The organism is Bifidobacterium pseudolongum subsp. globosum, from assembly GCF_000741295.1.
Classification (GTDB): Bacteria; Actinomycetota; Actinomycetes; order Actinomycetales; family Bifidobacteriaceae; genus Bifidobacterium; species Bifidobacterium globosum.
The window spans coordinates 1-115,343 of sequence record NZ_JGZG01000001.1 but is presented as its reverse complement, the minus strand read 5'-3'; the positions used below and the strand labels follow the sequence as shown (position 1 = coordinate 115,343).

General features: G+C 63.9%; 97 protein-coding genes and 1 other RNA gene (1 of these 98 running past the window's edge). 69 read left to right on the top strand and 29 right to left on the bottom strand.

What is annotated here, in order from left to right; genetic code table 11:
- The 6 genes in view from hisD to priA are tightly spaced (at most 51 nt apart) and all read left to right on the top strand, a layout consistent with a single transcriptional unit that may run on beyond the window.
- Window positions 1–640 carry the end of a histidinol dehydrogenase gene (hisD, locus tag BPSG_RS00480; protein ID WP_022858041.1) on the top strand. The gene continues 743 nt to the left of window position 1, outside the view, so the window shows 640 of its 1,383 coding nt (coding positions 744–1,383); the start codon falls outside the window, past its left edge; it ends in the stop codon at window positions 638–640.
- The gene (locus tag BPSG_RS00475; RefSeq protein ID WP_026644055.1) at window positions 637–1,824 is read left to right on the top strand and encodes a histidinol-phosphate transaminase; all 1,188 of its coding nucleotides are present in this window, start codon (window positions 637–639) and stop codon (window positions 1,822–1,824) included. Before hisD ends, BPSG_RS00475 begins: the two co-directional genes overlap by 4 nt.
- A 9-nt stretch (window positions 1,825–1,833) precedes the next feature.
- Window positions 1,834–2,433, top strand: a complete 600-nt coding sequence (hisB, locus tag BPSG_RS00470) for an imidazoleglycerol-phosphate dehydratase HisB (RefSeq protein ID WP_022858039.1) — start codon at window positions 1,834–1,836, stop codon at window positions 2,431–2,433.
- Window positions 2,433–3,080, top strand: coding sequence for a hypothetical protein (locus BPSG_RS00465; RefSeq protein ID WP_026644054.1), 648 nt, complete (start codon window positions 2,433–2,435; stop codon window positions 3,078–3,080). The genes hisB and BPSG_RS00465 overlap by 1 nt, the downstream gene beginning before the upstream one ends.
- A 36-nt stretch (window positions 3,081–3,116) precedes the next feature.
- Entirely contained in the window at window positions 3,117–3,764 is a 648-nt protein-coding gene (hisH, locus tag BPSG_RS00460; protein ID WP_026644053.1) for an imidazole glycerol phosphate synthase subunit HisH, read from the top strand.
- 51 nt (window positions 3,765–3,815) lie between these two features.
- A complete protein-coding gene (priA, locus tag BPSG_RS00455; RefSeq protein ID WP_026644052.1) occupies window positions 3,816–4,544 on the top strand; it encodes a bifunctional 1-(5-phosphoribosyl)-5-((5-phosphoribosylamino)methylideneamino)imidazole-4-carboxamide isomerase/phosphoribosylanthranilate isomerase PriA in 729 nt (242 codons plus the stop codon).
- An 8-nt stretch (window positions 4,545–4,552) separates the two neighbouring features.
- Here priA and BPSG_RS00450 read toward each other — a convergent pair whose 3' ends face one another.
- Window positions 4,553–6,007, bottom strand: coding sequence for a DUF2252 domain-containing protein (locus BPSG_RS00450; protein ID WP_033502253.1), 1,455 nt, complete (start codon window positions 6,005–6,007; stop codon window positions 4,553–4,555).
- A 112-nt stretch (window positions 6,008–6,119) separates the two neighbouring features.
- Between BPSG_RS00450 and glnA the strand changes: the two genes are divergently transcribed.
- Window positions 6,120–7,457 carry a type I glutamate--ammonia ligase gene (gene glnA, locus BPSG_RS00445; protein ID WP_026644050.1) on the top strand — a complete coding sequence of 446 codons (1,338 nt, stop codon included), beginning with the start codon at window positions 6,120–6,122 and terminating at the stop codon, window positions 7,455–7,457.
- A gap of 3 nt (window positions 7,458–7,460) precedes the next feature.
- Here the strand turns inward: glnA and BPSG_RS00440 are convergent, their stop codons facing one another.
- The 3 genes from BPSG_RS00440 to BPSG_RS00430 form a co-directional block, all read right to left on the bottom strand.
- Complete coding sequence (locus tag BPSG_RS00440) at window positions 7,461–8,399, bottom strand: hemagglutinin (RefSeq protein WP_236822967.1); 939 nt, start codon at window positions 8,397–8,399, stop codon at window positions 7,461–7,463.
- 36 nt (window positions 8,400–8,435) lie between these two features.
- Complete coding sequence (gene hrpA / locus BPSG_RS00435) at window positions 8,436–12,485, bottom strand: ATP-dependent RNA helicase HrpA (protein ID WP_026644048.1); 4,050 nt, start codon at window positions 12,483–12,485, stop codon at window positions 8,436–8,438.
- Between the two features lie 74 nt (window positions 12,486–12,559).
- Complete coding sequence (locus BPSG_RS00430) at window positions 12,560–13,192, bottom strand: class I SAM-dependent methyltransferase (RefSeq protein WP_026644047.1); 633 nt, start codon at window positions 13,190–13,192, stop codon at window positions 12,560–12,562.
- 210 nt (window positions 13,193–13,402) lie between these two features.
- On the opposite strand from BPSG_RS00430, the gene hflX reads away from it, so the two are divergent.
- The 3 genes from hflX to BPSG_RS00415 all read left to right on the top strand — a co-directional run bounded on the left by hflX (window position 13,403) and on the right by BPSG_RS00415 (window position 16,940).
- Complete coding sequence (gene hflX / locus BPSG_RS00425) at window positions 13,403–14,806, top strand: GTPase HflX (RefSeq protein ID WP_371836409.1); 1,404 nt, start codon at window positions 13,403–13,405, stop codon at window positions 14,804–14,806.
- A 148-nt stretch (window positions 14,807–14,954) separates the two neighbouring features.
- A complete protein-coding gene (locus tag BPSG_RS00420; RefSeq protein WP_026644045.1) occupies window positions 14,955–15,917 on the top strand; it encodes an L-lactate dehydrogenase in 963 nt (320 codons plus the stop codon).
- Between the two features lie 90 nt (window positions 15,918–16,007).
- Window positions 16,008–16,940: a cation diffusion facilitator family transporter gene (locus tag BPSG_RS00415; protein WP_026644044.1), complete on the top strand. Its 933-nt coding sequence runs from the start codon at window positions 16,008–16,010 to the stop codon at window positions 16,938–16,940.
- 10 nt (window positions 16,941–16,950) lie between these two features.
- Here BPSG_RS00415 and lexA read toward each other — a convergent pair whose 3' ends face one another.
- Window positions 16,951–17,640, bottom strand: a complete 690-nt coding sequence (gene lexA / locus BPSG_RS00410; RefSeq protein ID WP_022858027.1) for a transcriptional repressor LexA — start codon at window positions 17,638–17,640, stop codon at window positions 16,951–16,953.
- A 142-nt stretch (window positions 17,641–17,782) separates the two neighbouring features.
- Here lexA and BPSG_RS00405 point away from each other — a divergent pair, with 142 nt between their 5' ends.
- Both BPSG_RS00405 and nrdR read left to right on the top strand, forming a co-directional pair.
- Entirely contained in the window at window positions 17,783–18,124 is a 342-nt protein-coding gene (locus tag BPSG_RS00405) for a LysM peptidoglycan-binding domain-containing protein (protein ID WP_051592100.1), read from the top strand.
- 94 nt (window positions 18,125–18,218) lie between these two features.
- Window positions 18,219–18,671 carry a transcriptional regulator NrdR gene (nrdR, locus tag BPSG_RS00400; protein WP_026644042.1) on the top strand — a complete coding sequence of 151 codons (453 nt, stop codon included), beginning with the start codon at window positions 18,219–18,221 and terminating at the stop codon, window positions 18,669–18,671.
- A gap of 55 nt (window positions 18,672–18,726) precedes the next feature.
- On the opposite strand, the gene serA is transcribed toward nrdR, so the two are convergent.
- Together serA and BPSG_RS00390 are read right to left on the bottom strand one after the other, a co-directional pair.
- Entirely contained in the window at window positions 18,727–19,926 is a 1,200-nt protein-coding gene (serA, locus tag BPSG_RS00395) for a phosphoglycerate dehydrogenase (protein ID WP_026644041.1), read from the bottom strand.
- Between the two features lie 10 nt (window positions 19,927–19,936).
- Window positions 19,937–22,198: a HelD family protein gene (locus tag BPSG_RS00390; protein WP_026644040.1), complete on the bottom strand. Its 2,262-nt coding sequence runs from the start codon at window positions 22,196–22,198 to the stop codon at window positions 19,937–19,939.
- Between the two features lie 262 nt (window positions 22,199–22,460).
- Between BPSG_RS00390 and mraZ the strand changes: the two genes are divergently transcribed.
- The 12 genes from mraZ (at window position 22,461) to BPSG_RS00330 (ending at window position 36,748) form a co-directional block, all read left to right on the top strand.
- Window positions 22,461–22,916, top strand: a complete 456-nt coding sequence (mraZ, locus tag BPSG_RS00385; RefSeq protein WP_225532120.1) for a division/cell wall cluster transcriptional repressor MraZ — start codon at window positions 22,461–22,463, stop codon at window positions 22,914–22,916.
- Window positions 22,917–23,978, top strand: a complete 1,062-nt coding sequence (rsmH, locus tag BPSG_RS00380) for a 16S rRNA (cytosine(1402)-N(4))-methyltransferase RsmH (protein ID WP_026644039.1) — start codon at window positions 22,917–22,919, stop codon at window positions 23,976–23,978.
- Window positions 23,979–23,981: 3 nt separating this feature from the next.
- On the top strand, window positions 23,982–24,434 hold the full coding sequence (locus BPSG_RS00375) for a hypothetical protein (RefSeq protein WP_026644038.1): 453 nt from the start codon (window positions 23,982–23,984) through the stop codon (window positions 24,432–24,434).
- 53 nt (window positions 24,435–24,487) lie between these two features.
- Window positions 24,488–26,230 carry a peptidoglycan D,D-transpeptidase FtsI family protein gene (locus BPSG_RS00370; RefSeq protein WP_405748397.1) on the top strand — a complete coding sequence of 581 codons (1,743 nt, stop codon included), beginning with the start codon at window positions 24,488–24,490 and terminating at the stop codon, window positions 26,228–26,230.
- 40 nt (window positions 26,231–26,270) lie between these two features.
- On the top strand, window positions 26,271–27,152 hold the full coding sequence (locus BPSG_RS00365; protein WP_026644036.1) for a hypothetical protein: 882 nt from the start codon (window positions 26,271–26,273) through the stop codon (window positions 27,150–27,152).
- Window positions 27,153–27,191: 39 nt separating this feature from the next.
- Window positions 27,192–28,670 (top strand): UDP-N-acetylmuramoyl-tripeptide--D-alanyl-D-alanine ligase, encoded by a 1,479-nt coding sequence (locus BPSG_RS00360; RefSeq protein ID WP_026644035.1) that lies wholly within the window; start codon window positions 27,192–27,194, stop codon window positions 28,668–28,670.
- A gap of 57 nt (window positions 28,671–28,727) precedes the next feature.
- Window positions 28,728–29,825, top strand: a complete 1,098-nt coding sequence (gene mraY, locus BPSG_RS00355; protein ID WP_022858016.1) for a phospho-N-acetylmuramoyl-pentapeptide-transferase — start codon at window positions 28,728–28,730, stop codon at window positions 29,823–29,825.
- A 51-nt stretch (window positions 29,826–29,876) separates the two neighbouring features.
- The gene (gene murD / locus BPSG_RS00350; RefSeq protein WP_026644034.1) at window positions 29,877–31,307 is read left to right on the top strand and encodes a UDP-N-acetylmuramoyl-L-alanine--D-glutamate ligase; all 1,431 of its coding nucleotides are present in this window, start codon (window positions 29,877–29,879) and stop codon (window positions 31,305–31,307) included.
- Window positions 31,288–32,613: an FtsW/RodA/SpoVE family cell cycle protein gene (locus BPSG_RS00345; RefSeq protein WP_026644033.1), complete on the top strand. Its 1,326-nt coding sequence runs from the start codon at window positions 31,288–31,290 to the stop codon at window positions 32,611–32,613. The genes murD and BPSG_RS00345 overlap by 20 nt, the downstream gene beginning before the upstream one ends.
- A 30-nt stretch (window positions 32,614–32,643) precedes the next feature.
- Complete coding sequence (gene murG, locus BPSG_RS00340) at window positions 32,644–33,837, top strand: undecaprenyldiphospho-muramoylpentapeptide beta-N-acetylglucosaminyltransferase (protein WP_026644032.1); 1,194 nt, start codon at window positions 32,644–32,646, stop codon at window positions 33,835–33,837.
- 68 nt (window positions 33,838–33,905) lie between these two features.
- Window positions 33,906–35,447, top strand: a complete 1,542-nt coding sequence (gene murC / locus BPSG_RS00335; protein WP_026644031.1) for a UDP-N-acetylmuramate--L-alanine ligase — start codon at window positions 33,906–33,908, stop codon at window positions 35,445–35,447.
- Window positions 35,447–36,748 (top strand): cell division protein FtsQ/DivIB, encoded by a 1,302-nt coding sequence (locus BPSG_RS00330; protein WP_080699275.1) that lies wholly within the window; start codon window positions 35,447–35,449, stop codon window positions 36,746–36,748. Before murC ends, BPSG_RS00330 begins: the two co-directional genes overlap by 1 nt.
- Before the next feature lie 16 nt (window positions 36,749–36,764).
- On the opposite strand, the gene BPSG_RS00325 is transcribed toward BPSG_RS00330, so the two are convergent.
- Window positions 36,765–38,168, bottom strand: coding sequence for a glycoside-pentoside-hexuronide (GPH):cation symporter (locus tag BPSG_RS00325; RefSeq protein WP_193345759.1), 1,404 nt, complete (start codon window positions 38,166–38,168; stop codon window positions 36,765–36,767).
- Between the two features lie 428 nt (window positions 38,169–38,596).
- Here BPSG_RS00325 and lacZ point away from each other — a divergent pair, with 428 nt between their 5' ends.
- Window positions 38,597–41,836, top strand: a complete 3,240-nt coding sequence (lacZ, locus tag BPSG_RS00320; protein WP_051592101.1) for a beta-galactosidase, LacZ type — start codon at window positions 38,597–38,599, stop codon at window positions 41,834–41,836.
- 19 nt (window positions 41,837–41,855) lie between these two features.
- Here lacZ and BPSG_RS00315 read toward each other — a convergent pair whose 3' ends face one another.
- The gene (locus BPSG_RS00315; protein ID WP_026644027.1) at window positions 41,856–42,860 is read right to left on the bottom strand and encodes a LacI family DNA-binding transcriptional regulator; all 1,005 of its coding nucleotides are present in this window, start codon (window positions 42,858–42,860) and stop codon (window positions 41,856–41,858) included.
- A gap of 165 nt (window positions 42,861–43,025) precedes the next feature.
- Between BPSG_RS00315 and ssrA the strand changes: the two genes are divergently transcribed.
- The 5 genes from ssrA (at window position 43,026) to BPSG_RS00295 (ending at window position 49,081) form a co-directional block, all read left to right on the top strand.
- Window positions 43,026–43,425, top strand: a transfer-messenger RNA (tmRNA) gene (ssrA, locus tag BPSG_RS08380).
- Between the two features lie 314 nt (window positions 43,426–43,739).
- Window positions 43,740–45,155, top strand: coding sequence for a tyrosine-type recombinase/integrase (locus tag BPSG_RS08205; protein WP_051894160.1), 1,416 nt, complete (start codon window positions 43,740–43,742; stop codon window positions 45,153–45,155).
- The gene (locus BPSG_RS00305) at window positions 45,142–45,882 is read left to right on the top strand and encodes a hypothetical protein (protein WP_034884610.1); all 741 of its coding nucleotides are present in this window, start codon (window positions 45,142–45,144) and stop codon (window positions 45,880–45,882) included. Before BPSG_RS08205 ends, BPSG_RS00305 begins: the two co-directional genes overlap by 14 nt.
- A gap of 272 nt (window positions 45,883–46,154) precedes the next feature.
- Window positions 46,155–46,358 (top strand): MerR family transcriptional regulator, encoded by a 204-nt coding sequence (locus tag BPSG_RS00300; protein WP_026644258.1) that lies wholly within the window; start codon window positions 46,155–46,157, stop codon window positions 46,356–46,358.
- Window positions 46,359–47,122: 764 nt separating this feature from the next.
- Window positions 47,123–49,081 carry a toprim domain-containing protein gene (locus BPSG_RS00295; protein WP_152595143.1) on the top strand — a complete coding sequence of 653 codons (1,959 nt, stop codon included), beginning with the start codon at window positions 47,123–47,125 and terminating at the stop codon, window positions 49,079–49,081.
- Window positions 49,082–50,428: 1,347 nt separating this feature from the next.
- On the opposite strand, the gene BPSG_RS00290 is transcribed toward BPSG_RS00295, so the two are convergent.
- From BPSG_RS00290 to BPSG_RS00275, 4 genes are all read right to left on the bottom strand, one after another.
- Window positions 50,429–50,842 (bottom strand): hypothetical protein, encoded by a 414-nt coding sequence (locus tag BPSG_RS00290; RefSeq protein WP_026644256.1) that lies wholly within the window; start codon window positions 50,840–50,842, stop codon window positions 50,429–50,431.
- A 1,093-nt stretch (window positions 50,843–51,935) separates the two neighbouring features.
- Window positions 51,936–52,415: a D-aminoacyl-tRNA deacylase gene (gene dtd, locus BPSG_RS00285; protein ID WP_026643979.1), complete on the bottom strand. Its 480-nt coding sequence runs from the start codon at window positions 52,413–52,415 to the stop codon at window positions 51,936–51,938.
- 26 nt (window positions 52,416–52,441) lie between these two features.
- Complete coding sequence (locus BPSG_RS00280; protein ID WP_022858004.1) at window positions 52,442–53,338, bottom strand: carbohydrate kinase family protein; 897 nt, start codon at window positions 53,336–53,338, stop codon at window positions 52,442–52,444.
- A gap of 5 nt (window positions 53,339–53,343) precedes the next feature.
- Window positions 53,344–54,591, bottom strand: a complete 1,248-nt coding sequence (locus BPSG_RS00275) for an ROK family protein (protein WP_051592089.1) — start codon at window positions 54,589–54,591, stop codon at window positions 53,344–53,346.
- Window positions 54,592–54,908: 317 nt separating this feature from the next.
- Here BPSG_RS00275 and BPSG_RS00270 point away from each other — a divergent pair, with 317 nt between their 5' ends.
- The 4 genes from BPSG_RS00270 to BPSG_RS00255 all read left to right on the top strand — a co-directional run bounded on the left by BPSG_RS00270 (window position 54,909) and on the right by BPSG_RS00255 (window position 60,634).
- Window positions 54,909–56,540: an ABC transporter substrate-binding protein gene (locus tag BPSG_RS00270; RefSeq protein WP_026643980.1), complete on the top strand. Its 1,632-nt coding sequence runs from the start codon at window positions 54,909–54,911 to the stop codon at window positions 56,538–56,540.
- Between the two features lie 105 nt (window positions 56,541–56,645).
- Window positions 56,646–57,740 carry an ABC transporter permease gene (locus BPSG_RS00265; protein WP_026643981.1) on the top strand — a complete coding sequence of 365 codons (1,095 nt, stop codon included), beginning with the start codon at window positions 56,646–56,648 and terminating at the stop codon, window positions 57,738–57,740.
- Between the two features lies 1 nt (window position 57,741).
- Entirely contained in the window at window positions 57,742–58,893 is a 1,152-nt protein-coding gene (locus BPSG_RS00260) for an ABC transporter permease (protein WP_026643982.1), read from the top strand.
- Window positions 58,886–60,634, top strand: coding sequence for a dipeptide ABC transporter ATP-binding protein (locus BPSG_RS00255; protein WP_026643983.1), 1,749 nt, complete (start codon window positions 58,886–58,888; stop codon window positions 60,632–60,634). Before BPSG_RS00260 ends, BPSG_RS00255 begins: the two co-directional genes overlap by 8 nt.
- 110 nt (window positions 60,635–60,744) lie before the next feature.
- On the opposite strand, the gene BPSG_RS00250 is transcribed toward BPSG_RS00255, so the two are convergent.
- The 3 genes from BPSG_RS00250 to BPSG_RS00240 form a co-directional block, all read right to left on the bottom strand.
- A complete protein-coding gene (locus BPSG_RS00250) occupies window positions 60,745–61,458 on the bottom strand; it encodes an NAD(P)H-binding protein (protein WP_238548914.1) in 714 nt (237 codons plus the stop codon).
- 144 nt (window positions 61,459–61,602) lie between these two features.
- Window positions 61,603–62,130, bottom strand: a complete 528-nt coding sequence (locus BPSG_RS00245; RefSeq protein WP_026643985.1) for an NUDIX hydrolase — start codon at window positions 62,128–62,130, stop codon at window positions 61,603–61,605.
- A complete protein-coding gene (locus BPSG_RS00240) occupies window positions 62,127–63,710 on the bottom strand; it encodes an aminopeptidase P family protein (RefSeq protein ID WP_026643986.1) in 1,584 nt (527 codons plus the stop codon). Before BPSG_RS00240 ends, BPSG_RS00245 begins: the two co-directional genes overlap by 4 nt.
- A 181-nt stretch (window positions 63,711–63,891) precedes the next feature.
- On the opposite strand from BPSG_RS00240, the gene BPSG_RS00235 reads away from it, so the two are divergent.
- The 5 genes from BPSG_RS00235 to BPSG_RS00215 all read left to right on the top strand — a co-directional run bounded on the left by BPSG_RS00235 (window position 63,892) and on the right by BPSG_RS00215 (window position 67,491).
- The gene (locus BPSG_RS00235) at window positions 63,892–64,224 is read left to right on the top strand and encodes a nucleotidyltransferase family protein (RefSeq protein ID WP_051592090.1); all 333 of its coding nucleotides are present in this window, start codon (window positions 63,892–63,894) and stop codon (window positions 64,222–64,224) included.
- 17 nt (window positions 64,225–64,241) lie between these two features.
- Complete coding sequence (locus tag BPSG_RS00230; RefSeq protein ID WP_051592091.1) at window positions 64,242–64,658, top strand: HepT-like ribonuclease domain-containing protein; 417 nt, start codon at window positions 64,242–64,244, stop codon at window positions 64,656–64,658.
- Between the two features lie 72 nt (window positions 64,659–64,730).
- Complete coding sequence (locus BPSG_RS00225; protein ID WP_026643987.1) at window positions 64,731–65,297, top strand: GNAT family N-acetyltransferase; 567 nt, start codon at window positions 64,731–64,733, stop codon at window positions 65,295–65,297.
- A gap of 91 nt (window positions 65,298–65,388) precedes the next feature.
- On the top strand, window positions 65,389–65,814 hold the full coding sequence (locus tag BPSG_RS00220; RefSeq protein WP_129867766.1) for a hypothetical protein: 426 nt from the start codon (window positions 65,389–65,391) through the stop codon (window positions 65,812–65,814).
- A gap of 132 nt (window positions 65,815–65,946) precedes the next feature.
- Window positions 65,947–67,491, top strand: coding sequence for a bifunctional folylpolyglutamate synthase/dihydrofolate synthase (locus BPSG_RS00215; protein WP_026643989.1), 1,545 nt, complete (start codon window positions 65,947–65,949; stop codon window positions 67,489–67,491).
- A gap of 172 nt (window positions 67,492–67,663) precedes the next feature.
- Here the strand turns inward: BPSG_RS00215 and BPSG_RS00210 are convergent, their stop codons facing one another.
- The 3 genes from BPSG_RS00210 to BPSG_RS00200 all read right to left on the bottom strand — a co-directional run bounded on the left by BPSG_RS00210 (window position 67,664) and on the right by BPSG_RS00200 (window position 71,521).
- Entirely contained in the window at window positions 67,664–68,620 is a 957-nt protein-coding gene (locus tag BPSG_RS00210) for a hypothetical protein (protein ID WP_026643990.1), read from the bottom strand.
- 304 nt (window positions 68,621–68,924) lie between these two features.
- Complete coding sequence (locus tag BPSG_RS00205) at window positions 68,925–69,971, bottom strand: lipid II:glycine glycyltransferase FemX (protein WP_051592093.1); 1,047 nt, start codon at window positions 69,969–69,971, stop codon at window positions 68,925–68,927.
- Between the two features lie 17 nt (window positions 69,972–69,988).
- Window positions 69,989–71,521 carry a UDP-N-acetylmuramoyl-L-alanyl-D-glutamate--2,6-diaminopimelate ligase gene (locus BPSG_RS00200; RefSeq protein WP_026643991.1) on the bottom strand — a complete coding sequence of 511 codons (1,533 nt, stop codon included), beginning with the start codon at window positions 71,519–71,521 and terminating at the stop codon, window positions 69,989–69,991.
- A gap of 117 nt (window positions 71,522–71,638) precedes the next feature.
- On the opposite strand from BPSG_RS00200, the gene BPSG_RS00195 reads away from it, so the two are divergent.
- Window positions 71,639–72,328 (top strand): sigma-70 family RNA polymerase sigma factor, encoded by a 690-nt coding sequence (locus BPSG_RS00195; protein ID WP_026643992.1) that lies wholly within the window; start codon window positions 71,639–71,641, stop codon window positions 72,326–72,328.
- Between the two features lie 53 nt (window positions 72,329–72,381).
- Window positions 72,382–72,609 (top strand): hypothetical protein, encoded by a 228-nt coding sequence (locus BPSG_RS00190; protein WP_236822980.1) that lies wholly within the window; start codon window positions 72,382–72,384, stop codon window positions 72,607–72,609.
- Between the two features lie 101 nt (window positions 72,610–72,710).
- Here BPSG_RS00190 and BPSG_RS08920 read toward each other — a convergent pair whose 3' ends face one another.
- Together BPSG_RS08920 and BPSG_RS00185 are read right to left on the bottom strand one after the other, a co-directional pair.
- The gene (locus BPSG_RS08920) at window positions 72,711–72,785 is read right to left on the bottom strand and encodes a 50S ribosomal protein bL37 (RefSeq protein ID WP_369803150.1); all 75 of its coding nucleotides are present in this window, start codon (window positions 72,783–72,785) and stop codon (window positions 72,711–72,713) included.
- Between the two features lie 82 nt (window positions 72,786–72,867).
- Entirely contained in the window at window positions 72,868–73,818 is a 951-nt protein-coding gene (locus BPSG_RS00185) for an aldose 1-epimerase family protein (RefSeq protein WP_026643994.1), read from the bottom strand.
- Between the two features lie 211 nt (window positions 73,819–74,029).
- Between BPSG_RS00185 and BPSG_RS00180 the strand changes: the two genes are divergently transcribed.
- Window positions 74,030–75,004 (top strand): 4-hydroxy-3-methylbut-2-enyl diphosphate reductase, encoded by a 975-nt coding sequence (locus tag BPSG_RS00180; RefSeq protein WP_026643995.1) that lies wholly within the window; start codon window positions 74,030–74,032, stop codon window positions 75,002–75,004.
- On the opposite strand, the gene ybaK is transcribed toward BPSG_RS00180, so the two are convergent.
- The 3 genes from ybaK to BPSG_RS00165 form a co-directional block, all read right to left on the bottom strand.
- Complete coding sequence (ybaK, locus tag BPSG_RS00175) at window positions 74,996–75,505, bottom strand: Cys-tRNA(Pro) deacylase (protein WP_026643996.1); 510 nt, start codon at window positions 75,503–75,505, stop codon at window positions 74,996–74,998. The two genes, BPSG_RS00180 and ybaK, sit on opposite strands and share 9 nt — an antisense overlap.
- Window positions 75,506–75,603: 98 nt before the next feature.
- Window positions 75,604–76,662, bottom strand: a complete 1,059-nt coding sequence (gene gap, locus BPSG_RS00170; RefSeq protein ID WP_026643997.1) for a type I glyceraldehyde-3-phosphate dehydrogenase — start codon at window positions 76,660–76,662, stop codon at window positions 75,604–75,606.
- A gap of 196 nt (window positions 76,663–76,858) precedes the next feature.
- The gene (locus tag BPSG_RS00165; protein WP_051592094.1) at window positions 76,859–77,614 is read right to left on the bottom strand and encodes a thiamine diphosphokinase; all 756 of its coding nucleotides are present in this window, start codon (window positions 77,612–77,614) and stop codon (window positions 76,859–76,861) included.
- A gap of 366 nt (window positions 77,615–77,980) precedes the next feature.
- Between BPSG_RS00165 and infC the strand changes: the two genes are divergently transcribed.
- From infC to BPSG_RS00110, 11 genes are all read left to right on the top strand, one after another.
- Entirely contained in the window at window positions 77,981–78,679 is a 699-nt protein-coding gene (gene infC, locus BPSG_RS00160) for a translation initiation factor IF-3 (protein WP_026643999.1), read from the top strand.
- 14 nt (window positions 78,680–78,693) lie between these two features.
- Window positions 78,694–78,888: a 50S ribosomal protein L35 gene (gene rpmI / locus BPSG_RS00155; protein ID WP_026644000.1), complete on the top strand. Its 195-nt coding sequence runs from the start codon at window positions 78,694–78,696 to the stop codon at window positions 78,886–78,888.
- A gap of 47 nt (window positions 78,889–78,935) precedes the next feature.
- Window positions 78,936–79,319: a 50S ribosomal protein L20 gene (gene rplT / locus BPSG_RS00150; RefSeq protein WP_026644001.1), complete on the top strand. Its 384-nt coding sequence runs from the start codon at window positions 78,936–78,938 to the stop codon at window positions 79,317–79,319.
- 101 nt (window positions 79,320–79,420) lie between these two features.
- Window positions 79,421–80,344: a site-specific tyrosine recombinase XerD gene (gene xerD, locus BPSG_RS00145; protein ID WP_026644002.1), complete on the top strand. Its 924-nt coding sequence runs from the start codon at window positions 79,421–79,423 to the stop codon at window positions 80,342–80,344.
- 145 nt (window positions 80,345–80,489) lie between these two features.
- A complete protein-coding gene (locus BPSG_RS00140) occupies window positions 80,490–81,329 on the top strand; it encodes a ParA family protein (protein ID WP_026644003.1) in 840 nt (279 codons plus the stop codon).
- Between the two features lie 128 nt (window positions 81,330–81,457).
- Window positions 81,458–82,270, top strand: coding sequence for an NUDIX hydrolase (locus tag BPSG_RS00135; RefSeq protein ID WP_051592095.1), 813 nt, complete (start codon window positions 81,458–81,460; stop codon window positions 82,268–82,270).
- Window positions 82,271–82,302: 32 nt separating this feature from the next.
- Window positions 82,303–83,709 (top strand): MFS transporter, encoded by a 1,407-nt coding sequence (locus BPSG_RS00130; protein WP_026644004.1) that lies wholly within the window; start codon window positions 82,303–82,305, stop codon window positions 83,707–83,709.
- Between the two features lie 179 nt (window positions 83,710–83,888).
- Complete coding sequence (typA, locus tag BPSG_RS00125; RefSeq protein WP_026644005.1) at window positions 83,889–85,817, top strand: translational GTPase TypA; 1,929 nt, start codon at window positions 83,889–83,891, stop codon at window positions 85,815–85,817.
- Between the two features lie 137 nt (window positions 85,818–85,954).
- The gene (locus BPSG_RS00120) at window positions 85,955–86,398 is read left to right on the top strand and encodes a hypothetical protein (protein ID WP_026644006.1); all 444 of its coding nucleotides are present in this window, start codon (window positions 85,955–85,957) and stop codon (window positions 86,396–86,398) included.
- Window positions 86,395–87,396: a prephenate dehydratase gene (locus BPSG_RS00115; RefSeq protein WP_026644007.1), complete on the top strand. Its 1,002-nt coding sequence runs from the start codon at window positions 86,395–86,397 to the stop codon at window positions 87,394–87,396. Before BPSG_RS00120 ends, BPSG_RS00115 begins: the two co-directional genes overlap by 4 nt.
- Before the next feature lie 53 nt (window positions 87,397–87,449).
- Complete coding sequence (locus tag BPSG_RS00110; protein WP_236822981.1) at window positions 87,450–88,490, top strand: prephenate dehydrogenase; 1,041 nt, start codon at window positions 87,450–87,452, stop codon at window positions 88,488–88,490.
- 12 nt (window positions 88,491–88,502) lie between these two features.
- Here the strand turns inward: BPSG_RS00110 and BPSG_RS00105 are convergent, their stop codons facing one another.
- On the bottom strand, window positions 88,503–88,751 hold the full coding sequence (locus tag BPSG_RS00105) for a DUF6725 family protein (protein ID WP_026644009.1): 249 nt from the start codon (window positions 88,749–88,751) through the stop codon (window positions 88,503–88,505).
- Window positions 88,752–88,841: 90 nt separating this feature from the next.
- Between BPSG_RS00105 and BPSG_RS00100 the strand changes: the two genes are divergently transcribed.
- A complete protein-coding gene (locus tag BPSG_RS00100) occupies window positions 88,842–89,999 on the top strand; it encodes a glycerate kinase (protein ID WP_026644010.1) in 1,158 nt (385 codons plus the stop codon).
- 85 nt (window positions 90,000–90,084) lie between these two features.
- On the opposite strand, the gene BPSG_RS00095 is transcribed toward BPSG_RS00100, so the two are convergent.
- On the bottom strand, window positions 90,085–92,919 hold the full coding sequence (locus tag BPSG_RS00095; RefSeq protein ID WP_026644011.1) for an ABC transporter permease: 2,835 nt from the start codon (window positions 92,917–92,919) through the stop codon (window positions 90,085–90,087).
- Window positions 92,920–92,926: 7 nt separating this feature from the next.
- On the bottom strand, window positions 92,927–93,730 hold the full coding sequence (locus BPSG_RS00090; RefSeq protein WP_026644012.1) for an ABC transporter ATP-binding protein: 804 nt from the start codon (window positions 93,728–93,730) through the stop codon (window positions 92,927–92,929).
- Between the two features lie 228 nt (window positions 93,731–93,958).
- On the opposite strand from BPSG_RS00090, the gene BPSG_RS00085 reads away from it, so the two are divergent.
- The 5 genes from BPSG_RS00085 to BPSG_RS00065 all read left to right on the top strand — a co-directional run bounded on the left by BPSG_RS00085 (window position 93,959) and on the right by BPSG_RS00065 (window position 100,924).
- Window positions 93,959–94,909, top strand: coding sequence for a tyrosine recombinase XerC (locus BPSG_RS00085; RefSeq protein WP_026644013.1), 951 nt, complete (start codon window positions 93,959–93,961; stop codon window positions 94,907–94,909).
- 199 nt (window positions 94,910–95,108) lie between these two features.
- Complete coding sequence (locus BPSG_RS00080) at window positions 95,109–96,740, top strand: peptide ABC transporter substrate-binding protein (RefSeq protein ID WP_026644014.1); 1,632 nt, start codon at window positions 95,109–95,111, stop codon at window positions 96,738–96,740.
- A 247-nt stretch (window positions 96,741–96,987) separates the two neighbouring features.
- Window positions 96,988–97,914, top strand: a complete 927-nt coding sequence (locus tag BPSG_RS00075) for an ABC transporter permease (RefSeq protein WP_026644015.1) — start codon at window positions 96,988–96,990, stop codon at window positions 97,912–97,914.
- Window positions 97,915–97,932: 18 nt separating this feature from the next.
- Window positions 97,933–98,886, top strand: a complete 954-nt coding sequence (locus tag BPSG_RS00070; RefSeq protein ID WP_026644016.1) for an ABC transporter permease — start codon at window positions 97,933–97,935, stop codon at window positions 98,884–98,886.
- Window positions 98,887–98,905: 19 nt separating this feature from the next.
- On the top strand, window positions 98,906–100,924 hold the full coding sequence (locus BPSG_RS00065; protein WP_026644017.1) for a dipeptide ABC transporter ATP-binding protein: 2,019 nt from the start codon (window positions 98,906–98,908) through the stop codon (window positions 100,922–100,924).
- A gap of 25 nt (window positions 100,925–100,949) precedes the next feature.
- On the opposite strand, the gene BPSG_RS00060 is transcribed toward BPSG_RS00065, so the two are convergent.
- On the bottom strand, window positions 100,950–101,618 hold the full coding sequence (locus BPSG_RS00060) for a hypothetical protein (protein ID WP_051592096.1): 669 nt from the start codon (window positions 101,616–101,618) through the stop codon (window positions 100,950–100,952).
- Between the two features lie 135 nt (window positions 101,619–101,753).
- On the opposite strand from BPSG_RS00060, the gene BPSG_RS00055 reads away from it, so the two are divergent.
- The 7 genes from BPSG_RS00055 (at window position 101,754) to acnA (ending at window position 111,676) form a co-directional block, all read left to right on the top strand.
- Complete coding sequence (locus BPSG_RS00055; RefSeq protein ID WP_026644018.1) at window positions 101,754–102,614, top strand: exodeoxyribonuclease III; 861 nt, start codon at window positions 101,754–101,756, stop codon at window positions 102,612–102,614.
- A gap of 170 nt (window positions 102,615–102,784) precedes the next feature.
- Window positions 102,785–103,642, top strand: coding sequence for a DUF3710 domain-containing protein (locus BPSG_RS00050; RefSeq protein WP_026644019.1), 858 nt, complete (start codon window positions 102,785–102,787; stop codon window positions 103,640–103,642).
- Entirely contained in the window at window positions 103,642–104,376 is a 735-nt protein-coding gene (locus tag BPSG_RS00045; RefSeq protein ID WP_026644020.1) for a DUF3159 domain-containing protein, read from the top strand. The genes BPSG_RS00050 and BPSG_RS00045 overlap by 1 nt, the downstream gene beginning before the upstream one ends.
- Window positions 104,377–104,404: 28 nt before the next feature.
- Window positions 104,405–104,989, top strand: a complete 585-nt coding sequence (locus BPSG_RS00040) for a hypothetical protein (protein ID WP_051592097.1) — start codon at window positions 104,405–104,407, stop codon at window positions 104,987–104,989.
- 26 nt (window positions 104,990–105,015) lie between these two features.
- Window positions 105,016–106,326, top strand: a complete 1,311-nt coding sequence (locus BPSG_RS00035) for a class I SAM-dependent RNA methyltransferase (protein ID WP_026644022.1) — start codon at window positions 105,016–105,018, stop codon at window positions 106,324–106,326.
- 63 nt (window positions 106,327–106,389) lie between these two features.
- Window positions 106,390–108,912, top strand: coding sequence for a cation-translocating P-type ATPase (locus BPSG_RS00030; RefSeq protein ID WP_033502254.1), 2,523 nt, complete (start codon window positions 106,390–106,392; stop codon window positions 108,910–108,912).
- A 61-nt stretch (window positions 108,913–108,973) separates the two neighbouring features.
- A complete protein-coding gene (gene acnA, locus BPSG_RS00025; RefSeq protein ID WP_026644023.1) occupies window positions 108,974–111,676 on the top strand; it encodes an aconitate hydratase AcnA in 2,703 nt (900 codons plus the stop codon).
- Window positions 111,677–111,765: 89 nt separating this feature from the next.
- On the opposite strand, the gene BPSG_RS00020 is transcribed toward acnA, so the two are convergent.
- Window positions 111,766–111,969, bottom strand: a complete 204-nt coding sequence (locus BPSG_RS00020) for a hypothetical protein (RefSeq protein ID WP_236822970.1) — start codon at window positions 111,967–111,969, stop codon at window positions 111,766–111,768.
- 311 nt (window positions 111,970–112,280) lie between these two features.
- Between BPSG_RS00020 and BPSG_RS00015 the strand changes: the two genes are divergently transcribed.
- The 3 genes from BPSG_RS00015 to BPSG_RS08680 all read left to right on the top strand — a co-directional run.
- Window positions 112,281–112,916 (top strand): isochorismatase family protein, encoded by a 636-nt coding sequence (locus tag BPSG_RS00015; RefSeq protein WP_033502255.1) that lies wholly within the window; start codon window positions 112,281–112,283, stop codon window positions 112,914–112,916.
- Window positions 112,906–114,981: a GmrSD restriction endonuclease domain-containing protein gene (locus BPSG_RS00010; protein ID WP_026644025.1), complete on the top strand. Its 2,076-nt coding sequence runs from the start codon at window positions 112,906–112,908 to the stop codon at window positions 114,979–114,981. The genes BPSG_RS00015 and BPSG_RS00010 overlap by 11 nt, the downstream gene beginning before the upstream one ends.
- A gap of 91 nt (window positions 114,982–115,072) precedes the next feature.
- Window positions 115,073–115,343 (top strand): helix-turn-helix domain-containing protein (locus BPSG_RS08680; protein ID WP_162174656.1); only part of this gene is annotated, 271 nt, incomplete at its 3' end.

Genomic DNA, 115,343 nt, shown 5'->3' with positions numbered 1-115,343 from the left:
CGAGATCGCGATCATCGCCGACAAGGACGCGAACCCCGAATTCGTGGCGGCCGACCTGATCGGCCAGGCCGAGCACGACGAGCTCGCCGGCTCGGTGCTGATCACCGACAGCCCCGAACTCGCCGATGCCGTGCAGGCGAGCCTGCTCAAGCGCGTGCCGCGCACCGAGCACGCCGAGCGCGTCGAGACGTCGCTGCGTGGCCAGCAGTCGGGCATCATCCTCACCGATTCGGTCGACCAGTCGATCGACGCCGCCAATGCATACGCGGCCGAGCACCTCGAAGTGCAGACCGCTGACCCCGATGCGGTGATCGCCAGGATCCGCAACGCCGGCGCCATCTTCCGCGGCCCGTATTCGCCGGTGCCGCTCGGCGACTACATGTCCGGGTCGAACCACGTGCTGCCCACCTCGGGCACCGCGCGCTTCGCCGCCGGCCTTGGCGTGCACACGTTCATGAAGCCGGTCGAAGTGATCGAATACGACGAGCAGGGACTCAAGGAGCTCGCGTCGCGCGTCAACGCGTTCGCCGTCTCCGAAGACCTGCCCGCGCACGGCGAAAGCGTGCTGACGCGCTTCGTGGCCGACCCATACGACAAAGAGACGCTCACGAGCCAGGAAGAGGAGGCAGGCCTTCGATGAACGAAGGGATGATTCCCGCGGATCTGCCGCTGCGCAACGACCTGATCGGCGAAGAGCCCTACGGCGCCCCGCAGATCGACGTGCCGGTGTGCCTCAATGTGAACGAGAACCCGTACCCGCCGAGCCACGCGGTCGTGCGCAGCATCGAAAAGCGCATCCGCGAGATCGCGCCGACGCTCAACCGTTACCCGGACCGTGAACACATGGAGCTGCGTCAGGCCTTCGTGGACTACTTGGCCAAGGAATCCCAAGCCTCGCTCACAACCGACCAGGTGTGGGGCGCGAACGGGTCCAACGAAATCATGCTCCAGATATTCCAGGCCTTCGGCGGACCGGGGCGCGCGGCGCTCGGCTGCGACCCCACGTATTCGATGTACCCGGAGTATGCGCGCGACACGTTCACCCAGTGGCGCACGGCCCCGCGCAACGCCGACTTCACCCTCGACGTGGACCGCACAATCGAGGCGATCCGCGCGATCGAGCCGTCCATCGTCATGCTCACGAGCCCGAACAACCCGACGGGCACGGCGCTGCCGATGACCGACCTGAAGCGGATCCTCGACTTCTGCCAGAACGCGCGCGTCGCGGGCGCCGCGCCCGGCGTGCACCCGATTGTCGTCGTCGACGAGGCGTACATCGAGTTCCGCGACCCGGGCACGCCGTCGGCCACAACGCTCGTCAATACGTACGCGAACCTCGCGGTGAGCCGCACGATGAGCAAGGCGTTCGCATTTGCGGGCGCGCGCGTGGGGTACGTCGCGGCCAGCGCGGGCATCATCGACTGCCTGCGCATCGTGCGCATGCCGTACCATCTTTCGGCGGTCACGCAGGCGACCGCGCTCGCCGGGTTCGACCACACCGACGACCAGCTCGCGCAGGTCGGCCATCTGCGTGAGCTGCGCGAGCAGACCGCGCAATGGCTCAGGGAGCAGACGTACAAGGGCGAGCCGCTCGAAGTGGCGCCGTCACAGTCGAATTTCCTCATGTTCGGCGGGCATTTCGACGACCGCGGCATGATCTTCGACGAGATGCTGCGCCGTGGCGTGCTCATCCGCGTGGTGGGGCCGGACGGCTGGCTGCGTGTGTGCATGGGCACCGACGACGAGATGGCACGGTTCCGCGAGGCGCTCACCGCATCGATGCGCGCCGTCGAGGAACAGACGAACCAAGCGAACCAGCAGTAAGGAGCGAGCATGGCACGCACGGCCACGATCACGCGGCAGACAAGCGAATCCACGATTGAACTCAGTCTCGACCTCGATGGCACGGGCAAGACCGATATCCAGACGTCGGTGCCGTTCTACAACCATATGATGACGGCGTTGGGCAAGCATTCGCTCATCGACCTGACGATCCGCGCCACCGGCGACACCGACATCGACGCGCACCATACGGTGGAGGACACGGCGATCGTGTTCGGCGAGGCGCTCAAGCAGGCGCTCGGCGACAAACGCGGCATCCGCCGCTTCGCCGACGCCACGGTGCCGCTCGACGAGGCGCTCGCCAAGGCGGTCGTGGATGTGTCGGGCCGGCCGTACTGCGTGTGCACGGGGGAGCCGGAAGGCTTCCAGTACGCGATGATCGGCGGGCATTTCACCGGCTCGCTCGTGCGCCATGTCATGGAGTCAATCGCGTTCCATGCCGACATCTGCCTGCATCTGCACCTCATCGCGGGCCGCGACCCGCACCATATCGCCGAAGCCGAGTTCAAGGCGCTCGCGCGCGCGTTGCGGTTCGCGATCGAGCCCGACCCGCGTGTCGAAGGCATTCCGAGCACGAAGGGCGCGTTGTGATGGCGGACGAACCTGACGAACCCGAACGGCCGGACGACGACGGCGAGCATTTCGACGACGCCGAATTGGAAGCGATGCTCGAGAACTTCGAAGAGGAGTTCCACGAGGGCGAAGGCGGCGCCGGCGAGCCGGCCGATCCCACTGGCGACGAGCCATCGTTCGAAGACGAGCTCGAAGGCCTGCTGGGCGACAAGGCGAAGGCGGCGTTCATCTGCACGCGGCTCAACTCCGCGGAGCTGCTGGCCGCGTTCTGCCAGATCTCCGACATCTCCGCCGAATGCATCGGATCGGAGCAGGGCGCCGTGGCCGTGGTGCACAACCTCGACGGCGACGGCCCGGAGGCCGCGGTGAAGGACCTGACGAAGGTCGTGGGCGGCCTGTCCGGCCTGCTCGTGGTCAACCGCGCCGACAAGGTGGAAGCGACGGTGTATTACGACGGACAGGCCGGCGAACAACTGCCGCCGCCCTTCGTGTTCCCGTCGCTCGCCCCGTTCGTCGAAGACGTGATGCTGGGCATCTCGACGGTGCAGGACGTGCTCGCGCAATCCGACGACGTCGTGTCGTCGGACGCCATGGGCCAGACCCGCGCCTACGGGATCATCGCGAAGCACACGCATATGGGCGGCGGCCAGTCGTCGATCGAATAGCCGCGGCTACGGCGGAACACTGGAAGGAGAAAAGCTATGAAGACGGTTGTCGTGTTCGACTACGGGTTCGGCAACGTGCGGTCCATGGTGCGCGCGCTCGCGGACCAGGGGCTCGACGTGACGCTCACGTCCGGCTACCGGCAGGCACTTGAGGCGGACGGCCTTGTGGTGCCCGGCGTGGGTGCGTATGGCGCCTGCATGGAGGGCCTGCGCAAGGTCAGTGGCGACCGGGTCATCTACGACCGGTTGCGCGCCGACCGTCCGGTGCTCGGTGTGTGCGTCGGCGAACAGATCATGTTCACCGAAGGCGAGGAGCATGGCGTCGACACCGAAGGCCTCGGCCTGATCGGTGGCGCGGTGACGCGTCTGGACGCCGATGTGGTGCCGCACATGGGCTGGGACACCGTGCAGGCGCCCGAAGGATCGATTCTGCTCGACGGTGTTGAGGACGAACGGTTCTACTTCGTGCACTCGTACGCCGCATGCGACGTCACGCCGGCCGACACGAGCGAATACCAGATCGATTTCGCCGACGCCGCCGAGCGCGTGGCATGGTGCACCTACGGGCGCAGCCGTTTTGTGGCGGCGTATGAGCATGGTCCGCTGTTCGCCACGCAATTCCACCCCGAGAAATCCGCGCAGGCCGGCGCACGGCTGCTGCGCAACTGGGCGAACGTGCTGTAAGCCCCACACCTGTTGACCAACCGACCAACCCAACCACCGGAGGAACACATTATGGCATTGACACTGCTCCCGGCCGTCGACGTTCGCGATGGCAAGGCCGTCCGACTGCGCCAAGGCGAGTCCGGCTCCGAAACGGATTACGGTTCGCCGCTCGACGCCGCCCGCACATGGGTGGACGCCGGCGCGCAGTGGATCCACTTGGTGGATCTGGACGCGGCCTTCGGCACCGGTGACAACCGCGCGCAGCTGCGGCGGATCGTGGCCGAACTGGGCGACGCGGTGAACATCGAGATGTCGGGCGGCGTGCGCGACGACGCCTCGCTCGACGCGGCGCTCGAAGCCGGCGCCGCGCGCGTGAACATCGGCACCGCCGCGCTCGAGAACCCCGAGTGGACGGCGCGCGTGATCGCCAAGTACGGCGACCGTGTGGCCGTGGGCCTCGACGTGCGCGGGCACACGCTCGCCGCACGCGGCTGGGTCAAGGAAGGCGGCGACCTGTTCGAGACGATGCGCTTCCTCGACGACGCCGGCTGCAGCCGGTACGTGGTGACCGACGTGACACGCGACGGCATGATGAGCGGCCCGAACATCGACCTGCTGCGCGAAGTCGCCGAACGCACCGACGCGAAGGTCACGGCTTCAGGAGGCATCTCCAAGCTCGCCGACCTCGAGGCGATCAAGGCGCTCGACGATCTGGGCGTGGACTCCGCCATCCTGGGCAAATCGCTGTATGCGGGGGCGTTCACCCTGCCCGAGGCCCTTGCCGTCGCAGCGGACTGACCTCCGGCTCATTTCTTTGAGCAGGGCAGTTCGCCGTCCTTGATCATCTGCTTGAAGACGTGGTAATCCTCTTCGTTCTGGTCCGCATAGGAATCGGCGAACGAGGTCATCGCGTCGTCGAACGTGTCCGTGCCGCCGAGGTAGTTCGCGATCGCGATGCCGTCGCCGGTGCGGGCATGGGCATGCGCCAGGCACCATGCGCACATGCGCCCCAGATCGTTCAACGCCACGTCGTTGAGGTGGTTGATGTCGATCGACCCCTTGCCGTTCCACAGCTGGCGCACGTAATAGTCACGTGGCAGGCCGTCGTTCGCCAGGAATTTGGTCCAGCCGAGCATGATGTCGGCGGTGGTCTGGATCAGCTTCTGGCCCTGCACCACGCGTTCGCCGTGCGATGCGTACGGGCTGCGGCCCACAAACCGTTCGAGCACCGAATCGGTGGCCTCCTTCATCTGCAGCATGAGCGGGTCGTGGATGTCACGGCCCGTCAGGATCGACACCCATGCGCGTGTGCCGACGGAGCCGACGCCCACGACCTTGCGCGCCGTGTCGTGGTACGTGTATTGGCTCAACACATGCCGGCGGTCCTCGTACAGCGAATCGCGGTATGAGTCGAACAGCTGCCGCAGCCGCTCACGCAGCGCGTCCAGGTCGTTGTATCCCTCAAGGTCGCGTATGGGGACGAGCTCGGGCGGCATCGACTTGAACCGCAGCGTGTCCCCGTCGAGCACGGTGAGCTTCGCGGCGGCGCCGTCGGAGTCCTTGGTGCGCGCCTTCATGACCGCCGCGCGCAGCGTGCGGTTGCGATGGCCGCCCTGCGCGCTTTCGAACTGGTCGAGCGTGTGCTCCACGTCCAAGTGGTCGTACCACATGTCGAGGTAATCCATCTGCGCGAACTGGTCGATCATCTGCCGGTAGGTGCGCACGCACGCGCGCACCGCCTTCTGTCGGTCCTTCGAATAGATGTTGTTGGCGCGCCCGCAGATCTCCACCGACGCGGCGAGGCGCTTGATGTCCCATTCCCAAGGGCCAGTCGTCGTCTCGTCGAAGTCGTTGATGTCGAACACCAAGTGGCGGGTGGGGGAGTAGAACAGGCCGAAATTGCCGATGTGCGCGTCGCCCACCGCCTGCACGGGAATGCCCGTCACGGGCGTGCGCGCCAGATCGTTGGCCATGATCAGCGCGGTGCCGCGGTAGAACGTGAACGCGGAGTCGCTCATGCGGTAGTACCGCAGCGGGATGAGGCTCTGCAGGCGCGTCTTCGACTGCTCCTCGAGCAATCCGATGACCTCGCGCCGGTCCGGGTGCACATGCCAGATGGCGTGTGATTCGAGCGGCGCCCGTTCGCGTGCGTCCAGGCCGGCGCGCGCCCGCTCCTTGGGTGTGTCGGCCTGGTGCCACGTCATGTCGATGATGGGGTTGTCGGCGGTCGAATCGACAATCGTGCTGGTATGTGCGCTCATAGTGCACCACGATAGCGCAGCGGAGGCACGGGTCATGGCTGCACGGCTGGCGAGTCCGCGGAATGGGCATGTTAACGTGTTCCGTAACATCGGCATGGAACGATGGGCTGTTATGGATAAGCAGCAAGAGTTCGCGCTCCGTACCGTTGAGGAGCGCGACGTACGTTTTATTCGCTTGTGGTTCACCGATGTGCTGGGCACCTTGAAATCAGTGGCGATCGCGCCTGCGGAGCTGGAGGCGGCGTTCGAGGAGGGCATCGGGTTCGACGGTTCCGCGATCGAAGGCATGACGCGCGTCTCCGAAGACGACATGATCGTCAAGCCCGACCCGAGCACCTTTCAGATCCTGCCATGGCGCGGCGGCCCGCAGGGCACCGCGCGCATGTTCTGCGACGTGCTCACGCCCGAAGGCGAACCCTCGCTCGCCGACCCGCGCCATGTGCTCAAGCGCGCGCTGTCGAAGGCGAAGGACAAGGGCTTCACGTTCTACGTGCACCCCGAGATCGAGTTCTACCTGTTCGAACGGCAGGACGACTATGCACAGCCGCCCGTGCCGATCGACCATGGCGGCTATTTCGACCATGTGCCGCGCAGTCCGGGCATGGACTTCCGCCGCGCGACCGTCAACATGCTCGAGCAGATGGGCATCTCGGTCGAATACTCGCACCACGAGGCAGGCCCGGGGCAGAACGAGATCGATCTGCGGTACGCCGACGCGCTGACGATCGCCGACAACATCATGACGTTCCGCACGGTTGTCAAGGAGATCTCGCTCGAACGCGGCATCCACGCGAGCTTCATGCCCAAGCCGCTCGCCAACGAGCCCGGCTCCGGCATGCACACGCACCTGAGCCTGTTCGAAGGCGACGCGAACGCGTTCTACGAGGCCGGCCAGGAATTCAACATGTCGATCACCGCGCGCCAGTTCGCCGCCGGCATCCTGTACCATGCGGCGGAAATCTGCGCAATCACCGACCAGTTCGTCAACTCCTACAAGCGCCTGTGGGGCGGCAACGAGGCACCGAGCTACATCTGCTGGGGCCACAACAACCGTTCCGCGCTGCTGCGCATTCCGCAGTACAAGCCGGGCAAGGGCAATTCCGCGCGTATCGAGTTCCGTGCGCTCGACCCGGGCGCCAACCCGTACCTCGCCTACTCGGTATTGCTCGCGGCCGGCCTCGACGGCATCGAGCAGAAGATGCAGCTGGGTGAGCCGACGAGCGACGATGTGTGGGAGCTCACCGACGCCGAACGCCAGGCCATGGGCATCCAGCCGCTTCCCGAATCGCTCGACGAAGCGCTGCGCATCATGGAGAAGTCAGATTTCGTGGCCGACGTGCTCGGCGAGCATGTGTTCGAGTACTTCATCCGCAACAAGCGCAAGGAGTGGGAGGAGTACCGCGGCCAGGTCACGCCGTTCGAGCTCAAGGAGTACCTCGCCAAGCTCTGAGAGCTAGGCGCGCGGGTCGCCGAACCAGCCCGAATAGATGATCGAGAAATTGCGGTTGCCGTAGGTCGAACACGCATCACCCTCGCCCGCGCCCGCTTCGAGTGCGGCGAGGTTGGGCTGGTATGGCGTGTAGATGTACAGCAATGCGGTGGCCGTGTTCTCGATGTAGACCTCCGAGCCGCCGCATGCTGCGTCCGGATTGAACTGCACGTAGTTGAGCGTGCCCGCGTGGAACCCGTATTGGTCCTCGTGCCGCACATAGTACTGGTAGCGTTCCGCCGAACCGAATACCTGACGGAAGAAGCCGGCGTACCGGGGGTCGCAGCTGTCGTCATCCGGGCAGCTCAGCCCCATGGCGGCCTTGAACCGGAACTCACTCGGCGTCTTGGTGGCGGTCACGAGCTGTTGTTCTTTCTGCAGCATCGTCAGCAGCACCTTCGGCGAGACATTGCATGCGGTAGCGGCGTCGGCGATAATCGCCGACGCCTTCTGTTTGGACGACCCCTTGTACTCCGTGCAGTAGTCGCTCGCCGCACGTGGCTCGGTGCTGAACGTCGCGTTGCGCAGGCAGCCACGCTCGGTGCACTCGGCGCCCTTCTCGTCGAGGAACGCCTGGATCTCCTTCTGGTTCATCGCGGAGCCGTTGAAGAACTGCGTGTTCGAGATGATGTTGCCGGGGTTGAAATCGAACCGCTCCACCAACTGCTGCTGTTCGGCGCGCGCCTGATGCACCTCGGCGCGCCACGAGACGAAGCGCACGAGGCTGATGACGAGTGCGAGCGCCACGATCGAGGCGAGCAGCCCGATGGTGGCCAACGCCGTGCGCTGCCGCGCGTTGCCGTGCCTCCACGCCCGGGCCACGGTCCTGGCCTCGGCCCGTATGCGCTCGAAGGGGGCGTGGCGCGACTGCGTACGTTTGGATGGGGTGTTGTTCGAAGCCATTGGGTCGTCCTTGGAAACCTGGTGGATTGCGCGTGCTCAGCGCAGCGCCTTGGTGATGCGTTGCACGCTGACCGGTTGGCTGGTGCCGAGTTCCTGCGCCCACAGCGAGACGTAGAACTCCTCGAGCATCCAGCGCGCACGGTTGGCCTTCGTCATCGCCTCGTCGCGTGCGGCGCCGGCCGGCAGCGCCTTGGCGCGCGTGAGCGCGGCATCCACGAGCTGTTTCGCTTCATCGGCCTGCCAGGCCCAGCGCACGTCGCGGTTCTTGTCGGTCTTCGCCTTGGAAAGGCGCATCAGGTCGGCGCGCAGGTACACGGGGATGCGCGGCAGGGTGAGCGGTGGCGTGCGCCCGATGAACCCGGAGTTCACGAGCGTGGCGGCGTGTTCGCGCACCGACTGCAGCACCGAAAGCATCGGCAGGTCGGCCACGCCGCCCACCGCCTTCTCCACGTGCGCGTATTGCGCGAGGATCTCCACCACGTCTTTGGCCACGGCGTAGACGGTGTCCTCATACACCTGCTCCACGCCGGCCACGGCCTGGTCGAGCGCGTCGTCGGAACCGATCTTGTCGATGTCGCGCAGCAGCCGTTTGACGGCGGCGAGCTGTAGGTCGTCGACGAGCGCGGCGGTGGACTGGTACGGAGCGGCGGCCAGACGCAACGCCTCGGTGCCGAGCCATCGTGACGAGATGCGTTCGGTGGGCAGCTTGAGCCGGTCGAGCGCAGCATGCCACAGCATGTCGGCGCGCGACTGCGTGGTGGCGCCGGCCTTGTGCAGCAGGTTCGCTTGGGTGACCGCCTTGCCCTCGTCGGCGGCGCGCTCGGCCTGTTTGCGCACCACGGTGCGGGCCGAGGCCTGCGCCTGGCTGGCGAACCGGCGTTGCAGGTCCTCGAGCGATTTGCCGCTCGCCACACGTTTGGCCGCATTCGGCGCAGGCTTCCTGCCATGCGCGCGTTTGGGGCGCGGCGCGGGCTGTTCGATCACGAAGGTCATGCGCAGGTACGGCGGCAGCTTGGGCATCAGGCCGTCGAGCACTTCGGGGTGGATCTGCGCGCCGACGACGCTGATCGCGGCCTGCGTGAACACATGCGCGAAATCGGGCCATGGCTCGCCGTCCGGCGTTTGGGCCGGATGGTCGCGCGTGCCCGAGCCCGGGTCGGCGGGGTAGTGCGCGTCGATCCAATCCTCGATCTTGGCGGCGGTGTCGGGCGCCGGCACGAACTGCACGCGCAACTGCTTCGGCAGTGCCTTGATCATCGCCACGATGAGCTCGTTGCGCAATCCGGGCACATTCCAGCTGAACTGCGCGGCGCTGACGCGCGAGAGCGCGGTCATCGGGATGTGCACACTCACGCCGTCCTCCGGGTCGGCCGTGTCGTAGATGTAACTCAAGCGCAGCGACAGCGCGGCCCCGTCCGATCCGACGGCGGTCCAATGGTCGGGGAAGTCGTCCAGGCTCACCGACTCGACGCCGTTGAGGCGGTCCACCTCCTCGGGGTCGAAATCGAGCAGCGTGGGGTTGGTGGTGTGCTCGGCCTTCCACCAGCGCGCCAGTTCGGCCACATTCGTCACGTCTTGTGGCACGACCCGCTCGTAGAAGTCGTAGAGGTCCTCGTCGCTCACCGTCTGGGCGATCTGGCGGGTGCGGCTCGCGTCGTCCTGTGCGTCCTCGACGATCGCGCGGTTGCGCGCGATGAAGTCGTCGTATGGGAAGTGCTGTTGGATGTCGCCTTCCACAAGGCCCTGCCGCAGCAGGAAATCACGGGCTTCGAGCGGATTGATGCGTCCCCATGGCACATGCTTGCCGCGCACGATCGGCAGTCCATACAGCAGCACGGTGGCTTCGGCGACCGCGCTGCCGCGCGAGGCGGACCAGTGCGGGTTCGCGTACGTGGTGCGCGTGAGGTCCTTGGCGAGCGGTTCGGCCCACGCCGGGTCGATCTGCGCGCAGTACCGCGCCCACAGGCGGCTCGTCTCCACGAGTTCGGTCGTCATGATCCACGGCGGTGTCGCGGTCGAGGTCGCGGAAGCGGGGAAAATCGCGAAATGCGTGCCGCGTGCGCCCTGATAGTCGTTCTTCGCCATCTTCTGGGCGCGTTTGAGCGCGCGGGCGCGGGCGGCCCCCTTGAGATTCGCGTAATCCGAGGCCTTCGGTTCGCGCACCACCTGCATGCCGAGCATCGACAGCAGGCCGGCGAGCATTGACGTGTGGATGCCCTGCGCGTCCCACGAACAGCACAGCGAGTGCGCGGCCTGCTGGTTGACCGGCAGCGCGCGGACCTGTTCGCTCGGGCGGCTGACGGGAATCGGCTCGCCCACAGTGAACTTGAGCTCACGGCACAGCGACCGCAGCTGCGAGACGAGGTCCTTCCACTGGCGCATGCGCAGGAAGTGCAGGTATTCGGCTTTGCACAGCCGGCGCAGCGCGTTGTTGCTCAGCTCGCCGTCGGCGCCGTACGCGCGATCCCACAGGTTGAGCGCGGTCAGGAAGTCGCTTGTGGCGTCCGCATAGCGGTTGTGCAGGCGGTCCGCCTCGTCACGCTTGTCTTCGGGGCGTTCACGCGGGTCCTGCAGGCTCAGGAACGCCACGATCACAATCACCGCGGCGAGCGTGTTCGGGGTCGTGGCATGCGCCGCCTCGATGAGCATGCGGCCCAGACGCACGTCGATCGGGATGCGCGCGAGCTGCCGTCCGATGTGCGTGAGGCGGATCTGCCCGCGCTTGCGCGAGATCGCGCGCAGTTCGGTGAGCTCGTTGAAGCCGTCGGAGACCGCCTTCATGTCGGGCGGGTCGATGAACCCGAAGTCGGTGATGTCCTCGGCGGTCTTCGCCACACCGACCGATAGCATGTGGAGCACCACGGCGCCAAGCGACGTGCGCAGGATCTCCGGTTCGGTGAACCTCGGGCGGCTTTCGTAGTCTTCGGCGGAGTACAGGCGGATCGCGATGCCGTCTGCGATGCGGCCGCATCGTCCCGCGCGCTGGTCCGCGCTCGCCTGCGAGATCGGCTCGATCGGCAGGCGCTGCACCTTGGCCGTCTTCGAATAGCGCGAGATGCGCGCCGTGCCCGGGTCCACCACATACCGGATGCCCGGCACGGTGAGCGACGTCTCCGCCACATTGGTGGCGATGACGATGCGCTGGTTCCGGTGCGGCTCGAACACGCGGTGCTGGTCCTTCGCGCTCAGGCGCGCGAACAGCGGCATGATCTCGATCGCGTCCGGCCTGCGCATGTCCGCGCACCGCGGGCCGAAGGCATGGCGGATCGACTGTTCGAAATCGCGGATGTCGCGCTCGCCGGACGCGAAGACGAGGATGTCGCGCGGGCCCTGGTCGTGCGCCGAGACCGTCACGAGTTCGACGCACGCGCGTGCCACGGCCGTGGGCATGTCCATCGCCTCGGTGTTCGGATTGCCCGCGTCATTGCCGGACGCGCCGTCGGCGAACCCCGGCACATGGGCCATCAGCGCGGGCAGCCCTCCGAGCGGCTCATAGCAGATGGTGACGGGGTAGGTGCGCCCGGAGACTTCGATGACCGGCACTGGCTTGTGCAGCGCGTCCTCGAAGTGCTTCTGGAACTTGACCGAGTCGATCGTGGCCGAGGTGACGATGAGCTTGAGGTCGGGCCGTTTGGGCAGCAGCGCGGTGAGGTAGCCGAGCAGGAAGTCGATGTTGAGCGTGCGCTCGTGCGCCTCGTCGATCACAATCGTGTCATAGCGGCTCAGGTTCGGGTCACGTTGGATCTGCGCGAGGAGGATGCCGTCGGTCACCACGCGCAGCCGTGTCTTCGGCGAGCTTTCGTCGGTGAAGCGCACCTGATAGCCCACTTCGTCGCCCAAATGCACGCCGAGCTCACTCGCGATGCGTTCTGCCACAGTGCGCGCGGCGAGCCTGCGCGGCTGCGTGTGCACGATCTGGTGGCCATGCGTGCCGCGGCCGAGTTCGAGCAGGATCTTCGGCAGCTGCGTCGTCTTGCCGGAACCGGTCTGGCCGGAGACGATGACGACCTGTGACGATTGCACCGCCTCGCGGATCGCCTGGCGCGCGCCGCTGACCGGAAGTTCTTCTGGATATTCGAATTTCATAGGGGGAAAGGGTCACTCTTTCAATGGGATGCCATGGGATGCCATGGGCTGCGATACGTCGGATCGGTGCGGGCTCAGGGCAAGCGGTGGACTTCGATGACGCGGTAGCCCTTCGAACTCGCATACTTGGCCACGGTGAAGGTGCTGCCAAGGGCCTGCGCCAACCAGCGCATCAGCGAATCGGAGCCGAGATTCTTCTGGACCACAAGATACGCGTATCCGTCGGGCGCAAGCCTCGGCAGCCACGTCATGAGCAGTGTGTGCAGCTCCTGTTTGCCGATGCGGATCGGCGGGTTCGACCAGATGAGCTCGAACTCGAGCCCCTCGGGCACATCAGCGGCTTCGCCGGCGTGGATGTTGGCGCAGCCGTTGAGTTCGGCGTTGCGTTCGGTCAGTTCGATCGCACGCTCGTTGACGTCGATCGCGTAGACGCTGGCTTCGGGGGATTCGAGCGCGAGCGCGAGGCTGATCGCGCCCCAGCCGCAGCCGATGTCGAGGAAGTCGCCGTGCGCGGGCGGCATCGGCGCATGGCGCAGCAGCACCGATGTGCCGAGGTCCACGCGGCCGCCCGAGAAGACGCCGTTCGACGTCTCCACATCGGCCTCGTGGCCGCGCAGTGTCACATGCATCTCATGCCGCACATCCGCAGACGAGGGCGACGTGGTGAAATACTGTTCCGCCTGCTTGTGTGGGTCCTGTGCGTTCATGGCGCCTCGTTTCGTTCCTGATGTATACTTGCGTGTCTGCTGCTTTTCGATGATAGTAAGGCAGACGTAAGTTTTCACGAACAATGTGAGGTGTCTTTGACCGAATCGACCCAATCATGGCAGGGTGACCAGGAATTGACGGACCAAGGTGCGCCGGGCGCGCATGGTCTGCTCGCCGACCAATCCGACGTGCTGCTCGACGACGACGGCATGGGCGCGCAGTCGGGCGACGAGATCTGGCGTGAGCGCGAATCACGCAACCAGCTCAAGCATGTGGTGGGCCTGGGCGAACTCGAGGATGTCACCGAAGTCGAATACCGCAAGGTGCGCCTTGAGCGCGTGGTGCTCGTGGGGGTCTGGTCGTCACGCAACGGTTCGCAGCGCGAGGCCGAGGAATCCCTGCGCGAGCTCGCCGCGCTCGCCGAGACGGCGGGCGCGCAGGTGTGCGACGCCGTGCTGCAGCACCGCTACCGCCCCGATTCCTCCACGTACGTGGGATCGGGCAAGGCGCAGGAGATCGCGCAGATCGTGGCGGCGAACGACGCCGACACGATCATCGTGGACGACGACCTGCCGCCAAGCCAGCGCCGCGCGCTCGAAGACGCCACGAAAGTGAAGGTCGTGGACCGCACCGCGGTGATCCTCGACATCTTCGCGCAGCACGCCACGTCGCGCGAAGGCAAGGCGCAGGTCGAACTCGCGCAGTTGCAGTACATGCTGCCGCGCCTGCGCGGTTGGGGCGCGGCGCTGTCCCGTCAGGCGGGCGGCCGTGCCGCCGGCGCCGACGGCGGCATCGGCTCGCGTGGTCCAGGCGAGACGAAGATCGAGATGGACCGGCGCGTCATCCGCACGCGCATCGCACGCCTGCGCCGGCAGATCGCGCAGATGGCGCCGGCGCGCGAGGTCAAGCGCGGCTCACGCAAGCGGTACGCGCTGCCCACGATCTCGGTCGTCGGGTACACGAACGCGGGCAAATCGTCGCTGACGAACCGGCTCACCGGTTCGGACGAGCTCGTGGAGAACGCGTTGTTCGCCACGCTCGACACCGCCGTGCGCCGTGCGCGTGCGAAGGACGGGCGGTTCTACGCCTATGTGGACACGGTCGGGTTTGTGCGCCGACTGCCCACACAGCTCGTCGAGGCGTTCAAGTCGACGCTTGAGGAGATCGGCGAATCGGACGTGATGGTGCACGTCGTGGACGCCTCGCACCCCGATCCGTTCGGGCAGATCGACGCGGTCAACGAGGTCCTCAAGACGATCGACGGCGTGGACAGGCTGCCCGTCGTCACCGTGTTCAACAAGGTTGACCTGATCGACGCCGTGACGCGTGAACGCCTCGAGCAGCTCGCGCCGGGCGCGTTCTTCGTCTCGTCGGCCACCGGCGAAGGCGTGGACGCGCTGCGCGCGCACATCGAGGGGATGCTGCCGGCGCCCGGCGTGCATGTGGAGGCGCTGCTGCCGTACACGGCCGGTTCGCTCGTCTCGCAGATCCGCGAATACGGCAATGTGGACGCGGTGGAATACCGCGACACCGGCATCCTTCTGCAGGCGGACGTGGACGAGCGGCTCGCCGCGCAGATCATGGACCAAGCGCTCGAGGATCCTGTGGACTGATGCGGCGCCGGCCGTGGCCTACACCGCCGCGGCCGGCACACGCCGCCCCTTTACCGCATTGTGAACAAATTGTGGTCTGCTACAGTGAAGATGAATGAACCATGGTTCCGTCACAAGCGGATAATCTATGCATAAAAGAGGTAGACACATGTCCGATTCACCAATTAAGCCTACAAAGCTTGCCATCGTCGGCGCCGGCGCCGTCGGCTCCACCCTCGCCTTCGCCGCGGCGGAACGTGGCATCGCCCGTGAGATCGTGCTGGAAGACATCGCAAAGGAGCGCGTCGAAGCCGAAGTGCTCGACATGCAGCACGGCTCCAGCTTCTTCCCGACCGTGTCGATCGACGGCTCCGACGATCCGGAGATCTGCCGTGACGCCGACATGGTGGTCATCACCGCAGGTGCGCGCCAGAAGCCGGGCCAGTCCCGTCTGGATCTGGCCGGCGCCACGATCAACATCATGAAGTCGATCATCCCGAACCTCATCAAGGTGGCGCCGAACGCCATCTACATGCTCATCACCAACCCGGTGGACGTGGTCACGCACGTGTCGATGAAGCTTTCGGGCCTGCCGTCGAACCAGATGTTCGGCTCGGGCACCAACCTGGATTCCGCCCGTCTGCGCTTCCTGATCGCCCAGCAGACCGGTGTGAACGTGAAGAACGTGCACGCCTACATCGCTGGTGAGCACGGTGATTCCGAAGTGCCGCTGTGGGCCTCCGCCACAATCGGCGGCGTGCCGATGTGCGATTGGCAGCCGCTGCCGGGCCACGCCCCGCTCGACGCCGACATGCGCGAACATATCCATCAGGAGGTCAAGAACGCGGCGTACAAGATCATCAACGGCAAGGGCGCCACGAACTACGCCATCGCCATGTCCGGCGTGGACATCATCGAGGCCATCCTCAACGACACCAACCGCATCCTGCCGGTCTCTTCGCTGCTCGACGACTTCCACGGCATCTCCGACGTATGCATGTCGGTGCCCACGCTGCTCAACCGCGAAGGCGTGAACTCGCGCATCAACACACCGGTTTCCGACCGTGAGCTCGCGGCGCTCAAGCGTTCCGCCGAGACGCTCAAGGAAACCGCAGCACAGTTCGGATTCTGATTTCCGTAAGACATCAGGTGCGTTCAGGGAGGTCGGGCGAGCCCGGCCTCCCTTTGTGTTATGGCACCGCATGAGGGGAGAGGCGAATCAATGGCACATCAACATGGGACGGGGACGGCCGCGCATACAGCCGGCCACCATCAGCGTCTGCTGACCACCTTGGTGCTCACTGGCACCATTTTCGTGGCCGAGGTGATCGGGGCTGCGGTCACCGGGTCACTCGCGTTGCTCGTGGACGCAGGGCACATGCTCACCGACGTCTCGGTGCTCGCGGCGTCCACCGTCACCGCGTTCATGATGCGGCGCAAACCCACGAAGTCGCGCACCTGGGGATGGGCGAGGCTTGAGGTGATCACCGCCGCGGCCGGCGGCCTGCTGTTGCTGTTCGTGGGGCTCTATGCGCTTGTGGAGGCGGTCATGCGCCTCACCGGGCAGGAGGCCGACGGCATCAAGGACGTGCGTCTGCTGCTGTTCTTCGGCGTTCTGGGACTTGCCGCCAACATCGGGTCGATTATGGTGCTGCGCGCGCAGTCGGGTGACAACATGAACATGCGCGCCGCGTTCCTTGAGGTGGTCAACGACGCGCTCGGTTCGGTGGCGGTGATCGTCTCGGCCGTGGTGATGATGGCCACCGGGTGGGATGGCTTCGACGCGGTGGCCGGCGGTGTGATCGCGCTGATGATGATCCCGCGGGCATATGTGTTGGTGCGCGACGCGATGCGCGTGTTGCTGGAGGAGACGCCGACCGGGTTGGACTTGGACCAGGTGCGCGCGCATCTGGAGGGTGTGGACCATGTGATCGCGGTGCATGACCTGCATGCGAACACGGTGGCTTCGGGCATGCCGATCCTGACCGCGCATGTGATTGTGGACAAGCAGATGACGATGGAGGAGGCCGGCCGGGTGCTCGAGCAGTTGCAGCTGTGCCTGTGCGAGCACTTCCCGGTGTCGGTGCCACACACCACATTCCAATTGGAGCCGGAAGGCTACACCGGGCCGGAGTCGGCGCAGATCCACGCCTGAAGGCCGCCTGTCACATCTTGCGCAGCACCGTGACGACCTTGCCCATGATCTGGGCATGGGTGCCGTCGATTGGCGCATAGTTGGGGTTGTGGGGAATGAGCCAGATATGGCCGTTTTCGTTGCGGAAGGTCTTCACGGTGGCCTCGTCGTCGAGCAACGCCGCCACGATGTCGCCGTTCTCGGCGGTCTGCTGTTCGCGCACCACCACGAAGTCGCCGTTGCAGATGGCGGCGTCGATCATCGAATCGCCATGCACTTCGAGCATGAAGAGCCTGCCGGTGCCCGTCAGCCGCACGGGCAGGCGCATGACATCCTCGACATGCTGCTCGGCGGTGATCGGCGCGCCGGCGGCGATCGCACCCACAAGCGGCACATCGGTGGACGCCAGGAACGACGCCGATTGGGCGTCGGGAAACGGGCTGACGTCCACGGCGGTGGGAGAGCCATCCACCACTTCGATGGCGCGGCCCTTGTTCGGATCCCTGCGGATGCACCCCTTGGACTCCAGCACATTGAGCTGATGCTGCACCGACGATGTGCTCTTCAATCCGCACGCCTCGCCGATCTCGCGCAATGACGGGGCGAAACCGTGTTCGGCGTGCAGTGCGCGGATCGCGGCCATGATGCGCTGCTGGCGCTCCGTCAGGTCGGGTGCGCGGCGCTCCGCGGCCGCGTTCGGGTCGTGTTCGATGCTGCTCATGGTGGGTCCTTTCGTTATGGCACAACAGTACCGTGCCGCACGGAGAAAATCAAACAGATGTTCGAACGCAGGCTTGACAAGTTCGAACATCTGTGCGAATATCGAAACCGCAATTAGAACAAACGTTCGAAAGAAGGTTGCGATGAGCGCGTTGGCATCACATATCTCACGGTCATCCGGTGCAGTGCAGACGGCGGGGGCCAAGGCCCATGTGCGCATGTGGCTCATCGTGCTGGCGGCGTTGCTGTGTCTGGGATGCACCCTCGCGTCCCGTATGCCAGGACTGGGCGAACAAACGGCCTATGCGGGGTACGAGTCGACGGAAGTCGTGCATTACACCGTGCGGCCCGGCGACACGTTGTGGTCGATCGCCAGTCGTTTCACCGATGCGCCGGCGGCGCAGGTGGTGGAGCGCCTCAAAGCCGTCAACGGCCTCGATGACAGCCGCATCGTGGCAGGCCAGCACCTGATCATCCCGGTCTGATAAGGCCATGGCATTGGGGCTGATGGTGCGCGGCGAGCGGAACATGGGTGCACCCGTTGAACAAAAGGCCGAACGTCAGGCTATTGTGAGTGGTATGCATTGCCCATTTTGCCAGAATCCCGACACCAAGGTGATCGATACGCGCATCAGCGACGACGGTCATTCCATTCGCCGGCGCCGTGAATGCCCCAAATGCGGGGGCCGTTTCAGTACGATGGAGACCGCCATGCTGCTGGTGAAGAAGCGGTCTGGCAATGTGGAGCAATTCGACCGCAACAAGGTGATCTCCGGCGTACGCAAAGCGTGCCAAGGCAGGCCGATCGACGAGGAAAGCCTCAAGCACCTCGGCCAGCAGGTCGAGGAGAGCCTGCGTGCGCAAGGCATCGCGCAGGTGCCGTCGGAGGAGATCGGCAAGGCCATCCTCAAACCGTTGCGTGAACTCGACGAAGTGGCCTATCTGCGCTTCGCCAGCGTCTACCAGAACTTCGAAGGACTTGAGGACTTCCAGCATGCGATTGACAAGCTGCGTGTCGAAGACCGCGCGTGAGGTATGGCAAAGGCCCGGAGCTTGAAGGTTCCGGGCCTTTGCCATACCTCACGGCCTATTCGATGACGCGCATGCGGATCGTGCCCGTCAGTGAGTCCAACGCGTCGAGCGTGCGCTCGTCGGGTTTGTTGGCCACGTCGGTCACCACATACCCCAGATCGCCTTCGGTGCCGAGCGCCTGCGCCGAGATGTTGATGCCCTGTTCGCCGAGCACCTGGTTGACCGAGGCGAGGATGCCCGGCAGGTTGGCGTGCAGGTGGGCGATGCGTGCGGCCCCGCGGTAGTCGCTCAAGGTGATCTGCGGCAGATTCACGCTGAGCATCGTGGAGCCCTTGAGCCAGTAGTCCTCAAGACGCTGCGAGACGAACTGGGCGATGGCCTCCTGCGCTTCGAGCGTGGAGCCGCCGATGTGCGGGGTGAGGATCATGTTGTCCTCGTCGGCGAGCGGCGTGACGATGGGGTCGCCGCTCTTCTTCGGTTCGACCGGGAACACGTCCACGGCGGCGCCGGAAAGGTGCCCGCTGTCGAGGTGGCGCTTGAGCGCGTCGAGGTCCGCCACGAATCCGCGTGAGCAGTTGATGAAGATCGCATCCTGCTTCATGTGCGCGAACTCGTCTTCGCCGAAGAACCCTGTGTTGGATTTGCGGCCGTCCACATGGATCGTCACGGCGTCGGACTGCTCGAGCAATTCATTGAGCGTGTCGCAGCGCTGGGCGTTGCCCATCGCGAGCTTTTCATCGAGGTCGTAGAACACCACGCGCATGCCGAGCGCCTCGGCGAGCACCGAAAGCTGCGAGCCGATGTTGCCGTAGCCGATGATGCCGAGCGTCTTGCCGCGCACTTCGTGTGAGCCGGACGCCGTTTTGTCCCACAGCCCGTGCTTGAGGTGGTGCGTATGCGCCGGGATGCGGCGCATCAGGCAGATGATGTCGCAGATCACCAATTCCACCACGGACCGCGTGTTGGAATACGGCGCGTTGAACACCGCCACGCCACGGCGGCCCGCATGGTTGAGGTCGACCTGGTTGGTGCCGATGCAGAAGCAGCCGATCGCGGTGAGCGTGGGGCGTGCGTCGAGCACCTTGGCGGTCACGGTCGTCTTCGAGCGGATGCCGAGCAGGTCCACGCCTTCGAGGGCCTCAATGAGCTCGTCCTCGGCAAGCGCGCCCTTCATCGTCTCGACTTCGAACCCGTGGTCGCGCAGGGATTGGGCGGCCAGGGGATGGATGTTTTCAAGTAATAGAGCTTTCGGCATATGCACCACCTTACAAATCGAGCAGCGTTTCGTCTGCTTGTGTCCGGACTATAAGCAGACGCTGCGTGGGGCGGGTGAGCGCCACATACAGGTCGGAGGCCGCGGAGAGCCGTGTGGGCGCCTCCTGCTCGATGAGTCCTGGTTCCACAACCATAACCGCATCGTATTCAAGGCCTTTTACCGATTGCGCGCCGCACACCATGATCTGCTCGTCGAACCGGACGCCACTGCGTGCGAGCGTGCTGTGCGCCACGGCTTCGTGCACGGCGGCCTGTACGGCATCGCGCAGTTCGTCGGGGATGATGACGGCCACGCGGCCTGTGCCGTCGCCCACAAGGTACGACCCGGCCAGATCAAGGGTCTGCTCGGCGACCTCGGCGTACAGCGCCGCACGGTCCGCCACGCTCACGCGCTGCACCGAATCGGGCACCGAACGGATCGCCTTGACGGTGGAGATATAAAGTCCTTCGCCTTCAGCGAAACGCGCGGCGAGGTCGGAGACCTCACGCGGGTTGCGGTAGTTGATCGTCAGCTCGTTGAGGCTCCAGTTCTGTGGGCCGAACAACGCGTTCATCGACGTGCGCCAGTCCCGTGTGCCGCCGAGCGCCGAGGTCTGCGCCACGTCGCCCACGATCGTGAACGAGCGCGACGGGCAGCGGCGGATGAGCATGCGCCAGTCCATGGCGGTCAGTTCCTGCGCCTCATCGACGACGATGTGCCCATAGGTCCATTCGCGGTCCGCGGCGGCGCGCTGCGCGACCAGCTCCGACGAGTCGCCGCGCATGTGGTCGGCGAGCATCTTCGATGAGACGATGCCCGCCCCGATGCCCGCCTGTGCGAGCGTCTCCTGGGCGTAGCGCTCCTCTTCGGCGCGCTGCGCGTCGCGCGACGCCTGGCGCGCCTGTTCGTGCGGGTCGGGACCCAGTAGTTCGAGCGCCTCGTCGAGCAGCGGAATGTCGGACAGCGTGAGTGGGGCGCCCTTGGACCGGGTGAGCATGCTGATCTGCGCGTCGCTGAGCCACGGCGCGAACCGGCGCAACTGCGCGGGCTTCGAGAACAGCTGGTCGAGCAGCCAGCGGCCATCCATCGGCAGCCACGCCAGGTTGAGCGTGACGCGCAGTTTGTCGTTCATGCGCAGCTGCGCCATGATGTCGTTGAGTTCGGCCTGCTCGGGCGTGTAGTCGAGCTCTTCGACGACGCGCGTGCGCACCATCGACAGCATCGACGAGACGAAGGTCTCGCGGGCCTTGTTGTGCGGCTGCCGCGTGCGGCGCGCGTCGGCGATCGCCGTCTCGAAGTCGGAGGCGCGCAAGGGCACCGACACTCCATTGACCGTGATCGCGGGCAACTGCGAGGGCACGCGTTCGCGCGCGGCCACCGCATTCGCGATCGCCTTGGCCATGCGCCGTTCGCCCTTGAGCTGGGCCACGTGCGGTTCGTCGACGCGCTGCGTGACGACGCCGGGGATCAGCTCGCCGATCGTGCGGCTCACCACGCCGGTCTCGCCGAGGGAGGGGAGCACTTGGTCGATGTAGTGCAGGAAGTCCTCGCTCGGGCCCACCACAAGCACGCCGGAGCGTTCGAGTCGGCGGCGGTGCGTGTACAGCAGGTAGGCGGCGCGGTGCAGCGCCACGGCCGTCTTGCCGGTGCCGGGGCCGCCCTGCACCACGAGGGCGCCGGCGAGATCGGTGCGGATGATCCGGTCCTGCTCGGCCTGGATTGTGGCCACGATGTCGGTCATCTTGCCGGTGCGTCGCGAGCCCAGCGACGCCAGCAGCGCGCCTTCGCCGGTCAGCGTGCCCTGCTCGCTCGCCGTGTTCACATGCGCCGAATGCACGTCGAGCACCTCGTCTTCGATGCCGGCCACGGTGCGGAAATGCAGTGTGATGTGGCGGCGCATCACGATGTCGCCGTGGTGTGACGGCGTGGCCTCATAGAACGGGCGCGCGGCCTCGGCGCGCCAGTCGGTGAGGATCGGCTCGTGCCGTTCGTCGGAAAGGCCGATGCGCCCGATGTACCGCCGTTCGCCCGCGGTGTTGTCGATCCTGCCGAACACGAGGCGGTCCTCGACGGCGCGCAATTGCGCCAGACGGTCCTCATACATCGTGGCGAAGGAGTCACGCTCGGTGCGCTGCGTGGGCGAACCGTGCGACCCAGCGGCACGCACGTCGCTCAACCGCTCCCTTGCCTGCGCACGCAGCGTGTCAAGGCGCGCGTATGCGCGGTCCGTCATGCGCTGCTCTTCCTGCAACTGTGCTGAATACTGTGACATTTGAACGTTGGTCCCCTGTCTGAAACTTGAGCCACACAAGCGTAGCAAACGGCGGCTACGAGCGCCACATCGTGTGGAAACGGTGCATGGTGGTCACGCCGACGGCGTGTTTTGGCGGCGGGTGGGGATTTTAGGTGAGCGGTGGGGTAAAGTGGGTACCTGAAGGCAGATGCGGACATATTGAGGTGCGGTTCGGAGGTGACTGATGGCAAGCCTGACCGATGCACAGTTGCCATCGACTGACGAGCCCGCCCCCGATCCGATGTCGCTGGAGATGCCACCGATGCTTTTGGGCACATACACCCCCAAGATCGACGCCAAAGGGCGTGTGGCGTTGCCGGCAAAAATGCGTGCGCAGCTGGGCCGCGGCATGGTCATGGCCCGCGGCCAGGAGCGCTGCGTGTACGTCTTGCCCCAACGGGAGTTCCGGCGCATCGCCATGCAGATGCAGAAGACGTCGATGGGCAGCAGGGCCGCACGAGAATACCTGCGCATGTTCCTGTCGGGCGCGGTTGACCAGGACCCCGACAAGCAGGGACGCGTGCTGATTCCGCAGATGCTGCGCGACTATGCCGGCCTTGGCGACGAGATCGTCATCATCGGCGTTGGCACACGGGCCGAGATTTGGAACAAGCAGGCGTGGGAGGATTACCTGACCGCACATGAACAGGGTTATGCGGACATCACATCCGACGTATTGCCGGAACTGGAGTGGTAGATGACGGATTACGCGCACATTCACCAGCCCGTGCTGCTCGAGCAGTGCGTGGGCCTCGTCGCGCCCGCATTGCGCACGCCGGGCGCGCTCGCCGTCGACTGCACGCTTGGACTCGCCGGCCACAGCATCGCGTTCCTCAAAGCCGCCCCGCAGGCGCGCCTGATCGGCATCGACCGCGACATCGAGGCGCTGCACATGGCCACCGCGCGCGTCGAACAGGAGGGGCTGGGTGGCCGGTTCATCCCCGTGCACGCGGCGTTCGACGACTTCTCGCGCGTGCTCGAGGAGCGAGGTATCGACACCGTGCAGGCCGTGTTCATGGACCTGGGGCTCTCGAGCCTGCAGATCGACGAGCGCGAGCGCGGCTTTTCGTACGCACACGACGCCCCGCTCGACATGCGCATGGACGTCTCGCAGCCGCTGACCGCGCAGATGGTGCTCGAACGCTACGACGCCGCTGCGTTGACCCGCATCTTCAAAGCGTATGGCGAAGAGCGCTTTGCGCGCCAGATCGCCCAGGAGATCGTGCGCTCGCGCGCGGACGAACCGCTCACGAGTTCGCGGCAGTTGACCGCGCTTGTGGACCGCGTGATTCCGCAGGCTCACCGCGGCAGCGGCAACCCCGCCAAGCGCGTGTTCCAGGCGTTGCGCATCGAGGTGAACGGCGAACTGGAGAAGCTCGCGCGCACACTGCCGCAGATCGCCAACCGGCTTGCGGTGGGTGGCAGGCTTGTGGTGGAGTCGTACCATTCGCTCGAAGACAAGACGGTCAAATCGTTCATGATGCAGGGCACCCGGGTGGATGCGCCTGCTGATATGCCTGTTGTTCCAGACGACATGCAGCCGTTCTTCGCGCCGCTCACCAAGGGCGCGGTGATGGCCGACGACGAGGAGCGCGAGCGCAATCCGCGTGCCGCTTCGGTGCGTCTTCGCGCCGTCGAATTGGTCCGTCCGGTGCCGCAGCGTTGGCGCCGGCGGTTTGAGCACGAGGCGGACGGTTCCATGCAGCGCGCGGGGGCACGCCATGGCGCCACTGGGCGCCGCCGGGGAAAGAGGGGTTGATCCATGGGATCCGCAGCACGTTCCACACGTTCGAACGCGGCGCCGGCCGGGCGCCAAAGCCATGAGGCGCGCAGCACACAGCGCCCTCAGCTGCATGTGGTGTCGAACCGCAGCGCCAACGGGTCCGCGAAACGCGGATTGGCAGCGTTCTGGGCGTGGACAAAATCACGGTCCACGCCGCTTGTGCATATCGTGGTGGCCGTCGTGTTCCTGGGCACATGCCTGCTGGGCGCGCTTCTGTTGCGCACGCAGATGAGCTCCAACTCGTTCGAGGCCTCGCGCATCGAGCAGCACATCACGATGCTGCAGCAGGACGTGGAAGACAATCAGGCCAGGCTTGCGCAATTGGAAGCCACGTTGCCCGAACGCGCGCAGAAGATGAACATGGAACCCGCCAAGGGGTCGTTGTCGATCGACCTGCAGGGCTACCAGCCCGCCGGGGAAGGGGCACAGTGATGCGTTCGTTCTCCTGGTCCCGACTTTCCCGGCGCGTCAAGCAGGCTTCGATCATGGGCATCGTCATGCTGCTCGTGGCGCTGCTGTGCATTGGGCAATTGGTGCGCATCCAATTGATCGACGGCGCGAGCACCGCACAGGCCGCCACGCAGAACCGCACAGTCAAAGCGGTGCTAAGCGCCAAACGCGGCAAGATCACCGACGCGAACGGGGCGGTGCTCGCGCAAAGCGTGGAACGCTACACGATCATCGGCAATCCGGAGGCGGCACAGGATTTCGAGCCCACCACATGCACCACGCGCACACGCGGCTATTGCCATGAGATCGACGGCAAACCGTTGCAGACGACCGGTGTGGCCGCCGTGGCGCAATTGCTCGCACCGGTGCTCGGCATGAACGCGGCCGAACTTGGCGGCAAGCTTTCGGGCACCGGCCAGTACGCGATCCTCAAAAAAGACGTGACGCCCGAAGTCAAGCGCAAGATCGCCGACCTGCATCTGGGCGGCATCGTGTATGGCGAACTGAGCAACGAGCGCATCTACACGAACGGCACCCTCATGGGCGCGCTGCTCGGCGGCGTGGATGACGCGGGCAAGGGCGTTGCCGGCATCGAGCAGATCGAGGACAAGACACTGACCGGCACCGACGGCTACCAGATCTACCAGCAGGGCAACGGCGGTGAAGAGATCCCCGGCACGATGACCGATGCGAAGGACACGGTGGATGGCGCGGATGTGCAGCTGACGATCGACCGCGACATCCAGTGGCGCGTGGAGCGGATCCTCAAGGACAGCCAAGCGAAATACAAGGCGGCGTGGGGCATCGCCGTGGTGCAGGACGTGCAGAGCGGGCAGATCCTGGCGCTCGCCGACACCGACCAGATCGAAGCCGGCAGCGACGACGCCAAACTCAATGTAGCGCGTTCGGTAAGCCAGACCTTCGAACCGGGGTCCGTGGGCAAGGTCTTCACCATGTCGGGGCTCGTGCAGGAGCACCTGCACCAGATGTCCGACAAATTCACCGTGCCCGATTCGCTGACGCTCGACGGGCAGACCTACAAGGATTCGTTCAACCACGGCGCCGAGCGCTGGACGCTCGCCGGCGTGCTCGAGCAATCCTCGAACATCGGCACAATCCTCGCCTCCGATTCGTTCTCGGACCAGAAGCGCTACGAATACCTGACCAAATTCGGCATCGGCCAGCCGAGCGGCCTCAACCTGCCGGGCGAATCGCAGGGCCTGCTCACCCAGCCGCAGACATGGGACGGCCGTACGCGCAACACCGTGCTCTTCGGCCAAGGCTACACCGTCAACGCGCTGCAGATGACGAACGCGATCGCGGTCATCGCCAACCAAGGCGTGCTCAAGCCGCAGTCGATCATCAAATCCATCACCACCCCCGACGGCAAAAGCACCACGCCCGAACAGAAGGAATCCACGCGCGTGATCGACCAAGAGGCCTCCAAGCAGATCCTCAACGCGATGGAATCCGTGTCGGAACACTATTCCTCGCAAGGGTTCGCCGGCGTGAAAGGCTATCGTGTGGCCTCCAAGTCCGGCACCGCCGAAGTGGCCGGCCCCGACGGCAAGCTGAGCTCGCTCATCAGCGATTACTCCGCGATCATCCCCGCCGACAACCCCCGGTTCGTGGTGACCGTGGTGCTCAAGGACCCGGAGGGCAGCTATGGTGGTCTGACGGCGGGCCCGGTGTTCGCGCAGATCGGCGAATTCCTGATGCAGAAATACGAAGTGCCGAACTCCCCGCAACGCAAGAACGCGATTCCGGTGGAATGGTGAGCGAACAGCAGATGACGACCACCCAACAAGAGGAGCAACGATGAGCGCAATCAGTGAAACGACGTCACAGCGTCTGACGCTGGGCATGCTCGAGGACCGCTACGGGTTCTCGCTCGTGCCCGGCTTCGCACGCGACGTGACCGTGACATCGCTCGCCAACGACGTGGAATCGGTGACGCCCGGGGCGTTGTTCATCCCCAGCGGGCGCATCGAAAAGGCACGTGTGGCGCTCGCCGTGCAGCGAGGCGCCTACGCGATGCTGCTGCCCACCTCCATGCGCAACGCGATCGACGACCAGCAGATCCCGATCCTGTTCGCCGACCCCACGCCGCAGCAGATCGGCGAACTCGCCGCGAGCATCGCAGGCATGCCCTCCGAATCGATTGCCGTGTTCGCGGTCGCGGGCGCCAGCAACGAGCGCCTGCGCGAAGACGTGGATGCGATCGCGCAGTTCCTGCATATGCTAGGCAACCCGGTGGGCACCCTCTGCAAGGGCGATTCGCAATCGCTCGAACGGTTCCTCGATCTGACCTACCCGGTTGACACCTTCTCGGTGCAGCGCGTGTTGTCGGTGTGTGTGGAAGACGGCGTGGCGGCGGTCATCATCGCGCTTGACGACGAGACGCTCGCCGCCGGCTCGCTCGAAAGCGTGGGGGTCGACGTGATCGGCTATGACGGCGAGACGCGCAACACGGATGTGGAACAGGCGCTCGCACCGGTGTGTGAACGGTATGGCTGCGTGCTGGATGACAACACGCATGTGGCCGTGCGCACCGATGAGACCGACATGATGGCGATCCAGGCCGACCTGGGCACCGGGCCTTCGCGACCGCTGTCGCTCGCCATCGCGATGGTGCTTGCGGCCGGCATCCGCAAAAGCAGCATCCGCAGCGCGTTGCGCGTGTCGAGGGAGCTGAACTGAACCGGCGGTTCCATACCGCGCAGTGCAAGGAGAATGCATATGATGAAGATGACGTTGCGGCAGGTCATGGCCAGTGTAGACGGCCATGCAGCACCCGGTGCCGCCATGGACGAAGGGACCGAGGTCACTTCGGCGGTCACCGATTCGCGGCTCGCGCAGCCCGGCTCGCTGTTCGTCGCGATCGCGGGCGAGCATGTGGACGGCCATGATTACGTGGACGCGGCCGCGCACAACGGCGCCGTGGCGGCGCTGGTACAGCATGCCGTGCCAGACGCCGGCATCGCGCAGATCATCGTGAAAGACGGTGTGGCCGCGTTGGGCGAGCTCGCCAAGGCGAACCTGCGGATGCGTCGCAACGAGGCCACTCCCTTCACGATCATTGGCATCACTGGCTCGGTGGGCAAGACGACGACGAAGGACCTGTTGAAGGCGTTGCTCTCCACCCTCGGTGAGACCGTGGCACCGGTCGGCTCGTTCAACAACGAGATAGGCCTGCCGCTCACCGCGCTCGAAGTGGACGAGCATACCCGCTATCTGGTGGCGGAGATGGGCGCCAACCACCTTGGTGAGATCGCGCATCTGACGACGATCGCGCCACCCGACATCGCCATTGTGCTGAAGGTGGGCGTGGCGCATCTGGGTGAATTCGGCTCGGTCGAGCACATCGCACAGGCGAAAAGCGAGATCGTGCGCGGATTGCTCAACGACGGCGTGACGGTGCTCAACGCCGATGACGCCCGCGTGACCCGCATGCAGGACATCGCGCCGGGCAAGGTGGTGTGGTTCGGTATCGAGCACGCGCAGGTGCATGAGCACGACGGCTATGTGGCCGCGGACGACATCAGCCTCGACGATCTGGGGCACCCGGTGTTCACGCTCGTCAGCGAAGCCGGTGTGGAACAGCGTGTGAAACTCGGCATCACCGGACGGCACAACATCATGAACGCCCTCGCAGCCGCGAGCGTGGCGCGCCTGGAGGGCATGCCGCTCGAGCACATCGCCGCCGTGCTCAACTCGGTGCATGCGATCAGCGCGCACCGCATGGCAGTGAGCGTGGTGCAGGAAGGCGATGTGCGGTTCACGCTCATCGACGATTCGTTCAACGCGAACCCCGATTCGATGCGCGCCGGCATCGACGGCATGATGGCATGGCACGCCGGCGACGCCGCGCAGCCCACCCGCGTGGCCGTGCTCGGCGCCATGCTCGAACTCGGCGGTGACGAGGCACAGGCCCACCATGACATCGGCGCCTACGCCGCCCGCAACGGGGCCGACGCGGTCATCGCGGTCGGTGGCGGGAATGACCCGCACCTCAACGCACTGGCGCACGACCTCGCCGAAGGCGCGCGCACCGCGATGGACGCAGACGCCGTGTTCTGCGTGGACACCATCGACGAGGCAGACGGCATTGTGCGCGATCTGGGACGCGCACATGAAGGCATGGTCGTGCTGCTCAAAGGGTCGCATGCCTCGGGCCTGAGCTCACTCGCCACCCGCTGGAACGAGGAACGCGCGTAACGGCGCGCGATGCGGCGTGCCGCCACGCGCGCCCACAACGAATAGGAGAACCGTAAGGTGATAGCGCTCATCATTGGAATAGTGGTTTCCCTCGTCATCACGATGATCGGAACGCCAACGCTCATTCGCGTGGTGCACAAACTGCACTACGGCCAATACATCCGGCAGGACGGCCCGCAGTCGCACCAGGTCAAGCGCGGCACGCCGACGCTCGGCGGCGTCGTCATCGTGCTCGCGGTGCTGCTCGGCTGGGGCGCCAGTGCGTTGTACCGGTATTGCAGCCAGCACATCGTGCCGTCGTGGTCCGCGGTCCTCACCCTGTTCGCGATGGCCTCGATGGGCCTGCTCGGCTTCATCGACGACTTCGCGAAAGTGCGCAAGAAGCAGAACGAGGGACTCACCGTCAAAGGCAAATTCATCGGCCAGTTCATCCTGGCCACGATCTACGCGGTGCTCGCGCTCATGCTGCCCACCAAATCCGGGTTCCCGAGCGCGCAGGCAGGCATGAGCTTCATCGAGACGCCGTTCCTGAGCTTTGACTTCGCCGGCCGGTTCCTCGCCATCGTGCTGTTCGTGATCTGGGTGAACTTCCTGATGGCGGCGTGGACGAACGCCGTCAACCTGACCGACGGCCTCGACGGCCTGTGCGCGGGGTCCTCGATGGTCGCGTTCGCCGGCTACGGCATCATCGCGTTCTGGGAAAGCTACCACCTGCGCGGATCGGGCCACCCCGGCTTCACCTATGCGGTGTCCGACCCCTTCGACCTGACGGTCATCGCATGCTGCGCGGCCGTGGCATGCCTAGGATTCCTGTGGTACAACTGCAACCCGGCGTCGATCTTCATGGGCGATACCGGCTCGCTTGCCCTCGGAGGCCTGTTCGCGGCCATGTCGATCGCCACGCACACTGAATTCCTCGCCATCATCCTCGGCGGCCTCTTCGTGATCGAGACGCTCAGCGACATCATCCAGGTCGGGTATTTCAAGATGACGCACAAGCGCGTGTTCAAAATGGCGCCGATCCACCACCACTTTGAATTGTGCGGGTGGACGGAAGGCAAGGTCGTCGTGCGGTTCTGGATGGTCGAGCTCATGTTCGTGATCATCGGCCTCATGATCTTCTACACGGACTGGGTCGTGCGCTCGGGGCTGTGACCGGAGGTGCGACCATAAGCGGCATCGGCAACGTCAGGGAAAGGACGAGACATGGATCTCAACAGCAGCACAGTCGTAGTGGCGGGCTTGGGCATCTCCGGGCAGAGCATGGTGGATATTCTGCGTGATCGCGCGGCGCGCGTGATCAGCGTCGATGAACGCAAGGAAGACGCCGACCTGCGCTCCTTTGACGACATCGTGTGGGACGACGTGGACCTCGTGTGCACGTCGCCGGTCTTCACCCCGCGCACGCCGTTCATCGTCGAGGCGCGCAAGCGCGGCATTCCGGTGATCAGCGAGGTCGAACTCGCGTGGCTGCTGCGTGTGGACAACGCGCGCACGGGCGAGCCGGCACCGTGGATCGGCATCACCGGCACGAACGGCAAGACTTCCACCACTGAGATGGTATCGGTCATGCTCACGGCCTGCGGGTTGCAGGCGCCGGCCGTCGGCAACATCGGCAAAGCGGTCTCGCAGGCCGCGCTCGACCCCGCGAACGACGTGCTGTGCGTCGAGCTGAGCTCGTTCCAGCTGCATTTCACCTATTCACTCGCCTTGGCCGGGGCCGCGATCACGAACATCGGCGCCGACCACCTCGATTGGCACGGCGGCCTTGAGCGCTATGCCGAAGACAAATCGAAGGTCTACGACGGCGCGCGCCGCGTCATCGCCTACAATGCGCAGGACGCGCGCGTCACCGAGCTCGCCTCCGAGGCACATGCCGCCGAAGGCTGCGTGCATGTGGGGTTTACGCTCGCCGAACCGCAGGCCGGGCAGATCGGTGTGCGCGACGGGTGGATCGTGGATATGAGCGGCATCGCCGGTGGTGAAGTGGGTGAGGAGACCCGCATCGCACGCGTCGCCGACTTCGCGCATCTGACCGAGCCCGATGGCACGGTCTACCCGCATCTGCTCGCCGACGCGCTGACCGCGCTGATCCTGATGTATGCGATGGACGTGGACCACGCCGTGGCGGTGAAGGCATTGCAGGACTTCAAGCCCGGCGGCCACCGCATCGAGGAGGTCGCGCGGTTGACGACCGACGGTGCGACGGTGCGCTTCGTGGACGATTCCAAGGCCACGAACGCCCTCGCCGCACAGGCCTCACTCAAGAGCTTCGCCCCGTCCAGCGTGGTGTGGATCGCCGGCGGCCTCGCCAAGGGCGGACGCTTCGAGGAGCTCGTGGCGCAGGAACACGACCGCATGAAGGCAGCTGTGATCATCGGCGTGGACCAGGAGCCGATGCTCGAGGCATTCCGCACTTGTGCCCCCGACGTGCCGCTCACTGTGATCGATCCTGCCGGCGCCGGGTCGGTGATGCGGCGTGCGGTGGACGCGGCTGCCGCGCTCGCGGAGCCGGGCAACGTGGTGCTGCTTGCGCCGGCGTGCGCCTCGATGGACCAGTTCATGTCGTACGCCGACCGCGGTGACCAATTTGCCAGCGAATCTCGGCGTTGGGTGGATGATCATGCCGCAGCCTGAGCGCAAAGCGCGCTCCGCGTCCTCGCGGGGCGCCAGCACGACACCACGGCAATACACGGTCCGCACGAGAGCGAGCCAGAGCGCCGCCGCGCACGATGCGCCGGCGGCGCGCAGCGCGCAGCCCCAAGGGCATGCCGCCGATTTTTCGGCCTACCGGGGCTGGCGCATGCTGCTCAATCCGATCTGGTGCTACCACGGATTCGCCCTCTGTGTGTTCATGCTCATGGTATTCGGCCTGGTCATGGTGTTCTCGAGCTCCTCGGTGAGCATGGTGGCGGTGGGCGCCACACCATGGAGTCAGGCCTTGGACCAAGCGAAGTTCTGCATCATCGGCCTCGTGGCCTTTGCGGTCGCCTTGGCGCTGCCATACCGTGTGTATGCCAAGCTCTGCACGCCACTCGTGGCCATGGCGGGCTTCATGCAATTCCTCACGTTGACCCCATTGGGTGTTGAGGTCAACGGCAACAAGGGGTGGATCAACCTTGGCTTCGCCACGTTCCAGCCCGCCGAGCTGGTCAAGTTCGTGCTGTGCATCACGCTGCCCAAGCTGCTTGTCGAAGTCGGCAAACGCCATGAGCGGGGCGCTCCGACGCATATCAAGGATTATCTGTGGACGTTCGGCACATACGGCGCTCTGCTCGTATTGGTGTTGGCGGGCAGGGACCTCGGCACCACGATGATTCTGGTGTTCATCGGCCTTGTGGCGTTCTGCTTCAGCGATTTCCCGCGCAAATGGCTCGGCGCGCTCGCCGTGGGGCTGGCCGGGGCCTGTGTGCTGTTTGCGATCATGAGCCCCAACCGCATGCGCCGCATCCTGGCCACGTACCAGGGGTGCTCGGCGAGCGACATGCAGGACGCCTGCTACCAGGCCACACACGCCAAATACGCGTTGGCCTCCGGCGGGTTCCTAGGCGTGGGTCTGGGCAATTCACGTGAGAAGTGGAACTACCTGCCCGAGGCGCACAACGACTTCATCTACGCGATCATCGGCGAAGAGACCGGGTTCGTAGGCGCCGTGCTCGTGCTCGTGCTGTTCGCGGTGATCGCATGGTGCATGATCGTCGTGGCGCTGCGCACGCCGAACCGCTACACATCCATGGCGCTGTTGTGCTTCACGGTGTGGATTGTGGGGCAGGCGCTTGTGAACATAGCCGTTGTCGTGGGCATCCTGCCGGTCATGGGCGTGCCGTTGCCGTTCGTGTCGGCGGGTGGTTCATCACTTATCCTATGTTTGGCGGCGGCGGGTGCGTCGATGAGCATGATGCGTTCACAGCCGCAGATCGCGGCCGAACGGCAACGGTCGTAACGCAACTCCAGGCGTATGCAAAGGAACACCATGAACACAGAAGCAAAGCACATCCTGCTGGCCGGCGGCGGCACGGCGGGGCACGTGAACCCATTGCTTGCCGTGGCTGACGCGATCGCCGCGCGCGATCCGGAGGATGCGTCGATCATCACGTTGGGCACTGCGGTGGGACTTGAGGCGGATCTGGTGCCGCAGGCAGGCTACCGTCTCGAAACGATCGAGAAGGTGCCGTTCCCGCGGCGCCCCAACAAAGCCGCCCTGCAGTTCCCGTTCAAATGGAAGCGTGAGATAGCCAAGGTCAGGCAGCTCATCGAGGACGAGCACATCGATGTGGTCGTGGGCTTCGGCGGCTACGCCTCGGCGCCGGCGTACGCGGCCGCGCACCGCATGGGTGTGCCGATCGTGATCCACGAGCAGAACGCGCGCGCCGGCATGGCCAACAAGCTTGGCGCCAAATGGGCCACGTTCATCGGCACTGCATACGACGGCACCGGACTCAGGGCCGGCGGCGAAGGCGAGGTCGAACGCGTTGGCCTGCCATTGCGACCCGCCATCGCGCAACTGGCCGGGCGGATGCAAACCGACCGTGCACAGGTGCGCCGCGACAGCGCCCGTGAACTCGGGCTCGACCCGGACAGGCCGATCATCGTGGTGACCGGCGGCTCGCTTGGTGCGGTCAGCCTCAACCGGGCGGTGGCCCAGGCTTCCGGCACACTCGTGCGCGACGCGCAGATCGTGCACCTGACCGGCAAAGGAAAGATCGACGAAGTGCGCGAGCTCGTGGCGCAGCATGCGGGGGAGCAGGTGCTGACCGGCCTCGGCGATGACGCGCAACCGGGACGCGACTACCATGTGGCGCAGTACCTCGAACGCATCGACAAGGCCTTCGGGTGCGCCGACCTGGTCATCTGCCGTTCGGGCGCCGGTTCGGTGAGCGAACTGACGGCACTCGGCCTGCCCGCCGTCTATGTGCCGCTGCCGATCGGCAACGGCGAACAGCGGTTCAACGCGCAACCAGTGGTCCAGGCGGGCGGTGGCCTGCTCGTGGACGACCGCGACTTCACCGCAGCATGGGTCGAATCCCATGTGCCGCAATTGCTCGCAGACCCACAGACCTTGCAGGACTACGGCCACAACGCATGGCAATACGGCATCCGCGACGCCGCCGACCGCATGGCGCAGCGCATCCTCACCATCGCGGGCGACGCGCGCTGGTGCCGGTGAACACCCCGCCGCAGGCAATACGACAGCACAATCGCACAAGACACCAGACACAACACTGAGGAGTTCACGTGAGTAGCACGCATGACGCACAGACGGTGACGCTCGACCCCACCACCGCACAGTTCGACGAGCAGCAGACCGTGGCCGATCTGGGCCGCACCCATTTCATCGGCATCGGGGGAGCGGGCATGAGCGTGCTCGCCGAGATGCTCCACCAACACCATGTGCCGGTCGACGGTTCCGACAGCCGGCGCGGCCCGAAGACCGACCGCCTCGAATCGCTCGGCATCCCTGTCGAAATCGGGCAGCGCGCCGAAAATGTGCATGACGCGCGCGTCGTCGTCTACTCGAGCGCCATCAAGCCCAGCAATCCCGAAATCGTGGAGGCGCAGGCACAGGGCGCGCACATCGTGCACCGCAGTGACATCCTCGCCCTGCTCATGCACGGCACACGCGCCGTGACCGTGGCCGGCGCGCACGGCAAGACCACCACAAGCTCGATGCTCGCGCACATCCTGCTCCATGGCGGTGAAGGTGCGCTCGCCGACCCGAGCTACGCCATCGGCGGATCGGTCCAAGGCCCGGACGGCACCGTGCTCGACGGCGGCCATGCCGGCATGGGAGACGTGCTTGTGGCGGAGGCGGACGAATCCGACGGCAGTTTCGGCAAATACCGCCCAGCCATCGCCATCGTGACGAACGCCGAGGCCGACCATCTCGACCACTACGGCGACGAGGCACACTACCAGCGCGCGTTCGTCGAGCATATGAGCCACGCGTTGGACCACGTTATTGTGTGCGCCGACGACAGCAGTGCGCTCGCCGTGCTGCGCGCACTCGACCCGGCGGACGGTGCACGCGCCATCGCCTACGGCACGAGCGAACGCAGCGCATTGGGCGATCTGAACGGCGCACAATACGTGCACATCGTTGCCGAACAGGAGCATGCGGGTAGCGGCAGCGAGCAGTTCACGCTCGACATCCCCGCTGCAGTGGCGGGCGAAGAACTGGTGCTGCCGGTCACACTCGCCGTGCCGGGTCTGCACAACGCGCGCAACGCCACGGCGGCGATCCTCGCGGCGATTGAACTCGGCATGCCTGCCCAGGACGCCGCGCGCGCCGCGTCGACATTCCTGGGTGCGGCGCGCCGGTTCCAGATCCGCGGCACCGTGGGCGGAGTCACGGTCGTCGACGACTACGCGCACCACCCGACCGAGATCGGCGCATTGCTCGACGCGGCGCGCCGGCGTTACCCCGATGCCACGATTCATGTGCTGTTCCAGCCGCACCTGTTTTCACGCACCAAGTTCTTTGCACCGCAATTCGCGCAGGCGCTCGCCAAAGCGGACGACGTGATCGTGACGGGCGTATTCCCGGCGCGTGAACGGCAGGAGGACTTCCCGGGCGTCGATGCACACACGATCGCCGACGCCGCCGCGGAAGGTGCCACACCGATCGACGTGGTGGAGGACATGGCCACGGCCGCGCAGATGGTGGCGATGCGCGCCAAGCCGGGCGACGTCATCTTCACCGTCGGCGCCGGGGACATCACCACAATGGGCCCGGTCATTGTGCATGTGCTCGAAGCGCACCATGGCAAGGATGCATGATGGCCGGCCGTTCCGTCAGCTCCTCACCGTCCGGTGAGACCCCCGACAAGCCGGCACGTTCCACACGTTCGGGCCATGCCGTGCCCGCCAAGCGTGTCGCGCGATCGGCGAGTTCGCGCAATGGCGCGCCATCCGGCAGCCGCAGGGTGGCGCGCAGCGCGTCATCGGGCACGCATACCGCGCACGAGTCCGGGCGCACCGCCCGGTCGGTGGCTTCCGGCGCCGTACACACGCCACACGCGGCGGTGGACATCGACACCGTCGCAGCCAGCCATGCGGAACAGTCGATGGCGGCATCACAGCCCCGCAAGAGGCGCGGATCCGTGCGCTCGGTGTTCGCCGCGGCCGGCGACGCCGTGGCGCGCCGGCGGTCGGCGAAGCAAGCGCGCGCGCAGGTCAAGAAACCGCGCATCGTCGAGGAACGCACCGGGGCGACGAGTCCGGGTGCGTTCGTGGACGCGAACAACCTGCCGAGCGAGGATGTGGTGGCGAAGACACTGCAGGAGACGGCGGGTACAATCGGCGTGGCCACACGGCCCAAGGTCGTGGACTTCGCGGCGCGTCAGAAGGAGCAGCGGAAGGCCAACACGCGGCGCATCGCCGCACGTGTGGCTGTGGTGTGTGCCGCGATGGCCGCGGTGATTGCGCTTGTCTGGCTGCTCTTCTTTTCGCCGGTATTGCGGTTGGAACCCAACAACATCAGCGCGTCGGGCGCGAACGAATGGGTGAGCAACGAGCAGATCATGGCGATTGCCAAGCGGCAGGCGGGCAAATCATTGCTTGTGGTCTCCGACGGCGCGGTCGAGCAGCAGCTTTCGCAGATCCCGGGCGTCTCGTCGGCCACTGCTGAGAAGAAATTCCCCAACGGCCTGCATGTTTCGGTCACCGCGCAACGGCCGGCCGCCATGCTCAAGGAGCCGTCGGGAAGCACCATGACGGCGGTCGACAGCAAGGCGCGCAAACTCAACGCGGTCAACGGGGCAGCACAATCCGTGCAGGGCATCCCGGTCATCGAAGTGGACAATGTCGGCAAGGCGCTCAGCCGGCGCGCGGTGCAGTCGGCGCTCGTGATCCTCGACGCATTGCCTGAATCCATGCGCAACGCCATCGTCAAGGTGCAGGCGAACACGCAGGATTCGATCATGACGCAGCTCGACAACGGCATCAGCATCGTGTGGGGTGACGATTCGGACTTGAAGCTCAAGATGGCCATTGTCGACAAGATCATGAACGACCCGAACGTGATCGGCGACAAGAAGCAGATCAACGTCTCCGCCACGGCGCGCCCGATCATCAAGTGATCCGAGGGGGCGCCGCCTACCGCGTGGTGTCGGCGAGGCGCGCCTCGAGCTGTTCGACGATCCGCGCATGGCGCTTCTCGTCGATTCGCACACGGGCCAGGAACACCACGAGGCTCAGCACAATGCCCGCGGAAGGCACGATGTATGCCCATGTGGTGAAGGTGTGGATGTTGCCTGCGGTCATGTCGCCGGCGGACGCCGACCCGACCATGCCCGCGGCCACGGCGACGAATCCGACGATGCCATTTGAGAACGCGCCGGCGATCTTGTCGAGCATCGGGCGCACGCTGAGCGTCACGGCCTCGTTGCGCCGCCCTGTCTTGAGCTGCCCGTATTCAATCGAGTCGGTCATCGTCAGGATCGCCGTCATCTGGATCGTCTGCGCGGGCAGATAGAACAGCACGAGCGCGATGAGCACGACCGCGAGGTTGCGTGGTGCGGCGATGAACATCGCATAGCCGGCGATCATCAGGGCCATGCCTCCCGTGAACAGCCACCGGCGCGGAACCACACGGTTGAGCAACGGGTAGAGCGGGGTCGTGAGCAGGCCGGTGACCACGGGGATCACGCCGGCGAGCGCGAACTGCTCCGGCATGCCGAGCACATAGGTGAACTGGTAGAACAGCACGCCGGTCGTCGCCACGTTGGCCACCGCATACAGCAGGTAGCTCAATGCCATCCACAGCAGCTGGTCGTTGTGGCCGATCGCCTTGAACGCGTCCAATGGCTTGCAGTGTTCGTCGCCGCCGCGCAGTTCGTTGTGCTGTTCGCGTGTGCCGAACGCCACGGTCCATGCGGTGAGCAGGCCGAACAGTGCGATGATGACCGCGAATGCGGTCCAACCGGGCTGCCCTTGGGCGTGCTCGCCGGTGAAGCGGAAGGTGAAATAGCTGACGATCGGGATGACGATGACGGTGACGCCGTTGTAGCCGAGCGAGCCGGTGAGCGTACCGAGTGATGTGTAGACGCCGCGCTCATGCGAATCGCTCGAGAGCGCGGGGATCATGCCCCAATACGAGATGTCCCGCGCGGAATAGAACACGTCGAGCAGGATGAAGGTGACGATGAACGCCGCGATGAACCATGTGGTGCTGACATTCACGAGCCCGAAGACGCCGGTGAACACGACGATGAGCAGCGCGGACGGCACAATGCCGCCGATGAACTGCCAGACGCGGAACCGGCCCCAGCGTGTGCGCGTGTTGTCGACGATGTTGCCGAGCAGGGGGTCGAGGAAGATCTCGGCAATGCGGATCGCCACGACGAGCGAGGTGATCAGGGCGATCATGCGTGCGGCGACCGCTTTGTCCGTGCGCGCGAACAAGGCGGTCGTGGTGTAGGTCATGAAGAATGTGCTCATCGCGTTGTAGAACGCCGCCTGCCCGAGGTTGCCGAACGCGAACGCGACGCGTTGCCTCATGCTCCTTGTGTTCCTGACGTGGTTGGGTGTGGCTGGCTTCGATGCCGGCCGGGGTGATGCTGTGGTCATGTCATCCTCCGTAGGGTGTGATCAACGGTGATCTGTGTTCGTAGAGTAATTTATCATATCCGGTAAACTTATTTACTTATTGTTGAAATGGGGTGACTAATTTTGGCACAGTCTTGATTTATGTAGAACCGCTGTGATGTTAGGGTTCTTGAGGGTGTACCGTGGGCGGTGTGTGGGTGGAGATGTATGAAGAATTGCGCTACTGGAACGACGGACGTTGTTCTTGTACGGTAAATAGTTTACTATCGATTGGGCAAGGAAACCATGTTCGGGTCGGCGCCACCGGCCAGGCATGCAAGCGACGGAGCTACAGCGAGGAGCGGATCATGGCACAGTCAGACAACAGGGCGCACACCGGTATGCGATGCGGGACGGACCCGTGCAACGCCGTCCGTGGGCGGGCGGTGGCGGGAGAGCCGCAACGCCCTTCTGAGGAAGGGCATGGGGCACGGAGACAGCCAAGCGTGCATTGGCTCGACGATCCAAGGGTCTTCGCGGTCAACCGGCTGCCCGCGCACACCGATCATATGAGCGTCGACGGCGCGTCCGGTGCGTTGCGGCAGTCGCTCGATGGCGTGTGGCGTGCGCGGGTCGTGCCGTCGCACCTCGATCGGCTTCCGATGGAAAGCACGAGCGAGCGATGGCAGACCGTGCACATCCCCCCGGCCTTCGCGTCGGATTGCTTCGACGAATGCGGCTATATGGATGTGGAGGTCCCCGGCTGCCTGGAGACGCAGGGGCTCATGCGCCCGCAATACGTGAACATCCAGTACCCCTGGGATGGTCATGAGCAGCCGCAGGCGCCGCATGTGCCCGACGACAATCTCGTGGCGCTGTACCGCCGGACGTTCGACGCCGATCCGCGTGTGCGGAAGGCGTTGAGCGCGGGCGAACGGGTCTCGTTGACGTTCGACGGCGCGGCGACCGCGATCTACGTGTGGCTCAATGGCGCATTCGTCGGCTATGCGGAGGATTCGTACACGCCGAGCGAATTCGACGTGACCGACGCGCTGCGCGAGGAGGGCAATACGCTCGCCGTCGCATGCTTCCAGTACTCGAGCGCGAGTTGGCTGGAAGACCAGGACTGCTGGCGGTTCCATGGACTGTTCCGAGGCGTGCGCCTCGATGTGCGCCCGTGTGTGCATGTGCGCGACATGCAGGCGACCGCCGACTGGGATGTCGCGGCGCAGTGCGGCGTGCTCGACCTTCGGCTTGCGCTTGAAGGCGACGCCACCGCACACAGCGCCGATGTGCGCGTATGCGCGGTGGACGACGAGGCGGCCACGCCGTTGTGGGAGGCGACGCTGGATGCGGAACGGCAATCGGCCTCGGCTGATGACACGGTGCTGCGTGTGCGCGCCGCGATCGCCGACGTGCGCGCATGGAGCGCCGAAGAGCCGAACCGGTACCGCGTCGACGTGCTGGTGTATGACGCCGATGGGCAACCGGTCGAAATCTCAAGCGCGGTGGTTGGATTCCGCCGTGTCGAGATCGAACGCGGCATCTTCACCGTCAACGGCGAGCGGGTCGTGCTGCGCGGCGTCAACCGCCACGAATTCGACGCACGGTATGGCCGCAGCGTCACGGAAGAGGACATGCTGTGGGATGTGCGCTTCATGAAACGGCACAACATCAACGCGGTGCGCACCTCGCACTACCCGAACCAGACCCGTTGGCTCGAACTGTGCGACGAATACGGCATCTACATGATCGACGAAGCCAATCTGGAGACGCATGGCAGCTGGAATCTGCCCGGTGACGTGACGGACGGTGAGTCGATCCCCGGCGATGACCCGATGTGGCTTGCCGCATGCGTGGACCGTGTGCAGAGCATGGTGGTGCGTGACCGCAACCATGCGTGCGTGGTCGCGTGGTCGCTCGGCAACGAGTCGTATGCGGGCACGGTGATCGAACAGATGGGGGAGCGGTGCCGCGCGTGGGACCCCACGCGCCCTGTGCATTACGAGGGCGTGCAGTGGAACCTGGCGTACAGCGCGATCTCCGACTTCGAATCGCGCATGTACGCGCGGCCCGACGACATCCGCGACTACCTTGAGCACAACCCGACCAAACCGTACATCTCGTGCGAATACATGCACGCGATGGGCAATTCGCTCGGTGGTCTGAGCGAATACACCGCCCTTGAGCGGTATCCGCACTACCAAGGCGGCTTCATCTGGGATTTCATCGACCAAGCGTTGTGGCAGCGGCTGGACGACGGCACGGAGCGGCTCGCGTACGGCGGTGACTTCGGCGACAGGCCAAGCGACATGAACTTCAGCGGCGACGGCATCGTGTTCGCGGACCGCACGCCATCGGCGAAAGCCGAGGAAGTGAAAGCGCAGTATGCGCCTGTGCGCATCAGCGTGGAACCCGACCGCGTGCTCGTGCACAACGGCAATGCCTTTGTCGGCACGGGCGACAGCGTGTTCGTGGCGCGCATGCTCGTCGACGGGCGTGAGGTGTGGAGCGCCGCGCGCACACTCGACGTGCCCGCCGGCGAGACGCGCGCGCTCGACCTCGTGTTCCCGCCGGTCGAGGACGTGCTGCCGGCCAGCGGTGACAGCGCACTGCACACGCATGAGGTGGTCTACGAAGTGAGCCAACGGCTCACGCGCACCACCGCGTGGGCCGAGGCCGGCCATGAGCTCGCCTGGGGGCAGTGCACCCGCGCACTCGACGCGCGTGCGCTCGCCGCATGGCACACCCCGGGCACAGCGGAATCCGGTGCGCGCGTCACGCTGGGTCGTTGGAACGGCGGCATGCGGCTGGGGTCGCGTGAGATGCTGTTGTCGCGCACGCAGGGCGGCATCGTCTCGATGCGCGACGGCGCGCGGGAGATGGTGTCCCGCGTGCCGCGACTCATCACATTCCGGCCGCTGACCGACAACGACCGCGGCGCGAGCAGCGGCTTCGACCGCGCGCAATGGTTCGGCGCGGGGCGCTATGCGCGCGTGATCACCGGCATCGGGCAGGTGGAATGGGACCCAGAGCGTGGCGAGCTCACCGGCGAATACTGGTATGAGCTCGCGGACGACGCGCATACCACTGTGCCGGTGCGCTACAGCGTCGATAGTGCGATGCGGCTGCACGTCGAGGCCACATGGCCCGGTGAGGCGGACGCGACGAGCCTGCCCCTCTTCGGCCTCGAATGGGCGTTGCCCGTGCGCTACTCGCAGCTGGAGTTCTACGGCCCCGGCCCCTGGGAGACCTACGCCGACCGTGACCGCGCGAAAGTCGGCGCATGGCGCACGACCGCGTTCGACGATGTGCAGCCGTACCTCGTGCCGCAGGAGACCGGCAACCATGCGCATGTGCGCTGGGCGCGCGTCACCGACGAAGACGGCCATGGCCTGCTCATCGAATCCACACGCCCCGGCACGGATCTCGCGCTGAGTCTGCTGCCGTACGACACGCTGACGATGGAGGCGGCGACGCATCAGGATGAGCTGCCGAAGCCACGGCACATGTTCCTGCGTATGCTCGCCGGGCAGATGGGCGTCGGCGGCGACGATTCGTGGGGCGCGCCCGTGCATGACCGCTACCAGCTCGACGCCGCGCGCGAACTGACGCTCGATGTGACGATGCTCCTCGTGTGAATCAGGTGCGCAAGATCGCTCACTGCGGTTGCGGCGGCTGGAAGCTCGCGCGGCATACCAGCTTCGTCGAGATGAGGATGTGCCGGCGCGTACCCCGGTCGCGCGCAATCGCGTCGGTGAGCGTTTCAAGCGCGGTGTACACGAGCTCGTGCCGGTCGATGTCGAACGAGCTCAATGCGGGTGCGGTGTATTGGCAGATCGGCAGATTGTCGACGCTCACCACGGCCATGTCGTGCGGCACGCGCACGCCGGCCGCGGCGAGCGCCTGCAGCACGCCGACGGCCATCGGGTCAGACGCCACCACAAGCGCGTCGGGCAGTGCGTCGGGGGAGTGCTGTGCGAGCATGCGCTCGGCGAGCGCACGGCCGTTGTCCACGGTGAACGGGCCGCTGGCGTAGATCAGTGCGTCGTTGTCCAGATGCAGACGCCGGCTCCAGTCGGTGAACGCAAGCGTGCGGATGTCCTCGGGTTGGTTGTGCAGGCCCATGATTGCGCCGATGCCGCCGATGAAGCCGATACGCGTGTGGCCGGCGTCCTGCAGTGCGTCAAGGGCGTCGAGCATGGTCTGGCTTAGGTCGGGGCGCACCGAATCGAACCAGTCGGGGGCCGGGTTCGTGTCGACGAACGTGCCGTACGGCAACGCGCGGCGCAGATGCCCAAGCTGTTCACGTGTGAACGTGGCGGGACCTATGGCGATGAATCCGTCGTATTCGTCAGCGGCCTCGATGAGCTCGTCGATCGATGCGAAGAACGCGAGCGTCGACCCCTGCTCTTCGGCGGCGGCGTGCAGTTCCTCGCGCAACGACTGGAAATAGGCGTCCTGCAGCTCGTTGATTTCCGGCGGCGCGTTGAGCACGGCGATCATGCGGCTCGTGAACGCGGTGTAGCCGAGCTGGGCGGCCGCGCGCATGATGCGGCGTCGTGTCTGCGCGGTGATGCGCAGCTTGGCGTCGCCGTTGAGCAGACGTGAGACGGTCGCCTGTGAGACCCCTGCGAGTTCCGCGATCTGTTTGCGTGTGGCCATGCCGCTCTTCTCGCCTTCCTGTGTACGTGCGTATGGAACCGACTTTATTCATACCCGCACCCAGTGGGGCGCGGGTGTCGGGCACGTTGTGCATCTTGCATGTGCGCGTGGGGCATGCTATATTGAAGAGTCCGGCTTTGCGCCGGCGAGTTTGATAATTCAAAAGGGGCCGATCGGTTTCGACGGTGATCTGTTCGCTTCGGTGAAGCGTGCCGAGAATGCAGAGTCCGCTCGTGATGTTCTCTGTGAAAAAAATAAGTGCTAAATCTAACCGCACTGAGTTCGCTCTCGCTGCCTGATTTTTTCGTCAGGACTTAACCAGCGAGCAGCCGCTCCGTTCACTCTCCCGTGTCTTCGGGGAGATGCTGAGCGTCGTTGAGAAGACTTGCCTGTGTCATTGCACTGCAGGGTGACACAGGGACTTGTACTGTAGCTAGGCTCGCCATCTGTTGTCTGCGATATTGATGGGAGCCGAAAAACTGCTCTCTGTGGCCAGCAGACTACGCACGTAGAAGAACGAGGGTACGGTCACCGGACCGGGGTTCAATTCCCCGCGGCTCCACTTTCAGGGTTTCGGGCTTTTTGCTCGGAACCCTTTTTTGTTGCCGGTTTCCCAGTGTTTTCAAGGGTTTTCGCGCTTGGTTCCGTTCCTTTCCTCGGCGCGTAGTGTTGCGTGAACGTGCGTATTTAAGCGTAACATAGGGGGGAACTTAGGGGGGAACCCGACACCCCCGACACGCAAACAGGCACCCAAGATAGGGGGGAACCATGAACGACACCGAACATAGGGGGGAACCACGGCGAACGCGGCGACCCAAACGAGCCCCCAACGGCCTGTCGAAACCCAAGCACAAGACACGCAAGGGACGCCCCTACCTCGTGTTCACACACCCCGTGCCGCAGTGGGCCTATGAACGCTTCCCGGACGTGAAGCTACCCAAGGAACTCGAAAAATGGGTCACGCCCGACCGGGAGACGGACGGGCGCGCATGGCAGATCACCACACACAAGGCCATCGAAAACGGCACATGGGTGCCCGACAAGGTGAAACAACGAGCCCACCATGTCGAGACGGTCACGTTCGCCCAATACGCTGCGCAATGGTTGGCGACGCGCACCACACGGCAGGGCCTGCCGATCAAGGACAGCACCCGCGATGAATACCGCAACTCGCTAGATGGGTATCTGCTGCCCTATTTCGGCGCCATGCCCATGCGGGCCATTACACCCGCCATCGTGCAGGAATGGTACACGGGCTTCAAACCACTGCGGGCGGAAGCCGACACACACGCACGCCGCCAACACGTGTACAAGCTGTTGCGGGCGATCATGGCGAGCGCCGCGACACAACCATGGGACGAGAACGGGGAGCCGCTCATAGCGCGCAACCCCTGCCTTATCGGTGTCGGCAAGCACAAGCGCAAGCACGTGCCCATACGCCCCACCACACAACAGTTGAACGCCCTGCTGGAACTGCTCCCCGCGTATGCGGCGCTCGCGGTCGTCGTGATGAACGAGACGGGCCTGCGGGAGGGTGAGGCGCTCGCCTTACGCCCGTGCGACATTGATTTCGACAAGGGCGTGCTTAGCGTGAACCGTACCGTCGCCCGTGTGCGGGACGTGAAAACAGGCAAACGGGTCACGGTGTACCAAACCCCGAAAACGGAGTCATCGAACCGTGATGTGCCCATGTCCGACATTGTGGCGCAACGGTTGCGAGCGCGCATAGACGACCTGCACATAGGCGACGACGCGCCGATCTTCACGCAACCACGCACGGGCGAACAGGCCAATGAGCAGAACCTGCGCAATGCGTTCGCGCTCGCCCGCGTGCGCATACCGGGTTTGCAAGGGCTGCAATTGCATGACCTACGCCGTGATTTTTGTTCGCGTGTCGTGGAAACAGGGGGCACGCTCGCGGACGCGATGAAACTCGCGGGCCACGCCGACATGAGCGTGGCGAGCCTGTACCAAGTGCCCGACATGGAACGTGAACGCGGCGTCGTGCAGAACATGACGCGCGCATGGGATACGCCGCAACCGCGAGCGCCACAAGAGCCACAAGACGCGATCCCCGACGAACCGGCAGAGACAGAGACAGAGACAGAGACAGGGATCGCGCTCGCGGCGCTCGCGGACACATTAAGCGTGTTGGACGCGCCGCAACGCGCCGCCATGGTGAAACGCATGGACAAGGCGCTTGGCTCGCGTGTGCTGAACCTGCTGGACAGCGCCATGCGCGAGGAAACCTGCGGGAACTGTTGTGAAAGGGGACGGGAAGATGGAAGCACGTGAGATGAACCAATGGCGCAAGCTCGTGCGCGCGATCCTGCGTGTGGGGTGGGTGGAACCCGACGTGCAGGCGGTCGTGTTGTGGGCGAAAGGTCTGCGCGCCTGCCCGTCCCTGTATGCGCAATACAAGTGGTTGGCCGGGTTGGAGATCGAGGGGTTTGCGCAAGTTGGGCCGCGTGTGGACGTGTTGGCGGCATGGGCGGCGTATGGCGTCGCTTCCCCCGCTCAGATCACAGACGCGACAGCCGATGGTGTCGCGCAATGGATCATGACTGCGACGTTCACCCCCGCTGACGCGGCGTTCCTCGCATGGCGTTGGATCGGGTACGCTGCCGAATGCGGTGTGGCGGGCAGGGTGCTGCATGCATTGGATCGGGGCAAACTGTTCGACGGCAGGTTCCCCCCGTACATCACGGCCCGTGAATGGGACACGGACGCGGCCACACTGGAGGAAGCGAACCGTGTGGCGGTCAATGAGGCCATCACCATGGCCTGCGAACACGTTTACCGTGCGGACATGCCGCCTGTATCTGACATGTTGCGAGCGCAGGGCTTGGACGCCGACACGTTGAAGACGGGCGTGGACAGCGTGCAGGGTGTGCGGATCGCCACGGTGTTGCGCGACTGCCATAAGCGGGGCATGGAGCAGGGGAAGCGCCTGCTGTTGGACTGCGACAAGGAGGTTCGCGGCGAAGCCGTTGAACGGGCATTGCAATGGTTCACTGAATGACCTGCGCGACACGCCGCGCGCCACTGCGCTAGATAGCGTGCTGTAGCGCGGATATGCTTGTATGCGAGGGGCCCAAGACCCTTAACCCTTGGGCGTCGAGGCGAGACGGAAAACCGACATATGACACCCCCTCATGTCATGAACCATCGAGGGCGTCGAGGCGAGACGGAAAACCGGCACGAAACAACAGGACTGCCCCCTGTAAGGGAGGGCGTGGGCAACCATACCCGCCGACCCCTGCCGGGGCGTGAACCATACGAAAGGTGTGCACCATGAACGTGCAGACACAACTCCAGCCCGCGACCGACACGCGCAAACTTATCCCCATCAAGGAAGCGACGCACATGCTTGGCATGAAAGATGTTCGCGTCACCAAACGCCTTATCCATGAGGGGCGGCTGAAAGCCAAGGTGATCGGCCGCAATATCCTTATCACAAGCCGTTCGCTCAACGAGTTCACCGACTACAAGGGCTGAAAAAGAGGGGACGAACGGAACATGAGGAACATACACATACGCCCCCAGTACAAGCGCATACCGGGAGCGTGGAGCATGAATAGGCGACAAACCCAATGCTACCAACACGCCACGGCTTTGCGTGAGGGGGTGGCACGGTGAACGAAACGTCTTACGAACGGTTACGTAACAGCGCGGTAGACCATGGGCTGCGGTTCAAGGAAAACCGTACGGGCGACGCCATGATGCAATGCCCCGTGCACACACCCGACCACACACCAAGCGTGCATGTCACCTACAAACCCGGCAAGGGCGTCACCTTGCTGCATGACATGCACGACGACAACGCCACAGGGGACATTTTGCGTGAACTAGGCATGTCCGAAAGCGACCTGTACGACACACCAAAACAGGCAATCCGCCATGATTCCCGCAGGAACCGAGACATTGGGGAAAGCGTGCGGGCATTGGCCCGGGTACGGGAACAAGAAGCGGCGCTCGCCGCATCTTGGAAACCCGCAGGGCCCTACACGATGCCACAGTGTGTGCCCTACGACGAGGCAACGCTCACGAAACACATGACCGACCTGTGGGAAGCGTTAGGAATGCCCCTTGTCGGGGGTACGAGCACATGCCCCATATGCAATGCCGGTACGTTGCATATGGCGCCCATACACGCCCCCAATGGTGAATACGCTACGGGTGTGTTGCTTTCCTGCACGTCCTGCGCCCCCAAAGCCCTGTACGATCACCTCGCGCAAAACCTGCGGATCACCACAACACGCATGAGCATATCCGACACGCATGTGTTCATCACCGACACCACGCATGGCTTCACATTCGCCTACGAAGACGGGCTGACGGTGCACCGCACAGGGGACGGGCAGGGAGGCAAACGCATAAGCCAATCGGGAACCACGGGCGGCAAACATGTGCCCTACCTGCTCACCCCGTCCACTGAACACGCGAAACACACGGGCGTGATCTTCATCACCGAGGGGGAGAAAGATGCGGCCGCGATGCTCACCGCAGGCTATGCCGCGATCTCCACGACAGGCGGCGGCGGCAACGTGGCGAACACACTGAACATAGACGCGACGGTTCAAGCGCTCGCAGGTTTGAACGTGGTTGCCATCTGCGACAAGGACACGACCGGCGACAAGTGGCGGCAGGCCCTGTACGACCTGCTCACCCCGCATGTGAACGACCACGGTTTGCAGTCCCTCACGTTCATACAGGCGTGCGAGCCGTGCCATGACGCGGGCGACGCTGTGGCTTTGGGCCGGTTCGAGTTCGAGCGGGTGCAACTTGAAGCCGACCCCCGACAGGACGTGGCGGAAGAAACGGACGACGACGACCAAGTGCCGTTCGTTGACACCGACGATTTTTGGGAGCAAACCCCGTATCTACAGGCGATCTGCAAGGCGGCGCGGGCATGTCGTGTGGCTCCAACCGCAGTGTTGGGGATCGTGTTGGCGCGTGTCTCTGTCATGCTTCCCCCGCAGGTCGTCACCCCCGCGTACGTCGGCGGCAGGAAAGGCAGCATGAACCTGTTCGTGGCAGTCCTTGGCGCGAGTGGTGACGGTAAGGGAACCGCGGCGAGTGTAGCCGCCCGTCTCGTGCCATACCTGTTCGGCGCACGCACTGAGAAACCAAGTTCAGGTGAAAGCCTCGCGGCCCTGTACGCGCAGTGGGCGAGCGAAGAGAACCCGCAGGACGCGAAGCACCCCATCACATACTTAGCGTGCGCCAATCCGCGAGCGCTTATCGACATACCCGAAGTGACGTGGCTTGGATCGGTCGCCGTCCGTAAGGGCAGCACGTTGGGCGGCGAACTCGCGTCCGCGTTCGTTGGCGAACGTTTGGGTGGGGCTACCAAGGATCAAGCGAAGACGATCACCGCGCCTGAGGACGGGTACCGTATGGCGTTGATTACGGGCGTGCAGTATGCGAACGCTGACGCCCTATTCAATATGAGCGGTACGGGCGTACCGCAACGGTTCCTGTGGGTGGATACGCTCGACAACAACATGCCGGAAACCGCCCCCGCATATTATGAGGGGTTGCTTGCACCGCTCGTGGATCGTGGCAGCGTCCCCGACCCACCGGAAAACCTGCAAGCCTTGTACCGTGCGGGCAGCATAGCGAACATGCTCAATGGTGAACGCGCGTGGGGTTTTATCGAAATGCGCTACCCGCCCGAAGTACGCGAACGCACCGACAGGCTACGGTACGAGCGCAATCTAACGAAGAAACGCGGCGAAGACGGGGGAGACAACCTTGCGGGGCATCTCAACCTCGTTCGTATCAGGGTCGCGGGCTTGCTGCCATGGTTGGACGGGGCACGCGAAGACCATACGCAGGTCACGAGCGAAGACTGGAGGATAGCGGGGCAGATCATCGAGTATTCATGCCATGTGCGCGACAAGTGCCGTGAACGCTACTTGCAGACGGTGCGCGACAACCGCGCCGAATATGAGACGGTACGCAAGGGTGCACAGGACGATGCGGAACGTAACCTAGCCACGATCCGGCAAGAGACCCCCGGCAAGGTCGTGGCGTTCCTATCCAAACGGGAACGTAAGGGCAAGCCGTTCAAGGGCACCGACATAGCAAGGAATATCAGCAGGAAGTGGCGCCCCTACGTATATAAGGCGCTGGACGAACTATGTGAACAGGGAATGGTGCAACGTGTCGAGGATACGGGCGCGTCCACAACGTCCACATGGGCGATCCTCGGGTAGCCCTGTTCTCCCTTATAGGCAGGTAGACAAGTCTACCTGTCTACCTGTTGCGGCAGTAGGGCTTAGCGGTTGTCTACCGATTTGTCTACCTGTCTACCTGAGTGCCTTATGCCGTGCTTTGGTAGACAAGTAGACAATTTGGTAGACACCCGCTCAGCCCTACTGTTTATTGAGGTAGACAAGTAGACATGTCTACCTGCTTAGAAAACAAGAACGTTCGCGAGCGCCACGGCGCCAACGGGGGCGCTCGCGGACAGTCGGCCATGTGCCCGTCGCGTGGAAACGGGCATGTGCCCCACGAACCCGATCAAGGCAGGGGGAGTGCCTCCCTCCCCGCAGCTCGCGGCGCCCTCGGGCAAAGCGCCGATATATCCCCGGCGTGATCTCAAAAAGTCAGCCTGACGTTTTGGAACCGTAAGGACGCGCACGCCATGCGCAAAAAGGGGCCCGGTAACTCACCGCATACCCCCGGTATACCCCCGGTATTCTTGCGGGAAACACCTGCACCACGTATAAGCGTCCACTGTCTTCTAACATCGTATATGTGCGCCGACAAGCGGGAAACACAAAACCCCAAATGTTTGAAACCGTTTTACTTGCGGCGCACCCCACCGGCGGTCTAGCGCACACGCCCATAGGGATCACCCCCTACCCCCTGCGGGCGCCCCACAGCATGACGGGGTGCGCCATGCTGCCAGCCGATCACGATAAGCGTTACGGGTTTCGGACGTTGCGGGCGCGCGAACACAGGAGCAAGCGCGTTCGCGCTTCTTCTTCGATATTGCGCGCGCCATCTCATGTTTCTTCGTTCGTTGTGGCTCGTTGCCTGTTGGCGCTTTTCATGTTCGATGTGCCGGCGCTCGCGCGCATTCATGAACGGTGCACCCACGACAGCGTGAGACGGTTGCGGGAAGTCGTGAGCTTCCCCTTATGGTTCGCGCCATCTCCAAGCAAACCGGCAGGCAAGCGAACGAACAACGTGGCGCGCGATGGGGTACCCGGTGTGCGGGGAGAGGGGACGGGAGGCCACGCGGATAGCGGGCCGGTTGGCGAGCGCCGCAAATCGAACCGCCCCCGTATCGATAGCGAGCGCGGCGCGTGCGGCGTGGGGCGTGGGGCGTGCCCGTGCATAGGGAGAGGCTCCCTCCACGACAAAACGTCGTCGAGTTTCGGACAGGGCGTGCCCGTGCATAGGGAGAGCCCCCCCTATGCACGTATGCCCTTACCGTGGTGAGATTACACGCCCTGTGCGCCTGTGTAAGGGGCTGAAAACGGTCACGCATGGTAGCGCGCCCATGTGCCCGTGTGTGCCCGTGTACCGCCCGTCTGCGGGGCTTGCGGTCGTGCTTACGCCTCGCCATCTTGTACGGTGGCGAGCAGGTTGGAAGCCCATTCGTAGGCGTTGCGCAGATCGGTGCGCATACGGTCGAGGCACGCGAACCATTCTTCCAAATCGGCAGGTGAGGTGTCGGGGCTGTCCGCCTCGAACTCTATGCGCGCGTCGAGCACGGGCCCCTCGCTCACATAGAGGCTTACGCCGCCCATGGCGCCGCAATCAATGTCCAAGAGCATCACGCAATGATCTTCCGGGCATGGTTCGCACATGTACCCGCCATATGTGTCGGGGGTGGCCTGCTGTGGGTGTGTGGCGCCGTTGAACAGCGCATATAGCTCGTCGGTGTCCATCGGGGTGTGCCTGTCCTGTGGGTGATTGGGGGCGGGCGCCAGCTCGTTGTTCGGGGTGCTTGTGGTGTGTTCCATGGTCGTGTTCGCTTTCCGTGTAGGTGGCCCGTTACATGCGGGATAGGGGGGAACTTAGGGGGGAACGTTTTGGGCATGTTCGCGAAACACTAATGTTTCCAATGGTTTTCGGTTGTACTGTTCAATTCCCCGCGGCTCCACTTTCAAACCCGCCAGAAATGGCGGGTTTTCTTGTATTTCCAACGGTTTTCGCGCTTCCTCGTTTCACTCGTGCGCCCTGAAAAACGCCCTGATTCCTCATGAAGCGTGGGCAAAATGTGGGGGAAAATGGAGGGGGAGGACCAACAAGTGTGTCGGGTTGGTCGCCCCATGTCGTGCCGGTGTGGAGGGCGGGGTCTGGCTGGTGCCGGTGCCCAATGGCGGCTGTCGGTGGCTGAGGCCAGACGCGGTATGCTGTCGGAGTCGCGTGAGACAGCTGTCGGTGGCTGGGTCTAGCCATGAGGGGCTATTGATTGCGCTTTGTAGGGCTGTTGGTGTCTGGGTATCGGCGCCGACGGCCATGGCGGTGACCTGAACGGCGAATTCGTCATGTACCTATCCATACTTCCGCTACGGGTAGTGCCTGTCGGATACCCTTTCCCTACAATGTGCCATTTTCCAACGATTGTCAGCAGATTTTGTCTGCAAAGGCACTACCCGTAGCGAAGGGGGCACTACCCGTAGCGAGAAGGTAAACGCCGTCTCAGTTGGCAGTCGCCACACGCGGTGGTAAGAGATGGCAAGGATTGGGGCGCTTTTTCCTGGCTGGCACCACCCTCAACCGCCAGCCGGTAGCACCCTCAAACCACCATAGGTGCGCTGGCACGCGAGCGCTCACTTTGCGTTGATCCGCTGGCGGGGCGTCAATGCAAGCTCGCCTAGATAACGGTAGATTGGGGCGATGTCGAACTTGCTGGGGAACTCAAGCTTCCTCTCGCCGAACGATTCGCTCTCATGTATGTGGCGTGTCGGTGGGATGTCATCGTGGAAAAGTTTTATGCTAAGGGCAAAACACCTAGATGGCCGGCAATGGTGCACGCCGTAGGTGCTGGCGCCGTTTGTTCCATTCCTGCCGTTGTGGATGCCGTTGCGGCCATATGACCAGGCGCAGTGGTCACACTCCCAGTTCGTCGCTGTCGAACAGGATCGTCACCGGTCCGTCGTTGGTCAGTGACACACGCATATGCGCGCCGAACCTGCCCGTGTGTACAGGCAGCCCTTCGGCGCACAACGCGTCGTTGAACCGTAGCCACTGTTCGCGTGCGCGCGTCGGATCCATCGCGCCGGTGAAACTCGGGCGGTTGCCGTGCCGCACCTGCGCGTAGAGCGTGAACTGCGGAATGGACAACACGGCGCCCCCGACGTCGCGGATCGAACGGTTCATTTTGCCATCTGCATCCGCGAAGACGCGCAGTTTGGCGATTTTTGAAGCGAGCCAAGCCAGATTCGGTTGCTCGTCGTGTTCGCCGAACCCGACGAGCAACACGAATCCGGGGCCAATGGACTGCGGCTCGAATGAGGGGTCGGGTTCGCCCGTCCGCTCATCGACGACGTCCACACTGGCCTGGCTGACTTTCTGCAATACGATTCTCATGGCACCTATGGTAGGGCCAGAGTGGGTCACATGCCGGCTTCGGCGAGGTAATCGGGCATCTGGTCCGGATAGGTGGGCCATGCGCCGTTCTGCGTGCACACAAATGCGGCGGTGTTCACGGCGGCGCGGTGGGCCAGGCCCAGCGAGTCGCCGCACAGCAGACGGCCGGTGAACGTGCCGGAGAACGAGTCGCCGGCGCCCACGGTGTCGACGACCTCGACGTGCGGGGTGTTCAGCGTGGAGATCTCGCCGTCGTTCGACATGATCGTGGAGAACGTGGCGCCGCCCGTCAGAATCAGGTAACGCAGGTCGTACTGCTCGATGAACCAGCGGCATGCCTCGTCGTCCGAGGTGTTCTCGATGCCGAACATGCCGCGCAGGAGCAGCAGCTCTTCGTCGTTGATCTTGAACACGTTGGCGTAGCCAAGCATCTCTTCGATGAGTTCCTTCGAATACATGTCACCGCGCAGGTTGATGTCGAAGAAGCGCAGCGCCTCGGGCTTGGTGTGCTTGAGCAGCTCGATGATCGTCTCATGCGACTCGGGGGAGCGCAGCGCGAGCGTACCGAAGCTCACGGCGTCGGCCTGCTGCACGATGTCGATGAGCTGGTGCGTGTACAGGATGTGGTCCCATGCCACGTTCGGCACGATCGTGTATTCCGGGATGCCGTTGCGCAGTGCGACTTCCACGGTGCCGGTGGGCCACGCGTTGCGCTGCAGCACCGTGTGGATGCCGGCCTTTTCGGTGGCCATCGCGAGCTCGTCGCCGAGCTCGTCCTCGCCCACGGCACTGATCGAGTAGCTTTCGGCGCCGTTCATCATCGAATGGTAGGCGAAGTTGACGGGCGCACCGCCTGCGCGCTTTCCGGAGGGGAGCATGTCCCACAGGAGTTCTCCGAGCGAGACGACGATTGGCTTGGTCATGGTGGTCACCTTTCTTGATTGTTGTGGCTGGTTGTTGCGTTGTGCACAGTCTGTGGTGTGAAGAACCGCGAGGGGTGGTCCAGGATGTACATGATCGCCACGGCGGTGGCGCCGGTCACCGCGGCGTCGGTCGGCAGCGTCGACAGTTCGATCGCGGTCGATTCCACGAGCTCCGGCAGCACCCGCTCCCGCACGACCTCGCGGACGCGGTCAAGCAGCGGTTCGCCCGCTTCGGCCACGATGTCGCCGATGACGATGCGCGAGGGGTTGAACGCGTTGCAGATCGTCACGCAGCCGTAGCCCACGTAGGTGCCGATGCGCCTGACGAGTTCCTGCGCGCGTGTGTCACCGCGCCCGGCGAGTTCGAACAGCGCGATGCAGGCCTCGTGATGGGTGAGCGCGGGCGAATCGGGCACGATCGTGCGGTCTTCGTTGAGCAGGTCGTGGATCGCGACGGCCGAACAGTACCGCTCCAGGCAACCGACGTTGCCGCAGTCGCAGGGTATGCCGTGTACGTCGACGCTCACATGGCCGATTTCGGTGGCCGTGCCGAGCGCGCCGTTGATCACGGACCCATGGTCGATCACGCCGAGGCCGATGCCTTCGCCGAGCAGGTAGTAGGCGAGGTTCTCGTTGCGCGGCTGTGGGTCGAAGAGGTACTGGGCCAAGGCGCCGGCCCGCGCGTCCTGCTCGATGATCACCGGAATGTCGAACGCGTGCTCGAACTCGGCTTTGAAATTGACTTCGCGCCACTGCCGCATCGACGAGACGACCGCCGTGTGGCCGACGCTGCGCAGATACGGCCCGGGCACGGCCATGCCGATCGCCACGATGTTGGTGAACTGCCGCATGATCGAGCGGATGAGCTGCTTCACCGCTTCAATCGCCTCGGCTGGAGTGGGGTAATCGGTCGCCTGGTCCACCCAGACGGCCTGTGCGCTGCCGGCCAGGTCGAACAGGCCGATCTGGATGAGGCTGCGCGCGAATTTGACGCCGAGCACGCGGTATTGCCCGGTGTTGACCGCCAGTCCGATCGAGCGGCGGTTGCCCTTGCCTTCGAGCGGTCCGGTTTCGATGATGGCGCCGCTGGAGAGCAGATGGTTGCTGATTTTGCTCAGCGCGGCGGGGGTGAGGTGCAGCGCCTGCGCGATCTGCGCGCGTGAGGCGATGCCATGATGGTACAGGTATTGCAGTGTTCGCGAACGGTTGTATTCCGAAAGGTTCTGCTGGTCGCCTGCGGTCTGCGTGGTCATGGCACCTCCTTCGGTGACCTTATGCACATCTCTGTGTTAACGATGTTTATATATTAACGCTGTTAATCAATAATGCAACGCGACACGCCGACGTCGCGTCCATCGGGGTCTCACTATGCGAGCTGGCGAGGGCACGCTGGGCGTGAATGGCCAAAGTGTAACGGCACACTGCCGTGAGAGGGGATGCCCTGCGATTCGTAACGCAAGAGGCGCTCGGACGAAACATACAGGTAACGCTTGCGACGAAAAATCGGCTGCGCACTGGGCCCATGGCGTCATGCTGTCGGCCAACCACCAAAGAGAGAGAGGGGCTGTTTGTGAACAGCAGGAAGATCATCGCGGCCGTCGCGTCCATTGCGGCGGTGGTCTCGCTCGCCGCATGCGGCGGCGTGAAGGACGATGTCTCCGCCGGCAATGCCGGCGGAGACGCCATCATGATCGGCACCACCGATAAGATCACGAGCCTCGATCCGGCCGGCTCGTACGACAACGGTTCGTACGCCGTGCAGATCCAGGTGTTCCCGTTCCTCTACGCGCAGGACTACAACTCGTCTGAGTTGTCGCCGGACATCGCTGCGGACGAGGGTACCTGGAGCGAGGACGGCAAACAGTTCACCGTCAAGATCAAGCCGGATCTCAAGTGGGCCAACGGCAACACACTCGACGCCAACGACGTCAAATTCTCCTATGACCGCATCATGCAGATTAACGATCCGAACGGTCCAAGCTCGCTGCTGGCCAACATTGAGTCCATTGAGGTGCCAGACGACCAAACCGTCGTGTTCAACGCGAAGGTGCCCTTCGATGTGACGCTCAAGCAGGTCATGAGTTCGCCGGCCGGCCCCATCGTCGACAACGAGGTTTTCGCCGCCGACAAGCTGACCGACGCCGACACGATCGTCAAGGCCAATGCCTTCGGCGGCCCCTACCAGCTTGACTCCTTCAAAATCAACGAGGCGCTGAGCTATGCGAAGAACCCGAACTACCAAGGTCTGACCCCGGCCAAGAACGACGCCGTGCAAGTCAAGTACTTTGCCGACACCTCGAACCTGAAGATGGCCGTCGAGCAGGGTCAGGTGGACGTCGCGCACCGTTCGTTCACGCCGACCGACATCGCCGACCTCGAGAAGAACGACAAGGTCAAGGTTGTTCAGGGACCCGGCGGCGAGGCGCGCATGCTCGCGTTCAACTTCAAGCTGCAGCCTTACGGTGAATCACAGCCCGACGCGGATGCCAAGAAGGCCCAAGCTGTGCGCCAGGCCGTGGCGTGCCTGCTCGACCGCAGCGAGCTGAGCGAAAAGGTGTACAAGGGCACCTACGCCCCGCTGTACTCCTACATCCCCGACGGTCTGTCCGGGCATGAGGACACACTCAAGGACGCCTACACGAAGGACGGCGCGCCCGATCTGGACAAGGCGAAGAAGATCCTGGCCGACGCGGGTGTCAAGACTCCAGTCGACCTCAAGCTGCAGTACAACGGCGACCACTACGGCTCCAGCTCCGCCGACGAATACGCCGCCATCAAATCTCAGCTCGAAGACGGCGGCCTGTTCAAGGTCGACCTGCAGCAGACTGAATGGACACAGTACAACAAGGAACGCGTCGTCACCGACGACTCCGACGGCACCTATCCGGTCTATCAGCTCGGCTGGTTCCCTGACTACTCCGATCCGGACAACTACTTGTCGCCCTTCTTCCGCGATGGTAACTTCGTCAACAACGGATACTCCGACAAGGAAGTCAACGACCTGATCGTGGCCCAAGCCGGCGAGAAGAACGAGGCCAAGCGCGAGGAGATGCTCAAACAGATCCAGAAGCTCGAGACCGAAGACCTGTCCACCATCCCGTTGCTGCAGGGCAATCAGGTGGCCGTGACCGGCACCAATGTCAATGGCGTGGTGCTCGACCCCTCCTTCCGTTTCCGCTACGCGTCCGTCGAGAAACAGTGACGCCCCGCATCTGCTGAACGACATATGCACCCGTGGCCCGTCCGCCATGCCTCGGACGGGCCACGAGCGCCATCCATAGACCATCCATGATTTGAGGAGTATAGGGTGTCCAGTACCACAGACGCCGGCGCCGCCCCAACCGGAGCGAAAGCCGGCGGCGCGCATAGAAACAGGCTTTCCGCAGGATTCTTCCGATTTATCATCGGCCGTTTCCTGCTCATCATCCCCACCGTGTTCATTCTCGTCACGATCGTATTCTTCGTGATGCGGGCGACCGGCGATCCGATCTCCGCAGCCATGGGCGGAAGGCTCACACCGGACGAGCTGCAGCGGCGCGTGCATGAGGCTGGCTACGACCGGCCGCTCATCGTGCAGTACGGCGAATACCTCGGCGGTATCCTGCGCGGTGATCTGGGCACCACGCTCACCGACAACCAACCGGTCATCTCCGTGCTCACACGCTATGGTGCGGCAACACTCGAACTGGCGGTCCTCGCGCTCATCGTCGCGCTCGTCATCGGCATCGGATTCGGCCGACTTGCCGCCAAATACCGCGACCGCGCCACCGACGCTGGCGTGCGCTTCTTCGCGATTCTGTGTTACGCCACGCCCGTGTTCTTCCTCGGTCTCGTGCTCAAACTCGTCTTCTCGGTAGGTCTAGGCATCCTGCCCAGCTCGGGCCGTTCCTCACTGCAATCCGAGATGCAATTCTCAAGGCTCGTGTCCCCGACCGGCTTGTATATCGTCGACGCACTGCAGTTGGGAGACATACGGGTGCTGGGTGACGTACTCATGCATGCCGTGCTGCCGGCGCTCGCGCTCGGTCTGCTCACCGCGGGTGTTTTTATCCGCCTCGTGCGCACGAATGTCATCTCAACCTACAACACCGGCTACATCGAGGCCGCTCGCTCGCGCGGCGTGAGTGAGAAGCGTCTCATGAGCAAGCACGCGTGGCGTCCCGCGCTCATCCCGATCATCACCGTCATGGGCATGCAGATCGCGCTGCTGCTTGCCGGTGCGGTGCTCACCGAGACAACCTTCGAATGGAAGGGCCTGGGTTTCATGCTTTCCAACTATCTCAAGGCCCGTGATTTCGTCGCGGTGCAGGGCATCGTTATCCTCATCGCCATCATCGTGTCGGTGGTCAATTTCATCGTCGACGTGATCAGCGCGCTCATTGATCCGAGAGTGAGGTACTGATATGAGCGAAAGCAACGAAACCACCGTCGGCGTGCCGGGCGACACCCGACTAGAACACCTGCAGATCTCCAAACCCGAGGCGCGCTGGCGCAAACTGCCCATCGTCCGCGACCTGCGGATCGCCGTTGGTTGGCAGAAAGCGATGCTCGTCGTCGGCCTCGTCATCACCGCGTTCTTCGTCCTCGTCGCGATCTTCGCGCCACTCATCGCGCCCTACGGCTACGCGCAGATCAAATCCGCCGACGGTGTGGCATTCCCCACCCAGGCACCCCCGTCACGCGAGCATATCTGGGGTACGACGGTAGGTGGCTTTGACGTGTTCAGTCGCACAGTCTGGGGCGCCCGCACCGCGGTCATCGCTATTGTCGTCGCCGTGCTGCTGTCCATCTTCGCCGGCGTGTTTCTGGGCCTCGTCTCGGGTTATTTCGGTGGATGGGTCGACCGCGTCCTCGTCGTGGTCGCCGATGCCGTCTATTCGTTCCCGTCACTACTACTCGCCATCCTCATGGCGATCATGATTTCCGGCGGCCAGTCAAGCTTGTGGGGCGGAATCCTCGCTTCGGGCATCTCAATCACCGTTGTGTACATCCCGCAGTACTTCCGCACAATCCGCGCCGAAGTCATCCGTATCAAGGACTCCGCCTACGTCGAATCGGCGAAGGTCGTTGGTGCCTCCACGTGGCGCATCATGACCAAGCACCTGCTCAAGAACTCCACGCGCACGCTGCCGGTCATCCTCACCCTCAACTCCTCCGAGGCGATCCTCACGCTCGCCGGCCTAGGCTTTCTCGGCTTCGGCATCGAACCGACGGCCGCTGCCGAATGGGGCTACGACCTCAACCGCTCTGTCGCCGACGTGACCGCTGGCATCTGGTGGACCGCGGTGTTCCCGGGGCTGGCGATTGTGCTCATCGTGCTCGGCATCACACTTATCGGCGAATCGCTCAACGATCTGGCCGATCCACGTCTGCGCGCACGCAAGTCCGCCGGCGAAGTCGTCGGCTCGATAGAGGACACATCCGTCGACCCGACCGAACGACCGAATTCCGACGAGCCAGTCGTCGAAGAGTTCATGACAAGTCAGGATCCACAGATCGCCGTCGTCTCGCGCGACGTGCCGGACGAATCCCGAGGGGTGATCAACGATGACTGAACAACGAACGGCACAGGCCACAGCCTCACAGGAGCGACTCGATGGCAATCTCGTCGACGTGCGCGACCTGAGCGTGTCCTTCATGACGGATGCCGGGCCGATCAAGGCGATCGACGGCATCGATTTCGTCATCCCCAAACGCACCGTTGTCGGTGTCGTCGGAGAATCCGGCTCAGGCAAGTCGGTTACCGCGCGCTCGATCATCAAGCTGCTGCCCGAAACCGCCACGACTGCCGGCGCGATCTATCTGACGGCACGCGACGACGGCGACGGCGTCGACGTGCTCACGATGAGCGGAGAACAGCTGCGCAAGGTGCGTGGCGGCCGTGCTGCCATGGTCTTCCAGGAGCCGAACGCCGTGCTCAACCCGGTCTTCACCATCGGCTGGCAGATCGAGGAGGGCCTGCGCGCGCACGGTATGACGGGTAAGAAGCAGCTGCGCGCCAAATCGGTTGAGATCCTCGAGAAAGTCGGCATCCCTGACGCCGCGACGCGCGTCGACTACTATCCGCATCAGTTCTCTGGGGGGCAGAAGCAACGCATCGTCATCGCGATGGCACTCGTGCTCAACCCCGGCCTGATCCTCGCCGACGAGCCGACCACGGCACTCGACGTGACCGTACAGGCGGAGATTCTCGATCTGCTGCGTTTGGCACGCGACGAATTCGGAGCCTCCGTGCTCATCATCACGCACAACATGGGCGTCGTGGCCGACATTGCCGATCAGGTCGTCGTCATGTACCGTGGGCACGTCGTCGAGCAGGGGAACGTCGAGCAGATCTTCTACCATCCGACGGCCGACTACACCAAGCGTCTGCTTGCCGCAGTGCCGCGCATCGGCGAGAAGCTCGTCGTGCACGCTGCCGACGGCCATATCGTCGAGCGCGGGGTCGACTGGCGGGCCGAACCGGTCGTCGTCAGGGCGAAAGATCTGACAATCACGTATCCAGGCCGTCTCATGCAGCCGGACTTCAAGGCCGTGGACGGCGTTGACTTCGAGATTCACGGGTCTGAAGTGCTCGGTCTCGTCGGCGAGTCCGGTTCGGGTAAGTCGACGACCGGACGTGCAATCGCCGGCCTGCAGAAAGTGTCCGGCGGTTCGCTCGAGGTCCTCGGCGTGCAGATGAACGGGGTGCGCGAACGTGCCTTCAAATCCAAGCGCGCTGAGATCGGCTTTGTTTTCCAAGATCCGGGCAGTTCCTTTGACCCGCTCATGACGATTCTCGAGAATGTCGCCGAGCCCCTCATCGTGCACGGCGTATACAGGACACCTACCGCAGCACAGAAGGAGGTCGGTAGGCTGCTCGAGATGGTGCAGCTGCCCAAGGCGTACATGAACCGCTTCCCGCACGAACTGTCCGGCGGCCAGCGTCAGCGCGCCTCGCTCGCGCGCGCTTTGGCGCTCAAGCCGAAGCTACTCATAGCGGATGAGCCGACGAGCGCGCTCGATGTGTCCGTACAGGCGAAAGTGCTCGAACTGTTCAAGACACTGCAGGTAGAGATTGGCTTCGCCTGCTTGTTCATCACGCATGACTTGGCGGTTGTGGATATGCTCGCCGACCGGATCATGGTGATGCACAAGGGGCACATCGTCGAGCATGGCGACGCGAACACAATCATGCGCCATCCCAAGGATCCCTACACACGCAAACTGCTCGCATCGCTGCCGGTGCCTGATCCGCGCGAACAGCGCGCGCACCGCGAAGAATTGCGCCGCATCCTCAAGCAGGAAGCCGGCTGAGCGCGGTCCCGCGTATGAAAAACAGCGCTGGCGTGGGTGGCGTCTGCTGGTTCTCAGCGGGTGTCGCCCACACCGACGCAGTTTTTCATACGCGCTTTGTGTGCGGTGCGTCACTCCGAACGATGCTCGGTGGAAGCGGAACGGAACCATTCCGGCTTGTCGCCGTCGGTGCCGGGCTTGTCGAGTCCAATCGACGCGCGGACCTCTTCGCCCGGGTCGAGCAGCAGCTTCACCACTTCGCTTGCCACGGACTTGCGCGAGACCTCGGTGCCACGGAAGAGTTCGCCCTTCTCGGTGATTTCGAAGTCCACCTCGTCTTTGTCGGTGAGCCAAGCCGGGCGGATGATTGTGTAGTCGAGGTCGCTCGCCTCGATCACGTCCGCCGCTTTGCGGTAGTTCACCAGATAATCACCCAGAATGTTCGCGCTCCATGCGCCGAACTCACCGGGAACCTCGTTGTAGATGCCGAGCGATGAAATCCAGACGAGCCGCTTGATACCCGCTTTGTCCATCATGTCCACCACGGCCTTGGCCATCGGAATGATGTCGGCGCTGCCGCGTTGTGTGGCCGCCAGATTGGCGTACACCTCGTCGGCGCCGTTGATCACGTTGAGCACGTCGTCCGCGTTCTTCGCGCCACCTTTGACGATGGTCACGCGCGGGTTGTCCTTGATGTCCGCGCCGAGTTCGTCCTCGCTGTGGATGAACAGTGTCAGTTCAATATCGTCATGGGCGAGCAGCATGCCTTCGGCAATGCGGGCGATGCGGCCGTTGGCTCCAAGTATGGCGATTGTGGTCATAGTCACCTCTGATCGTTCACGCATGCAATGCGTGTGGCGGTGTCTCCGTCGATCCGAGGCCCATCTTAAGCGCGCGCAGCCGCGCATTGGCCAAACCAGCCCTTGGCAAACATGGGAATAGACTGTGCGCGCATCGTCCATCAGTCGATGCGCGCACAGCAGGGCGGGTCACAGATGCTCGATGACGTTGCGGAACGCGAACTGCGCGTGCGCGCTGCCTTCCGCGCGGTGCTTCAGGAACTGTTGCACATAGCCGATGCGCTCGCGCGAGCTTGCCGCGAGCGGCTCGGGAAGCGCGTCGAGCGAGAACCAGCCGACGGACGTGCTTTCGTCGTCGCCTACGACCGGCTCGCTGTTGCCGTCCGGCGCCACTTCGCACAGGAACAGGTGGTCCAGGTACCACGTCTGGTCGCCGTTGAGATAGGTCTTGATCTCATGGTCGGATTTGACGCTCACCAAGTCGGTGACGATGACGTCGACGCCCGTCTCCTCCTTCGCTTCGCGCACGACGGTGTCCGCGGGCTCCTCGCCGGGCTCGTTGATGCCGGTCACAAGCGTCCACTTGCCGTTGTCGGCACGCTGTTCGAGCAGGATTAGCCCGTCGTCGCGGCGCACGTATCCGGTCACGCCGATGAGCCACAACGGCATGTGGTCGATGCGCTCGCGCAGTTCGAGGATGAATTCCGGGGTACTCATCGCGCGTCCTTTGCGCCTTCGGCCGCCATCTGCGCCATCCATGCCTCCACGTCGTCGATCTGTTTCGGGATGCCCGCGGAGATCCATTCGGGGCCGTCCTCGGTCATCAGTACGTCGTCTTCGATGCGGATGCCGATGCCGCGGTACTCCGGCGGAATCATCAGGTCGTCCTCGCGGAAGTAGAGCCCCGGTTCGATCGTGAACACCATGCCCGGCGTGATCTTCGCGCCTTGGTACGACTCATACCGCGCCTGCGCGCAGTCGTGCACATCGAGCCCCAGATGGTGTGCCACGCCGCACGCGAGCCAACGGCGGTGCTGCTGGCCTTCGGGCGAGAGGCTCTCCTCGACGTCGACCGGCAGGATGCCCCAGTCGTGCAGGCGCTCGGCGATCACACGCATGCACGCATGGTGGATGTCGGAGTAGGTCGCGCCCGGCTTGGCCGCTTCGAACCCGGCCTGCTGCGAGTCGAGCACCGCCTGGTAGAGCTTCTTCTGGAAGTCGGTGAACTTGCCGTTGGTGGGGAATGTGCGCGTGATGTCCGCCGTGTAGAGCGAATCGACCTCCACGCCGGCGTCGATGAGCAGCAGTTCGCCCGCATTCACGGTGCCGGTGTTGCGGATCCAGTGCAGGATCGGTGCGTGCGCGCCGGATGCGATGATCGTGTCGTAGCCGACCTCGTTGCCTTCCTCGCGCGAGACCGCGTTGAACGCGCCTTCGAGGATGCGTTCGGAACGCGGCTTGCCCAGCGCGCTCGGCAGTTTGCGCAGGATGTTGTCGAAGCCGTGCTTCGTCGCGTCGACGGCGCGGCGGATCTCGCGCACCTCGAAACCGTCTTTCTCCATGCGCGCCTCCGACGCGAACTCGTGCAGCTTGTCGTCGTGCACGGTGTTGTGTGCCTCATCCGGGAATCCGTGCTCGGCGCGCAGTCCCTGCACCATCGCGGTGATCTGCGGGTCGGTCGCGCTGATCACGCGCAACTGCACGGCGCCGGGTTCGGTACCTACGTTCTTGCCGAGCATATCGGCGAGCTGGGCGATGTCGTGAGTCTCGATGCCCGTCATCGCCTCGAGTTCCTTCAATCCCGCGCGCGGGCCCACCCAGTATTCACCGTAGTGCGGGTCCTTGAAGAAATCCTGCGTGTAGTGGTCGGCACGCGGGGCGACGAACAGCATCGGCGTGTGCGTGCCGTCCGCGTTCGGGTCGAGCACGAGCACCGCTCCCGCCTCGTAGTCCTGCCCAAGGCCGGTGTAATACGAGAATGCGGAATCCGGGCGGAACGCATAGTCGCAGTCGTTGTTGCGCACCTTCGGCTGGCCGGCGGGGATCACGAGGCGCTCGCCGGGGAACGCCTCGCTCAGCGTCTGCAGGCGCGCGGGGGTGAACTCCGCGGATGCCAAACGCTCGATCGCGGGTTCGTTGTCGTCCCAGCCGCTGCTCATGAACTCCACGAATGCGTCGGAGCGCGGGCGCAGCGAGCGGTTGTTCACGCGGTCGCCCATCGGCTGGTCGTCTCCGGGGGCCGCCGCCTCTTCGCGCGCCTCGTATGCCTTGTCCTGTTCGGTGATCACTTCGCTCATTCCTGCCCTTTCTTCATCTGCTTGTGGAACGCGGTGGCTGTCGCCCAACATCGTAGTCACCACAGCGAACGTGTTCACGGAGCGTGTGGAGTTGCACAAATTTGCGGTTCCGAAAAGCTTTATATGAATCCCATGCTGGCTGATGATAAAATAATGTTCAGTATGTGCGGAAGGAGAAGGCATGGAGCATCTCACACCACACAAGATTGCAGCTATTGCGGTGCCAATCGCACAGGAATATGGAATCAAGGAACTGTATTTGTTCGGTTCGATGGCGCGGGGAACGCAAAACGAACAGTCCGACGTCGATTTCATCTACAATCTGCCATGTACTCCAGAGCAGTATCGGATGGTCATCGATTTTCGAAGGAGACTGAGCCAGTCTCTGGGCAGGCCCGTGGATCTGGTCCGCAAAGAGTATCTTGATGAGCCCAAAAAAGACAGGGATTCGGAGCGTATCCGCCGAGCGTTCATGCGTAATCTGCAACAGCATCCCGTTTATAAGATCCTATGAAGAGGGGATGGCAGAGCATGAGTCTGGGTGAAAAAGACGCCGTGCATTTGGCGGCCATGCTGAGATACCTGAATCTCGCATCCTCGTTCATAGGAGAGATGACCTTCGACGAATTCTCCGATGAATCGCATGTGCAAACCCAGTTCGCAGTCGCGATGGCAATTGCCCAAGTTGGGGAACACGTGAAAGGACTCTCTCGGGAATTCAGGTCAGATGAGAGCTCTGTTGATTGGCGTGAGATTGCAGGCACGCGGGATTGGTTGGTGCATAAATACGACGAGGTGGACCTTCGTATTCTGTACGGTTCGGTTGTAAATGACACCCCTGCATTGGTTGAGTTGCTCGAGTCTCTTCTCGAAGAAGACTCTGTGGATTTTGGACCTGTTGCCATGTTGGATGACATTACGATTCCTTTGCCACCGGAGGAAAACTAGGCCCTATCAACGCAGAGAGATCATTGGAGGGTCTAAGCGCGTCACCGCCGCTCGGAAGGCTAGGATTGAAACATGAATATCTATGACAACTGCCCGGAACTGAGTGACGACGCTTACCGCATCCGCTTGATCGAACCCAGGGACGCCGAGGACCTGCTCGCCGTATATAGTGACAAGCTCGCGCTGCCGTTCTTCAACTCCGACAACTGCCACGGCGCGAATTTCTACTGCCGCACATTGCACGACGTGCAGGAGAGTATAAAATACTGGCTCATCGAATACCACGAGAACCGCGGCTTTGTGCGCTTCGCTGTCGAATCACTGGAAGCAGGGGGAGTGATTGGCACGCTTGAGATGTTTCGGCGCGAAAGAGACGATTACTATGACGACTGCGGCATTCTGCGCATCGATCTGGCGGCCGCGTACGAACGCGAGGATGTCATATGCAGCATCCTCAATCTCGTCTCCGTGCCATTCATGACGCTGTTCGGTTGCGCGAAGATCGCGACGAAGGCGCCGATCTACGCGGTCGAGCGCCGCGCGGCGCTCGCGAACGCGGGGTATGCCGCGAAGCGCCAGCCGCTCATCGGGCACGACGGCACGCACTACTACGACTATTGGCAGATGTTGCGCGACTGAAGGGACGGCATCACCATAGATATAGGGATGGGGAAACGTGGAATCGCATAGTGCACATTCGTGGAAGCGGCTGACAAAGGCAATCGTCGCAGTGGTCGTAGTAGCAGCGGTTGCGGTGGGCGTGTGGTGGCTGTGGCCGAAACCGCTTGACACATCGCATACAAAGGTCGAAATCTCCGCATCCTCGAAATTCAAGACCGCACAGCTGGACGACTTGGTGCAGGCGTCGTACAGAGCGAACGCGGGGATGAAGAACTGCAGCGTCGACAAGGTCAAGTATGACGAACGGCAGAGCGAGGATATTGTCGATATGGAGATCGACTCCTATGACGAAGGCCACGGTTCCGCACTCGGAAGAGCGGTGAGGGAACATGGGCGCGATGGCGCGGCTGTACTGTTCGTCGACATGACCTGCCAAGAGCATGTCGACGACGAGGACCACGTGGAATGGTACATGTTGCTGCCGCAGGATGATGGCACGAAAACGTGGGTCCTGCAGGATTGGGGGAACGGCTGAGTCCGGATACTAGATAGTAGCGTGGGTGAGTCGCGAGGAGCGTTGGCATCGCTCGCGGTGGATGGTCAGTCAACGGCATAGAATGGACAGCTGTATCAAGTCGGCAGCACACAGCGGGAAGGCCAAGAACGAATGGCAGACAAGAGCAGCATCCACGACGTCGAACGTGACATCATGGGACGTCCGAGCGAACGGAACACAACGAATCTGGATCTCAAACGAATGAAGATGATCCTCGACCTGCTTGGTGACCCGCAGGATTCGTTCCGCATCATCCACATCACCGGCACCAACGGCAAAGGCTCGACGGCGCGCATGGCCGAAGCAATCTGCCGCGCATACGGCATGCGCACTGGACTGTACACATCGCCGCACCTTGAGCATGTGAACGAGCGCATCGCGATCGACGGGCAGCGCCTGTCCGACGACGATTTTGTGGAACTGTGGGATCAGGTGAAAGACTTTGTCGCGCTCGTCGACGCGAAGATGGACGCAGAAGGCGCACCGCGCATGAGCTTCTTCGAGGTGCTCACCGCGATGGCCATCTGGAAGTTCGCGGATGCACCGGTCGACGTCGCGATTATCGAAGTCGGCATGGGCGGCCGCTGGGACGCAACGAACGTGCTCGACGCGGACGCCGCCGTCATCGGACCGATCGACATGGACCATATGGCATGGCTCGGCGACACGGTCGAGCAGATCGCCGCGGAGAAGGTCGGCATCATCAAGCCTGGCTGCACGGCGATCATCGGCAGGCAGCCGCATGAGGACGAGGTCATGCCGATCATCGAGCAGGCGGCGGCTGAAAACCACGCCACGCTTGTGCGCGATGGGGTGGAGGCGGAAGTCGTGGCGCGCATGCCGGCCGTGGGCGGTCAGATGGTGACGCTGCGCACGCCGAACGGCACTTACGCGGACGTGCCGCTCGACAAATTCGGCGAGCATCAGGCGCACAACGCGCTCGCGGCACTGTGTGCGGCGGAGGTCGTCATTCCGGTGACCGGCCCGCTCGACGGCGACCTCGTCGGCGAGGCGCTGAGCTCGGTCAAGATTCCTGGGCGCATCGAACAGGTGAGGAACTCGCCGACAATCATCATCGACGGCGGACACAACGTCAACGCGGCCGAGGCGTTGCGCGCGGCGATCGAGGAGAACTACGACTTCACGCAGCTCGTCGCCGTCGTCGCGATGATGGAGGACAAGCAGGTCGAGGAGTATCTGGGCGTGCTCGAGCCGATCGTCAGCGAGATCATCGTCACCGAGAATTCATGGAAGGACCGCGTGATGCCTGCGGAACAGCTGGCGGACATCGCGCGCGAGGTGTTCGGCCCGGAGCGCGTGACGTGCATTCCGGACCTGCCCGAGGCGATCCAGGAGGCGGTGAACCGCGTGGATGCCGAAGACGAGCTCGGCGTCGGCTACGGGCACGGTGTGCTGATCTGCGGCAGCTTCGTGACCGCCGGTGACGCGCGCATGCTGCTCAAGGAATCGATCCATCCCGATCTGAAGTTGAGCAAGGCCGAGCGTGTGCATCAGCCGGTGGTGACGCCCGACGCGCGCGATGCCGCCAGTGTGGAGGACGAGGCCGAGCGCGAATACGAATCGGATGCGGACACCGATTTCGACGTCTTCGACGTCAACAGCATCCTCGGCGGCGATGACGACACCGCGGAGTAGTCGATAGTGTCCTTCCGCGTCTAGTGGCTAGCCACGGATAGCCTTGTATGGGCGTAGTGCTGGTAGTTGGTGTCTAGTGACTAGCCACATGAGGCTGCCACAGAGGAGGTAGGCGGCTGTTGGTGTCTGCCCACTAGACACCAATAGACACTGGGAGCGCAGTCGTTCATCGTCAATGCATGCGTGGAATACCCGCGTCATCAAGTTTCCTGTACAGCAGTTCGCGGTGGATGACATCGTCGAAACTGAAGTGCACAATCGTGGTGACGCCGCGTTTGCGCAGATACGCATCGCGTTTGCACTGCTTGGTGACATGCGTGTTCACTTCGGTCCACGTGTTCCCGTATTTCGCCATGCCGTCGTATTCGCCCACGACCGTGACATCCCCCGGAAGAAACCAGATGAAGTCAACACGCAAGGGGAATGCGGGATTATCCGGATTGGGAAATGGATATTGCAGGTGGGGCAGCATGTAGCCACCGGCGATCATCACGGCACGTGCGCGTGACTCACCGCCATTGTCGCTCAGTGGATCGGTATAGGTGAGCAGGCGGGCGATGTTGTTTGCTTCATTGAAGTGTGCGGTCGGAAACTGCGTCAACGATGCCATATCAAAACCGGCCCTGGCTGCGGAATCGGCGATGGGGAGCATGCATTCGAACGGCAGGAGCCTTGCGCAATCAAACAGCGTGCGGGCGAGTGACGTCACGTGCACACCATTGACGCTCACCGCCTGCATATTGGGAACGTACAACGTGCGTTTGATGAACCCGGTTTTCACAAAGACGCGTATGCCGCTGCGCGATGGCGAGGCGATTGTCAGTTCGTTGTCGGGGTGGATGTCGTATGGCTGCTCAAGATCGAACATGCACACCGCGCTTTCTGCGGCAAACACCCTGTCAGGGTGGATGCGAGCGAGTGTTCTCACCATGGCGCGTTTGCGTTTGGTGGGATTGAGCTCGTTCCATACATCCGCCCGGATATACAAACCGGGATGCGGGTTGACAAGCTCCCCGCTCTCAACGCGGCGTGCGAGTCTGCGCCGTTGATTGTCGTCCGCTGCTATCGCACACAGACCATGCTGCTCGGCTTCATCGAGAAGATGTTCAATACGTGTGTCCTTTTTCATGCAGTTGACAATAAGGAACGCGATCGGTGTTGCGCAATCCACGCGGGGCAATGTGTACGGAGGGGTGTGTCGCGCTTGGAAAATGGCCGTTTCTGGGTGCGCGCCATCACCAATAGTCACCATTGAGGCAATAGATGGCTGTAGGTGACTGACGGTAGACACCTACAGCCATGTAGATGATGATTGTTAGCTGCAGATGTCTAGTAGGTAGCCACGAACGGACGCCAAGAAGCCCTCCGGTAGTTGTTGGTGGCTAGTGGCTAGCCACCAACAACAATGCCGCCACGGCAGTGGCGGCATTGGGCTACTTGGCCGGGGCGGCTTGCGGCTTGGGATTCGCCTTCGCCTTTTTCTTCGGCTTGAGCGCGTGGCGCACGTTCTGCACCATGCGCAGCATGGTATAGAACCCCTTCTTGATGGGGATATCACGCCCGGCGGCGATCATCACGGTGTCGGGGGCGAACTTCGTCTTGAAGTCGTTGAGCGATTTGAGGGAAGGTGCGAAATCGTTGCCGATGCCCATGAGGTCAAGCTTCTCGTATCCTTCCTGACCCAAGGTGCAGGCCGCGAAGTAGAGCAGCTTGTCCGGCACATGCTGGCGGCGCACCGAGGTGAGCATGGACGCGTAGTAGTACACGGCCGTCTTGCCGTGGGTCGTCACGATGGTCCACGCCACAACCTTGCCGTCGATGCGCGCGGCGAACACACGGCAATGATCTGGCCCAAGCGCCTTGATCATATCGGTGTAATCGCTCATGGGGGCGGCGGTGAAGCCATCGCGCTTGGCGGTCTCCACCATCACCGCGTAGTAATCGGCGAAGTCCTGCGTGGCCTGTGCGGTCTCATCCGCGACCTCGGCTGGGCTTTCGCGCAATGCCTTGCGCACATCACGCCTGCCGCGCTTCTTCATGCGCGCAAGCAGAGCTTCGTCGCCGCCGGTGATGTCGAGCACCACGGTCTCGTTGTACGGCACTGTGGACAGCACGGGGTAGGTGCCCTTGTCTGTCCACGTGTCGATGCGCAGGAACACCACATGCTTGTCGTGCAGTTTCACAAAGTCGGCGAGCGCTTGGATCACCGCCTGTTCCTGCGCCTCGCTCGGCTTGGTCTTCCACGCTGGACCGTGCACGGAGCGCAGGTAGTGGTAGCCGTGCGTCTCCATGTCGATCAGTGAGATGACCGCCACAAGTGTGTCGTTGTCACGGATGAGCAGGCTGCCCCACGGTGCGCGCCCGGCCACGCCGGACTGGAAATCGGCCCATACTGCGGTCTGCTCAATCGGCAGGTCGATGCCGTTGGCCGCCGCTTCCTTTTCGAGCGTCTGCGGCGTCACGCGTTCGATCGTAATCATCATGTTCCTTCCGGTTGTCACGCGAAGAGTCGGCGGATGATCTGTTCATCGCCTTCGTATGGCACGTGTTTGTTGAGCACCTTGATCCATTGTTCGTCGCCTTTGCCGATGAACAGCAGCACGTCGAAGCCGTCGCGTGCGCGCGCCGCATCGACCGCCATCTGCACGGCGGTGGGGCGGTCGAGTTCGATGATGCGCTCCACATGCGGGTCGGTCACGTAGTTGTACATCTGCGCGCAAATGTCTTCGAACGGCTCGGTGTCGGAGTCTTCCTGCGTGAGGATGATCGTCTGCACGCGGTGTTGCGCGGCTTCGATGATCTCCTTGCGCCGGTCGATCGCCTTGTTGCCGGCCGATCCGGTGACGAGTGTGATGTGCGGGTGTTCGTTTCCGTACCGCTGCTCTACGTAGTCGAGCAACGCGTTCACCGACGCGTAGTTGTGCGCGTAATCGACGATCGCGAGGGTGTTCGACTGCGAGTCGTGCGTCTCCTCCATACGTCCTGAGATACGCACATCGCGCATGGAGTCGAGCACGCGTGGGTCGGAGACATCGACGCCCACGGCGTGTGCGAGCGCGATCGCGGCGGCGGCGTTCGCGTAGTTGAAGTCGCCGTTGATCGCGAGCGAAAGGTCTCCAAGCGGTTGGCCGCCTGCGCGCATGGCGAACGCGGTATGCTGCGCGTTCGCCGGCGTGGCGGTGACGTCGGCGGCGGGGTCGGTCATCGAGAATGTGGTGACGGGGATCTGCGCGAGTGCGGCGTCCTGTTCGATGAGCGGCGCGAAGTCGCCGGGCACGCCGAGCACGAGCGCGTCGGTGTTGGCGACGATGCGGCGTTTACAGTACAAGTAATCCTCGAATGTGGGGTGTTCGATGGGGCTGATGTGGTCGGGGGAGATGTTGAGGAACGCGGCGGCGTCGAAGTTGAGGCCGTAGACGCGGTTGACTTTGTACGCCTGCGACGAGACCTCCATCACCAGGTACTGCATGCCGTACGAGATCGCTTCGCGCATCATGCGGATCGCATCGAGCGACTCCGGGGTGGTCAGGTCGGACTCGTGGTAGTGCTCGCCGTCGAGGCAGTTGTCGACCGAAGAGAACAGCGCGGCCTTGCCGCCTGAGACGGCGTTGAGGATGGCGTGCGTCAGGTATGCGGTCGTGGTCTTGCCTTTCGTGCCGGTGATGCCGATGAGCGTGAGCTCGTCCTGCGGATAGTCGTAGAAGGCCTGGGCGAGCAGGCTCAGCGCCTGGCTCGCGTTGTTGACGATGAGTCCGGGGGCCTGCGTGTACCCGCTGTAGTCGTGCTCGGCCACGTAAGCGGCCATGCCCAGCTCGTCGGCGTGCTTGAGGTATTCGGGTTTGAACCGGCCTTTACAGCACATGATCGCACCGTTGACGATGTGCTGGGTGCTGTAGGTGATCGCGGTGAACTCCTTGCCGGAGCCCTCCACGGTGGCCGGGTTCATCGTCCATTGGTCCGGGGTGATGATCTCCCTGAGCAGATGATGCTCGTTCAGCAGTGTTGCGGCCGATTGCAATGTCAACGTCATGCCATGATCTCCTTGGATTTCCGTAGCGTATGCATTCTAACGCGTGGCAATGAAGTGCCCGGCGGCGCTCCACGCTCGCCGCGATGCCGCGGGCGGATCGCGCAGCGGTGCCGTAGAATGGGCAGCGTGAGCGAACAAGACAGCAAAGCCGAAACCATGGAAGAGAAGCGGGCCCGCTTCGAGAAGCTGGCGATGCCCGTGGTGAATGCGCTGTACCGGCAGGCGATGAAATTCACCAACAACCCCGAAGACGCGCAGGACTTGGTGCAAGACACGTTCGAGCGTGGGTTCAAGGCGTTCGACACGTTCAAGCCGGGGTCGAATTTCGAGGCGTGGATGACCACGATCGAACGCAACGCGTTCTTCAACCAATACGCCAAGGCCAAACGCCGGCCGAAACGCGCCAACGATTCGACGGGGGAGTACGACGATTGGGACATCTATGCGGCGTCCGAGCATGCGTCGCAAGGTCTGCGCTCCGCCGAGCAGGAGTATCTCGAGGCCTTCGCCCCCGAAGAGATCATGGCCGCGCTCAACAAGCTGCCCGAGGAACGCCGGCAGGTGTTCATCGACGCCGCGATCGACGGCAAATCGTACCAACAGGTGGCCGATGAGCAGGGCATCAAGATAGGCACGGTGATGAGCCGCCTCAACCGCGCGCGCAACCAGCTCAAGCAGGAGCTCGCGGAGTACGCCGCGGCCCGCGGGTATGGCAAAACGGCGCGTGGAAATAAAACCACCGGCAAATCCGTTGAATCTCATAGTGACCGTGAATTGGTCGGTGCTTCGGGAAAGGCGGCGCAATGAGCACGCAACAGCATGGGTTCCTGGACGGCGACATGGATACCGAAAGCGAAGAGATGACCACTGCAAACCATGAGGCGGCAGACGCACAGGATCAGGAGTGTTTCGACCCGCGCACATGTTGCGATGAGCGTGAGAGGCTCATGATCGAGGCGATGCGCGCGTACCTGCGCCCGCAGCAGGCCCCTGAATGCCTGTATGAACGGCTGCGCGTGACGCTTGACGAATGCTGTGGTTCGGCGATCATCCACCATACGGTGATCCACCGCCACAGCGACGCGTGAGCACACCGCGCCGAAGCATGCGAGCAATGTGAAGGCCCCGCAATCATCCGATGATTGCGGGGCCTTCACATTGCTCGCGGCAAGGCGTTGCCGCCCACGGATCAGGCGTTTGGACGCTTGCCGTGATTCGCAGCCTTTTTACGACGAGCCTTACGCTTACGTCCGCGCATACCCATAATGGACTCCTTTTGTAGAACGGTTCTAGCCAATATGCCTACAGGATTATCGCATAGCGCCCAGACGTGCCGCCACGCGCGTTCAGCGCACGACTCCGATGAGCATGTTGGTGGTGGACGATTCGCCCGGCGCGATCGTGATCAGGTCGATGCCCGTGTTGAAGGCGTTCGCATACGCCGTCTGCGGTTCGATCGCCACACCGCACGGGTGGATCGGCTCGGGGAAGCCGCTCGCGTCGCACACTTGGTACGACGTGATCGATTCGTCGCCGGTGATGCGCACACGGATGCCGTCGATGCGTGTGAACACGGCGGTGACCGTGCCACTGGCGTCATGCTCGAGGTCGGTCCATGCATCATCGATCGGCTGCGCGCTGAGGGCCTTGGGCTTACGGTAGTCGTACGCGGTGCCGTCCACCGGTTCGGTGCCGGTGGGGATCAGGTTCTGGTTGATCGTCACGTGCGTGCGTGCGGGCAGCTCGAGCATGCACTGCGCGTTGAGCTCGTCGATCGCGTCTCCGTACGCGTCGCCTCCGTTGGCGACCCACGGGTGGATCGCCGCCGCCCACGGCGCGTCCTCGCCGCCATGGTTCTGCGCATGCACCTGCACATGCAGGCCGTCCTCATCGAGTTCGTAGGTCACGTGCACGAGCACGTCGAACGGGTAGCCCGCGAGGTTCGGCGTGCGCCAGCAGAGCGTCACGGCCGACGTGGTGAGCCGCTCGAGGGTCCAGAAGTGGCGGTAGCCGTAGCCGTGGATCGCGTTGTTGCGTTCGTGCTCGTCGATCGGCAGCTCGTAGGTCTGCCCTTCGAAGGTGTATTCGCCGCCTTCGATGCGGTTGGGGAACGGCACGAGCAGCTGGCCACGCATGCAGGTGGGCACGTCGTCGGCGCCGAAGGGCACCACCACGTCGTTGCCTTGCCACGTCAGGCGGCGCAATCCTGCGCCCTGCTGGGTGATGACGGCGGTGTAATCACCGAAAGCGATGGTATATTGTTGGCCCGTGCGGGGGGAAAGCTGGGTGACAGCCATAGATGCATACTCCATTGTCGGTAAGGTGTGTGTGCCGGTGCTGCGCGCCACAACAATGCGCACAGCGCACATCTCCCTATCTTAGCCGCTCATGTGACCGTTCACATGCGATGTGCGTAGGTGGACGGGTCTGTGCGCAACATCACAGGGCGCCGCTGGCGCATGGTGAGCGCCGTGGTCTACTATTGGGGGCAAACTGCGAAAGGACATCATGACGAAACGCATTGTGTTGGCGAATCCACGCGGATTCTGCGCCGGCGTGGACCGCGCCATCCAAACGGTCGACACGATTCTGCGCACTGCCGGGCCCCGTGCGGATGGCCTGCCGCCGGTGTATGTGCGCCGGCAGATCGTGCACAACAAGCATGTCGTCGAACAGCTCGCCGGCCGTGGCGCCGTGTTCGTCGAGGAACTCAATGAGATTCCGGATGTCGCCGCCGAAGCCGGCATTCCGGTCGTGTTCTCCGCGCACGGCGTGTCCCCCGCGGTGCAGCGTGAGGCCGACGCGCGGGGCTTGAGCATTGTGGACGCGACGTGCCCGCTGGTGGGCAAAGTGCACCGCGAAGTATTGCGGTTTGTGCGCGAAGGGTACGAGATCGTCTACATCGGGCACAACGGCCACGACGAGGCCGTCGGCGTGGTGGGGGAGTCGCCCGAGCATGTGCACCTGATTGAACATACCGCCGACGTCGAGCGGCTCGACTTCCCCGAACACACCAAGCTCGTGCTGCTGTCGCAGACGACGCTCAGCGTGGATGAGACAGCGGATGTGATCGCCGCCCTGCAGCGGCGGTTCCCGTGGATCGAACTGCCGCCGAGCTCGGACATCTGCTATGCCACGTCGAACCGGCAGGAAGCCGTCAAACTCGTGGCGCAGCAGGCGGATTGCATGGTCATCGTCGGTTCGGCGAACTCGTCGAACTCGGTGCGGCTCATGGAGGTCGCGAACGAAGCGCTCGGCGCGTGCGGCGAAGCGCACCGCGTCGACGACGCCGCCGAAATGGACCCCGCATGGTTCGCCGGCGTGAGCACGGTCGGCGTCTCCTCAGGCGCCTCGGTGCCCGACGAACTTGTCGCCGGCGTGGTCGAGCGGCTGCAGGGGCTCGGATTCCACGACGTCAGCACAGTCGAGACGATCCAGGAGAACATGCACTTCGTGCTGCCGAAGGCGCTGCGCTCAGTATGATTTCTTCGTCGTTCCGATCGGCGCGACGACTGCGTCGAGCACCTGCACCAGATCGCGCGGATTGACGCCGAGGCTCAGGCCGCGTTTGCCGCCCGACACGAGGATCTCGCTGAACTCCATCGCCGACTCGTCGAGCACGGTCTTATGCTTGGTGCGCTGCCCGAGCGGGGAGATGCCGCCGACGACATAGCCGCTTTCGCGCATCGCGACCTTCGGGTCGGCCATCTCCGCTTTCTTCGCGCCCACGGCGTGCGCGAGCTCCTTGAGGCTCATGTGCCCGTTGACCGGCACGACGCCGATGACGCGTTCGTCGCCGGTGTCAGCCATCAGGGTCTTGAACACCTGCCGCTCGTCATAGCCGAGCTTGCGCGCGGCTTCGAGGCCGTACCCTTCCGTGTCGTCGTTGCTGTGTTCGTACTCGTGGATGGTGAACGTGACGCCCGCCTGCTCAAGCTGTGCGATGGCCGGTGTGGCGGCGGCTTTCTGTTTCTTTTTGCCCATGTGTACCAGTGTAGGGCTGCCGTATGGCAACAAAACAGGGCTTCCGCGTGAGCGAAAGCCCTGAAGGGTCAGCGATGGCGCGCGCTAGGCGCGGTCAATCACTCGGAGATCTCGGCGAAGTACTCGAGTGTGCGCACCATGTTCGAGGTGAAGCCGTACTCGTTGTCGTAGAAGGCAACGGTGCGGACCATGGTCACGCCGTCCACTTCGTTGACGTCGGTCTGCGTCGGGTCGAAGACGCCACCGTGGGTGTCGCCGACGATGTCGCCGGAGACGATCTCGTCATCGTTGTAGCCGTAGTAGGCGCAATCCTCGAAAGCGTCCTTGAACGCGGCGTTGATCTCGTCGACGGTCGCTTCCTTGTCGAGCACGGTGAAGAGCTCGGTGATCGATCCGTCCGGAACCTGCACGCGCTGGGCGTGACCCTGCAGCTTGCCGTTGACTTCCGGCACGACCTTGCCGATGGCCTTGGCGGCACCGGTCGAATGCGGGATCGTGTTGACGGCAGCGGCGCGCAGTGCACGGCCGCTCTTGTTGCCACGAGGGCCGTCCAGGATCATCTGGGTGCCGGTGTAGGCGTGGATCGTGGTCATGAAGCCGGCCTTGATGCCCCACTTGTCGTTGAGCAGCTTGACCATGGCGGCCATCGAGTTGGTGGTGCAGGAGCCTGCGGAGACGATGTTGTCGTCCTTCTTCAGGATGTCGTGGTTCACGCCGAACACGACGGTCGGGGTGGTCTCGTCCTTGGCCGGGGCGGAGATGAGGACCTTCTTGGCGCCGGCGTCCAGATGGGCCTGGGACTTCTCGGCGGAGGTGTAGAAGCCGGTGCACTCGAGCACGAACTCAACGCCGTCGTTCGCAACCCACTTGAGGTCACGGGCATCGCGCTCGGCGTAGACCGGGTATTCCTTGCCGTCAACGACGATGGCGGAATCGGTGGCCTTGACATCGACCGGGGTGCCGTCGACGTGCTTGAAGACGCCGTGCGTGCTGTCGTACTTGAGCAGGTATGCAAGCGCCTGCGGGGAGGTCAGGTCGTTGATCGCGGTGACCTCGATGTCAGCAGCTTCGCCGCCCTTTTCCTGCAGCTCGAAAATACGACGGAATGCGAGACGACCGATACGACCGAAGCCGTTGATACCAATCTTCACTGTCATGTAATTACTCCCTTGGGGAACAGCCGGCGGCCAATGAATGCCCGCCGGCATGGTTAACCAACGTGCCCCATTCTAGTGGCGTTGCTTGACCAAGTCAGTCTCCCTGCGCGTCGAAAAACCGTTGGAATTGGCTGCGAACGGTTGCATTGAACGGACCGCAGCCCACATCATTGGCGATCATGCGCTGTGAGCGCAACTATCCGCGATCCGCGAGTGCCGCGCTCACATGGGTGGAAGGCGCGCCGAGCGTCCCGGCCGCCGCAGGCGCACCCACGAGCGTGGGCAGCGGTGCGGCGGCATCGAACACGACGGTCAGCAGTCCCCTGCGCACACGCACCTCGGCGCCGAGCCCGTCCACGAATTCGTTGCTCAGGCCGTTGACCTGCAGGTTCGTCATCGTCGCGTCATGCAGTTCGTACGCGAGCCCGCGCTCGTCGACGCCGCGCGCCTCGTCGCTGTGCGCGAACACAGAGATGTACTGCGTGCCGTGCACGGGGTGCGCGGGGAACGTGAGCGCCGCGTCGCATATGGCGGTCACGATCTGCCCGGCACCGTGCAGGAACGCGATGCCGCCGTGCGCGGCGATGAACGCGAGCTGTTGGATGTTGGAGATCGTGTGGTCGACGCGCCCGCCCAATCCGCCGTAGATGTGGAACGCGCGGCCGCCGTGCGCCCATCCGATCTTCAGCGCGCTCAGCAGGTCGGGGTCGTCCTTCTGCGGCGGCAGCGCCACGGTCTCGGCGCCGATCGCGCTGCGCGCGCTGTACACCGAGTCGAAGTCGCCGACCACGGCGTTCACCTGCACGCCGAGCTCGCGCGCGTGGTCGTAGCCGCCGTCCGCGGCGACGACGAACGCGCCGGGCGGCACGTCGATCGGCTCGTGGTAGTACTCGCCGGCCGCGAATACCACGCAGGTGGGTAGGGGTGTGCACGCCGTCCGTACCGGTGCCATGGCCGCTCCTTGGGTTGTGTGTTGGCTTGCGCAGTGCATGTTGTGTACTGTGTAAGCCACCGTACCGTATATCTATCTACATATGGGGTGACGGTGCGCGGTGTGTGATGACACGCGGCCGGCTGTTGTCGGGGGCTGTGCTATACTCGACAAGGCTTGAGCAATCAAGAAAGTGGGAAACCCACCTGGAAGCCCATTGTGGTTTCGGGTTCAAGGCAACGCCTCCGGCGTGCATGGGGCACGCGATCGCATACGGCATCAAACCAGTGTGCACATGGGCGTCATGCCGTCGCGTGCCGTGCACGCAAACGGCTGCTTGTTGAATCCAATCACGGTGTGCGCCATGTGGCCCGCACATACAACCATATGAGGATTGGAGTCATCATTAGCGACGAACCACGCATTAACGACGAGATTCGCGTCTCACAGGTGCGTCTTATTGGACCGAACGGCGAACAGGTCGGCGTCATCGCCACCTCGGTGGCCCTGAACCTGGCGAAGGAAGCGAACCTCGATCTCGTCGAGGTGGCACCGAACGCAAAACCTCCGGTCGCCAAGCTCATCGATTACGGTAAGTTCAAGTACAACGAAAAGGTCAAGCAGCGTGAGGCGCGCCGTAACCAAAGCACGGCCGAGATCAAAGAGATTCGCTTCCGCCTGAAGATCGACGACCATGACTTCGAAGTCAAGAAGGGCCATGTGGAGCGCTTCCTCAACGGCGGAGACAAGGTCAAGGTCACGATCATGCTGCGCGGCCGCGAACAGTCCCGCCCGATCGGCGGCGTGGAGCTCCTGCAGCGCCTCGCCGACGAGGTCGCTCAGTCGGGTTCGATCGAATCCGCGCCGAAGCAAGAGGGGCGCAACATCATCATGACGTTGGCGCCGAAGGGCAAGAAGGTCCACACGCAGTCCGAGCAGCGCCGCCGCGGTGCGGAATCCCGCGCCGAACGCCAGGCGCGCCAGGCCGCCCGCCTCGCCGCCAAGCAAGAGGCCAAGGCGCAGGAGGCCGAAGCGGCGAAGGCCGTGGTCTCCGAAGCCACCGAGACTTCCGAAACGAAGAAATAACAAGGAGGGCAGCAATGCCGAAGATGAAGACAAAGACCGCAGCAGCCAAGCGTGTGCGCATCACCGGTTCCGGCAAGGTGATGCATGCCGGCAGCGCCATGCGCCACAACCTCGAGCACAAGTCTGCTCGCAAGCGTCGCGCGCTCAAGCGTGACGACGTCCTGTCGACGCCACAGGCAAAGAAGATGAAGGGCCTGCTGGGTCGCTGAACCGCACCGCAGACATTGGGAATACGTTAGAAAGCTGAGGAAATCAAATGGCACGTGTCAAGCGCGCAGTGAACGCACACAAGAAGCGTCGTACCGTACTCGAAAGGGCTTCGGGCTACCGTGGCCAGCGCTCCCGCCTGTACCGCAAGGCGAAGGAACAGCTGCTCCACTCGTTTAACTACAACTACCGCGACCGCAAGGCCCGCAAGGGTGACTTCCGCAAGCTGTGGATCCAGCGCATCAACATCGCCGTCCGCAACGAAGGCATCACCTACAACCGCTTCATTCAGGGCCTGCGCCTCGCCGGCATCGAGCTGGACCGCCGCGCCCTCGCCGAGCTGGCCGTGTCCGATCCCGACACGTTCAAGGCCATCGTCGAGCAGGCCAAGGCCGCGCTGCCTGAGGATGTCAACGCTCCGGTTTCCGCCTGAGCCGACTGCATCGCATTGATCGCAAAGAGCCGAACCCAGTCACGCGTGGGTTCGGCTCTTTGCATTGACAGCCGCACATCGAGCACAGCAAAGGAGCGCGGATGGCACACGCACTGCAGATGATGGAATCGCGGTTCCTCACCTACGTCGACGTGGAACGGGGGCTCGCCCATGCGACGGTCGAAGCCTACCGGCGTGACCTCGACCGCTATATCGAGTGGCTCGGCGACCATGGCATCGACGACGCACGGCAGATCACCACACTCCATGTGGAGGCGTTCATGCAGGCGCTGGCCCTCGCCGGCCAAAGCGGCACGAGCCGCGCCCGGCATCTCGCGAGCGTGCACATGTTCCACCGCTTCCTGCTCGGCGAGCGCATGGTGCCCGACGACGTCTCGCAACAGGTGCGCGCCCCGAAGACCGGCTCCAAGCTGCCCGACGTGCTCGATGTGGACGAGGTGACCGCGCTGCTGCAGGCCGCGCAGACCGCCGACCCGCAGGACGCCGTGGGATTGCGCGACAGCGCATTGTTGGAGTTCATGTACGCCACGGGTTGCCGTGTGAGCGAGGCTGTGGGGGTGAATCTCGACGACGTCGATTTCGACGAATGCGTGGTGCGGCTCATGGGCAAGGGCGGCAGACAGCGGCTTGTGCCGTTCGGGGACTACGCGCGGCGCGCACTTGAGGGGTATCTGCGCCACGGCCGTCCGGCCCTTGCGGCCAAGGCGAAGGGCGAGCAGGAGATGCGCGCCATGTTCCTCAATCTGCGCGGCAGACGCCTGTCGCGCCAATCGGTGTGGGAGGTGATCCGGCGCGCCGGCGAACGCGCGCACATCGACCGCCCGCTCCACCCGCACACCCTGCGCCATTCATTCGCCACGCACCTGATCCAAGGGGGCGCCGATGTGCGCACGGTGCAGGAGCTGTTGGGGCATGCCTCGGTCAAGACAACGCAGATCTACACGCATATCAGCCCCGACAAGCTCATCGAGACCTACATCACCGCTCACCCACGCGCCAAATAGGCGACGCGCTGTGCGGGTGAAGCGGTACACTTGAGAACCAATGAGGAATACGGCGCCCCCCTCGGCCATCCCGCGGTGCGCATCCGGCGTGCGGCGCGGGTGGGGACGCCTCAAGGATGTGCACGGACTGATCAAAGAGAGCTGTATGCCTACGGATTTGCTTGGACGAGAATACGAGACCTTTCCGGTGCCTGAGCCTTTGCGGCAGCATGGGCCGGCGCGGGTCATTGCCATGTGCAACCAGAAGGGCGGCGTAGGCAAGACGACGAGCTCGATCAACATCGCGGGCGCGTTGGCCCAGTACGGCCGCCGCGTGCTCATCGTGGACTTCGACCCGCAGGGCGCCGCGACCGTGGGGCTCGGCATCAACGCGAACGCGCTCGAGAACACGATCTACACCGCGCTGTTCAACCCGCGCATCGACGTGCACGAGATCATCCAGCACACCAAATTCGACGGGCTCGACATCATCCCGGCGAACATCGACCTGTCCGCGGCGGAAGTGCAGCTCGTCACAGAAGTGGGGCGCGAGCAGATCCTCGCGAGCGTGCTGCGGCCGATCGTCAATGAGTACGACGCGATCTTCATCGACTGCCAGCCGTCCCTCGGCCTGCTCACGGTGAACGCGCTCGCCGCGGCCGACGGGGTGATCATCCCCGTGGCCGCCGAGTTCTTCGCCCTGCGCGGCGTGGCATTGCTCATGCAGTCCATCGAGAAGGTGCAGACGCGCATCAACCCCAGCCTCGAGGTGTACGGCGTGCTTGTGACGATGTACACGCACACGCTGCACTGCGACGAAGTGATGCAACGCATCTACGAGGCGTTCGGAGACAAGGTGTTCCACTCGGTGATCTCGCGTTCGATCAAGCTGCCCGACGCCAACGTTGCGGCCGCGCCGATCACGTACTATGCGCACAACCACAAGACCGCGCGCGAATACCGCGAGGTCGCGCGCGAGCTCATCGCCAAGGGCATCGTCGCCTGAGGCGCCGCGCACCCACACAACCGCATCGCATGGTATGTCCACAATGCGGCCCTGACTTATAGTCACATTGACTATTACTGATAGGCTCGCCGTGGAAGCAAGAGTTCAGCATATCTGGAGGAGCCATCATGAACCGGGGCAACGTCAGCGAACGGCGGCATGAGCCGCCGCAGGTGGGCGTGACCTCCGTCATCCTGGCGTTGGAACCCGCGCGCGAGCACGGGCGGCGGCGCCTCTGGTTGCCGCTCGTGCGCCGCGTGCGCGAGCCGTTCCTCGGCCAGTGGGCGCTCCCGGGAGGCCCGTTGCGCGCCGACCGGTCGCTCGAACAGTCGGCGTACGAGACGCTCGCCTCGACGACCGACCTGCGCCCGCGTTATCTGGAACAGCTCTATACCTTCGGTGACCCCGCGCGCTCGCACGGGGGAGTGCCGATGGTCTCGGTGTGTTACTGGGCGCTCGTGGGCCAGGCGGATGTGGCGCAGCTCGAACCGCGGCACAACGTGCAGTGGTTCGCCGACGACGACCTGCCGCCGCTCGCGTTCGACCACCGCGCGATCGTGGACTATGCGCTGTGGCGCCTGCGCCACCGCATGGACAGCCCGCGCGTGGTGCGCCAGCTCGTCGGCGAACCGTTCACGCTGCGCCAATTGCATGCGCTGACCGAGGCGATCCGCGGCGAGCGCGTCGACGTTGCTAACTACCGGCGCCGCATGCTCGCGTCCGGCTTGCTCGAAGAGACCGGGGGAGTGCTGCGCGAAGGGCGGCAACGCCCGGCCGCGCTCTACCGGTTCCGCCCGGGCGCGCTGGACGATGCGGGCGCTCCATGGCTCCCCGCAGGCTGCGAAGGCGAGCAGCTCGAGCATATGAACACGGCGCCAGAACGCGCCTCTGCGGATGATAATCCGCTCGGATCGCTGACCACCGCTCTGCTTCACGATTGACATTCACCCGCCGTTTCCCCTTGGAGGTTATGATGACGGCTGCCGAAATCACCGCCGGAGCCATTGCCGGCGCACCGGCCCCACGTATAGAACCGGAACCCGTTGACCGCGAAGGCGCCCCGCTCACGCGCAATGAGCGCCTGGACCGCCTGCCGTTCAACAAGGCGCACCGCCGCCTACTCGTCGCCTCTGGCGTGGGCTGGGCGTTCGACGCGATGGACGTGGGCCTCGTCTCGTTCGTGGTGACGGCGATCGCCGCCGACCCGCATTTCAACCTCAACGCCATGCAGAAGTCGTGGGTGCTCTCGATCGGCTTCATCGGCATGGCGATCGGCGCCGCGCTCGGCGGCTGGTTCGCCGACCGCTGGGGCCGCAAGACCGTCTTCACCGCCACGATGATCATCTTCGGCCTCGCCAATGGCGCGATGGCATTCTCGTGGACCCTCGGCATGCTGCTCGCCGCGCGCTTCGTAATCGGCTTGGGACTTGGCGCCGAACTGCCGGTGGCCTCCACGCTCGTCTCGGAGTTCTCGCCGACCAAACAGCGCGGCCGCATGACGGTGCTGCTCGAATCCTTCTGGGCCATCGGCTGGATCCTGGCCGCCATGATCGGTTATTTCGTGATCCCTACGACCGGTGACTGGGGTTGGCGTTGGGCGCTGCTGATCGGCGCACTGCCGTTGCTCTATGCGATCATCGTGCGCCGTGAACTGCCAGAATCGGTGCGGTTCCTCGAATCGCGCGGCGACGACGAGGGCGCCGAACGGTCGGTGTGCTACTTCGAGGCGGCCAGTGGCGTGCGTCCGGTGGCGAGCGCCAAGGCGGTCAAACTCCCCAAGATCCGCACGCGTGAACTGTTCGGCCGCAAATACCTGCCGATCACGTTGGCGATCTGGGCCACATGGTTCTTTGTGAACTTCTCGTATTATGGCGCGTTCACATGGATGCCGAGCCTGCTCGCCGACCAGTTCGGCTCTCTCACCAAGTCCTTCGGCTACACGCTGGCCATCTCGCTCGCACAGCTGCCCGGCTACTTCTTGGCGGCATGGCTCGTGGAGCGTTGGGGCAGGCGCACCACGCTGAGCGTGTTCCTTGCGGTGTCCGCCGTGGCGGCGTTCCTGTTCTCGCAGTCCTCCACAGTCACCGCCGTGCTGTGCTTCGGCATGCTGCTGTCCGCGTCGAACCTGGGCGCATGGGGCGTGCTGTACGCGGTCACGCCAGAGATCTACCCGACGCGTCTGCGTGGCGCGGCCGCCGGCGCCGCAGCCGCATGCGGGCGTGTCGCGGCGATTGTGGCACCGCTGCTCGTGCCGTGGTTCCTCACACTGTCGGGCGGCAACAAGTCGATCGCGTTCATCGTGTTCGCGGCGTCGTTCGTGTTCGCCTGTGTTGCGGCGCTGTTCCTGCCGGAACGCACGGGAGCGTCGCTCGACGACTGAGCGGACCCGCCTGTTCCCTTCTGAGCGTGCAGCCCTCCCGGTCGATGCGGGAGGGCTGCACGCAATCATCGTGTCAGCCTGTGCGCGTAGTATTGTGCCGGTTTGTGTACGAATGGTGAATGCCTATGTCATGCCACCGGTTACACGAGAACATCAATACTTTTTAGGAGAAAACAGCAATGGCGGTTCGCGGCGATATTCGTAATGTGGCAATTGTGGCTCACGTTGACCACGGCAAGACCACATTGGTCAACGCAATGCTTCAGCAGTCCCATGTGTTCAACGAGCGCGAGGAAGTGCCCGACCGCGTCATGGACTCGAACGACCTCGAGCGCGAGAAGGGCATCACGATCCTCGCGAAGAACACGGCCGTGGAATACACCGGCCCGCTCGCCGAGAAATACGGCCACCCGGAAGGCATCACGATCAACGTGATCGACACCCCGGGCCACGCCGACTTCGGCGGTGAAGTGGAACGCGGCATCTCGATGGTCGACGGCGTTGTGCTGCTCGTCGATGCATCCGAAGGCCCCCTGCCGCAGACCCGCTTCGTGCTGCGCAAGGCCCTTGAGGCCAAGCTCCCGGTCATCCTGTGCGTCAACAAGGTGGACCGCCCCGACGCGCGTATCGAGGAAGTAGTGGGCGAAGCCTCCGACCTGCTGCTCGGACTGGCCCAGGACGTGATCGAGGAAGGCGTGGACCTCGACCTCGATTCGCTGCTCGACCTGCCGGTCATCTACTGCGCCGCCAAGGTGGGCTACGCCTCCACGGACCAGCCCGCGAACGGCGAACTGCCCAACAACGACAACCTCGAGCCGCTGTTCGACGCGATCATCAAGAACATCCCGGCTCCGGAATACGACCCGGACGCCCCGCTGCAGGCGCATGTGGCGAACATCGACTCCTCCGACTTCCTGGGCCGCCTTGGCCTGGTGCGCATCTACAACGGCAACCTCGAAAAGGGCAAGACCTACGGGCTTTCCCGTGTGGATGGCTCGATCGAGAACTTCCGCGTCTCCGAGCTGTTGCGCACGCAGGGACTCGACCGCATTCCGGTGGATTCCGCTGGCCCCGGCGACATCGTGGCCGTGGCCGGTGTGAACGACATCATGATCGGCGAGACGATCGTCGACCCCAACGACCCGCGCCCGCTGCCGCTGATCCACGTGGACGACCCGGCCATCTCCATGACCTTCGGCACGAACGATTCCCCGCTCGCCGGCACCGAAGGCAAGGACCACAAGCTCACCGCCCGCATGATCAAGGACCGTCTGGACCGCGAACTGATCGGCAACGTCTCGATCAAGGTCATCCCGACCGACCGCCCGGACGCATGGGAAGTGCAGGGCCGCGGCGAACTCGCGCTCGCCGTGCTCGCCGAGCAGATGCGCCGCGAAGGCTACGAACTGACGGTCGGCCGCCCGCAGGTCGTGACGAAGACGATCGACGGCACGCTGTGCGAGCCGATGGAATCCACCACGATCGATGTGCCCGAGGAATACATGGGCACCGTCACGCAGCTCATGGCGGACCGCAAAGGCCGCATGGAATCGATGTCGAACCACGGCTCCGGCTGGGTGCGCCTGCAGTTCACCGTGCCGTCGCGCGGCCTGATCGGCTTCCGCACCGCGCTGCTCTCGGCGACGCGCGGCACCGGCATCTCGTCGTCGCTTTCCGCGGGCTATGCGCCGTGGGCCGGCCAGATCGTGACCCGCCAGAACGGCTCGATGGTCTCCGACCGCCAAGGCACTGCGACCCCGTACGCCATGCAGCGCCTGCAGGCGCGCGGCAACTTCTTCGTGGAGCCGCAGTCGCAGGTGTACGAAGGCCAGGTCGTGGGCGTCAACAACAAGCCCGAAGAGCTCGATGTGAACATCACGCTCGCCAAGCACATGACGAACATGCGTTCAGCGACCGCGGACGTGCTTGAGACGCTCACGCCGCCGATCAAGATGAGCCTCGAGGAGTCGCTCGACTTCGCGAACGAGGACGAGTGCGTGGAGGTCACGCCGGAATCGATCCGCATCCGCAAGATCATCCTCAACCGCGAGGATTGGTACAAGTGGCGCGCCAAGCAGCGCCGCGCCAACAACAACGCGACCAAGTAAGCGCCGAACCCCGCAAACAGGGTGACATGGGCGGGGTCCGCACAGTGGATTGTGCGGACCCCGCCCACGCATATTCGGGCACCTACGCCCGATGCGGCCCCGGGCGAAGTTGCGCGGTCGGCTTACACTGGGCAGATATGAGCAATCCACAGCAGCAGGACACGAGCCAACCGTGGTCGCATCGCCGCAGCGCACCGGTGCGCACCCTCATCACCGTCTTTTCGGCGCTGGGATCGGCCCTCGTCGCCACATTCTCCTCACGCATCGGCGCCGCGCACAACATGCCGATCGGTTTGGTGATCGCGTTCGCGTTGCTCGGCATGTCGGCGTGGTGCGCGCGCTCGCGCGGCGGCATCACCGGATTCGCCGTGCACATGCTGTGCTCCACATTGCTGATCTATATGATCGCCCAGGGTTGGCCCAACGGTGACGCGGTCATTGTGGGCTTCCACGATTCCACCCTGCCGTGGCTCAGCCTGTATTGCGGCGTGATCTGGCTGTACGGCTCGATTCTGCTGCAGGTGATCATGCTGTTCCTGCCAGCGCGCTGGTTCGTGATTCCGGGCAGGAAGCGCCAATGACCGACGTATATTATCTGGGCCCCGAAGGCACATTCACCCATCAGGCGGCGATCGCCGCGGCCGAAGGACTTGCAAGCCACGGCGAGCATGACGCACGGTTGCATGCGTGCGCCGACGTGCCGCAGATCCTGCGCCATGTGGCCACGGGCGAGGGGTTGGGCGTGATCGCCTGGGAAAACAATGTGGAAGGCTACGTGGTGCCGAATCTCGACATGATGATCGACGCCACTGACGTGGCCGCGTTCATGCGCGTCGGTGTGGATGTGACGTTCGACGCATTCGTGACCGCCGCGACCGCGCAGCACGCGCAGGATCGTGACCACATCCTCGAATCCTGCTCCGTCGTCACCGCCCACCCGCACGGTTTGGCGCAATGCCGCGCCTTCGCGGACCGCTATGGCCTGCGCGCTGTGCCCGCGTCGTCGAATGCCGCTGCCTGCCGCGACCTGCGCGAGGGCGAGGTGGGGCTCGGCCCGTCCATCTGCGGTGAACTCTATGGATTGGACCGCGTGGCCACGCACGTCGAGGACTTCGCCGGTGCCCGCACCGAATTCCTCGTCGTCGCGCCCCGCGCCCGCGTGCAACAGCTGCTCGCCGACGCACGGGAGCACGGTGTGCGCGAATTCGAATCGATCCTCACGTTCATTCCGCTCGCCACCGGCCCGGGCGTGCTCGCCGATCTGCTCGACGTGGTGCGTGACGCGGGACTCAACATGACGAGTTTCATCTCCAGACCAATCAAAGGGCATGATGGCACCTACAGTTTCATCGTGACCCTCGATGCGGCGCCGTGGGAACCGCGTTTCCGTGAAACGCTCATCGAGATAGCGGAGCACGGCGACTGGCTCAAGACACTCGCCGTCTACCCGCGCCAAGAACGCCCACATCCGCCCGTGGATGAATGGATGCTTCCACAAGGGGGCGTACGATGCAATGCAGGAACCTTGCAGGAGGCATGGCAAGGCGATGCGTCCATGAGAAAGGAACTGCTGTGGTAGAAGCACACACCCCTACACCACCGGCGGCAGCCCCGGTTGAAGTCACGTCCACATTGCCGGCGATCGCCGCAGACGGCATCGAATGCCCGCAGCATGTGGGCATCGTCGGCCTCGGGCTCATCGGTGGTTCGCTCGCGGTCCGTCTGCGTTCCGCGGGCTGCGCCGTCAGTGCATGGAACCACCGCGCGCACCCGTATGAGACTGCGGCGCGCATCGGCATCGAGTGCAAAGACACCCTCGAAGAACTCGTGGAGGCCCAGCCGGATGTGCTCGTGTTGTGCAATCCGCTTGTCGCGATGCCCAAGATCCTGCAGACGATCAAGCCGATCATCGACCCGGCGCGCACAACGCTCACCGACGTGGGGAGCGTGAAGGGCTTGGTGCGCGAGCAGGTGCACGCCGCAGGCATCACTGACTGCTATGTGGGCGCACACCCGATGACCGGCAATGAGCGTTCCGGTTGGACGGCCGCCAACCCGGGCATCTTCGACAATGCGCTGTGGGCCCTGACCTACGACGAGTACACCGAATACCGGCGCATCGTGCAGGTGGCTGGCCTGATCACGCGCGGCCTGCAGAATTCACTGATCGTCATCGACGACGAGACACACGACCGCGCCGCCTCGCTGATCTCGCATATGCCGCATGTCGTCTCGACGGCGCTGATCAATCAGATGACAGCCGACCCCGACCGCAACATCGCCGCTGAACTGTCGGCGGGATCATGGCGCGACATGACGCGTGTGGCGCTCACCGACCCGGACCGCACATGCGCGATGGTCGTGGAGAACAGCCAGAACGTGGAGGTCCTGCTGCGCCAGATGGCCAGCCGTCTCACCGAATTCGCCGACGCCCTGCGTGACGACGATGTGGCCGCCATCCACCGGTTCTTCACGGAAGGCCAGCCATACCGCGACTTCAAGCAGCGTTTGGCCAACCGCAACAGCGGGGAGACCGAGACGGTGTTCACCACGCTGCGCATCCACCCGGAGCATTGGCGCAGCGACTTCCTCGAATCGGCCAAGCGCGGTGAATACATTGTGCGTTTCACCTCGGGGCACCATGCGCTCGCCGAACGTCACTCCACCATCTGACCCCAGGGCGCCTCAACGGCGCCGCGGACGCTCGGGCACCGGCTTGAGAATCGCGATACTCGCGGCGTCGATGCTCACGTCCTGTGCAGGACGTGAGCCATTGGCGGCGGCGTCGCGCGTCATCTCGAGCGTCGTGCCGTCCCAAGCCCGCACATGGCCCACGACGTCGCGGTACTGCTGCCTGCCGGTATGCGGGTCGAGCCCGGCGTATGTGCGCACCACGATGCGCGCGCCTGCGGGAATGGTCTCGGGAAGTCGCATGGGTGTCTCCTTGGAATCAGGCGGCCTCTGCCGCAGCACCCCATCATACCGCCCATGCCATCAAGCCGGAATGCTGGCAGGGGGCGCGACATGAAAATCATCATCGCACCAGACTCCTTCAAGGGATGCATGAGCGCACGGCAGGCGGCTGAGGCAATGGAACACGGCGTGCACCATGTGCTGCCGGACGCTGAATGCGTGCTCGTGCCGATGGCCGATGGCGGCGAGGGCACCGTGCAATCGCTCGTGGATGCGACCGGCGGCACATTGCTCGAGGCGACGGTGACCGGGCCATTGGGCACGCCGGTGCACGCACAGTACGGCATGCTGGGCGATGGTTGCACGGCGGTCATCGAAATGGCCGCGGCCAGTGGCATCGGTTACGTGGACGAGACGACCCGCGACCCGCGCATCACAACCACCTACGGTGTGGGCGAGCTCATTCTCGATGCACTCGACCATGGTGTCACCGCATTCATCCTCGGCCTCGGCGGCTCGGCCACGAACGACGGGGGAACGGGCATGGCGCAGGCACTCGGTGCGCATCTGCTCGATGCCCAAGGCAATGAGCTGCCCTTCGGCGGCGCGGCGCTTGCCGGCCTTGCCACAATCGATGTTTCCGACCTTGACTCGCGGATCGCCACGGCCGACATCCGTTTGGCCTCCGACGTGACGAATCCACTGACCGGCCCACAGGGGGCGTCGTCGGTCTTCGGCCCCCAGAAAGGCGCCGATGCATCGATGGTGGCCGAACTCGATGCGGCATTGCACCATTACGCGTCGATTGTGGCGCGCGATCTTGGGCGTGACGTGGAGACCGTGCCGGGAGCTGGCGCCGCAGGAGGCCTTGGAGCTGGATTCCTCGCATTCACTGGCGCGCGGATGCAATCGGGTGTGTCGCTCGTGGTGGAGGCGACCGGACTCAAGACGCTGACGGCTGGTGCGGATTGGTGCTTCACCGGCGAAGGCGGCATCGACAGCCAGACGCAATACGGCAAAACGCCGATCGGTGTGGCCCGTGCGGTAAAAGAAGCCGCACCGCATTGCCCGGTCGTGGCGTTCGCCGGGAATGTGGGCAGTGGCGTCGAGGAGTTGTACAGCCAAGGCATCGACGCCGTGTTTGGCATCATGCCTGGCCCACAGAACCTGCGGCAGGCGCTCGCTTGCGGTGCGGAGAATCTGGAACGTTGCGCTGCGAACGTGACCCGGTTGATCGCCTGCACGAGGGGCATGACTTCGCGGGCCTAGGGAGACCAGACAACATCGAAGGAGGGTGCGCCCGTCACCATGGTGACGGGCGCACCCTCCTTCGATGTTGTGAAATCAGTTGCCGCTACTCGCTCGCGACGGCGTCAAGCACCGGCTGCTTGAGCGCGCGGCGCGCCGGCGAGATGCTCGCCACGAGGCCGACGAGGATCGCGACGATGAGGAACAGCACGAGCTGGTCCCATGGAATCGTCAACGTCGTCATGCCCTGTGACTCGTAGGCTGCTCGGATGACGACACCGGCCGCCACACCCACGACGATGCCGACGATGGTGCCGAACACCGAGAGGATGACCGCCTCGATTGCGAGCATGCCGCGCACCTGTCCGTTCGATGTGCCGATCGCGCGGAGCAGGCCGATCTCCTTGGTGCGTTCCGACACGTTGAGCGCCAGGGTGTTGACGATGCCGAAGATCGCGATGACGATCGACAGCGCGAGCAACGCGTAGATGATCGCGAGCATCGAATTGATCATCGAGCTCATCGACGACTTGAACTCGTCGCGAGTGAGGACCGAGACCGTATAGAACGGCTTCACGGTCTTCTTGAGGTCCTTGCCGAGCTGCTCGACGTTTGCACCGGGCTCCGCCTGCACGTACATCTGCGTGACCATCATCATGTCTTTGCTCGTGATCTTCTCCGCCGTCGGCACCGAGATGAAGATGCTGTCCGCATACAGCGAGTCGTCGATGATCGCGCCGATCCTGACCTGTTCCGTCTTCGTCTCGGTCTTCATCTTGACGAACTGCTTCGGATCGACGTTCTGCGCCTGCTTGACGACGTTCTCGGCCTCCTTCGCCTTGGACTGCGCTCCGGAGACGTCTCCGGAGGCGGCCAACTGCTGCGCTTCCTGCTGCAATGTCTTGGCCTGTGCCTCGGCCTGCTTCTGGTACGCTTCGGACGCCTGCTTCGTGGCTTCCTCGTCGACGGACGTGTTCTCCGATTCGAGGTCGATCACGTCGCCGACCTTCCAGTGCTCGTCGTCGGCGATTGTGCGTCCGACCGCGGCCTCGCCGTCGTCGATCGCCTTCGCGGCGTCGCCGTCCTGCTGTCCGACCGGGGCGAGTTCCGTGAGCAGGTCGGTCTTGATGGCGGCGGTCATGACGTCCTTTTCGGCGTTCGTCGCCTTCACCGTGGGCAGCATGTAGACGGCCGAGGAGGCGCCCACGCCCTTGGTGTCTTCGATCGCGTCGACGGCCTTCGTGGAGATCGGCTGCGTCATGCTCGCCGACATCGCCACATAATCGGCGTTCACATTGTTGTCGACGAGGTTGTTCACCGAGGTCTTCATCGACGACGCGACGACGCCGAGGCAGCTGACGATCGCGACACCGATGAACAGCGCGGCCGCCGTGTTCGCGGTACGCCGCTTCGCGCGCCCGATGTTGCGCGTCGCGAGCTTGCCGGTGACCGGGAACATCTTCGACGGAATCCAGCCGAGCACCTTCGCGGCCGGTGCGACGAACGCCGGCGCGCACACGATCGCGCCGATGACGACGAACGCCGCGCCGAGGCCGAGCGTCCAACCGGATCCAAGGTCCTTGAGCCACTGCCAATCCACGCGCTTGGCGGCGCCGAGATAGCACAGCACCCAGAAAGCCGCGCCGAGCGCAACCATCACGATGCCGATCCAGCCACGGGCCTTGACCGGCTTCTCCGGATTGACCGTCTCGTTCATCGCCTGGATCGGGGGAGCGGTCGCCGCGGTCTTCGCCGGCAGCGTCGCGCCGATGATCGTGACGACGACACCGACGATGACGCCGATGATGACGTCGGTCGCCGATGGTGCGGGCGAGCCAGACAACGGCATGCCACCGCTGCTCATGCCCTTGGCGATCGCTTCGAGCAGGCCCCAGCCGAGCAACACGCCGATGCCGGAGCCGACGATGCCGAGGATGACGGCCTGGATGAGCACGCTCGCGAACACCTGGGCCGGCGAGGCGCCGACCGAGCGCAGCAACGCGTAGCCGCGCATCGACTCGCGCACAATCATCGTGAACGTGTTCGCGATGATGAACGCGCCGACGAACAATGCGATCGCCGCGAAGATGAGGATGAGCGGCTGGATGAAGCCGAGCTGGTCCTGGATGCTCTTCGTCGCGTCGTCACGCACCGAGTCGCCGGTCACGGCGTGCGCGTCCGCGCTCTTCGGCAGTGCTTTGTTGATGCGGTCGGCGAGTTGCTGCTGGGCCTCCTCGTCGAGCGGCGTCGTCTTGCTGCCGTACACGCCGATGAACTGGATGCTCGAGGTGTCCTCTCCCTCCTCCTGCAGCACATGCTGGACGAAACTCGGGCGGGCGAGAATGAGGATTGCGCCGAGCTGTGTCGACGGCGAAGTGAAGACACCGGAGACGGTCATCTCACGTGCCTCGCCGTCCACGATGAGTTTCGCCGTGTCGCCGGTCTTGAGCCCGGCCTTGTCGGCCGTGTCTTCAAGCAGCGCGATCTCATCGTCCGTCTGCGGGTATTCGCCCGAGACGAAATGCGCCGAACGCCATGGGTCGTCCTGATCGACGCCGATGACGAGCGTCGGTGCGCCGACCGTCGTCAGCGCGTCGCCGTTGTGGTCGAGCAGCACGGCGTTGCCCAGCTGCATCGTCGCATCGGCGCTCGTGACGCCGTCGACATTCTCAATGTCGGGGATGATGCTTGTGCTGATCTCGGTGTATGTGCTGTTGTAGCTGGTGACACTGCCACCCGGCTCCTGCTTCTCCTCCGTCGCGCCGCGCACATAGACGTCGGCGTCCGAATTCGATCCCATCATCTGCGCGACCTGGTCGTTGAGCATCTCGCGGAAGCAGAACGAGCCGACGACGAACGCGACGCCGAGTGCGATCGCGATGATCGACATGATGAAGCGGCGGAAATGCGCCTTGGTATCCCTTAATCCGATACGGAACATCGTTGGCTCAGGCCTCCTTGGCGTCTGCGGATTCGACCGAGACCGGCCCGTTGTCCGGGTCGTCATGCTCGGCGAAGACGGCGAGGATGTCGTCATACGTCGGGTGGTCCATGTCCTGCGTGATCGAACCGTCGGCGAGCACGAGCACACGGTCGGCGAAGCTCGCCGCGCGCGGGTCGTGCGTGACCATGACGATCGACTGGCCGTAGTCGCGCACGGATGTGCGCAGGAACTCGAGCACTTCGCGGCTCGAACGCGAATCGAGGTTGCCGGTCGGTTCGTCGGCGAAGATGACCGACGGGCGTTCCATCAGGGCGCGTGCGCACGCGACGCGCTGCTGCTGGCCGCCCGAAAGCTGGCTGGGGCGGTGGTCGAGGCGGTTCTCGAGCCCCACGACGCCCACGACTTTCCTGAACCATTCGCGGTCGACCGGGCGGTGCGCGATCTGCAATGGCAGCAGGATGTTCTCTTCGGCCGTCAGTGTGGGCACGAGGTTGAAGGACTGGAAGATGAAGCCGATTTCCTTGCGGCGCAGTTGGGTGAGCTGCTTCTGGTTCATCGACGAGACTTCGAGGTCCTCGACGAACACTTGGCCGCTCGACGGCACGTCGAGGCCCGCCATGCAGTGCATCAGCGTCGATTTGCCGGAGCCGGACGGACCCATGATCGCGGTGAGTTCGCCGCGGCGGAAGTCGACACTTACGTGGTTGAGTGCCGTCACTTGGCTGTCGGTGTCTCCGTAGGTCTTGACCAGATCGACCGCTTTCGCCACGATGGGGCTGGTTGCGTTGGCGCCCGTGCGCTTGCTCATGAGTTTCCTTTCTGCTGTGGTCTCATGTTCGTTGCGATGATATATCGAAAAACGATAAAAACATATTGAGAAACAATAAATATTTCGCCATGTGGATATGCCGGTGGAAAACCGGCGTGAAGATGGCATGTATGCGGACATGCCAGGAACCCCTGCTGTTACTCGCTGCGCACAAGCCTACATGATGCTGCGGCTATCATGGGATTGTGTTCGGTATGTGGAGGTGTCATGGACAGTGATGAGCGCGGCGTGGGGCCGGTGATTGACGCGTTCATCACATATCTGCGTGCCAACGAGGGGTTGAGTGAACACACATGCCGGTCGTACCGTTCCGACGCCGAACAGTGCATGGACGTGCTCGGCATACGCACGCAGGCCCAACTCGAGGCGGTGCAGTTGGACGACCTGCGCGTATGGATGGCGAACGAACTGCAGCAGGTGAGCAAAACAAGCCTGGCGCGCAAGACGATCGCGGTGCGCCGGCTGTTCGCGTGGTGCTTCGCCCACGGTGTGACGCACCATGACCCGGCGGCCGCGCTCAAGACGCCGAAACTCGGCAAGACGCTGCCGGCGGTGCTCAACGAGAAGCAGGCGCAGGAGCTCATGGAATCGGCCGATGCCGCCTGTAAGCCGCAAGATGGGGCATCGCGCGGTGAGGTGTCGCCGCATGCCCGCGCAATCGAACTGCGCGATTGCGCGATGCTCGAGCTGCTGTATGCCACCGGCATTCGCGTGGCCGAGCTTGTGGGGCTCGACATGCGTTCGGTCAACCACGCGGACCGCACCATAACCGTGACGGGCAAAGGCGACAAGCAGCGTGTCGTGCCGTTTGGCGCGCCCGCGCAACGCGCGCTTGACGCGTGGCTGCGCGACGGGCGCGCGGTGCTCGCGGCTGGCGATGCCGGCGACGCGCTGTTCCTCGGCGCGCGGGGCGCGCGCATCGACCAGCGTGTGGTCCGCGCTGTCGTGCACCGCGAGGCGGCGCGCGCCGGTGTGCCCGACATCTCGCCGCACGCGCTGCGGCACAGCGCGGCGACGCATATGCTCGACGGGGGAGCGGACCTGCGCGAGGTGCAGGAGATGCTGGGGCATTCCTCGCTGCAGACGACGCAGCGCTACACGCATGTGTCGATCGAGCAGCTCAAATCGCGCTACAGGCAGGCGTTTCCGCGCGCCTGACAGCCGGTCCGGCGGATGCCGGTGGGCGCCGAACCGGAAAGACGGAATGTTTTCTCATACCGAGAACGCAGGTTACATGGGTGTGGCACAATGGTGTGGTAATCGGCGGCGGGGGCGGAACCCGAAGCGGTTTCGCGCCGACGTATGCGGCGGGGGAATCACTCTCCGTCGGCCGATCGTAAGAAAAAGGAGTAATCACATGAAGAAGAAGGCTATCGCCGTCGTCGCAGGCGCCTGCACGCTCGGCATGCTTCTCAGCGGTTGTGGCGGGTCAGGTGGCGATTCCAACGCCAGTGGCGGCGCCAACGTCATCACCGCGTTCAACTCGGAACCGCAGAACGCGCTCATCCCGGGCGACACGAACGAGACCGGCGGCGGCAAGGTGGGGCAGCTGCTGTTCGCGAACCTAGTGCGTTACGATTCCAAGGGCGACACCAAGATGGAAGTCGCCGACTCGATCGAACCGAACAAGGACGCCACTCAGTACACCGTCAAGCTCAAGGACGGCTGGAAGTTCACCGACGGCACGCCGGTGACCGCCGAATCCTTCACCAAGTCGTGGAGCTACACGGCGAACGCGAAGAACGCGCAGAAATGCTCGTCGTTCTTCAGCATGATCAAGGGCTATGACGACCTGCAGAAGGACGGCCTCAAAGGCGACGAACAGCTCGAGGGCCTCAAGGTCGTTGACGACAAGACCTTCACCGTCGACTTGGCCCAGCCGGATTCGGTCTTCCCGATCAAGGTGGGCTATCTGGCATTCGCGCCGCTGCCGGAATCCTTCTACAAGGATCCGAAGGCCTTCGGTGAGAAACCGGTCGGCAATGGCATGTACAAGCTCGACAAGTGGGACCACAACTCGCAGATCGTGCTGACGAAGAACGCCGACTACAAGGGTGAGGAAAAGCCGAAGAACGACGGCGTCACCTTCAAGATCTACACCGACGTGGACGCCGCCTATGCGGATGTCCAGGCGGGCAACCTCGACGTCATGGACACCGTCCCCGCCTCCGCCACGAAGACCTTCGAGAAGGATTCGTCGATCGAGGCCTACAACAAGGCCGGCTCGGTCATCCAGACCTTTACAATCCCGGCGAACATGAAGCACTGGGAGACCAACACCGAGGAAGGCCAGCTGCGCCGCCAGGCGCTGTCAATGGCGATCGACCGCGAACAGCTCGTCACCAAGGTCCTCAACGGCGTCGGCACCGCGGCGACCGATTTCACGGCGCCGGCCATCCCGGGCTATTCGAAGGACCTCAAGAACGGCAAGTACCTCAAGGCCAACCCGTCCGAAGCCAAGAAGCTGTGGGACCAGGCCGAGGCAATCTCCAAGTGGGACGGCACGCTGACGTTCTCCTTCAACGCCGACGGCGGCGCGAAGCCGATCTACGACGCAATCGTGAACCAGGTCAAGAACAACCTCGGCATCAAGGCCGCGACGAACCCGATGCCGACCTTCCAGGAGTTCCGCAACGCGGTCTCCGAGCGCAAGATCGACGGCGCGTTCCGCACCGGCTGGCAGCCTGACTATCCGTCGGCCGAGAACTACCTGTACCAGCTCTATGATTCGCGTGCCGCCGATGGCAACGGCTCGAACGACGGCGATTACAAGAACGCCGAAGTCGACGAGCTGCTGAACAAGGCCGCCGCGGCGACGAAGAGCGACAAGCAGATCGACCTCTACCACCAGGTCGAGGAGATCCTGCTCGAGCAGCTCCCCGCCATCCCGATCTACTACACCAACGCCGACGGTGTGGCGGCGAAGGGTGTCAAGGGCTTCGAGATGGACTGGCAGAACCAGCCGATCTACGAGAACATGACGAAGTGAGGCATCCGACAACGGCTCCCGTTCCGTGACGGGCGGCGAGCGCAGGCAGGGCCCCGGAACCCCGGATGGGTTCCGGGGCCCTGCCATTGGCAACGGGCGGCATCCCGGAATATGAGCAGAACGGCACATATACGCCAAAAGCATGCCGTAAGTCAGGTCATGCGGTAGACTTGCTGGATACCGCGACCGCGAGCGGCGTAATCGATTATGCCCTGAGCGCGGTCTGTAAGACAACAAGGAGCAACCAATGGGCAAATATCTTCTGCGCCGCATTCTGCAGATGATCCCCGTGGTTCTCGGTACGACACTGTTGGTGTATGCGCTCGTCTTCGCTCTTCCGGGTGACCCGGTCAAGGCGATGTTCGGAGACAAGCCCGTCAATGAAGCCGTCGCTGCCCAGATCCGCGCCGAATACAATTTGGACAAGCCGTTCATCGTACAGTATTTCCTGTTCCTGAAGAACGCGCTGACCCTCAATTTCGGTGAGACCTTCGCCGGCCAGCCCGTCATCGCGGAGATCGGCCGTGCGTTCCCCGTCACGATCAAGCTCGCATTGATGGCATTCTGTTTCGAAGCCATCTTCGGCTGTGTCTTCGGTGTCATTTCCGGCCTCAAAAAAGGCAAGTGGTATGACTCGGTGATTCTCATCGTCTCGCTGCTGCTCATTTCGGTGCCGACCTTCGTCACCGGTTTCGTCGGCCAATACTTCCTCGGCGTCAAATGGCGCATCCTGCCGGTGACGGCCGGAGCGAACCCGGGGTTCTTCGACCTGTTGATGCCGGCGATGGTGCTGGGATCGGTCTCGATGGCCTACATCATCCGCTTGGCCCGTTCCGAGGTCTCGTCGAACATCGCACTCGACTATGTGCGCACGGCACGCGCCAAGGGTATGAGCAACACATCGGTCACCTTCCGCCACATTCTGCGCAATTCGATGATCCCGGTCGTCACGTATCTGGGTCAGGACCTTGGCGCGCTGATGGGCGGCGCCATGATCACCGAACAGATCTTCAACATCCACGGCATCGGCTTCCTGACCTACCAGAGCATCCTCAAGGGCGAAGCCAACATGGTCGTCTCGGTCGTTACACTGCTCACGCTCGTGTTCGTGGTGTGCAACCTGCTTGTCGACATGCTGTATGCGGCACTTGATCCGCGCATCAGGTACGCGTGAGTAAAAGGGGTATTGCACATGACAGACATCAATACAACGCTTCCGGGGCAGGAGCGTTACGTCGCCCCGCTCGAAGAGACGCCGCTGCAGACGGTGGACACGGTCGACGAATCCGCTCCGGCCACAAGCATGTGGTCCGACGCGTGGCGCACGCTGCGCAGGAACCCGCTGTTCATCATCTCGGCGATCCTCATCGTGTTCATCATCTTCGTGGCGCTCTTCCCGGGCGTCTTCACGAAGACCGACCCGAACTACTGCACGCTCGACGATTCGCTTGAACCCGCACGCCCGGGCCATCCCTTCGGATTCGACATGCAGGGCTGCGACGTGTACGCACGCGTCGTCTACGGCACGCGCACGTCGCTGAGCGTCGGCATTCTCTCCACGCTCATCGTCGTGGCGGTCGGCACGCTCATCGGCGCGATCGCCGGTTTCTGCGGCGGCTGGATCGACGCGGTGCTCAGCCGCATCGTCGACATCTTCATGGCCATCCCGATGCTGCTCGGCGCGATTGTGGTGCTGCAGATGTTCCGCACCGTCACCTCGATCTGGAAGGTCGTGCTCGTGCTCGCGCTCTTCGGCTGGGTCTCCACCGCGCGCATCGCCCGCGGCGCCGTGCTCTCGTCGAAGAACCTCGAATTCAACACGGCCTCGACCGCGTTGGGCTCCACTCCGATGCGCAACCTGTTCCGCCACATCCTGCCCAACTCGCTGGCGCCGATCATCGTCATCGCCACCACGTCGCTCGGCTCGTACATCGTCTCCGAAGCCACACTGAGCTTCCTGGGCATCGGCCTGCCGTCCACGACGGTCAGCTGGGGCGGCGACATCTCGAACGCGCAGTCGATCCTGCGCACCGACCCGATGGTGCTGTTCTATCCATCGGTGGCGTTGGCCGTCACCGTGTTGGCGTTCATCATGATGGGCGACGCCGTCAAAGACGCCCTTGATCCCAAGAGCCGTACGGCGTGAGCTTCGCGAGGTTATGCAAATGAGTGAGCAAACGAATATTGACGACAAACTCGACCAGCTGCAGCGCGCCGAGGGCCCGCTGCTCGAGGTCAAGGACCTGCAGGTCGACTTCACGACCGACGACGGCCGCGCCGTGCATGCGGTGCGTGACTCCTCCTTCAGCGTGTATCCGGGCCAGTGGGTGGCCATCGTGGGTGAATCCGGTTCGGGCAAGTCCACGTCCGCCATGGCGTGCCTGGGCCTGCTGCCGGGCACAGGCAAGGTCGTGGGTGGCTCCATCAAGCTCAACGGCACCGAGATCTCGCACTACGCGCAGAAAGAGTTCGTGAACGTGCGCGGCTCCAAGATGGGCCTTGTGCCGCAGGACCCGATGAGCAACCTCAACCCGGTGTGGCGCATCGGCACGCAGGTCAAAGAGGCGCTTGTGGCCAACAACATGGACGTCTCGCACGAAAAGCGTTCCGATCTGGCCAAGGCGCTCGCCAATGCGGACATCGAGATCAAGAGCGAAGGCGACGAGACGTTCCTCGGCTCCAAGGAGCTGCCGGAACTGCTCGAAGCCGCCGAACAGGCGCTTGTGGGCATTGGCGTGGAAGGCGACGCGTTCACGAGGAAGATGGAGTACTTCCGTTCCGAATGGGTGCCGGGCTCCGAAACCCGCTGGCGCGTGGCCGACGACCTGATCAAGGCCGGCGTCAAGGATGACGACGCATGGTACATCGCCAAGAAATACGTCACCGGCTCGTCGATGGAGGACCGCATCGCCGGCCTGCTCGTCGAGGCCGGCCTGCCCGATGCCGCCACGCGCGCACGCCAGTATCCGCACGAGTTCTCCGGCGGCATGCGCCAGCGCGCGCTGATCGCGATCGGTCTGGCCTGCCGGCCGGAACTGCTCATCGCCGACGAGCCGACGAGCGCGCTCGACGTGACGGTGCAGAAGAAGATCCTCGACCATCTGCAGGACCTGACCGATTCGTTGGGCACCGCCGTGCTGTTCATCACCCATGACCTTGGCCTGGCAGCCGAACGCGCCCAGCACATCGTGGTCATGTACAAGGGGCAGGTCGTGGAGTCGGGTCCGTCGCTCGAAGTGCTGCAGCACCCGCAGCACCCATACACGAAGCGCCTGGTGGCCGCGGCCCCATCGCTCGCCTCGCAGCGCATCGTGTCGGTCGAGGAGCATGGGCAGGACGCTTCATCGATCATGGAGCACAAGGTCAACGAGCAGTCGCTCGAAACGGCGGACACGATCATCGAAGTGAGCCACCTGACGCGTGAGTTCAAGCTGCCGCGCACCAAGGACATGTTCAAGGCCGTCGACGATGTGAGCTTCAAGGTCAAGCGCGGCACCACGCTCGCGATTGTGGGTGAATCGGGATCGGGCAAGTCCACCGTGGCGAACATGGTGCTCAAGCTGCTGGAGCCCACGAGCGGCACCGTCACCTACAACGGCAGCGACATCGCGCAGTTCAAAGGCAAGAGCCTGCTCGACTTCCGCCGCCATGTGCAGCCGGTGTTCCAGAACCCCTACGGTTCGCTGGACCCGATGTATTCGATCTTCCGCTCCATCGAGGAGCCGCTGCGCATCCACAAGATCGGCGACAAGAAGAGCCGAGCCGCCCGCGTGCGCGAGCTGCTCGACCTGGTGGAGTTGCCGGAGTCGGTCATGCGCCGGTACCCGAACGAGCTTTCGGGCGGTCAGCGCCAGCGCATCGCGATCGCGCGCGCGATGGCGCTCAATCCGGACGTCATCGTCTGTGATGAGGCCGTGTCCGCGCTCGACGTGCTTGTGCAGGATCAGGTGCTCCATCTGCTCAACGACCTGCAGGCCAAGAACGGCCTGAGCTATCTGTTCATCACGCACGACCTCGCGGTTGTGCGGCAGATCGCCGACGACGTGGTGGTCATGCAGCACGGCAAGCTCGTGGAGCACGGCACCACCGACGAGGTGTTCCTGCACCCGCAGCAGCAGTACACGCGCGACCTGCTTGACGCGATCCCGGGCGGCAAGCTCGAACTCGGCCTCAATCTAGACTGATATGGGCGGCTAGGCCCGTGGAAGGTCACCCTTCCACGGGGTTGCGCTCGTCATCGTCATCTTCGGCGGCATCGTCATCATCGACGATGCCGCCGTCTTCCTTGCCCACCGCATACGTGGCCATGTGGTGCGCCTTGCCGATCTTGTGGATCGAATCCATCAGATCGAAGGCCTGCGCGAAGATGATGAGCGAGAAGATCTCGTGCGAGACCTCGGCCGTCAGCACGTCGCCACCGGGCAGGTGGCCGAGCAACACGAACGCGAAGAACAGCGTGGGGTAGATCAGCTGGCGCTGGTAGCTGTAGAAGAACGTGCGGTTCGTCAGGTGGTACAGCAGGATCGGCACGAGGTTGATCGTCGAGAAGATGATCTGGATCAGCACGAGGATACCGACGCCTTGGCTGTAATTGTCGTAGAACACCTTGCCGAAGATGGCGAGGAACATGATGCTGTACAGGTTCGCGAAGAGCAGGTAGCCGAACTGCAATGTGCGCGTGTTGGTGAAGAAGCCGGCCACGAACACCACGAAGACGGAGACCTCCACGAAGATGTCGCTGTAGAATTCGCGGTCGTCAAACAGCGAGACCGCCGCGCACACGAGGGTGAGGAGCACCGCACCCATGCAGATGATGAATCCGCGCGGTACATGCGGCCGTGTGGGCGAGGTGAGGGCTTGGTTCGTGGTCTGTGTCATTGTCGCTCGATTCATGCAAAGGGAATGCGGCGTTTGGCGCCGATGCCTCCACGGTAACGCGTTTGCCCCGCGCCGGCACGCGTTCACCAAGCATGAACGGGCCCGCGGCCGTTGTGCGCTGGTAGGCTCTAAAGCATGACACTCACAATCACCACCGCGAATCTCAACGGCATCCGTGCCGCCAAACGCAAAGGGGTCAGCAAATGGCTCGCCCGCAACACGCCCGACATCTGGTGCATGCAGGAGACGCGTGCGCCGCAGGAGATCCTCGACGAGATGTTCCAGGACTTCGGTGCGACCTATGTGGAGCAGGGGCGCATCGCCACGCCCGACGATCTGGCCGCCGTGGACGACGTGTGCCGGATCAAGGGGCGCGCGGGTGTGGGCCTTGTCACCGACCGCCCCGTGGAACGCACGTGCATCGGGTTGCCGGGGCTTGACGAAGACGTGGACTCAGGGCGCTGGGTGGAGGCCGACGTGCGCACTCCGCAGGGGTACGAGATCACCGTGGTGTGCGTGTATGTGCACGCGGGCGGCGACGGCGACGACATCAAGGAAGTGCAGAAATACCGCTTCCTCGACGCGATGACCGAACGCATGCGTGAACTGCAGGACATCGCGGCGTCCGGCGGCAACCAGGCGGTGATCTGCGGCGACTTCAACATCGCGCACACGCCGATCGACCTGAAGAACGCGAAGGCCAACATCACCACGCACGGCTTCCTGCCCGAGGAGCGCGCCTACATGGACCGCTGGATCGGGCAGATGGAGTATGTGGACGTGATGCGCGACCTTGCCGGCGACATCCAAGGGCCGTATACGTGGTGGAGCCAGCGCGGCCGTGCCTTCGACAACGACGCCGGCTGGCGCCTCGACTACCAGTTCGCCACGCCCGAGCTTGCGCTCACCGCACGGGGATTCCGTGTGGACCGCGCCGAGGAATGGTTCAAGCGGTGGTCCGACCATGCGCCGCTGACCATCACGTACGACGTCTGACGCACAAGACCGCGCATGCAGGCCATGGATGTTTGGTGCAGTGACCGGGCGCGGCGTTCCATGCAATCACTCATGCGCCCTATACTGAACTGGAAGTAGTGATTGACTATTGCCAATGGGCTGCCGGTGGCCATGCGCGCCGCCGGCGGCCTGCAACGAAATGAGGATATATGGGACTGTTCGGATTCGGCAAGAAGAAGAAAAACCGTGAGGCCGAGGCCATCGCTTCGCAGACCGAAGACATGGCGAAGGAAGACGTCCGGATCGACGACGAATCCCAGCAGGGCGACGATGCCGCGGCTGGCGAGCGCATGACGGGGCAGATCCCCGAAGAGACGAGCATGACATACGAGGGCCGCGGCGAAGAGTACGGCCCGTGGGACATCGACGAGGACAACGCCCCTGATTTCGACGAATACATGTCGCTCGGCGCGTTCTACATCCCGTTCGTGCGTGGCATCCAGCTGCGCATCAAGGCGAGCCGTGCGGACAACACGCTGCTCGGCGCGACGGTGACGATCGGGCGGTCGAGCCTTGAGCTTGAGGCGTTCGCCGCGCCGAAGACGCTCGGCCTGTGGGACGACGTGCGCGAGGACCTGCTCGAAGGCAACGCCAACGCCAAGGAAGTGCCCGGCATTTTCGGAGCCGAGATCGAACTGCCCGTCAAGCTCGACAACGGCAAGGTGCACACCACGCGCATCGTGGGTGTGGACGGCCCGCGTTGGATGCTGCGCGGCATCTTCTCGGGCCCCGCGGCTGAGGACCCCAAGTCGCCGGAAGCGGAGATCCTCAACCGCTTCTTCTCCGACATCGTCGTGGACCGCGGCGAGGAGCCGCTCGCCCCGCGCGATCTGATCCCGATGGCACCGCCGCTCACACCGAACGAGCGCCGCGAGCGTGACGCCGCACAGCAGGACGGCGAGGGCGCACAGCTGCCTGGCAAGCCGGAAGGTCCGTTCAACTCCGACCAGGAGACGGAGACGAAGACGACGTTGTCGCGCGGACCGATGTTCTCGGAACTGCGTTGATGGGCAACGACCGCAAACGCACCGGACTCGGCGCGCTCGCACAGGCCGGCGACGACGATTTCTCGGTCATCACGGCCATCGGCGGCCCGCGCGGCGTGGTGGAATCCATGCTGCCGGGCTTCCTCTTCGTCGTCATGTTCGTCGTCACGTTGAATCTGCAGCTCACGATCATCGTGTCCGCGGCGCTCGCCGTGCTGCAGGTAGTGGTGCGCCTGTGCCAACGCCAATCGGTCATGGGTGCGCTCAGTGGCCTGGCGGCGGTCGCGATCTGCCTGATCTGGGCATGGCGTACCGGTGAGGCGCGCGATTACTACATGTACGGGTTCCTCACGAACGCTGCCTACATCGTGCTGTTGCTCGTCTCGCTCGCCGTGCATGTGCCGGCGCTTGGGTTCCTCATCGAATTCATCCGCTCGCTGCCCACCGAACACTTCAGACAGTGGCTCGACGGCTGGCGTTCCGACAAAGAGCTCGTGAAGGCCTACACCATCGCCACGTGGCTGTGGCTCGGTGTGTTCGCACTGCGCCTTGTGGTGCAGGTGCCGCTGTACGTGACGAACCACGTGGGCTGGCTCGGCACCGCACGCCTGCTGATGGGCCTGCCGTTCTGGGCGCTGGCCATCTGGGTCACCTATCTGATTGTGGCGACGCCGATGCACCGCCACAAGATGCGTGAACGCGCGCAACTCGAAGAGAGCGCCGAACATCCCCACGCGTCGAACAGCACGCAATGAGCAGATGAGCAAAGGCATAAGATACACCATGGGCAACGGAATCCTTCTCAAGCTGGCGGTGGGCGTGTGCTGCGCGCTCGCCGTGTTCGGCCTCGCCGCATGCACACCGCGCGGCGCAGCCGTCGGCGACACACAGCAGGAGCAGGCGCCGGCGCATGACAACGTGCCGGGTGCACGCACGACGATCGCGCTGATCGGATCGCCGCACGCATCCAATGCGGACACACTTGCAGTGAATGCGCTGGATGCGGACGATGACTTCGACGTCGTCTACACGGCCACGGCAGGCCTCGACGACCCGGGCGCCACGGCGCGCCAAGCGGTGCTCGACGCGGTGGCACGACGCGTCAACCTCATCATGATCAGTGATTTCACCGAGGGGGAAGAGGGCGCGTGGAGCCAGACGCTCGGCAAGGCGCGCGAAAGCGGCATTCCGGTCGTGTTGCTCAATCCGGAGGGCGAGCCCCACGACCCACTGCTGTATGCTGCGGTGTTCCGCGTCAACGACCGCATGATGGATGCGGTGCCGCTCGCCAAGGCCGCCGACATGGTGATCCGCGACGAGCCGCACGACCGCGAGATGATGGTCACGACGATCACCGCCACCGAATAGACACACGACAACAGACAGGAACGGGTATGGAAGCCACGGTACAGATCGAACGATACGCGGATCAGGGCAGGTGCGTCGCACACATCGACGGGCGCGTCGTCTTTGTGCGGTTCGCGCTGCCGGGCGAGCGCGTGAGGATCGTGCTCGACGAGCCGACCGACAGGAGCGACCGGTTCTGGACCGGCGAAGTCGTCGAGGTGCTCGAGGCGAGCCCGGACCGTGTGGCGCCGAGCTGGCCGCTCGCCGGACCGCTCGCGATGGGCGGCGGCGTCGGTGGCGCCGACCTCATCCATGTGTCGCTCGAAGGTCAGGAACGGTGGAAGGAAGCCGCGGTCATGGACGTGATGCGCCGGCTCGGCCATGTGGAGCTCGACGAGATCCCCGTCTATGCCATGCCCGGCGACGAAGACGCACAGGGGCTGCACTGGCGCACGCGCATCGAGATGATCACCGACGATGAGGGACGGCCGTCGATGCACCGCCGTGGCAGCCACGTACGTGTGCCGATCGACACGATGCCGCTCGCGACGCGCGCCGTGCTCGAAGCGGCCGCGATGAACGACGTGTGGGGCGGCGCGCTACCCGCTAACGCGCAGGTGCGCATCGCCGTTCCCGAGCCGCGCGTGGACGCCGCGGACATCGCGGATGGGGCTGCGCTGCGCCGTGCCATCGGCAGGAACTACGCCATCATCGTCGACGGCAAGGTGCGCCACGGCAGCCGCAGCCTGACCGAGCGGATCACTGTGGACGGCCACGCCTTCGACTACACGGTAGACGCCGCCGGCTTCTGGCAGATGCACCGCGAGGCGCCGCAGGTGCTGCCGCAGTACGTCATCGACCAGATCCGCGAAGTCCTTGGCGACCGCGCGCCCCGCAACGGCCGCAATCTGGTGATCTGGGATCTGTATTCAGGGTCCGGCCTGTTCACCCTGCCGCTCGCGACCCTGATCGACGAGCATGCGAAGCTCGTCAGCGTCGAAGGCGCGAAGACGGCGGTCGCGAACGCCCGCAGGAACCTCAAGAGCGCGGGCATCCACACGGTGCAGGCGTTGTGCGGCGACGTGCTCAAGACGCTCGAGAAAGACATCGATCCGCAGCGCGCGCACCCCGACATCGTCGTCCTCGACCCGCCGCGCGCGGGTGCGAAGGCGAAGGTGTGCACGAAGATCGCGAACTCCGGCGCGCCGATCGTCGTGTACATCGCGTGCGACCCGGCGTCGCTCGCGCGTGACACGGCGACGCTCACCCAGCATGGATATGCGCTCCATTCGATCGCCGCGTTCGACATCTACCCGATGACGCACCATGTGGAGACGGTCGCCGTCTTCACGAAGTGAGCGCAGCCACTGGCTGGCGGAGCATACAACGGCGGGTGCACACGGTCGAGTAGACTGGCGCGCATGAGCGAAACGACGAATGCGGCAACGGCCGCGCACCCGAAGATGCCGGATGTGTCTGAACGCGGACTGACGCAAGCGCAAGTCGAGGACCGCATCGAACGCGGACAGACGAACGCCGTCACATCGTCGACGTCGCGTTCGCTCGTCGACATCGTGCGAGCGAATGTGTTCACCCTGTTCAACGGCATCATCCTCACGGCGATGGTCATGGTGCTCATCGCCGGGTCATGGAAAGACGCCGTCTTCGGGCTCGTCATCATCATCAACACGGGCATCGGCATCGTCACCGAGCTGCGCGCGAAGCATACGCTCGACAAACTGTCGATCCTCGTCGCCTCGGATTATCTGGTGCGCCGTGACGGCAAGGATGTGGACGTCTCGCACAATGATATCGTGCTCGGGGACCTCATGTGGCTGCGCTCGGGGGAGCAGGTGCCCGCGGACGCCACGATCGTGCAGACATGGGGGCTTGAACTTGACGAGTCGATGATCACCGGCGAATCGCGCACTGTGCGCAAGAACGAAGGCGACACTGTCTACTCCGGCTCGACCGCAGTGTCCGGCATGGCGCTCGTGCACGTGACCGCGGTCGGCGCGCACAGCTACGCCGCCACACTCACCGCGCAGGCGAAGGTATACAAGAAGAACGTCTCCGACCTCAACAAGGGCATCAACACAATCCTCAAGTTCATGACGTTCCTCGTGGTGCCGCTGTGCATCCTGCTCATCCTCACACAGATGAAGACCGTCGGCGGCTGGTCCGCGGCCATCGCGAGCGGCGCATGGCGGCAGGCGGTCGTCTCATCGGTCGCCGGCGTGGTGGGCATGGTGCCGGAAGGCCTCGTGCTGCTCACCTCGCTCAACTTCGCGCTCGCGGCGATCAGGCTCGCGCGCAAGAACACGCTTGTGCAGGACCTCGACTCGGTGGAGACGCTCGCGCGCGTCGACTGCCTCAACCTCGACAAGACCGGCACGATCACCGACGGCGGCATCGTCTACGACGATTTCATCGCACTGCCTGCCTGCGCCAGCAAGCAGCAGGCGATGCAGGCGCTCTACGACCTGGCGAACGAGGAAAGCCCGAACGGCACCGGCCGTGCCGTGCTCGCGGGGCTCGGCAAGCAGGGATGCACCGGCAGCGCGCAGCTCGAACGCGTGCCGTTCTCGAGCGCGCGCAAATGGAGCGCGGTCGCGTTCCACGATGAGCCCGAAGCGGGCCAGGGCGGCGTGTGGTACATGGGTGCGCCGGAAGTGCTGCTCGCCGGATTCGCGAACCAGTACCCGGACGTGCTCAAGCAAGTCAACGACTACGCGAACAACGGCATGCGCGTGCTGCTCATCGCGCACGCCGCCGGCGAAGTCCCCGCCGATTTCGAGACCGACCCGAAGCTCGAGGCGGGCGCGCAGCCCGTGGCGATCGTGCTGTGCTCCGAGCATATCCGTGACGACGCGGAGCCGACGCTCGCGTGGTTCCGTGAACAGGGCGTGCGCTGCCGCGTCATCTCCGGCGACAACCCGGTGACGGTCGGTGCGATCGCCGGTAAGGTCAAGCTCACCGGCGACCGCAAGCCGGTGGCCATGGATGCGCGCGAACTGCCGCAGGACGTCGATGAGCTGGCGCGCGTGCTCGAGAACGTCGACGTGCTCGGTCGCGTGCTGCCCGAACAGAAGAAAGCGATTGTACAGGCGCTGCACACGCAGAAGCATGTGGTGGCGATGACCGGCGACGGCGTCAATGATGCGCTCGCGATCAAGGAGGCCGATCTGGGCATCGCGATGGGCAACGCGGCGCCGGCGACGAAAGCCGTGGCCGAAGTCGTGCTCGTCGACTCGAAATTCTCGCATCTGCCCGACGTCGTGGCGCGCGGGCGCCAGGTCATGGCGAACATGGAGCGCGTCGCGAGCCTGTTCCTGACGAAGACCGTCTATTCGGCGCTGATCTCGTTCGGTGTCGTGCTCAGCATGATCCCGTTCCCGTATCTGCCGCGCCACATCAGCTACATCGGCGCGTTGACGATCGGCGCCCCGGCGTTCCTGCTCGCGCTCGCGCCGAACACGCGCCGCTACATTCCCGGATTCCTGCGCCGCGTCTTCGCGTTCTCGGTGCCGTGCGGCATCGCGACGGCGCTCTCGGTGCTGTTGTCCGCATGGTTCGTTCCGAAACTCATGGGGTGGAACGTCGACGGCTCGGCGCAGTACCAGCTGTTGTGGCGGTCGATGTGCGCCACGGTGCTCTTCGTGATGGGCATCTACGTGCTCGCGCGCGTGGCGACGCCACTCAACTCGTGGCGCGGCTGGCTCGTCGCGGCGTTCGCGGCGGCGGGTGTAATCGGCATGTGCATCCCGTTCGTTGCGCATTTCTTCGCATTCCAGCTGCCGGGCGGCAAGGGCCTGCTCGCGCTTGGTGTGCAGATCGTGATCGCCACGCTGCTCTTCGCGCTCAGTGTGTGGCTGTTCCCCAAGTTCCTGCCCGTGACCATGCGTTCGGTCATCTCACAATACAAGCGCATATCGAAGCGCTGAAACATGCACACGGTATCGTGTGAGCCAATCACCAGTTCCACAACACGTTCGGAGGAAACCCATGTCCATGCGCGACGACCAGCTGGACGTCCTCAACGTCGGGGAGCAGTCGTACGACTACTACCGCATCGCCGACCTTGAGGGCATTGACCACCTTCCTTATTCGCTCAAGGTGCTCGTCGAGAACCTTGTGCGCAACGAGGACGGCGCCAACATCACCGACGAGCACGTGAAGGCGCTGCTCGATTGGGACCCTGCAGCCGATCCAAGCCATGAGATCCAGTTCACGCCGTCGCGCGTCGTCATGCAGGACTTCACCGGCGTGCCGTGCGTCGTCGACCTGGCCACGATGCGCGACGCCGTCAAGGAGCTCGGAGGCAACCCCGAGGTGATCAACCCGCAGGTGCAGTCCGACATGATCATCGACCATTCCGTGCAGATCGACGCCTACGGTGTGGATGACGCCGTGCAGATCAACATGGACATCGAATACGAACGCAACGGCGAACGCTACCAGTTCCTGCGCTGGGGCCAGCAGGCCTTCGAGAACTTCCGCGTGGTGCCGCCGGGGACAGGCATCATCCACCAGGTCAACATCGAATACCTCGCCCAGGTCGTCATGCGCAAGGCCGCCGCCGACGGTAGGACGCTCGCGTACCTCGATTCGTGCGTCGGCACCGACTCGCACACCACGACCGTCAACGGCCTCGGTGTGCTCGGCTGGGGCGTCGGCGGCATCGAAGCCGAGGCCGCCATGCTCGGCCAGCCGATCTCGATGCTCGTGCCGCGCGTCGTCGGCTTCAAGCTCAAGGGGGCGATCCCCGAAGGCGTCACAGCGACCGACGTGGTGCTCACCATCACCGACATGCTGCGCCAGCACGGCGTCGTCGGCAAGTTCGTCGAGTTCTACGGCGAAGGCATCGCGTCCGTCCCGCTCGCCAACCGCGCGACGATCGGCAACATGAGCCCGGAGTTCGGCTCGACGTGCGGCATCTTCCCGATCGATAACGTCACGCTCGACTACCTGCGCCTGACCGGCCGTTCCGACGAGCAGGTGGCGCTCGTCGAGGCGTATGCGAAGGCGAACAAGCTGTGGCACGACGTCAACGACCCGCAGTATGTGGAGCCGCAGTACTCCGAATACCTCGAGCTCGACCTGTCGACGGTCGTGCCGTCGATTGCCGGCCCGAAGCGCCCGCAGGACCGCATCGAGCTCAACCGTGCGAAGACGACGTTCGAAGAGACACTGCCTGGCTATGTGACCGAGAAGACGAACGGCAACCCCGTGCACGTCTCGACCGATTTCCGCGGCGACTTCGACATCCAGAACGGCGACGTGGCAATCGCCTCGATCACCTCGTGCACCAACACCTCGAACCCCTCGGTCATGATCGCCGCCGGCCTCATCGCGCGCAACGCCGTGGCGAGGGGCCTCAAGCCCAAGCCATGGGTCAAGACCTCGCTCGCCCCGGGCTCGCAGGTCGTGGCCGACTACTTGAAGCAGGCTGGCCTGCAGGAGGACCTCGACCGCCTCGGCTACCAGCTCGTCGGCTTCGGCTGCGCCACATGCATCGGCAATTCCGGCCCACTGCTGCCGGAGATCTCCGAAGCGATCAACGCGAACGACCTCACGGTGACCGCCGTGCTGTCGGGCAACCGCAACTTCGAAGGCCGCATCAGCCCGGACGTCAAGATGAACTACCTCGCCTCGCCGCCGCTCGTCATCGCCTATGCGCTCGCCGGCACGATGGACTTCGACTTCGAGACGGAGCCGCTTGGCACCGACCCGGAAGGCAAGCCGGTGTACCTCAAGGACATCTGGCCCACGAACGACGAGGTCGAGCAGGTGGTGAGCAGCAATGTGAGCCGTGAGATGTTCCTCAACGACTACGCTTCGGTGTTCGAAGGCGACGCGCGCTGGAAGGGCCTTGACGTGCCCGAAGGCGAACTGTTCGCATGGGATCCGGAGTCGACGTATGTGCGCAAGCAGACGTTCTTCGACGGCATGGGCGCCGAGCCGGCCCCGGTCGAGGACATCCGCGACGCACGCGTGCTCGCGTTCCTCGGCGACTCGGTCACGACCGACCACATCTCGCCGGCCGGCGCGTTCAAGGCGACGAGCCCCGCGGGCGAATACCTTGTGGAGCATGGCGTGCAGCCGAAGAACTTCAATTCGTACGGTTCGCGCCGTGGCAACCACGAAGTCATGGTACGCGGCACGTTCGGCAACATCCGCCTGCGCAATATGCTGCTCGCGTCGGTGGGCGAGGAGATCAAGCCGGGTGGCTACACCTACGACTTCCTGGCGATGAAGCCGACGACGATCTACGAGGCCTCACGCGACTACATCGCGAACGGCACGCCGCTCGTCGTCATCGGCGGCAAGGAATACGGCACCGGCTCCTCGCGCGACTGGGCGGCGAAGGGCACCGCGATGCTCGGTGTCAAGGCCGTCATCGTCGAAAGCTTCGAGCGCATCCACCGTTCCAACCTCATCGGCATGGGCGTGCTGCCGCTGCAGTTCCCCGAAGGCGAATCGGCGGAATCGCTCGGCCTGAACGGCACCGAGGTCTACTCGATCACCGGGATCGACGCGCTCAATCAGGGCGTGACGCCGAAGACCGTGCACGTCGAGGCGACGCACAAGGACGGCTCGAAGACCGAGTTCGAAGCCGTGGTGCGCATCGACACGCCTGGCGAAGCCGACTATTACCGCAATGGCGGCATCCTGCAGTACGTGCTGCGCAATCTGATGAGCGAGTGACGCTAAGCACGCCAGAGCGCAAGGGGGAGGGCCCATCCACACGACTGTGGATGGGCCCTCCCCCTTGGTATATGTGGTGAGCCCTGAGCCTACTTGCCCTGCTCCTTGGCGGCCTTCGCCGCCTGCTTGCGCTGCTCGTCGGCCACAATCGCACGCACGCGTTCCTCCTGAAGCGCCTCGCGCTGTTCCTGCAGCTTGTCATCCTTCGTGACGGGCATCTTGATCTTGCCCATCTCACGCTCGGCGTCGATAATGCCCGCGCGCACGGCGGCACGGATCACGTAATACAGCACCCAGATGCTGATGGCGACGATGATGATGGTGAACAGGCTCGCATATAGTCAGGTCATGGTCCACGCTCCTTAGTTGCTCTTTCCTCAGGTGATGCCATCGTTGGCAAGCACTGAGGCCATTATGGGGCCGCGCGTCGCGCGTCCTGTTCTCTCGCCGCGGAGCGCAACGCTGCTGGGATCCTGCGCCAACTGCACATGCCAGCACCATGTCTGATAAGCGAAAGCCTCGGAATACCACGCATGGAAGGGCATGTAGCACGAGTTTGGCACGCACGCGGCATGCCCTGTGCCGCGTGCTATAGAATGTGCACGTGGGCACGAACAACACAGCACTGATCATCGTCGATGTACAGCCAACGTTCACGGAGGGCGGCGAGCTCGCCGTTGAGGGCGGCAACGCGGTAGCCGAGCGCATCCATGGGTTCGCCGAGCGCAACCGCAGCCGGTATACGCTCATCGCGACGACGCAGGACTGGCATGTCGAACCGGGGGAGCATTGGTCCGACCACCCGGATTTCGTCGACACATGGCCGGTGCACGGCGCGGCCGGCACGCCGAATGCGCGCCTGCACCCGGCGGTCGAGTCGCTCGGCGTGCCGCACCACATCAAGAAGGGGCAGTACAGCGCCGCGTACTCCGGGTTCGAAGGCGTCGAAGACAACGGCAAGGCCATCCCCACGCGCGACGATGTGGCCGAGGCGCTCGCCGCGGGCCGCACGCTCGACGCGCTGCTCACCGGAGCAGGCGTCACACGCGTCGACATCGTGGGCATCGCGTTGTCGCATTGTGTGCGCGACACCGCGCTCGATGCGGCATCGCGCGGCTACGATGTGCGCGTGTACACCGACCTGAGCGTTCCGGTGAGCGAGGAGTTGGGTGCGGCGGCTGTCGAACGGATGCGGCGGGCCGGGGTCACAATCATTGAGGGGGACGATTATGTCGATTAGCGCAAGCGAAAAACCGCTGTCCAAAGTGTTCACCGCCGACTACCGGTTCGCGATTCCGGCGTTCCAGCGTTCGTACAGCTGGCACAACGTGCAGATGAAGCAACTCATCGAAGACGTCATGGACGCGTGCGCCGTGCACGACGGGCCGTATTTCCTGGGCTCCCTCATCCTCGTGCGCGACGAGCACGGCATGCACCAGGTGATCGACGGGCAGCAGCGTCTGGTGTCGCTGTCCATCATCTTCGCGGTGCTGCTCACGCTCGAAGAGGACCCGCAACTGCACGCGAGCCTCGCCGGCCTGCTCACCGAAGCGGGCGACAAACTGCGCGGCATCGAGACCGAGCCGCGCCTCAGGCTGCGCGAGCAGGACGAGGAGTTCTTCCGCGAATACGTGCAGCACGGCGACCTCGAGGCGCTGTTCGACCTGCGCGACACGGACATCGCGACGCAGGCGCAGCGCAACATCCAGATGAATACGAAATGCGCGTACGACATGCTCGCGTCGATGACCGACGACGAACGCCGGCAGTTCGCTGCCTACCTCGTCAACGATGTCATGTTCGTCATCGTCACGACCGACGACATATCGGGAGCGTACCGCATCTTCGACGTCATGAACATGCGAGGCATGCCGCTCACGCCGTCCGACGTGTTCAAGGCGAAGGTCGTCTCCGGTATCTCGAGCGCTGCACGCACCGTCTACGCGCGCTATTGGGACGACATCATGGAACCGATGGGCGACGAGAACGCGCGCATCGAACGGTTCTTCGCCGACCTCGACCTCATCTTCACGCGCACGCCGATCTGCGAGTCACTGATCGCCGATTTCACCGGCCACGTACTCGACGGGTACATCCGCAAAGGGCAATGCATCGAATTCATCGACGACGTGCTGCGGCCGTATGCAATCTGCGACGAGATTCTGCACCGGCCGAGCGAAAGCCTGCTGCCGCGCCCGATCGTCGACCTGCTCTGTGCGCTCGGCGACTACCCGTACAGCGACTGGAAGCCGGTCGCATTGTGGGCGCTCGTCCATTCGCTCGACGGTCTGACCGACCCGGACACGGTCGTCTTCGCGCATGGTGACCGCAATGCACAGCGCGCCTCGCTGCACGATGGCGAGCGCCTGATGCAGATCCTGACGATGCTCGACCGCGTGACCGGCATTGACTGCCTCAACGGGAAGTCGGAACTCGAACGGCGCACGCGCGCGGCCACGATTGTGCGCGACCTGAAGAAACAGATGCCGCTGCAACGCATCGCCGGGTTCAGCGTCAGCGCCGACGAGCAGCGGCTCGCGATGCTGCACCTGCGCGGTGAGCTTTCGATTGACGCCGGCATGCGGCGGCTGTTGCTCATCCGTGCGAACGAACAGCTCGCCGGCGAGCGCATCACACGGCCGCGCAGCCTCAACGCCGTGCCGATCATCCCCGAACGCATGCCCACCGGTTCGCAGTTCGCCGCTTGGCCGGCCGGCACATGCGACTATTGGGCGCAGCGGATCGGCAACTTCGTACTCACGCAGAAGGCGCCGCGGTATTTCAACGCTGTGGATGATTTTGGCGCACGGCGCGACCTCATGGTGCGCGACGCCAGTTCGCGGCGGTTCCCGTTGACGCGCGTGCTGCGCGATCTGGAGGTGATCACCCCGCAGTATCTGGAGTTGCGGCAACGACAGATCATCGACCTCATCGCGCAGGCATGGCACATCGACCGCGGTGATGTGGCGATCGCCGAACAGCAGGCGGCGGCCTCGACGCACACGCCGGGCGTCGCGCACCGGTCCAAGCGCACGTCGAAGCGTGTGGCTGTGGCCGAAGTGGTGCGCGCGGGGCTGCTCAAACCGGGGGACCGGTTCGTGTGGAACCGGCCGCGCAAGCATGAGACGTGGATTATCACCGTCACTGAAACTGGGTTCCAGGGAGAGGACGGCACCGAATACGCGACGCCGACGGCCGCGGCACGGCAGATCGGCGGATCGACGGCGAGCCTCAACGTCTGGAAGCGTGAGTCGGACGGTCGTGCATTGAGCGACATCTGGAAGGCGTACCGCGCGATGATGTGACGCCATGCACAACGTGAGGGGGCGGCCACCGAGCACACGGGGCGAATTCTAGTGGTCGTTGCAACACCATCGAGAGTCGGAGGTTGCAGCGATGGCATACGAGTTCGAGGGCGTGCAGTACGGGAAGCTTCGAGACATGCAGGAGGCCCGGCGCGCCCGGTATGTGCAGCTGCTTGAGGAAGGACTGAACTTCACCCAGGCAGCGCACGCGGTCGGCGTCTCCAAGCGCACGGGAAAGGTGTGGCGCAACGGGCGAACCCGTTCGAACGGACGCAACGAAAGGCCTCTGGTCGATTGGTATGGTGGACGGGTGAAAGACAGCACAACCACTGTGTCATCGCGCTATCTGAGCATCGACGAGC

Coding starts and splice junctions, on each gene's coding strand:
- BPSG_RS00405 (WP_051592100.1), top strand. CDS start 17,783: ATGAGCGCGTTGGCATCACATATCTCACGGTCATCCGGTGCAGTGCAG.
- BPSG_RS00200 (WP_026643991.1), bottom strand. CDS start 71,521: ATGACGTTGACATTGCAATCGGCCGCAACACTGCTGAACGAGCATCAT.
- BPSG_RS00035 (WP_026644022.1), top strand. CDS start 105,016: ATGGAAGCCACGGTACAGATCGAACGATACGCGGATCAGGGCAGGTGC.
- BPSG_RS00300 (WP_026644258.1), top strand. CDS start 46,155: ATGAACGTGCAGACACAACTCCAGCCCGCGACCGACACGCGCAAACTT.
- BPSG_RS00185 (WP_026643994.1), bottom strand. CDS start 73,818: ATGGCTGTCACCCAGCTTTCCCCCCGCACGGGCCAACAATATACCATC.
- BPSG_RS00325 (WP_193345759.1), bottom strand. CDS start 38,168: ATGAGGCAACGCGTCGCGTTCGCGTTCGGCAACCTCGGGCAGGCGGCG.
- BPSG_RS00080 (WP_026644014.1), top strand. CDS start 95,109: ATGAAGAAGAAGGCTATCGCCGTCGTCGCAGGCGCCTGCACGCTCGGC.
- murG (WP_026644032.1), top strand. CDS start 32,644: ATGAACACAGAAGCAAAGCACATCCTGCTGGCCGGCGGCGGCACGGCG.
- BPSG_RS00295 (WP_152595143.1), top strand. CDS start 47,123: ATGAGCATATCCGACACGCATGTGTTCATCACCGACACCACGCATGGC.
- BPSG_RS00085 (WP_026644013.1), top strand. CDS start 93,959: ATGGACAGTGATGAGCGCGGCGTGGGGCCGGTGATTGACGCGTTCATC.
- infC (WP_026643999.1), top strand. CDS start 77,981: ATGAGGATTGGAGTCATCATTAGCGACGAACCACGCATTAACGACGAG.
- BPSG_RS00135 (WP_051592095.1), top strand. CDS start 81,458: ATGAACCGGGGCAACGTCAGCGAACGGCGGCATGAGCCGCCGCAGGTG.
- murD (WP_026644034.1), top strand. CDS start 29,877: ATGGATCTCAACAGCAGCACAGTCGTAGTGGCGGGCTTGGGCATCTCC.
- BPSG_RS00030 (WP_033502254.1), top strand. CDS start 106,390: ATGAGCGAAACGACGAATGCGGCAACGGCCGCGCACCCGAAGATGCCG.
- nrdR (WP_026644042.1), top strand. CDS start 18,219: ATGCATTGCCCATTTTGCCAGAATCCCGACACCAAGGTGATCGATACG.
- BPSG_RS00055 (WP_026644018.1), top strand. CDS start 101,754: ATGACACTCACAATCACCACCGCGAATCTCAACGGCATCCGTGCCGCC.
- BPSG_RS00240 (WP_026643986.1), bottom strand. CDS start 63,710: ATGAGCGAAGTGATCACCGAACAGGACAAGGCATACGAGGCGCGCGAA.
- rplT (WP_026644001.1), top strand. CDS start 78,936: ATGGCACGTGTCAAGCGCGCAGTGAACGCACACAAGAAGCGTCGTACC.
- priA (WP_026644052.1), top strand. CDS start 3,816: ATGGCATTGACACTGCTCCCGGCCGTCGACGTTCGCGATGGCAAGGCC.
- hisB (WP_022858039.1), top strand. CDS start 1,834: ATGGCACGCACGGCCACGATCACGCGGCAGACAAGCGAATCCACGATT.
- BPSG_RS00190 (WP_236822980.1), top strand. CDS start 72,382: ATGACCACTGCAAACCATGAGGCGGCAGACGCACAGGATCAGGAGTGT.
- BPSG_RS00280 (WP_022858004.1), bottom strand. CDS start 53,338: ATGACCAAGCCAATCGTCGTCTCGCTCGGAGAACTCCTGTGGGACATG.
- acnA (WP_026644023.1), top strand. CDS start 108,974: ATGTCCATGCGCGACGACCAGCTGGACGTCCTCAACGTCGGGGAGCAG.
- BPSG_RS00010 (WP_026644025.1), top strand. CDS start 112,906: ATGTCGATTAGCGCAAGCGAAAAACCGCTGTCCAAAGTGTTCACCGCC.
- BPSG_RS00225 (WP_026643987.1), top strand. CDS start 64,731: ATGAATATCTATGACAACTGCCCGGAACTGAGTGACGACGCTTACCGC.
- BPSG_RS00375 (WP_026644038.1), top strand. CDS start 23,982: ATGGGATCCGCAGCACGTTCCACACGTTCGAACGCGGCGCCGGCCGGG.
- glnA (WP_026644050.1), top strand. CDS start 6,120: ATGGATAAGCAGCAAGAGTTCGCGCTCCGTACCGTTGAGGAGCGCGAC.
- BPSG_RS00105 (WP_026644009.1), bottom strand. CDS start 88,751: ATGCGACTTCCCGAGACCATTCCCGCAGGCGCGCGCATCGTGGTGCGC.
- BPSG_RS00330 (WP_080699275.1), top strand. CDS start 35,447: ATGGCCGGCCGTTCCGTCAGCTCCTCACCGTCCGGTGAGACCCCCGAC.
- lacZ (WP_051592101.1), top strand. CDS start 38,597: ATGCGATGCGGGACGGACCCGTGCAACGCCGTCCGTGGGCGGGCGGTG.
- BPSG_RS00060 (WP_051592096.1), bottom strand. CDS start 101,618: ATGACACAGACCACGAACCAAGCCCTCACCTCGCCCACACGGCCGCAT.
- BPSG_RS00095 (WP_026644011.1), bottom strand. CDS start 92,919: ATGTTCCGTATCGGATTAAGGGATACCAAGGCGCATTTCCGCCGCTTC.
- BPSG_RS00365 (WP_026644036.1), top strand. CDS start 26,271: ATGAGCGCAATCAGTGAAACGACGTCACAGCGTCTGACGCTGGGCATG.
- BPSG_RS00120 (WP_026644006.1), top strand. CDS start 85,955: ATGAGCAATCCACAGCAGCAGGACACGAGCCAACCGTGGTCGCATCGC.
- BPSG_RS00230 (WP_051592091.1), top strand. CDS start 64,242: ATGAGTCTGGGTGAAAAAGACGCCGTGCATTTGGCGGCCATGCTGAGA.
- rpmI (WP_026644000.1), top strand. CDS start 78,694: ATGCCGAAGATGAAGACAAAGACCGCAGCAGCCAAGCGTGTGCGCATC.
- hrpA (WP_026644048.1), bottom strand. CDS start 12,485: ATGAAATTCGAATATCCAGAAGAACTTCCGGTCAGCGGCGCGCGCCAG.
- BPSG_RS00205 (WP_051592093.1), bottom strand. CDS start 69,971: ATGATTACGATCGAACGCGTGACGCCGCAGACGCTCGAAAAGGAAGCG.
- BPSG_RS00165 (WP_051592094.1), bottom strand. CDS start 77,614: ATGGCACCGGTACGGACGGCGTGCACACCCCTACCCACCTGCGTGGTA.
- BPSG_RS00305 (WP_034884610.1), top strand. CDS start 45,142: ATGGAAGCACGTGAGATGAACCAATGGCGCAAGCTCGTGCGCGCGATC.
- BPSG_RS00115 (WP_026644007.1), top strand. CDS start 86,395: ATGACCGACGTATATTATCTGGGCCCCGAAGGCACATTCACCCATCAG.
- BPSG_RS00430 (WP_026644047.1), bottom strand. CDS start 13,192: ATGAACGCACAGGACCCACACAAGCAGGCGGAACAGTATTTCACCACG.
- BPSG_RS00040 (WP_051592097.1), top strand. CDS start 104,405: ATGGGCAACGGAATCCTTCTCAAGCTGGCGGTGGGCGTGTGCTGCGCG.
- hisH (WP_026644053.1), top strand. CDS start 3,117: ATGAAGACGGTTGTCGTGTTCGACTACGGGTTCGGCAACGTGCGGTCC.
- serA (WP_026644041.1), bottom strand. CDS start 19,926: ATGCCGAAAGCTCTATTACTTGAAAACATCCATCCCCTGGCCGCCCAA.
- BPSG_RS00440 (WP_236822967.1), bottom strand. CDS start 8,399: ATGGCTTCGAACAACACCCCATCCAAACGTACGCAGTCGCGCCACGCC.
- BPSG_RS00235 (WP_051592090.1), top strand. CDS start 63,892: ATGGAGCATCTCACACCACACAAGATTGCAGCTATTGCGGTGCCAATC.
- BPSG_RS00420 (WP_026644045.1), top strand. CDS start 14,955: ATGTCCGATTCACCAATTAAGCCTACAAAGCTTGCCATCGTCGGCGCC.
- BPSG_RS00390 (WP_026644040.1), bottom strand. CDS start 22,198: ATGTCACAGTATTCAGCACAGTTGCAGGAAGAGCAGCGCATGACGGAC.
- BPSG_RS00275 (WP_051592089.1), bottom strand. CDS start 54,591: ATGACCACGCAGACCGCAGGCGACCAGCAGAACCTTTCGGAATACAAC.
- BPSG_RS00210 (WP_026643990.1), bottom strand. CDS start 68,620: ATGAAAAAGGACACACGTATTGAACATCTTCTCGATGAAGCCGAGCAG.
- BPSG_RS00250 (WP_238548914.1), bottom strand. CDS start 61,458: ATGCGTGAACGATCAGAGGTGACTATGACCACAATCGCCATACTTGGA.
- gap (WP_026643997.1), bottom strand. CDS start 76,662: ATGACAGTGAAGATTGGTATCAACGGCTTCGGTCGTATCGGTCGTCTC.
- BPSG_RS00180 (WP_026643995.1), top strand. CDS start 74,030: ATGACGAAACGCATTGTGTTGGCGAATCCACGCGGATTCTGCGCCGGC.
- typA (WP_026644005.1), top strand. CDS start 83,889: ATGGCGGTTCGCGGCGATATTCGTAATGTGGCAATTGTGGCTCACGTT.
- BPSG_RS00260 (WP_026643982.1), top strand. CDS start 57,742: ATGAGCGAAAGCAACGAAACCACCGTCGGCGTGCCGGGCGACACCCGA.
- BPSG_RS00065 (WP_026644017.1), top strand. CDS start 98,906: ATGAGTGAGCAAACGAATATTGACGACAAACTCGACCAGCTGCAGCGC.
- BPSG_RS00315 (WP_026644027.1), bottom strand. CDS start 42,860: ATGGCCACACGCAAACAGATCGCGGAACTCGCAGGGGTCTCACAGGCG.
- BPSG_RS00100 (WP_026644010.1), top strand. CDS start 88,842: ATGAAAATCATCATCGCACCAGACTCCTTCAAGGGATGCATGAGCGCA.
- BPSG_RS00045 (WP_026644020.1), top strand. CDS start 103,642: ATGGGCAACGACCGCAAACGCACCGGACTCGGCGCGCTCGCACAGGCC.
- BPSG_RS00070 (WP_026644016.1), top strand. CDS start 97,933: ATGACAGACATCAATACAACGCTTCCGGGGCAGGAGCGTTACGTCGCC.
- BPSG_RS00475 (WP_026644055.1), top strand. CDS start 637: ATGAACGAAGGGATGATTCCCGCGGATCTGCCGCTGCGCAACGACCTG.
- rsmH (WP_026644039.1), top strand. CDS start 22,917: ATGACGGATTACGCGCACATTCACCAGCCCGTGCTGCTCGAGCAGTGC.
- ybaK (WP_026643996.1), bottom strand. CDS start 75,505: ATGGGCAAAAAGAAACAGAAAGCCGCCGCCACACCGGCCATCGCACAG.
- BPSG_RS00415 (WP_026644044.1), top strand. CDS start 16,008: ATGGCACATCAACATGGGACGGGGACGGCCGCGCATACAGCCGGCCAC.
- BPSG_RS00215 (WP_026643989.1), top strand. CDS start 65,947: ATGGCAGACAAGAGCAGCATCCACGACGTCGAACGTGACATCATGGGA.
- BPSG_RS00140 (WP_026644003.1), top strand. CDS start 80,490: ATGCCTACGGATTTGCTTGGACGAGAATACGAGACCTTTCCGGTGCCT.
- BPSG_RS00130 (WP_026644004.1), top strand. CDS start 82,303: ATGACGGCTGCCGAAATCACCGCCGGAGCCATTGCCGGCGCACCGGCC.
- mraZ (WP_225532120.1), top strand. CDS start 22,461: ATGTCGCTGGAGATGCCACCGATGCTTTTGGGCACATACACCCCCAAG.
- lexA (WP_022858027.1), bottom strand. CDS start 17,640: ATGAGCAGCATCGAACACGACCCGAACGCGGCCGCGGAGCGCCGCGCA.
- dtd (WP_026643979.1), bottom strand. CDS start 52,415: ATGAGAATCGTATTGCAGAAAGTCAGCCAGGCCAGTGTGGACGTCGTC.
- BPSG_RS00050 (WP_026644019.1), top strand. CDS start 102,785: ATGGGACTGTTCGGATTCGGCAAGAAGAAGAAAAACCGTGAGGCCGAG.
- BPSG_RS00345 (WP_026644033.1), top strand. CDS start 31,288: ATGATCATGCCGCAGCCTGAGCGCAAAGCGCGCTCCGCGTCCTCGCGG.
- BPSG_RS00370 (WP_405748397.1), top strand. CDS start 24,488: ATGGGCATCGTCATGCTGCTCGTGGCGCTGCTGTGCATTGGGCAATTG.
- BPSG_RS00290 (WP_026644256.1), bottom strand. CDS start 50,842: ATGGAACACACCACAAGCACCCCGAACAACGAGCTGGCGCCCGCCCCC.
- BPSG_RS00245 (WP_026643985.1), bottom strand. CDS start 62,130: ATGAGTACCCCGGAATTCATCCTCGAACTGCGCGAGCGCATCGACCAC.
- BPSG_RS00255 (WP_026643983.1), top strand. CDS start 58,886: ATGACTGAACAACGAACGGCACAGGCCACAGCCTCACAGGAGCGACTC.
- BPSG_RS00465 (WP_026644054.1), top strand. CDS start 2,433: ATGGCGGACGAACCTGACGAACCCGAACGGCCGGACGACGACGGCGAG.
- hflX (WP_371836409.1), top strand. CDS start 13,403: ATGGGCGCGCAGTCGGGCGACGAGATCTGGCGTGAGCGCGAATCACGC.
- BPSG_RS00195 (WP_026643992.1), top strand. CDS start 71,639: ATGGGCAGCGTGAGCGAACAAGACAGCAAAGCCGAAACCATGGAAGAG.
- BPSG_RS00450 (WP_033502253.1), bottom strand. CDS start 6,007: ATGAGCGCACATACCAGCACGATTGTCGATTCGACCGCCGACAACCCC.
- BPSG_RS00075 (WP_026644015.1), top strand. CDS start 96,988: ATGGGCAAATATCTTCTGCGCCGCATTCTGCAGATGATCCCCGTGGTT.
- xerD (WP_026644002.1), top strand. CDS start 79,421: ATGGCACACGCACTGCAGATGATGGAATCGCGGTTCCTCACCTACGTC.
- BPSG_RS00090 (WP_026644012.1), bottom strand. CDS start 93,730: ATGAGCAAGCGCACGGGCGCCAACGCAACCAGCCCCATCGTGGCGAAA.
- BPSG_RS00360 (WP_026644035.1), top strand. CDS start 27,192: ATGATGAAGATGACGTTGCGGCAGGTCATGGCCAGTGTAGACGGCCAT.